Origin of the sequence: Jejuia pallidilutea (assembly GCF_002973595.1) — a bacterium.
Lineage (GTDB): Bacteria > Bacteroidota > Bacteroidia > Flavobacteriales > Flavobacteriaceae > Jejuia > Jejuia pallidilutea.
In genome coordinates this window covers 576,714-692,056 of sequence record NZ_PVEO01000001.1, presented here as the reverse complement: position 1 = coordinate 692,056, position 115,343 = coordinate 576,714, and the positions used below count along the sequence as shown (strand labels likewise).

Annotated in this window: 113 protein-coding genes (2 of these 113 cut by a window edge); 69 read left to right on the top strand and 44 right to left on the bottom strand. The window is 34.1% G+C overall.

What is annotated here, in order from left to right; genetic code table 11:
• The 4 genes from CLV33_RS03080 to CLV33_RS03065 form a co-directional block, all read left to right on the top strand.
• Positions 1-656 carry the 3' portion of a succinate dehydrogenase cytochrome b subunit gene (locus CLV33_RS03080; protein WP_105472651.1) on the top strand. The gene continues 31 nt to the left of window position 1, outside the view, so the window shows 656 of its 687 coding nt (coding positions 32-687); its start codon lies beyond the left edge, outside the window; the stop codon is at positions 654-656.
• Positions 657-667: 11 nt separating this feature from the next.
• On the top strand, positions 668-2,665 hold the full coding sequence (locus CLV33_RS03075) for a fumarate reductase/succinate dehydrogenase flavoprotein subunit (RefSeq protein ID WP_105472650.1): 1,998 nt from the start codon (positions 668-670) through the stop codon (positions 2,663-2,665).
• A gap of 10 nt (positions 2,666-2,675) precedes the next feature.
• A complete protein-coding gene (locus tag CLV33_RS03070) occupies positions 2,676-3,416 on the top strand; it encodes a succinate dehydrogenase/fumarate reductase iron-sulfur subunit (protein WP_042242143.1) in 741 nt (246 codons plus the stop codon).
• A gap of 86 nt (positions 3,417-3,502) precedes the next feature.
• Positions 3,503-4,405 carry a M28 family peptidase gene (locus CLV33_RS03065; protein ID WP_105472649.1) on the top strand — a complete coding sequence of 301 codons (903 nt, stop codon included), beginning with the start codon at positions 3,503-3,505 and terminating at the stop codon, positions 4,403-4,405.
• On the opposite strand, the gene CLV33_RS03060 is transcribed toward CLV33_RS03065, so the two are convergent.
• Positions 4,402-7,824 (bottom strand): hypothetical protein, encoded by a 3,423-nt coding sequence (locus CLV33_RS03060; protein ID WP_105472648.1) that lies wholly within the window; start codon positions 7,822-7,824, stop codon positions 4,402-4,404. The genes CLV33_RS03065 and CLV33_RS03060 overlap by 4 nt on opposite strands.
• Before the next feature lie 479 nt (positions 7,825-8,303).
• On the opposite strand from CLV33_RS03060, the gene CLV33_RS03055 reads away from it, so the two are divergent.
• The 3 genes from CLV33_RS03055 (at position 8,304) to CLV33_RS03045 (ending at position 11,427) form a co-directional block, all read left to right on the top strand.
• On the top strand, positions 8,304-9,065 hold the full coding sequence (locus tag CLV33_RS03055; protein ID WP_105472647.1) for an exodeoxyribonuclease III: 762 nt from the start codon (positions 8,304-8,306) through the stop codon (positions 9,063-9,065).
• Positions 9,066-9,085: 20 nt separating this feature from the next.
• Complete coding sequence (locus CLV33_RS03050; RefSeq protein WP_045371123.1) at positions 9,086-10,045, top strand: OmpA family protein; 960 nt, start codon at positions 9,086-9,088, stop codon at positions 10,043-10,045.
• 344 nt (positions 10,046-10,389) lie between these two features.
• Entirely contained in the window at positions 10,390-11,427 is a 1,038-nt protein-coding gene (locus CLV33_RS03045) for an aldo/keto reductase (RefSeq protein ID WP_105472646.1), read from the top strand.
• Between the two features lie 199 nt (positions 11,428-11,626).
• Here the strand turns inward: CLV33_RS03045 and CLV33_RS03040 are convergent, their stop codons facing one another.
• The 3 genes from CLV33_RS03040 to CLV33_RS03030 form a co-directional block, all read right to left on the bottom strand.
• Positions 11,627-13,045, bottom strand: a complete 1,419-nt coding sequence (locus tag CLV33_RS03040; protein WP_170063966.1) for a T9SS type A sorting domain-containing protein — start codon at positions 13,043-13,045, stop codon at positions 11,627-11,629.
• A gap of 27 nt (positions 13,046-13,072) precedes the next feature.
• The gene (locus CLV33_RS03035; RefSeq protein ID WP_042242134.1) at positions 13,073-13,270 is read right to left on the bottom strand and encodes a hypothetical protein; all 198 of its coding nucleotides are present in this window, start codon (positions 13,268-13,270) and stop codon (positions 13,073-13,075) included.
• A 158-nt stretch (positions 13,271-13,428) separates the two neighbouring features.
• Positions 13,429-17,343 (bottom strand): hybrid sensor histidine kinase/response regulator transcription factor, encoded by a 3,915-nt coding sequence (locus tag CLV33_RS03030; RefSeq protein ID WP_105472644.1) that lies wholly within the window; start codon positions 17,341-17,343, stop codon positions 13,429-13,431.
• Between the two features lie 310 nt (positions 17,344-17,653).
• On the opposite strand from CLV33_RS03030, the gene CLV33_RS03025 reads away from it, so the two are divergent.
• Positions 17,654-18,037 carry a hypothetical protein gene (locus CLV33_RS03025; protein ID WP_146109705.1) on the top strand — a complete coding sequence of 128 codons (384 nt, stop codon included), beginning with the start codon at positions 17,654-17,656 and terminating at the stop codon, positions 18,035-18,037.
• A 102-nt stretch (positions 18,038-18,139) separates the two neighbouring features.
• Here CLV33_RS03025 and CLV33_RS03020 read toward each other — a convergent pair whose 3' ends face one another.
• Both CLV33_RS03020 and CLV33_RS03015 read right to left on the bottom strand, forming a co-directional pair.
• Positions 18,140-19,687 carry an Rne/Rng family ribonuclease gene (locus CLV33_RS03020; protein WP_105472642.1) on the bottom strand — a complete coding sequence of 516 codons (1,548 nt, stop codon included), beginning with the start codon at positions 19,685-19,687 and terminating at the stop codon, positions 18,140-18,142.
• 425 nt (positions 19,688-20,112) lie between these two features.
• Entirely contained in the window at positions 20,113-20,403 is a 291-nt protein-coding gene (locus CLV33_RS03015) for an HU family DNA-binding protein (RefSeq protein ID WP_042242127.1), read from the bottom strand.
• A 142-nt stretch (positions 20,404-20,545) separates the two neighbouring features.
• Here CLV33_RS03015 and mutY point away from each other — a divergent pair, with 142 nt between their 5' ends.
• From mutY to gldD, 4 genes are all read left to right on the top strand, one after another.
• Entirely contained in the window at positions 20,546-21,583 is a 1,038-nt protein-coding gene (gene mutY, locus CLV33_RS03010; RefSeq protein ID WP_105472641.1) for an A/G-specific adenine glycosylase, read from the top strand.
• 89 nt (positions 21,584-21,672) lie between these two features.
• The gene (locus CLV33_RS03005; RefSeq protein WP_105472640.1) at positions 21,673-22,125 is read left to right on the top strand and encodes a single-stranded DNA-binding protein; all 453 of its coding nucleotides are present in this window, start codon (positions 21,673-21,675) and stop codon (positions 22,123-22,125) included.
• A gap of 27 nt (positions 22,126-22,152) precedes the next feature.
• Positions 22,153-23,457, top strand: a complete 1,305-nt coding sequence (locus CLV33_RS03000) for a gliding motility-associated protein GldE (protein ID WP_042242121.1) — start codon at positions 22,153-22,155, stop codon at positions 23,455-23,457.
• 1 nt (position 23,458) lies between these two features.
• Entirely contained in the window at positions 23,459-24,043 is a 585-nt protein-coding gene (gene gldD / locus CLV33_RS02995; protein WP_105472639.1) for a gliding motility lipoprotein GldD, read from the top strand.
• 100 nt (positions 24,044-24,143) lie between these two features.
• On the opposite strand, the gene CLV33_RS02990 is transcribed toward gldD, so the two are convergent.
• On the bottom strand, positions 24,144-24,650 hold the full coding sequence (locus tag CLV33_RS02990; protein WP_105472638.1) for a heavy-metal-associated domain-containing protein: 507 nt from the start codon (positions 24,648-24,650) through the stop codon (positions 24,144-24,146).
• A 103-nt stretch (positions 24,651-24,753) separates the two neighbouring features.
• On the opposite strand from CLV33_RS02990, the gene CLV33_RS02985 reads away from it, so the two are divergent.
• From CLV33_RS02985 to CLV33_RS02965, 5 genes are all read left to right on the top strand, one after another.
• Positions 24,754-25,629 (top strand): DMT family transporter, encoded by an 876-nt coding sequence (locus tag CLV33_RS02985; RefSeq protein WP_105472637.1) that lies wholly within the window; start codon positions 24,754-24,756, stop codon positions 25,627-25,629.
• A gap of 272 nt (positions 25,630-25,901) precedes the next feature.
• Positions 25,902-26,354, top strand: a complete 453-nt coding sequence (locus tag CLV33_RS02980; protein ID WP_105472636.1) for a DUF4199 domain-containing protein — start codon at positions 25,902-25,904, stop codon at positions 26,352-26,354.
• Positions 26,355-26,450: 96 nt separating this feature from the next.
• Entirely contained in the window at positions 26,451-27,107 is a 657-nt protein-coding gene (gene rplU / locus CLV33_RS02975) for a 50S ribosomal protein L21 (RefSeq protein WP_105472635.1), read from the top strand.
• A 40-nt stretch (positions 27,108-27,147) separates the two neighbouring features.
• Positions 27,148-27,408 carry a 50S ribosomal protein L27 gene (gene rpmA / locus CLV33_RS02970; RefSeq protein ID WP_042242106.1) on the top strand — a complete coding sequence of 87 codons (261 nt, stop codon included), beginning with the start codon at positions 27,148-27,150 and terminating at the stop codon, positions 27,406-27,408.
• A 116-nt stretch (positions 27,409-27,524) separates the two neighbouring features.
• Entirely contained in the window at positions 27,525-28,157 is a 633-nt protein-coding gene (locus tag CLV33_RS02965) for an outer membrane beta-barrel protein (protein ID WP_105472634.1), read from the top strand.
• A 6-nt stretch (positions 28,158-28,163) separates the two neighbouring features.
• Here the strand turns inward: CLV33_RS02965 and CLV33_RS02960 are convergent, their stop codons facing one another.
• Positions 28,164-28,634, bottom strand: coding sequence for a DUF1569 domain-containing protein (locus tag CLV33_RS02960; protein WP_105472633.1), 471 nt, complete (start codon positions 28,632-28,634; stop codon positions 28,164-28,166).
• Between the two features lie 96 nt (positions 28,635-28,730).
• On the opposite strand from CLV33_RS02960, the gene CLV33_RS02955 reads away from it, so the two are divergent.
• The gene (locus CLV33_RS02955; protein ID WP_042242099.1) at positions 28,731-29,000 is read left to right on the top strand and encodes a hypothetical protein; all 270 of its coding nucleotides are present in this window, start codon (positions 28,731-28,733) and stop codon (positions 28,998-29,000) included.
• Here the strand turns inward: CLV33_RS02955 and CLV33_RS02950 are convergent.
• Complete coding sequence (locus tag CLV33_RS02950; RefSeq protein WP_105472632.1) at positions 28,997-29,467, bottom strand: very short patch repair endonuclease; 471 nt, start codon at positions 29,465-29,467, stop codon at positions 28,997-28,999. The genes CLV33_RS02955 and CLV33_RS02950 overlap by 4 nt on opposite strands.
• Positions 29,468-29,763: 296 nt before the next feature.
• On the bottom strand, positions 29,764-31,080 hold the full coding sequence (gene ahcY / locus CLV33_RS02945) for an adenosylhomocysteinase (RefSeq protein WP_045370941.1): 1,317 nt from the start codon (positions 31,078-31,080) through the stop codon (positions 29,764-29,766).
• Positions 31,081-31,214: 134 nt separating this feature from the next.
• Between ahcY and CLV33_RS02940 the strand changes: the two genes are divergently transcribed.
• The 8 genes from CLV33_RS02940 to CLV33_RS02905 all read left to right on the top strand — a co-directional run bounded on the left by CLV33_RS02940 (position 31,215) and on the right by CLV33_RS02905 (position 38,503).
• The gene (locus CLV33_RS02940) at positions 31,215-31,841 is read left to right on the top strand and encodes a 4'-phosphopantetheinyl transferase family protein (RefSeq protein ID WP_042242094.1); all 627 of its coding nucleotides are present in this window, start codon (positions 31,215-31,217) and stop codon (positions 31,839-31,841) included.
• Positions 31,841-32,563, top strand: coding sequence for a geranylgeranylglyceryl/heptaprenylglyceryl phosphate synthase (locus CLV33_RS02935; protein ID WP_105472631.1), 723 nt, complete (start codon positions 31,841-31,843; stop codon positions 32,561-32,563). The genes CLV33_RS02940 and CLV33_RS02935 overlap by 1 nt, the downstream gene beginning before the upstream one ends.
• 81 nt (positions 32,564-32,644) lie before the next feature.
• Complete coding sequence (locus tag CLV33_RS02930) at positions 32,645-32,905, top strand: thiamine-binding protein (protein ID WP_105472630.1); 261 nt, start codon at positions 32,645-32,647, stop codon at positions 32,903-32,905.
• Complete coding sequence (pnuC, locus tag CLV33_RS02925; RefSeq protein WP_105472629.1) at positions 32,889-33,521, top strand: nicotinamide riboside transporter PnuC; 633 nt, start codon at positions 32,889-32,891, stop codon at positions 33,519-33,521. Before CLV33_RS02930 ends, pnuC begins: the two co-directional genes overlap by 17 nt.
• Positions 33,482-34,051 (top strand): AAA family ATPase, encoded by a 570-nt coding sequence (locus CLV33_RS02920; RefSeq protein WP_105472628.1) that lies wholly within the window; start codon positions 33,482-33,484, stop codon positions 34,049-34,051. The genes pnuC and CLV33_RS02920 overlap by 40 nt, the downstream gene beginning before the upstream one ends.
• Complete coding sequence (locus CLV33_RS02915) at positions 34,051-35,601, top strand: DUF4301 family protein (protein ID WP_105472627.1); 1,551 nt, start codon at positions 34,051-34,053, stop codon at positions 35,599-35,601. The genes CLV33_RS02920 and CLV33_RS02915 overlap by 1 nt, the downstream gene beginning before the upstream one ends.
• A complete protein-coding gene (arfB, locus tag CLV33_RS02910) occupies positions 35,601-36,008 on the top strand; it encodes an alternative ribosome rescue aminoacyl-tRNA hydrolase ArfB (RefSeq protein ID WP_042242072.1) in 408 nt (135 codons plus the stop codon). Before CLV33_RS02915 ends, arfB begins: the two co-directional genes overlap by 1 nt.
• A gap of 359 nt (positions 36,009-36,367) precedes the next feature.
• Complete coding sequence (locus tag CLV33_RS02905; RefSeq protein WP_105472626.1) at positions 36,368-38,503, top strand: TonB-dependent receptor; 2,136 nt, start codon at positions 36,368-36,370, stop codon at positions 38,501-38,503.
• Positions 38,504-38,670: 167 nt separating this feature from the next.
• Here the strand turns inward: CLV33_RS02905 and CLV33_RS02900 are convergent, their stop codons facing one another.
• Positions 38,671-39,039 (bottom strand): Rieske (2Fe-2S) protein, encoded by a 369-nt coding sequence (locus CLV33_RS02900; RefSeq protein ID WP_244906374.1) that lies wholly within the window; start codon positions 39,037-39,039, stop codon positions 38,671-38,673.
• A 345-nt stretch (positions 39,040-39,384) separates the two neighbouring features.
• On the opposite strand from CLV33_RS02900, the gene greA reads away from it, so the two are divergent.
• Both greA and CLV33_RS02890 read left to right on the top strand, forming a co-directional pair.
• A complete protein-coding gene (greA, locus tag CLV33_RS02895) occupies positions 39,385-39,858 on the top strand; it encodes a transcription elongation factor GreA (protein ID WP_042244298.1) in 474 nt (157 codons plus the stop codon).
• Positions 39,859-39,952: 94 nt separating this feature from the next.
• Positions 39,953-40,342, top strand: a complete 390-nt coding sequence (locus CLV33_RS02890) for an HIT family protein (protein ID WP_042244299.1) — start codon at positions 39,953-39,955, stop codon at positions 40,340-40,342.
• Here the strand turns inward: CLV33_RS02890 and CLV33_RS02885 are convergent.
• Both CLV33_RS02885 and CLV33_RS02880 read right to left on the bottom strand, forming a co-directional pair.
• Entirely contained in the window at positions 40,339-40,698 is a 360-nt protein-coding gene (locus CLV33_RS02885; protein ID WP_105472624.1) for a hypothetical protein, read from the bottom strand. The genes CLV33_RS02890 and CLV33_RS02885 overlap by 4 nt on opposite strands.
• Complete coding sequence (locus CLV33_RS02880) at positions 40,698-41,852, bottom strand: sensor histidine kinase (RefSeq protein ID WP_105472623.1); 1,155 nt, start codon at positions 41,850-41,852, stop codon at positions 40,698-40,700. Before CLV33_RS02880 ends, CLV33_RS02885 begins: the two co-directional genes overlap by 1 nt.
• Before the next feature lie 122 nt (positions 41,853-41,974).
• On the opposite strand from CLV33_RS02880, the gene CLV33_RS02875 reads away from it, so the two are divergent.
• The 3 genes from CLV33_RS02875 (at position 41,975) to aat (ending at position 44,039) form a co-directional block, all read left to right on the top strand.
• The gene (locus CLV33_RS02875) at positions 41,975-42,844 is read left to right on the top strand and encodes a flavin reductase family protein (protein ID WP_105472622.1); all 870 of its coding nucleotides are present in this window, start codon (positions 41,975-41,977) and stop codon (positions 42,842-42,844) included.
• Positions 42,845-42,886: 42 nt separating this feature from the next.
• The gene (locus tag CLV33_RS02870; protein ID WP_042244303.1) at positions 42,887-43,264 is read left to right on the top strand and encodes a DUF3127 domain-containing protein; all 378 of its coding nucleotides are present in this window, start codon (positions 42,887-42,889) and stop codon (positions 43,262-43,264) included.
• A 145-nt stretch (positions 43,265-43,409) separates the two neighbouring features.
• Positions 43,410-44,039: a leucyl/phenylalanyl-tRNA--protein transferase gene (gene aat / locus CLV33_RS02865; RefSeq protein WP_105472621.1), complete on the top strand. Its 630-nt coding sequence runs from the start codon at positions 43,410-43,412 to the stop codon at positions 44,037-44,039.
• Between the two features lie 8 nt (positions 44,040-44,047).
• Here aat and CLV33_RS02860 read toward each other — a convergent pair whose 3' ends face one another.
• Genes CLV33_RS02860 through CLV33_RS02850 form a run of 3 tightly spaced genes read right to left on the bottom strand, consistent with a single transcriptional unit; the run spans position 44,048 to position 45,846 of the window.
• Entirely contained in the window at positions 44,048-44,728 is a 681-nt protein-coding gene (locus tag CLV33_RS02860) for a DUF2490 domain-containing protein (protein ID WP_105472620.1), read from the bottom strand.
• A complete protein-coding gene (locus CLV33_RS02855; RefSeq protein WP_105472619.1) occupies positions 44,715-45,290 on the bottom strand; it encodes a hypothetical protein in 576 nt (191 codons plus the stop codon). Before CLV33_RS02855 ends, CLV33_RS02860 begins: the two co-directional genes overlap by 14 nt.
• A complete protein-coding gene (locus CLV33_RS02850) occupies positions 45,280-45,846 on the bottom strand; it encodes a DNA-3-methyladenine glycosylase I (RefSeq protein WP_105472618.1) in 567 nt (188 codons plus the stop codon). The genes CLV33_RS02855 and CLV33_RS02850 overlap by 11 nt, the downstream gene beginning before the upstream one ends.
• A 185-nt stretch (positions 45,847-46,031) precedes the next feature.
• Between CLV33_RS02850 and CLV33_RS02845 the strand changes: the two genes are divergently transcribed.
• The gene (locus tag CLV33_RS02845; RefSeq protein WP_105472617.1) at positions 46,032-46,652 is read left to right on the top strand and encodes a thioredoxin family protein; all 621 of its coding nucleotides are present in this window, start codon (positions 46,032-46,034) and stop codon (positions 46,650-46,652) included.
• A 100-nt stretch (positions 46,653-46,752) separates the two neighbouring features.
• The gene (locus tag CLV33_RS02840; RefSeq protein WP_105472616.1) at positions 46,753-47,373 is read left to right on the top strand and encodes a thioredoxin family protein; all 621 of its coding nucleotides are present in this window, start codon (positions 46,753-46,755) and stop codon (positions 47,371-47,373) included.
• Here CLV33_RS02840 and CLV33_RS02835 read toward each other — a convergent pair.
• Genes CLV33_RS02835 through CLV33_RS02825 form a run of 3 tightly spaced genes read right to left on the bottom strand, consistent with a single transcriptional unit; the run spans position 47,357 to position 49,624 of the window.
• Entirely contained in the window at positions 47,357-48,079 is a 723-nt protein-coding gene (locus CLV33_RS02835; RefSeq protein ID WP_244906373.1) for an energy transducer TonB, read from the bottom strand. The two genes, CLV33_RS02840 and CLV33_RS02835, sit on opposite strands and share 17 nt — an antisense overlap.
• Before the next feature lie 53 nt (positions 48,080-48,132).
• Positions 48,133-48,825: a tRNA pseudouridine(55) synthase TruB gene (gene truB / locus CLV33_RS02830; RefSeq protein WP_042244310.1), complete on the bottom strand. Its 693-nt coding sequence runs from the start codon at positions 48,823-48,825 to the stop codon at positions 48,133-48,135.
• Between the two features lies 1 nt (position 48,826).
• On the bottom strand, positions 48,827-49,624 hold the full coding sequence (locus CLV33_RS02825) for an undecaprenyl-diphosphate phosphatase (protein WP_105472615.1): 798 nt from the start codon (positions 49,622-49,624) through the stop codon (positions 48,827-48,829).
• A 79-nt stretch (positions 49,625-49,703) separates the two neighbouring features.
• Here CLV33_RS02825 and CLV33_RS02820 point away from each other — a divergent pair, with 79 nt between their 5' ends.
• On the top strand, positions 49,704-50,831 hold the full coding sequence (locus tag CLV33_RS02820) for a glycerate kinase (RefSeq protein WP_105472614.1): 1,128 nt from the start codon (positions 49,704-49,706) through the stop codon (positions 50,829-50,831).
• Between the two features lie 151 nt (positions 50,832-50,982).
• On the opposite strand, the gene CLV33_RS02815 is transcribed toward CLV33_RS02820, so the two are convergent.
• The 3 genes from CLV33_RS02815 to CLV33_RS02805 form a co-directional block, all read right to left on the bottom strand.
• Positions 50,983-51,237, bottom strand: coding sequence for a DUF3098 domain-containing protein (locus CLV33_RS02815; protein ID WP_042244313.1), 255 nt, complete (start codon positions 51,235-51,237; stop codon positions 50,983-50,985).
• 182 nt (positions 51,238-51,419) lie between these two features.
• Entirely contained in the window at positions 51,420-52,298 is an 879-nt protein-coding gene (locus CLV33_RS02810; RefSeq protein WP_042248933.1) for a cell division protein FtsX, read from the bottom strand.
• Positions 52,299-52,383: 85 nt separating this feature from the next.
• On the bottom strand, positions 52,384-53,310 hold the full coding sequence (locus CLV33_RS02805) for a DMT family transporter (protein WP_052415052.1): 927 nt from the start codon (positions 53,308-53,310) through the stop codon (positions 52,384-52,386).
• A gap of 153 nt (positions 53,311-53,463) precedes the next feature.
• On the opposite strand from CLV33_RS02805, the gene CLV33_RS02800 reads away from it, so the two are divergent.
• From CLV33_RS02800 to mgtE, 4 genes are all read left to right on the top strand, one after another.
• Positions 53,464-56,442, top strand: coding sequence for a leucine--tRNA ligase (locus CLV33_RS02800; protein WP_105472613.1), 2,979 nt, complete (start codon positions 53,464-53,466; stop codon positions 56,440-56,442).
• Entirely contained in the window at positions 56,442-56,777 is a 336-nt protein-coding gene (locus CLV33_RS02795) for a DUF4286 family protein (RefSeq protein ID WP_105472612.1), read from the top strand. The genes CLV33_RS02800 and CLV33_RS02795 overlap by 1 nt, the downstream gene beginning before the upstream one ends.
• A gap of 251 nt (positions 56,778-57,028) precedes the next feature.
• Complete coding sequence (gene rsmA, locus CLV33_RS02790) at positions 57,029-57,805, top strand: 16S rRNA (adenine(1518)-N(6)/adenine(1519)-N(6))-dimethyltransferase RsmA (RefSeq protein WP_105472742.1); 777 nt, start codon at positions 57,029-57,031, stop codon at positions 57,803-57,805.
• A 156-nt stretch (positions 57,806-57,961) separates the two neighbouring features.
• On the top strand, positions 57,962-59,332 hold the full coding sequence (mgtE, locus tag CLV33_RS02785; RefSeq protein ID WP_193744444.1) for a magnesium transporter: 1,371 nt from the start codon (positions 57,962-57,964) through the stop codon (positions 59,330-59,332).
• Positions 59,333-59,532: 200 nt separating this feature from the next.
• Here mgtE and murI read toward each other — a convergent pair whose 3' ends face one another.
• The 8 genes from murI to CLV33_RS02745 all read right to left on the bottom strand — a co-directional run bounded on the left by murI (position 59,533) and on the right by CLV33_RS02745 (position 68,082).
• A complete protein-coding gene (murI, locus tag CLV33_RS02780) occupies positions 59,533-60,312 on the bottom strand; it encodes a glutamate racemase (RefSeq protein WP_105472611.1) in 780 nt (259 codons plus the stop codon).
• 128 nt (positions 60,313-60,440) lie between these two features.
• Positions 60,441-60,947 (bottom strand): OmpH family outer membrane protein, encoded by a 507-nt coding sequence (locus tag CLV33_RS02775; RefSeq protein ID WP_042244317.1) that lies wholly within the window; start codon positions 60,945-60,947, stop codon positions 60,441-60,443.
• 36 nt (positions 60,948-60,983) lie between these two features.
• Entirely contained in the window at positions 60,984-62,003 is a 1,020-nt protein-coding gene (locus CLV33_RS02770) for an OmpH family outer membrane protein (RefSeq protein WP_105472610.1), read from the bottom strand.
• A 175-nt stretch (positions 62,004-62,178) separates the two neighbouring features.
• The gene (gene bamA, locus CLV33_RS02765; RefSeq protein WP_105472609.1) at positions 62,179-64,791 is read right to left on the bottom strand and encodes an outer membrane protein assembly factor BamA; all 2,613 of its coding nucleotides are present in this window, start codon (positions 64,789-64,791) and stop codon (positions 62,179-62,181) included.
• Positions 64,763-65,503 (bottom strand): isoprenyl transferase, encoded by a 741-nt coding sequence (locus CLV33_RS02760; protein ID WP_105472608.1) that lies wholly within the window; start codon positions 65,501-65,503, stop codon positions 64,763-64,765. The genes bamA and CLV33_RS02760 overlap by 29 nt, the downstream gene beginning before the upstream one ends.
• The gene (gene porG, locus CLV33_RS02755; RefSeq protein WP_042244429.1) at positions 65,503-66,189 is read right to left on the bottom strand and encodes a type IX secretion system protein PorG; all 687 of its coding nucleotides are present in this window, start codon (positions 66,187-66,189) and stop codon (positions 65,503-65,505) included. The genes CLV33_RS02760 and porG overlap by 1 nt, the downstream gene beginning before the upstream one ends.
• Positions 66,190-66,534: 345 nt before the next feature.
• Positions 66,535-67,419 carry an NAD kinase gene (locus tag CLV33_RS02750; protein WP_042244320.1) on the bottom strand — a complete coding sequence of 295 codons (885 nt, stop codon included), beginning with the start codon at positions 67,417-67,419 and terminating at the stop codon, positions 66,535-66,537.
• Between the two features lie 3 nt (positions 67,420-67,422).
• Complete coding sequence (locus tag CLV33_RS02745) at positions 67,423-68,082, bottom strand: CBS domain-containing protein (RefSeq protein WP_105472607.1); 660 nt, start codon at positions 68,080-68,082, stop codon at positions 67,423-67,425.
• 88 nt (positions 68,083-68,170) lie between these two features.
• On the opposite strand from CLV33_RS02745, the gene CLV33_RS02740 reads away from it, so the two are divergent.
• The 7 genes from CLV33_RS02740 to pth all read left to right on the top strand — a co-directional run bounded on the left by CLV33_RS02740 (position 68,171) and on the right by pth (position 74,523).
• Complete coding sequence (locus tag CLV33_RS02740; RefSeq protein ID WP_105472606.1) at positions 68,171-68,884, top strand: pyridoxine 5'-phosphate synthase; 714 nt, start codon at positions 68,171-68,173, stop codon at positions 68,882-68,884.
• 57 nt (positions 68,885-68,941) lie between these two features.
• Positions 68,942-69,706: an alpha/beta fold hydrolase gene (locus tag CLV33_RS02735; protein ID WP_105472605.1), complete on the top strand. Its 765-nt coding sequence runs from the start codon at positions 68,942-68,944 to the stop codon at positions 69,704-69,706.
• Between the two features lie 35 nt (positions 69,707-69,741).
• Positions 69,742-70,089 (top strand): phage holin family protein, encoded by a 348-nt coding sequence (locus CLV33_RS02730; RefSeq protein ID WP_105472604.1) that lies wholly within the window; start codon positions 69,742-69,744, stop codon positions 70,087-70,089.
• Between the two features lie 131 nt (positions 70,090-70,220).
• A complete protein-coding gene (tig, locus tag CLV33_RS02725) occupies positions 70,221-71,549 on the top strand; it encodes a trigger factor (protein ID WP_105472603.1) in 1,329 nt (442 codons plus the stop codon).
• Positions 71,550-71,757: 208 nt separating this feature from the next.
• Positions 71,758-72,432: an ATP-dependent Clp endopeptidase proteolytic subunit ClpP gene (gene clpP, locus CLV33_RS02720; protein WP_042244325.1), complete on the top strand. Its 675-nt coding sequence runs from the start codon at positions 71,758-71,760 to the stop codon at positions 72,430-72,432.
• Between the two features lie 73 nt (positions 72,433-72,505).
• Positions 72,506-73,738, top strand: coding sequence for an ATP-dependent Clp protease ATP-binding subunit ClpX (clpX, locus tag CLV33_RS02715; protein ID WP_042244326.1), 1,233 nt, complete (start codon positions 72,506-72,508; stop codon positions 73,736-73,738).
• Between the two features lie 158 nt (positions 73,739-73,896).
• Positions 73,897-74,523, top strand: a complete 627-nt coding sequence (gene pth, locus CLV33_RS02710; RefSeq protein WP_105472602.1) for an aminoacyl-tRNA hydrolase — start codon at positions 73,897-73,899, stop codon at positions 74,521-74,523.
• Positions 74,524-74,530: 7 nt separating this feature from the next.
• Here the strand turns inward: pth and CLV33_RS02705 are convergent, their stop codons facing one another.
• Positions 74,531-77,176, bottom strand: a complete 2,646-nt coding sequence (locus CLV33_RS02705; protein WP_105472601.1) for a zinc-dependent metalloprotease — start codon at positions 77,174-77,176, stop codon at positions 74,531-74,533.
• A 68-nt stretch (positions 77,177-77,244) separates the two neighbouring features.
• On the opposite strand from CLV33_RS02705, the gene CLV33_RS02700 reads away from it, so the two are divergent.
• The 11 genes from CLV33_RS02700 to CLV33_RS02655 all read left to right on the top strand — a co-directional run bounded on the left by CLV33_RS02700 (position 77,245) and on the right by CLV33_RS02655 (position 88,693).
• Positions 77,245-78,183, top strand: coding sequence for a bifunctional riboflavin kinase/FAD synthetase (locus tag CLV33_RS02700; RefSeq protein ID WP_042244327.1), 939 nt, complete (start codon positions 77,245-77,247; stop codon positions 78,181-78,183).
• On the top strand, positions 78,173-79,486 hold the full coding sequence (locus tag CLV33_RS02695; RefSeq protein ID WP_105472600.1) for an HTTM domain-containing protein: 1,314 nt from the start codon (positions 78,173-78,175) through the stop codon (positions 79,484-79,486). Before CLV33_RS02700 ends, CLV33_RS02695 begins: the two co-directional genes overlap by 11 nt.
• Before the next feature lie 45 nt (positions 79,487-79,531).
• Positions 79,532-80,800 carry a serine--tRNA ligase gene (gene serS, locus CLV33_RS02690; protein WP_105472599.1) on the top strand — a complete coding sequence of 423 codons (1,269 nt, stop codon included), beginning with the start codon at positions 79,532-79,534 and terminating at the stop codon, positions 80,798-80,800.
• A 141-nt stretch (positions 80,801-80,941) separates the two neighbouring features.
• Positions 80,942-81,064, top strand: a complete 123-nt coding sequence (locus CLV33_RS17770; protein WP_262489559.1) for a hypothetical protein — start codon at positions 80,942-80,944, stop codon at positions 81,062-81,064.
• Between the two features lie 169 nt (positions 81,065-81,233).
• The gene (locus CLV33_RS02685) at positions 81,234-83,009 is read left to right on the top strand and encodes a tetratricopeptide repeat protein (RefSeq protein ID WP_105472598.1); all 1,776 of its coding nucleotides are present in this window, start codon (positions 81,234-81,236) and stop codon (positions 83,007-83,009) included.
• A gap of 14 nt (positions 83,010-83,023) precedes the next feature.
• Complete coding sequence (locus CLV33_RS02680; RefSeq protein ID WP_105472597.1) at positions 83,024-83,284, top strand: SemiSWEET family sugar transporter; 261 nt, start codon at positions 83,024-83,026, stop codon at positions 83,282-83,284.
• A gap of 204 nt (positions 83,285-83,488) precedes the next feature.
• A complete protein-coding gene (gene ald / locus CLV33_RS02675) occupies positions 83,489-84,589 on the top strand; it encodes an alanine dehydrogenase (RefSeq protein ID WP_042244331.1) in 1,101 nt (366 codons plus the stop codon).
• Positions 84,590-84,668: 79 nt separating this feature from the next.
• Complete coding sequence (locus CLV33_RS02670; protein WP_105472596.1) at positions 84,669-85,361, top strand: zinc metallopeptidase; 693 nt, start codon at positions 84,669-84,671, stop codon at positions 85,359-85,361.
• Between the two features lie 74 nt (positions 85,362-85,435).
• Positions 85,436-87,214 (top strand): MutS-related protein, encoded by a 1,779-nt coding sequence (locus CLV33_RS02665; protein ID WP_105472595.1) that lies wholly within the window; start codon positions 85,436-85,438, stop codon positions 87,212-87,214.
• 175 nt (positions 87,215-87,389) lie between these two features.
• Complete coding sequence (locus CLV33_RS02660; protein WP_105472594.1) at positions 87,390-87,782, top strand: hypothetical protein; 393 nt, start codon at positions 87,390-87,392, stop codon at positions 87,780-87,782.
• A 128-nt stretch (positions 87,783-87,910) separates the two neighbouring features.
• Positions 87,911-88,693: an amidohydrolase gene (locus CLV33_RS02655; RefSeq protein ID WP_105472593.1), complete on the top strand. Its 783-nt coding sequence runs from the start codon at positions 87,911-87,913 to the stop codon at positions 88,691-88,693.
• Here the strand turns inward: CLV33_RS02655 and CLV33_RS02650 are convergent.
• A complete protein-coding gene (locus tag CLV33_RS02650; protein WP_105472592.1) occupies positions 88,677-90,290 on the bottom strand; it encodes an Ig-like domain-containing protein in 1,614 nt (537 codons plus the stop codon). The two genes, CLV33_RS02655 and CLV33_RS02650, sit on opposite strands and share 17 nt — an antisense overlap.
• A gap of 161 nt (positions 90,291-90,451) precedes the next feature.
• Positions 90,452-91,129, bottom strand: a complete 678-nt coding sequence (locus CLV33_RS02645; RefSeq protein ID WP_105472741.1) for a ComF family protein — start codon at positions 91,127-91,129, stop codon at positions 90,452-90,454.
• A 108-nt stretch (positions 91,130-91,237) separates the two neighbouring features.
• Here CLV33_RS02645 and CLV33_RS02640 point away from each other — a divergent pair, with 108 nt between their 5' ends.
• Complete coding sequence (locus CLV33_RS02640) at positions 91,238-92,782, top strand: glycine--tRNA ligase (RefSeq protein ID WP_105472591.1); 1,545 nt, start codon at positions 91,238-91,240, stop codon at positions 92,780-92,782.
• A 102-nt stretch (positions 92,783-92,884) separates the two neighbouring features.
• Here CLV33_RS02640 and CLV33_RS02635 read toward each other — a convergent pair whose 3' ends face one another.
• Both CLV33_RS02635 and CLV33_RS02630 read right to left on the bottom strand, forming a co-directional pair.
• Complete coding sequence (locus tag CLV33_RS02635; protein WP_045371187.1) at positions 92,885-93,436, bottom strand: hypothetical protein; 552 nt, start codon at positions 93,434-93,436, stop codon at positions 92,885-92,887.
• An 87-nt stretch (positions 93,437-93,523) separates the two neighbouring features.
• Entirely contained in the window at positions 93,524-93,988 is a 465-nt protein-coding gene (locus tag CLV33_RS02630; protein WP_105472590.1) for an Lrp/AsnC ligand binding domain-containing protein, read from the bottom strand.
• Positions 93,989-94,270: 282 nt separating this feature from the next.
• On the opposite strand from CLV33_RS02630, the gene CLV33_RS02625 reads away from it, so the two are divergent.
• The 4 genes from CLV33_RS02625 to CLV33_RS02610 all read left to right on the top strand — a co-directional run bounded on the left by CLV33_RS02625 (position 94,271) and on the right by CLV33_RS02610 (position 98,855).
• A complete protein-coding gene (locus CLV33_RS02625; RefSeq protein ID WP_105472589.1) occupies positions 94,271-94,762 on the top strand; it encodes a hypothetical protein in 492 nt (163 codons plus the stop codon).
• 33 nt (positions 94,763-94,795) lie between these two features.
• Positions 94,796-95,059, top strand: a complete 264-nt coding sequence (locus CLV33_RS02620) for a hypothetical protein (protein ID WP_146109704.1) — start codon at positions 94,796-94,798, stop codon at positions 95,057-95,059.
• A gap of 173 nt (positions 95,060-95,232) precedes the next feature.
• Complete coding sequence (locus CLV33_RS02615) at positions 95,233-95,751, top strand: hypothetical protein (protein WP_105472587.1); 519 nt, start codon at positions 95,233-95,235, stop codon at positions 95,749-95,751.
• A 23-nt stretch (positions 95,752-95,774) separates the two neighbouring features.
• Positions 95,775-98,855 (top strand): T9SS type A sorting domain-containing protein, encoded by a 3,081-nt coding sequence (locus CLV33_RS02610; protein ID WP_105472586.1) that lies wholly within the window; start codon positions 95,775-95,777, stop codon positions 98,853-98,855.
• A gap of 149 nt (positions 98,856-99,004) precedes the next feature.
• Here the strand turns inward: CLV33_RS02610 and CLV33_RS02605 are convergent, their stop codons facing one another.
• Positions 99,005-100,369 carry a saccharopine dehydrogenase family protein gene (locus CLV33_RS02605; protein WP_105472585.1) on the bottom strand — a complete coding sequence of 455 codons (1,365 nt, stop codon included), beginning with the start codon at positions 100,367-100,369 and terminating at the stop codon, positions 99,005-99,007.
• Positions 100,370-100,415: 46 nt separating this feature from the next.
• On the opposite strand from CLV33_RS02605, the gene CLV33_RS02600 reads away from it, so the two are divergent.
• Positions 100,416-100,802 carry a DUF423 domain-containing protein gene (locus CLV33_RS02600; protein WP_105472584.1) on the top strand — a complete coding sequence of 129 codons (387 nt, stop codon included), beginning with the start codon at positions 100,416-100,418 and terminating at the stop codon, positions 100,800-100,802.
• Positions 100,803-100,898: 96 nt separating this feature from the next.
• Positions 100,899-102,494 carry a phosphoenolpyruvate carboxykinase (ATP) gene (pckA, locus tag CLV33_RS02595; RefSeq protein WP_105472583.1) on the top strand — a complete coding sequence of 532 codons (1,596 nt, stop codon included), beginning with the start codon at positions 100,899-100,901 and terminating at the stop codon, positions 102,492-102,494.
• A gap of 15 nt (positions 102,495-102,509) precedes the next feature.
• Here the strand turns inward: pckA and CLV33_RS02590 are convergent, their stop codons facing one another.
• From CLV33_RS02590 to CLV33_RS02580, 3 genes are all read right to left on the bottom strand, one after another.
• Complete coding sequence (locus CLV33_RS02590; RefSeq protein WP_170063965.1) at positions 102,510-103,718, bottom strand: T9SS type B sorting domain-containing protein; 1,209 nt, start codon at positions 103,716-103,718, stop codon at positions 102,510-102,512.
• Positions 103,719-103,960: 242 nt separating this feature from the next.
• Positions 103,961-104,710: a uroporphyrinogen-III synthase gene (locus CLV33_RS02585; RefSeq protein WP_042244361.1), complete on the bottom strand. Its 750-nt coding sequence runs from the start codon at positions 104,708-104,710 to the stop codon at positions 103,961-103,963.
• 18 nt (positions 104,711-104,728) lie between these two features.
• Positions 104,729-105,373 (bottom strand): DUF4271 domain-containing protein, encoded by a 645-nt coding sequence (locus CLV33_RS02580; protein WP_105472581.1) that lies wholly within the window; start codon positions 105,371-105,373, stop codon positions 104,729-104,731.
• A gap of 102 nt (positions 105,374-105,475) precedes the next feature.
• Between CLV33_RS02580 and CLV33_RS02575 the strand changes: the two genes are divergently transcribed.
• The 3 genes from CLV33_RS02575 to CLV33_RS02565 are packed head-to-tail and all read left to right on the top strand — an operon-like array spanning position 105,476 to position 108,041.
• On the top strand, positions 105,476-106,207 hold the full coding sequence (locus tag CLV33_RS02575; RefSeq protein WP_105472580.1) for a polyprenol monophosphomannose synthase: 732 nt from the start codon (positions 105,476-105,478) through the stop codon (positions 106,205-106,207).
• A complete protein-coding gene (locus CLV33_RS02570; RefSeq protein ID WP_042244367.1) occupies positions 106,207-107,553 on the top strand; it encodes a dihydroorotase in 1,347 nt (448 codons plus the stop codon). The genes CLV33_RS02575 and CLV33_RS02570 overlap by 1 nt, the downstream gene beginning before the upstream one ends.
• Complete coding sequence (locus CLV33_RS02565; RefSeq protein WP_105472579.1) at positions 107,550-108,041, top strand: DUF4296 domain-containing protein; 492 nt, start codon at positions 107,550-107,552, stop codon at positions 108,039-108,041. The genes CLV33_RS02570 and CLV33_RS02565 overlap by 4 nt, the downstream gene beginning before the upstream one ends.
• On the opposite strand, the gene CLV33_RS02560 is transcribed toward CLV33_RS02565, so the two are convergent.
• Positions 108,013-109,023 carry an NAD-dependent epimerase/dehydratase family protein gene (locus CLV33_RS02560; RefSeq protein WP_105472578.1) on the bottom strand — a complete coding sequence of 337 codons (1,011 nt, stop codon included), beginning with the start codon at positions 109,021-109,023 and terminating at the stop codon, positions 108,013-108,015. The genes CLV33_RS02565 and CLV33_RS02560 overlap by 29 nt on opposite strands.
• A 155-nt stretch (positions 109,024-109,178) precedes the next feature.
• On the opposite strand from CLV33_RS02560, the gene tyrS reads away from it, so the two are divergent.
• On the top strand, positions 109,179-110,474 hold the full coding sequence (tyrS, locus tag CLV33_RS02555) for a tyrosine--tRNA ligase (protein ID WP_042244372.1): 1,296 nt from the start codon (positions 109,179-109,181) through the stop codon (positions 110,472-110,474).
• A gap of 118 nt (positions 110,475-110,592) precedes the next feature.
• On the opposite strand, the gene CLV33_RS02550 is transcribed toward tyrS, so the two are convergent.
• The 3 genes from CLV33_RS02550 to CLV33_RS02540 all read right to left on the bottom strand — a co-directional run bounded on the left by CLV33_RS02550 (position 110,593) and on the right by CLV33_RS02540 (position 113,017).
• Positions 110,593-111,573, bottom strand: a complete 981-nt coding sequence (locus CLV33_RS02550; protein WP_105472577.1) for a LuxE/PaaK family acyltransferase — start codon at positions 111,571-111,573, stop codon at positions 110,593-110,595.
• Positions 111,574-111,653: 80 nt separating this feature from the next.
• The gene (locus CLV33_RS02545) at positions 111,654-112,565 is read right to left on the bottom strand and encodes a T9SS type A sorting domain-containing protein (RefSeq protein ID WP_105472576.1); all 912 of its coding nucleotides are present in this window, start codon (positions 112,563-112,565) and stop codon (positions 111,654-111,656) included.
• 107 nt (positions 112,566-112,672) lie between these two features.
• On the bottom strand, positions 112,673-113,017 hold the full coding sequence (locus tag CLV33_RS02540; protein WP_045371184.1) for a T9SS type A sorting domain-containing protein: 345 nt from the start codon (positions 113,015-113,017) through the stop codon (positions 112,673-112,675).
• A gap of 200 nt (positions 113,018-113,217) precedes the next feature.
• On the opposite strand from CLV33_RS02540, the gene CLV33_RS02535 reads away from it, so the two are divergent.
• Entirely contained in the window at positions 113,218-113,895 is a 678-nt protein-coding gene (locus tag CLV33_RS02535; protein ID WP_042244379.1) for a response regulator transcription factor, read from the top strand.
• Positions 113,895-114,938 (top strand): sensor histidine kinase, encoded by a 1,044-nt coding sequence (locus tag CLV33_RS02530; protein ID WP_045371182.1) that lies wholly within the window; start codon positions 113,895-113,897, stop codon positions 114,936-114,938. Before CLV33_RS02535 ends, CLV33_RS02530 begins: the two co-directional genes overlap by 1 nt.
• Here CLV33_RS02530 and CLV33_RS02525 read toward each other — a convergent pair.
• A protein-coding gene (locus CLV33_RS02525) for a glycosyltransferase (RefSeq protein WP_105472575.1) crosses the window boundary here: on the bottom strand, positions 114,921-115,343 show its 3' portion. It continues 624 nt past the right edge of the window; 423 of the gene's 1,047 nt are visible here — the last part of the coding sequence; its start codon lies beyond the right edge, outside the window — the gene reads right to left on this strand; it ends in the stop codon at positions 114,921-114,923. The two genes, CLV33_RS02530 and CLV33_RS02525, sit on opposite strands and share 18 nt — an antisense overlap.

Genomic DNA, 115,343 nt, shown 5'->3' with positions numbered 1-115,343 from the left:
GAAAGGTCTCTATGGCGCTTTCTGCTATCTTTTTAATGATTTTTTTAATTATACATTTAGCCATAAATTTTCTATCGGTTTTTAGTCCAGGGCTTTTTAACGAAGCCTCGCATTTTATGGGTACAAATCCTTTAATCCAATTTGGGCTGCAACCAGTTTTATTAGTGGGTGTCCTGTTTCATTTTATCATGGGGTTTGTGTTGGAAATAAAAAACAAAAAAGCGAGAAGCACTGCTTATGTAAAAAATAATGGTGCCGCAAACTCTTCTTGGGTGAGTAGAAACATGATTTGGAGTGGTGCTGCTATTTTAGCATTTTTAGCACTTCACTTCTACGATTTTTGGGCGCCAGAAATTAACATCAAATACTTTAAGGGCGATATGAGTGGTTTATTAAATCCTGCTGATGTAAATAGTGATTTTAGATATTACCAAGAGTTGGTTCATAAATTTGCAGACCCTGTAAGAGTTATAGCTTACGTTGTTGCATTTGTATTTTTAGCGTTGCATTTACTACATGGATTTGCTTCAGCATTTCAATCTATGGGTGTGTCATCAATTCGCAAAAAACAAATACAAATGGGTGCTAAAATATATTCTATCGTATTACCGCTAGGGTTTATATTTATTGCAGTTTATCATTACTTTAACCATTAATCTTAAATAAAATGGCTTTAGATTCAAAAATACCAGAAGGTCCAATTCAAGATAAATGGACAGACTATAAAAATAAAATTAATCTAGTTAATCCTGCAAACAAGCGTCATATTGATATTATTGTTGTTGGTACAGGTTTAGCAGGTGGTTCTGCTGCTGCAACTCTAGCAGAACTGGGTTATAATGTAAAAGCATTTGCTTACCAAGATTCACCACGTCGTGCGCATTCTATTGCGGCACAGGGCGGTATTAATGCAGCAAAGAATTATCAAGGCGATGGAGACTCTACATACAGATTGTTTTACGATACTGTAAAAGGGGGCGATTATCGTTCTCGCGAGGCAAATGTATATCGCTTAGCAGAAGTATCAGGAAATATAATTGACCAATGTGTAGCACAGGGTGTGCCTTTTGCTCGTGATTATGGAGGGTTGTTAGATAACCGTTCGTTTGGTGGTGTTCTGGTATCTAGAACATTTTATGCTAAAGGACAAACGGGGCAACAATTGTTATTAGGCGCTTATTCTGCAATGAACCGTCAAATTGCCCGAGGTAAAATTGAAATGTTTAACCGCCATGAGATGCTAGATGTTGTAATTGTTGACGGTAAAGCAAGAGGTATTATTGCAAGAAACTTAATTACTGGCGAAATAGAGCGTCACTCAGCACATGCTGTTGTTGTTGCTACTGGTGGTTATGGTAATGTTTATTTCCTGTCAACAAATGCTATGGGAAGTAATGTAACGGCGTCTTGGAAAATTCACAAAAAAGGAGCGTATTTCGCAAACCCTTGTTATACTCAAATTCACCCAACATGTATACCTCGTTCTGGAGATTATCAGTCTAAATTAACGTTAATGTCTGAATCTTTACGTAACGATGGGCGTATTTGGGTGCCTGCAAAACTAGAAGATGCTAAAGCTATAAGAGAAGGTAAAAAGAAGCCTACGGATTTATCAGAAGAAGAAAGAGATTATTACTTAGAGCGCCGTTATCCAGCCTTTGGTAATCTTGTACCTCGCGATGTTGCATCAAGAGCAGCAAAAGAGCGTTGTGATGCTGGTTTTGGGGTAAATGCAACTGGAGAAGCTGTGTATTTAGATTTTGCTGACGCTATTACCCGCTATGGAACAGAGCAAGCTAAAATCCACAATATCTCAAATCCTTCAAAAGCAAAAATATATGAATTAGGTAAAGCTATAGTTGAAGCTAAATACGGAAACCTTTTTCAAATGTACGAGAAAATTGTAGATGAAAACCCGTACGAAACACCAATGATGATTTATCCTGCGGTACATTATACCATGGGAGGCGTTTGGGTAGACTATAATTTAATGACTACTGTTCCTGGATTGTACTGTATTGGTGAAGCTAATTTCTCAGATCATGGAGCAAACAGGCTTGGAGCATCAGCCTTAATGCAAGGTTTAGCCGATGGTTACTTTGTATTACCTTATACAATAGGAGATTATTTAGCTGACGATATTAGAACAGGTAAAATTTCTACAGATTCTGCTGAATTTGAAGCAGCAGAAAAAGAAGTTAAAGATCGCATAGAATTCTTCATTAATAATAAAGGGACCAAATCGGTAGACTATTTCCATAAAAAACTTGGAAAAGTAATGTGGGACAAATGTGGTATGTCTAGAAACGAAAAAGGCCTAAAAGAAGCTATTGAAGAAATAAAAGCCATTCGAGAAGAATTTTGGAAGGAGGTAAAAGTACCAGGAGATGCTAACGAAATGAATCCAGAATTAGAAAAGGCTGGTAGAGTTGCAGATTTTCTGGAACTAGGAGAATTATTCGCTAAAGATGCACTTGTAAGAGAAGAATCTGCTGGTGGGCACTTTAGAGAAGAATATCAAACCCCAGAAGGAGAAGCAAAACGAAGAAAAGAGTTCCAGTATGTTTCGGCTTGGGAATATGTAGGAGAACCGAGTGAGGCGATATTGCATAAAGAACCACTGGAATACGAGAATATTGAAGTAAAAGAAAGAAGTTACAAATAAAAAAGACGCTATGAATTTAACGCTTAAAATTTGGAGACAAAAAGACTCAAAAACAAAGGGTCAAATGGTAGACTATAAAGTTACTGATATTTCAGAACACATGTCTTTTTTAGAAATGATGGACGTGTTGAATGAGCAATTATTTGCCCAAGGAGAGGAACCAGTAGCTTTCGATCACGATTGTCGTGAAGGCATTTGTGGCATGTGTTCTATGTACATAAACGGTGAAGCACATGGCCCAGATAGAGGCATTACAACCTGTCAATTACACATGCGTATGTTTAACGATGGCGACACTATTACTATTGAGCCATTTAGAGCAGCTGCATTCCCTGTAATAAAAGATTTAGTGGTAGATAGATCTGCTTTTGACCGCATTCAGCAAGCAGGTGGTTATATCTCGGTAAACACATCAGGAAACACACAAGATGCTAACTCTATTCCAATTTCTAAACATGCAGCTGATGAAGCTATGGACGCCGCAACATGTATTGGCTGTGGAGCCTGTGTAGCTAGTTGTAAAAACTCTAGTGCTATGTTGTTTGTTGGTGCAAAAGTATCACAATATGCTTTATTGCCACAAGGACAAGTTGAGGCAGCAGATCGTGTTAAAAATATGGTAGCCCAAATGGATTTGGAAGGTTTTGGTAACTGTACAAATACAGGAGCTTGTGAGGTAGAGTGTCCTAAGGGCATTTCTCTTGAGAATATTGCAAGAATGAATAGAGAGTTATTAAAAGCTTCTATTTAGCATATTCAACTTATTAAATACACAAAAAGGCTCATATTAACTTATGGGCCTTTTTTGTATCTTCATTTTATTAAATTTTTCGTTTTATGAATACTAAAACCTTACTGTGTTTTTTATTATGTAGTGTTTTTTTCGCATGTATACCAAGTAAAACGTTAATTGATAACGACGCATTATTAGCGCGTGTTAAAGTACTGTCTTCAGATGCTTTTGAAGGTAGAAAATCCGGTACCGAGGGAGCTAAAAAGGCTCGCTCATACATTATTAATCACCTTAAGAAGTTAAATGTTAAGCCACTCACTCCTTCATTTAAACAAGAATTTAATTTCTTATATGAAACAAAAAAATATACAGGAACCAATATCTTAGGAATTATTAACGGAACAGATAAACCAGATACATATATTGTTATTAGTGCACATTACGATCATTTGGGAGTTCAAAACAATAGCATATATAATGGGGCAGACGATAATGCATCAGGTGTATCGGCATTACTTGCTTTTGCCGAATATTTTAAAGAAAACCCTCCAGCACATTCCGTAATTTTAGCAGCTTTTGATGCAGAAGAACTTGGGTTTGAAGGTTCAAAATACTTCGTAGAGCATACAATTATTTCACAAGATAAAATAGTATTCAATATAAATATGGATATGGTTAGCAGAAGCAACGATAGTGAGTTGTTTATAGTTGGAGCTAATACACACAAACTGTTAACCCCTCTTTTAAATACAGCAATATTAACATCAAAAAAAATAAAATTAACTGTAGGGCACGATGGTTCTGATGGTTTGGAAGATTGGACTTACGCTTCCGATCATGCATCATTTTACAGAAAACAAATACCTTTTTTGTACTTTGGTGTTGCAGATCATAACGACTACCATAAGTCTACCGACGATTTTGAAAATATACACCCCGAATTTTATAAAGAAGCCGTACACCAAATTATTTTGATGTTTAATGTAGTAGATAAAATAAACTTTTAAAAATAGGCTTTTAACTGAATATTACCTGTATGTATAGTTTTACTGCGCTCTGTTTTTCTGCCAAAATAACTTAAATTTAAGTCTAAGAATTTTGTGAGTTTTTTTTGTGCTAGTAGCGTCCAAGTAAAATTGTTCCCTGGTTGTAAACCTTCTAACATTTGAAATGCTACAGGCGAGTTTGGGTTGCCTAAAAAATTATTCGAAAAATAGTTTATTTCTCCATTTACAGCTCCTTTTTTTTGTTTTGAAAAATTAAAGCCTAAACCAAATTTTTGTTGAGAAAGCGTTTCTAAATCACCAATGGTATTCTCTTTTGTAGTATACTGATAGAAGATATCTAAACGGCTGTTTTCATTAAATAAATAAGATAGTTTTGGGTTAAGCAGCCCTTCGTTAAATTTAAAATTTTTACTGGTAAAGTTTTCACTTGAACTTTCGTTAGACCCTACGGCAGACTGAAATGTTATTAACCAGCTTTCTTGTATTTTATGATTGAAATTTAACTGATGACTTTTTAAATTATTTTCCAATAAACCCACAGAAAGTGTATTGCTCGATTTGTTGGAGAGATACGTGTAAGATGTAGTGTACTTTTGTTTTCCTCTATTAAAGAACAATACATTTCTAAAATTTAATTGTAAGCCTAATTGGTTTTCTTCACTACTTTCAAAAGGGTTTAAATTAAAATTACTACCATCTCTTTTAATTTTTCTATCAATTAAATAGCTGGTTTGGTTATAAAAATGAGACCAGAATTTTTTAGATTTTGTTTCTGCTACACGCCATTGCGCAGGATTTATAGTTAGGGTTTGGCTAAACCTATTTTGGTGTGTTCTAATAAATACACGATTAGGTAGTAACACCCTAATATAAGTACCTTGATCTTGAAATTGCGCAATCTCAAATTCTTCTAGCTCTTGTATGCCGTTGTTGTTATAATCTATCCAAGTATAAGTGCCTTGTCCTGCCTCTACTTCCACATACGTAAAATCTTGTTGTGGTAAAAAGCCAGAATTAGTTTCGAAAACCGTATTGCTTTGCACTATGTTTTTAAATAATTTTTGATTGTACTGTAGCCTAGAGTTTAAAGAATTTTCATTTGCAATGGTATCGCTTTCGTGTTTTAGAGACCTGTAATTAGCGTATAATGAGAGGTTTGTATTTTTGTTTTGAATAATACGAGAATCTACATAAAATGTATTTGAAGTATTTACTTTTTGTAGTTTATTGTTACGAATACTGTCGTTTACCCGATGTTTATATCCAAATTGCGCAAAAACTTTAGTGCTGTCTCCAACACCAACAAAGGCCTCGTAAGATGTGAATTTTTGACTTAAAGGCGTTAAGGTTTCTGTAGCAATTTCAGTTTGTTTATTATCTTCAACAGATAATTTTCCACCAATCCAACTTTTTTCCAAACCATAGGTTACAGTATTGTGAGACCTTAAAAATGTAGATGTGTTAATGCTAGACTCTGCATTTAAAAAGCTAGTTCTGGTATTTATACTTAAACTATTAAAAAGCAAATTGGCATTGGCAATATGCCTGCTGCCATTAAAGCCTGAAGCAAAATTTAAATACTCAAACTCATAGTTGATTTGCCCTTTTTTGAAATGTGAAAAACTAAGGCCAGAGTTTAAAAACGTTTGCGTACCTAAATCGCCTACACGTTGGTTGCCTCGTGGTTGCTCTAAATTCCAATCGCGATTAAATTCTGCATTGTACAAAATTTCAATACTTCTAAAATCATCTTGGATATAATCGGTATTTATATACGCATTCAAATTCCATAAACTATCATTTTTAATAATATGTTGCGTCATTTTAAATGTGCCAGCAAAACCATCGTTATTATTGTCATCTAATGCAGAAAATAAGTTTAAATCGTTTTTGCTTCCAGCCAATTCAAAATCTATACGAGTTTTTTCTGAAGGCGTGTAGTTTCCATTTACAACAGCCATTTGCAGTTTGGTTGGTGCAATAAGCTGAACAATTGGTGCATAGTTTCCCTGCAATTCACCAACATATTCATAGATGTTGTTTATGGCATTTGTGCTACTTAAAACATAATCGCCTTGGTTGGCGCCAACTAGCGTAAAAGACACTCTAAATAATTCGTCGTTTGGGTTGTTGGAAAACACAAAAACTTCATTTCCGCTAATAATTTCCTTTCTATATAAAATGCGGTTTTCACTATAAGATTCTTCTACTTCAGATGGTGCAATCATTTGTGAGCGGTCATCACCTGCGTTAGATAAAATTACAACTTGGTCTTCTGATAAATTTTGTTGTAACGGCTGGTTTTTCGCATCGGTTTCAGAATAAACCGAAACGCCAATATTTAGTTTTTCATTTTTGAAGTCTCCACCACCGTAAGCTACCAATCGCGAATAATTACGGTCGCTAAACTGGTAATCTACCGTAATACGCATTTCAGAAGTTATAGGGAATGTGGTATTAAAAATTATTTCGCCAGCATTATAATCTATAATATAGTCTTTATCCTCACCACGTTCTAAAGGTATGCCATTAACATAAACGGTTTCACTTCCAGAAACAATTAGCACAAACAGCTCACCGTTTTGCCCTTGCAGTTTATAAGGACCTTGATTACCTTCTTGAGCAATAAACTGACTGGTTGTAAACTGCCCGCGAACTAAAGCGCCCGCAGCAAATACTTGTGTTTGTGAATCTGTTCCGCCTAAATTTGCATTAATAGATAACCCTTGCACACGTTTAGAAAATGCGCCAAAAAACGACTTGGTATTTTGTAAATCTATATCGCCTGCACGAATATTCCAGTTATCACTAAATAGTTCAATAAAAACTTGGTCGAACTCATCCAATCGTTGGCTGTAACCGCTTTCTTGCAACGGAATATTTGCATCTTGAATAGACGCTCTAAGCGATACCTTATCATTAAGTTTTCCAGTAATTTGAAGGTCTAATTCACTATTTAATACAGAATTTTGATTGGTTCCAACCGTTACGCCTCTAGATATGCTTCCGGAAGTTGTTAACCCATCAAACGGCACAAAATTTCTTGAAGCATTTGGTTGCGATAATTGGTATAGTTTTTCAATACCATTGTTGTTTTTTACAATAATACTTTCGTCTAATTGTTTGTAGGTTTTGGTAAGGAACTCTGGGAATTTTAAATAATTAATAATTATAGAATCGGTTAATACGTTTTTTTTTAACCAGAGCTTAGCTGTAGCAAAATCGATGCCGTAATACGTAGAATCTAAAACGGTGTTGTTTTTTGTTTTAACCGAAAACCAACTGGAATTAATGCTTACGCTATCTATTAAAATAGTATCCCTCACAGCTACCTTTTTAGTTTTATATTTACTGTTCGGGTCTTGGGCAAAACCACCAAAACATAGCAATACAAACGTAAAGAGAAGGACGTATTTCATTAGGTATTTAACTACGATTTATTGAAAATAGTATTAATGAAACACACTATGAATTTTTTTTTTCTTAGTGTATGTTGAATTAATTCCGTACCATGCGGAATGTTAATAGATTTCGTTACAATTCCTTTAATAAATTATAGTGTAAAAGTAAGGTATTATTTATTTTAGCTGAAATGATAATTGAGTTGAGATCGGTTAGTTCTTTTAGAACCATACAGGTCTGCTAGAACATTTTTTGTGTTGTTCTTTGTAAATGAGGATATAACTTTTTTAAAAAGCAATATAATTGGCAAATAAACCACGTTAGGAATTGCAGAGGAAAGCCCATAGCGAAGCCCTTTAGAGCGAAGCGAGGACTTGTAATGGAAAACCTGCCTACCAGCAGGTAAGCCCTACCGAAGCGATCCTGCAAGGTTTCTAAAAAAAACTTGTAGGTATAAGCGAGGGGAACGCCCAAAAAAGATTAAAAAAATAGATGTATGAAGATTATTTCTTATAACGTTAACGGCATACGCGCCGCCATAAATAAAGGTTTTATCAACTGGTTAGAAAGTGCAAACCCCGATGTAATTTGTTTGCAAGAAATTAAAGCTATGGAAGACCAATTGGATTTAAGTCTTTTTGAAACAGCAGGGTACAAGCATCAATATTGGTTTAGTGCGCAAAAAAAAGGGTATAGCGGTGTTGCAATTTTAAGTAAAATAGCACCCAGCCATGTAGAGTATGGCACAGGTATTGAGTCTATGGACTTTGAAGGACGAAACCTTAGAGCAGACTTTAACGGTGTTTCGGTTATGAGTTTGTATTTGCCTTCTGGCACAAATGATGCAAGATTGCAGCATAAGTTAGATTATATGGACATGTTTCAAGAGTATATAAACAACCTTAGAACTGAAATTCCAAACTTGGTAATTTGTGGTGATTATAATATATGTCATGAAGAAATAGACATACACAACCCAAAAATGAAAGGTGTTTCAGGATTCTTACCAGAGGAACGCGAGTGGATTGGAAACTTTATAGATAGCGGATTTATAGATGCTTTTAGATACCTACATCCAGAACGACAAGAATATAGTTGGTGGAGTTACCGTGCTAATGCAAGGGCAAATAATAAAGGTTGGCGGCTAGATTACGCTATGGTTTCAAAACCACTACAAGAAAATATAAAAAGAGCCGTTATACTTACCGAGGCAGTGCACAGCGATCATTGCCCAATTTTAGTAGAAATAGAACGTTAAATACCAAAAACAACCCAACAATGATTAAAAAAAGTCTATTAATAGCAGTAGCTTTAGTGAGCGCTACCTCTTGCGTGTCACCAAAAGTGTATAAAGATTTAGAGAGCAAGTATGCGTCTTTAAAACAGGAAAACAGAAAGTTAAATAAAGAAAACGAATCGCTTTTATCTAAAAAAACGTCAGCAGAAAACGAATTAAAACAACTTAAAGCAGACTATGATGAAGCAGTAGCCGAACGCGATAGATTACGTAGCGATTATGCGGCAGCAAAATCTAATCTTGAAGCCTTAAAAGATTCTTATGCAGCTTTAGAAAAAAATAGTTCTGCTGCAATTGCTAAAAATTCACAAAAAAATAGAGAACTATTAGCAGAATTAGAAGCTAAAGAACAAGCGTTGGCGGCAGAAAACGAACGTTTAGAAAAGCTCAAGAAAGCTTTAGAAGAACGCTCTAGCCGTATAGCAGAGCTAGAAAACGTAATAGCCACAAAAGATGCTGCGATGACACAGCTTAAAAACGCCATTTCCCGTGCTTTAACCGATTTTGAAGGTAAAGGCTTAACCGTAGAACAACGTGGAGGTAAAGTGTATGTGTCTATGGAAAACAAGCTGTTATTTCAGTCAGGAAGTTGGGCTGTAAATACCGATGGTAAAGTAGCAGTAAGAAGCCTTGGTAATGTGTTGGCAGAAAATCCAGATATTGCTGTACTTATAGAAGGACACACCGATAATGTTCCTTATTCTGGTAACGGCGCGTTAACCAGCAATTGGGATTTGTCAACTAAACGTGCCACCGCCATAGTAAACATTCTAAGGGAAAACACAGCAATAAACCCTGAAAATTTAACAGCCGCAGGACGGGGAGAATATGCGCCAATAGCTACAAACGATACAGAAGAGGGAAGAGCAAAAAACCGACGAATAGAAGTAATTTTAACGCCAAAGTTAGATGAATTGTCTCGTTTGTTGAATGAGCAATAGTATCACTTCGAATGATTCTGAAGCAAGAGGAATTGTATCGAGAAGTAGGAGGCCTGCTTACCTGCAGTATTGCTAGGCAGGTTCATCTCGATGATAAACCCGATAGTTTTCGACAAACTAACGCGATCGGGTTCAACTTTTATTCATACATTACTATTTTAAATTATTGAATTCAGGAGCATAAATATTTCGTTATACTTCTTTTTGCATGTCACCTAGAGCGCAGTTAATGGGTATTTGGCTAAAGCAAAAAAGGATGTCGCTGCAATTGCAAACGCATAAAAAACCGTTAAAAGCTTACATGGCTTTTAGCGGTTTTTTATCTTTGGTTTTCAAAAAAAGGCATGAAATATACAACATTACCCAATACCAGTTTAAAAGTTAGTAAAATATGCTTAGGCACAATGACCTGGGGCAACCAAAATACCGAAGCGGAAGGCCATGAGCAACTAGATTATGCTTTAGATAAAGGTGTTAATTTTATAGATACCGCAGAACTGTACCCTGTGCCTGCTAATGCAGAAACTAGTGGGCGTACAAGTACAATTATTGGTTCTTGGTTAAAAAAAACAAGCAATAGAGATAAGGTAGTTTTAGCTTCAAAAATAGCAGGTCCTGGCGATTACACGGCACATATTAGAAAAACAGGTTTTAGCCCTAGCGCAATAAAAGAAGCCATAGATTCAGAATTAAAACGCTTACAAACCGATTATATAGATTTGTATCAGTTGCACTGGCCAGAGCGCGATACTAATACGTTTGGGACAAGAGATTACAAACCCAACCCTAAAGATACTTGGGAAGATAACTTTAGCGAAGTACTGCACACCTTAAATACACAAATTAAGGCAGGTAAAATTAGGCATATAGGTTTGTCTAACGAAAAAGCTTGGGGCACTATGCGTTATTTGCAGGAAAGTAAAATCAATAACTTGCCACGTCCAATAACCATACAAAATGCATATTCTTTGTTATGCAGAACATTTGAAGGCGATTTAGCCGAAGTATCCCATAGAGAGAATATAGGCTTACTGGCCTATTCACCAATGGCCTTTGGCGTACTTTCTGGAAAATACATAAAGCAACAAGCAGACGATAACGCACGTTTAAAATTGTTTCCTAGGTTTTCACGGTATAGCAGCGAGCAAGCTACAGAAGCAGCAAAACAATACTTAAAAATTGCTGAAAACAATAATATAACGTTAGCGCAAATGGCATTAGCCTTTGTAAATCAACGTCCTTTTGTGACAAGCACCATTATTGGCGCTACAAATCTACAACAGCTTAAAGAGAATATTGAGAGTATAGATGTAACACTTAGTGATGCTATTATAAAACAGATTAATGAGGTGCATAATACTATTCCTAATCCTGCGCCTTAATTTGTTATGTTTTGGGGGAGTTTAAGGTTTATACCTCATTAAGTAAAGTTAATTTTTTAAGTAAAACATAAGTTGTAACAGTTATAATATTAAAGATAAAAAAGAAAGCCGCTCTCAAATGCGGCTTTCCAAACTAGTTAATATAATTGAAGACACTCCAATTATGTGATTAATATTTTTTACGCTAGCGCATGTTTTGTTACTTTTTAACCCATAATTTACTGGTATATATATCGTTGCTAAAAAGTTTTATAATGTAGCTGCCTTTTTGAAGGAAACTTATAGGTATATTTTTTGTAAGTTTTGTGCTTAACAATAGTTTACCATTGAGGTCTAAAATTTCAATTTCTTCTATTTTTAAAGGTGATTGTACAGAAAGGTAATCTAAGGCTGGGTTTGGAAATATTGATGCCGAATCTAGTTGTATGCTATCGGTACTTAAGGTTTTTGCAGTAGATGAAATATTAAAGTCTTTTGATACTGGACTCGTAGCAAAAGCCAACTCCCTAAATACTCTTAAATAATAAGTGCCAATAGGTAATGTATTAAAAGCGCCATTTTGTGAAAAGCAACTTATGGGTGAGCCATTACAATCGTTATAAAGTTCAAATAGGTTCCATACCGTACCGCTGGTAATATTTATATTGCCTTCTTCAAGCATTGTAAAACTATACCAAATGTCTAAATAATCTTTTACATCATTGGTGCAACCTGTTGTGTTTTCTATTGAAGAACCACCTATAAAAGGTGTTGTTACCGCTGTAAGTGTCTCAGTTGGGTTTAATGGTATGGCATCGTTGCAACTATCATTAATAGTAGCCTGATAAGCTAGGATATTAAAATTGAGAAATGTAGGAGTAAACATATCTTCAACGCTTCTGTAAACTCTAATTTTATAGTCTGTATTATCCGTTAGGCCAACAGCTAGTAAGCTGTCTTCTCCACAAAAAAGGCTAGTGCCGCTACAGGCGTCATACAGTTCAAATTTATTCCAAATGGTATTGCCGTCTAAAAATAAGTTACCATCAAAAGGCATAGTAAAATCATACCAAACATCGGCATAATCTAAGGTAGTGTTTGAACAGCCTTTACCACTATTGGCTACGCTACCACCAATTTCAAAAGGCACTTGTGTTTGTAGAATTCCCAGCGGAATATTAATTGAGTTGTCGCAGGTATCGTTGGTTGGTGTTTCAAAGGCTTGAATGCTAAAACTTTGAAATTGCGGATTTTGATAATAAGTAAAATTTCTAAATATACGTATAAGCACATTAGTGTTGGCGCTAATATTTGTTAGGGTTAATTCTGCACTGCCACAAGCCAGTAAATTACCGTTGCATGCATTGGTGGCTCCTATGTTGTTCCAGAAAAGGCTACCGTCTATAACTACATTACCATCAAAAGGCATGGTAAAACTATACCATACATCGGCATAGGTTGTTACATTACCATCACAACCTATTTCGTTATTAAGGCTGGCATTGGTAGTATTAAAATTAACAGTAGTAACTTCTGAACTTACTGTTATAGGTTCTGCATTACTACAGTTATCGTTTACTGGTTGGGCAAAAGCTAGGTTAGTTATGGTTAGAAAAAATAAAATATAAAGGTGTTTCATAATTTTTATCGGTTTCATGTCTGTTAATTATAGTTTTACATCTACATCAAAAGTGTTTCTTACATCCCTGATTATGGTGTGTATGTAATAGGTTATTGCCAAAAAAAGTTCGCTAGCACCAAGAATAAGTGGATTAATGTTACCAATAAGTTGAATAGAAATTTGACCTGCTAAAAAACTAGAATTAATAATAAGGAGAGAAACGATTAATGTTGAAGTTTTCATGTTTCTAAGATTTAATGATTAATAGCTTCACAAACCTATCGTTTAACACTAAAAATAGTCTAGATTATTTTTTCAAAATCAAGGAGTATTTTGTCAAAATGAATATTATTGCAGCAATAATACTCTATTAGATTAAATAAAAAATAACTGATAAACAGTTACTTACGAAATTCCGAAGGGCTTTCTTTAAATTCTTCTTTAAAGGCTTTACTAAACCAGTTAGGATCGTTAAAGCCTACTGCATAGGCAATCTCTGAAATAGACAAATCTGATGTTTTTAAAAAGTCTTTGCTTTTTTCTAAGCGCACTTTTCTTATAAAAACGGCAGTACTTGTATTGGAAATCGCTTTTAGCTTTCTGTAAAGTTGCGAGTCGCTCATAGCTAAAGACTTGGCAAGTTCTGTAGCGCCAAAATTGGAATCATCTAAGTGTTGATGAATATGGTCTATAACCGTATTTAAGAAATTAAGGTTTTTATCAGTGGTTTCGTTTTTCTTTTCCTTTTTATCTACTGCTGCATTAACGGCGTAAACTTTTTGTAGTTTTTTACGCTTAGCAATAAGCATTTGCATACGTAGAAGCAGCTCTTTTTTATTAAAAGGTTTGGTTAAGTAAGCATCTGCACCACTTGTAATACCTGTAAATCTATCTTCTTGCATTGCTTTAGATGTAAGCATTACAATAGGAATGTGGTTAGTGTTAGCGTTAAATTGTAGCTTTTTGGTTAATTCAAAACCATCCATAACAGGCATCATAATATCCGTTATAATAATGTCTGGTATGATGTTTTTTGCTTTTTCGAGCCCTTCTAATCCATTTTTAGCAAATAATACTTTGTATTTCCCTTGCAAACACGAGGCAATATAACGCGCCATATCTGTGTTGTCTTCAACAATTAAAACAGAGTTAGTGTCTTCTGGTGTTATAATTTCGTCTAATTGAGGCACATAAGTTTTACCAATAGTACTTTTTATTACCCTTAATTCTGGTGTTATAATTTCAGCAGTGTGTTTTATGGGTAAGTTTACTGTAAAAGTTGTGCCCTGTTTTAACTTAGAATGAACCTCTATAGTGCCATCCATAAGTTGAACCAATTCTTTAGTTAGCGATAAACCAATGCCCGTGCCTTGAGATATTTTATGTTCTTGGTTTTCTACTTGGAAAAACCGATCAAAAATATAAGGTATTTCTTTTTCGGGAATTCCTAAGCCTTGGTCTATTATTCTAATTTTTAAAAATTGGCTAAATGTTTCAATAGCTATTGTTACCTGAGAATTTTCCAAGGAAAATTTGAGAGCATTCGAAATTAAATTGGTAAGAATTTGGCGTATTTTTTCAGCATCAAAATCCATCTTTAGCGTATCAATTTCAGATTCAAACTTAAGGGTTACCGATTGTTCTTGGGCTATGCTAGAAAAGCTATCTACCAAATGTTTAACATAGGGTATAATATCGCTTTGTGTTGTATTAAGGGTTATTTTTCCTTGTTCTAATTTGGCTAAATCTAACATTTGATTGACCAAATGGAGCAAATTATTACTATTTTGTTCAATAGTATTTAAGGCAGTATTAACTTGGTCTTTTTCCGAAAAGCGCTCCTTTAAATTACTTAAATATCCAAGAATTACAGTAAGTGGTGTTCTAAACTCGTGAGTAATATTAGTAATGAAGCGTGTTTTTAAATCGTCTAAATCCTTAAGACGTTTAGATTCTTGTCCTGCAATTTGGCGTTGTAAACTTATACGGTAAAAAGCAAAAACAACGCTTAAAAACAACAGTAGATATGCCAAATATGCCAAATTACTTTTGTACCAAGGGGGAGAAACGCTTATTTTTAATTCTAAAGGTGGCTTTTGCCATAAATTATTTCTCGATTTACCCTGTATTTGTAATGTATAAGATTTTGACGATAAATTTAACAATTGAATGCTATTTTTAGTGTCTAAACTGTTCCATTCTTTATCGTCTGGTAATAGTTTGTAAACGTAATTTATATTACTATTGGGCCTAAAATCCAAAGCTGAGAAACTTAAATTTACTGGAAAATCATCATAGTTAAGAAAAACCGATTTAGCATTTACAATACTTGTATTAATAACGCTATTTAACAGGGCTGGAGACACGTAATAATCTTTAATTTTTAAGTTGGTAAATTTAAGTTGTCCTTCTACATCCAATTCTTTAATGCGTTTAGGATTAAAAATGTTTAAACCATTAATACCTCCAAAATACAAGTTGCCATTGTTGGTATTTTTAAAAACAGCGCCAAGGTTAAATTCTGTGCTTTGAATACCATCTTTAGGACTATAGTTTGCAAAGGTTTCTTCTAAAACATTAAAACTAAATAATCCGCCATTGGTAGACAGCCATAGGTTTTTATTTTCATCTTCGGTAATATTATACACAAAGGCATTTGTGAGTCCGTTGCGCTTACCATAAAATTTAAAACGATTTAGCTCAGGAATGTATTTGTTTAATCCTTTTCTTGAGGCAATCCACAGATTTTCATTAGTATCGATAAAAGAACTAAGCACTCCTCTTGTTATTAACCCATCGGTTTCATCATAATTTTTTATGAGTTTAAATTGGTTTTCTTCGATTTTAAATTGGCTTAATCCTTTTTGAGTACACATCCAATAGTTGCTATTTTGGTCTTGAATCATAGATAGTGTAAACAATGAAGGAAAAGCCTCAGAACTATAATTTATAAACTTTAAATCGTTGTATTTAATAGAACCCACAAATTTTGAGAACCCTGAATTATAGGTAACAACCCAAACATTTCCATTATTATCGGTATACACGCTTCTTAAGTTTTCATCAGGAAGTGTAAAAGAATTTTTGGGTGAAACAGGTAGTTTAATGAATTTAGGGGTGTTAATATTTAAATTGTCTAGTAGTATTGCAAAAGCACCCTTGTCTGTAGCAAACCAAACATGGTTTTCGTTATCTTTTGTAAAACTTCTTACACGATATTCTGGAAAGATTTTATAATTGTCAGGATTTCGATTATCTGAAATAATTAAGCCACTGGAAGATCCAATAAACAAATACTCTTTGGTATCTAAAACTGCAAAAACCGAAGGGTCGCCTAAGTTAAATCTATCTGTAGGTTGTTCAAAAACAGGATTATGCTTTATGGCTGCAATGTCTAAATTAATATTTCCTATATAGAGTAAATCATCATCATAAAAAAGTGTATAAACATTATTAGAGTTTATAGTGTATTCGTCATACTTTTTATTAGCTTTAAAATGCTTGTTTATTGTAAATACGTTATCTTTTAGGTAACATTTTAAAAGCCCACTATTAGTTGCAACAAAAAAATAGTCTTCAATTTTAATTAAATCATTCACTTTAAACCCTTCTGAAAAATCTTTCGGCTGTATTTTAATTTTATGAAGTTTTGATGTGTTATCAAGTTTATAAACACCAGTATTACAGCAGATAAACAATGTATTATCTATAGATACTATGTTATTAATTTGACTTGGAACTTCACATATTTTTTGAAGTATAAGGGTTTGGTTTAATGTTTTAGTGTTTAATTGAAAACTATAAATACTTCCGTTTTTAGAAGAGACGTATGTTGTTTCGTTAATTATTGAGAGTCCAGAAACCTCTTTCGGGTTTTCTTTATCGAAAACTAAGGGCACCACAGTATTGTCTTTAATAACAACGAGCCCTTTGTTATAATAAGCGCCAATTACAAAAGTGTTATTAGATGCTATGCGAGTACAATTGGCATTAGATAAATAAATCTGTTTAATGGCTTCGCTATCAGTATTTATAGTGAGTAGCCCATTTTGGCCAGTACCAATATAAACTTTGTTTTTATGAGAGTTTATAGCGCCAATTCTGTATCCGGCAATATCTATATTGGTTTTTTTGTCTGGTAATGGAGTCCAAAAATCATGGCCATCAAAACGTACAACACCATCAGAAGTACCTAGCCATAAAAACCCATGTTCATCTTTCGTAATACAATGAATTGTTTCTTGAGGTAAGCCTTCGTTTAGGCCATAATGATCAAATACTAAATTTTGTGCAAGAGAACTAAAACTCCAGAACACTACTATTATAAGAAGGCCTAAATATTGAAAAAACAGACGGTTAATGGTTGTGAAATTTAAATAGTTACTAGCTTAAATACTCTAAATTAGCAAATTTTAAAAATTAATACATGTTAAAGCCATTTTTTTAAATAGCTAAATGACTGCTTAGTTGAATATAACTATTAAAATCTAGTGCATTACATTAGGATTGCTTTTTTATTTTGAGTATAATTTAGTGTAGCCATATGTTTGTGTAAAATTATTCACAAAACAACGCAACCATTATAAAATTTAGGTATCTAAAAGGGAGATGTTTATTAATGGAAATATGAAAAAAATACTATTTATGGCCCTATTTATAGTGGGTTGTTCTTCAAACAACAACTATTTTACAGCCAAAAACATCACTGTAAACTACAGCGATTGCTCAAATATGCCATTACCAAATCTAAAAGTTTGCTTAGATTCTGTTAATGATGGAAGATGTCCTTCTGATATGGTTTGTGTTTGGGGCGGAAATGCTTCTGTTCGTTTAACCTTAAAATCTACTAAGAAAAGAAAAACGTTTACGCTTAATACCCATAGTAATTTTCAACAGGATACTCTTATTGATGGTATGCTAATAAAGCTTTTAAGTGTAACGCCTTATCCTAAAGGAGATGAAATAGATATGGCAAAATATGTAATTGAGTTAGAGGTTACTAACCAGTAAAAACGTATTGATAAAACTATGAGAAAGGATACTGCTATTTCAGGACGGGACTCTATATAAAATTAAAAACCCGCAAACTCAAAAAAGTAGCGGGTTTTTTAATTATTTAATTTTATTACCATCTTTATCGAAAAAGTGGTATTCTAAATATGTGTAAGCATCTCGGGGTAAAACTTTAACCCATTTTTTGTGTTCTAAAAACCATTTAGAACGTATTGATGGAAAGCCTTTTGTTAAGAAGGCTGCTATAAAAGGATGTGTGTTTAAGGTCACCTTTTTGTAGTCTTTTTTTAATAGTTTCTCAAGATCGTGATTTATTTTTTGCACTATGCCTATTGGTGCTTCTACCTCAGAACCATTAATAATCTCGTCTGGATTTTCCTCGCGAGTTTTAATGTTCATTTCTGGGCGTGTGCGTTGTCTTGTTATTTGTATCAAACCAAATTTGCTTGGTGGCAGTATTTTGTGTTTTGCTTTATCGTCTTTCATTTCATCACGAAGATGATTAAAGAGCTTCTGCCTGTTTTCAGACCTTGTCATGTCTATAAAATCAACTACAATAATGCCGCCCATGTCGCGTAAACGCAATTGGCGTGCAATTTCTGTAGCTGAAATTAAATTAACTTCTAAAGCCGTTTCCTCTTGGTTATTAGACTTGTTAGATCTGTTGCCACTGTTTACGTCTATAACATGGAGCGCTTCGGTATGTTCTATTACCAAATAGGCACCTTTTGTCATGGATACAGTTTTCCCAAAGGAGGTTTTTATCTGTCTCTCAATTCCGAATTTTTCGAAAATTGGAACTTTGTTTTGATACAATTTAACTATTGATTCTTTTTTAGGTGCAATTTCTTGCAAGTAATCTTTAATTTGGTAGTACAGCGTTTCGTCATCAACTGTTATTCCGGTAAAGGTATCGTTAAATATGTCTCGTAAGATAGACGAGGCTTTATTCATTTCTCCTAATACTTTACTGGGGTGATGTGCTTTGTACAACTTTTTACACATTGCATTCCATCGCTGGAGCAAATTCTGTAAATCTTTATCTAATTCGGCTACTTTTTTGCCTTGTGCTACAGTACGAACAATAATACCAAACCCTTGTGGTGTAATACTTTTTACCAAGCGTTTTAAGCGGTCTTTTTCTTCGCGCGATTCTATTTTTTGAGAAATAGAAATACGATTGGAAAAAGGCATTAAAACAATATATCTACCAGCTATGGATAACTCTGAGGTTATTCGTGGCCCTTTAGTAGATATAGGTTCTTTTACTACTTGTACTAATAGCGATTGATTGGATTTTAAGACGTCGGCAATTTTGCCATCTTTCTCAATATCTTTTTCAAATGGGAAGTTTTTTAAAGAAAAATCTTTTAGTTTACCTGTGCTTACACGTTTTGTGAATTTTAAAAGCGAAGGTAATTTAGGGCCTAAATCGTGATAATGCAAAAAAGCATCTTTATCGTAACCCACATTTACAAATGCGGCATTTAGCCCTGGAACAGTTTTGCGTATTTTGGCGATAAACACGTCGCCAACTGCAAAATTGTTATCATCTTCATCCTTTTGTAATTCAATAAGTTTTCCATCTTTTAATAAGGCAAAATCAACAGCTTCTGAATCAGATCGAATAATCAATTCTTTATCCATTGTGTTAATTTTATCCCGATAAACATCGGGAGGATTAAACTTAATTTTTATAACCTGATAGTTGCTATTTTAATTCATTTGTCAGGTCTAATGCCTTAATTTTATTTAGGATTTAAACTCTAAATGTAACTTAGGCATTTCACAGGATTTTAATCCGTGGAGTTCAAAATACACCGTTTAAGGTGCTAAAAATAATAGGAACTCATTTCAAAGAACTTTTTAAATTATCCCCTTCTTAAATTAAGGGGATTAAAATCAAAAAAAAGTAGCTGTTCTAACTACTTTTTTTCGTTTACTTTTTCTTTTTGTGACGGTTAGCGCGTCTACGTTTTTTACGCTTGTGCGTCGCTACCTTATGTCTTTTACGTTTTTTACCACTTGGCATAAATAGTGTCTTTTAAATTAATGATTTATTTTAATGCGTTTTACTTAACTTCTACGTTAGTTTTTACACCCTCAACAAAAACTTTTGCAGGTTTAAATGCAGGTATATTGTGTGCAGGTATTTTAATAGTAGTATTTTTAGAGATATTTCTACCAGTTTTTTCGGCTCTTGTTTTAATTATAAAGCTTCCAAAACCTCTTAAATATACATTGTCACCACTCTCAAGCGATGTTTTAACTTCTTCCATAAATGTCTCAACAGTTGCTTGAACATCACCTTTTTCAATTCCTAATTTCTCAGAAATTTTTGCTACTAAATCAGCCTTCGTCATTTTTTAAACTTTTAATTATTGGGTTACTATAAATTTTAAAAGGGATGCAAATATATGCATTTAATATTCAATATTTCAAACCTAATTCATTAAAATTTAAGATTATAAACGTTTATTTTAGCACTTAGTATAAATTTAATTCATGTCTTTTTCAAAAATTTTAAACAGCTGGTACTCAGTTAATAAAAGAAGCTTGCCTTGGCGGGAAACTAATAACCCTTATTTTATTTGGCTATCAGAAATTATTTTACAACAAACACAAGTAAAACAGGGCTTGCCTTATTACAACGCTTTTGTAGCTCAATTTCCAACGGTTTTTGATTTGGCAAACGCTAAGGAAAGCGAGGTTTTAAAATTATGGCAAGGGCTAGGGTATTATTCGCGCGCTAGAAACCTTCATGTTACAGCAAAATATATAGCAAATACATGTAATGGCGAGTTTCCAAATACTTATAAAGGACTTTTAAAATTAAAAGGTATAGGCGATTATACGGCAAGTGCGATAGCTTCTATTTGTTTTAATGAGGTTACGGCGGTTGTTGATGGTAATGTGTACCGAGTACTGTCTCGCTACTTTGGCATAGACACGCCTATTAATTCTACCAAAGGCATTAAAGCATTTAAGGCTTTGGCGCAAGAGTTGATAGACGCCAAAGATCCTGCAACATTTAACCAAGCCATTATGGAGTTTGGTGCCACACAGTGCAGGCCTAAAAACCCAGACTGTATGTTTTGTCCGTTTCAGGCATCTTGTGTGGCATATAATAAAGGTAGGGTTGATGAACTACCAGTGAAGTTAAAAAAACTTAAAGTAAAGCAGCGTTACTTTAATTTTTTAGTATTCCTATCAAAAGACAATAAAACCATCTTAGAAAAGCGAAAAGGTAAAGGCATTTGGCAAAACTTATACCAGTTTCCTCTTATAGAAACAGACGATAATATGGCACATAATGATTTTTTGAAATTAGTAAAAGCACATTCACTTTTAAATGGTAAAACATTTGAGTTGCATCAATATAACGATGTTCCTAAAGTTCATAAATTATCGCATCAACATTTGAATACTACATTTTGGATTGTTAATATTGATTTGGTTGAAAATGGTGTGCCTTTTGAAACTATTACAGATTACCCTGTGCCGATTTTAATTGGTAATTTTATTGAAGTGTTTCATTTTTAAGCAAATCGCTTTTTATTCTTATTTTTTTATTAATTTTAGAAATGTGAAGATTGAATACCTATTTTTGCAATCTCTAAAAAAATTAAGTTATGGCTGGTACATTAAATAAAGTAATGCTAATTGGTAATTTGGGTGATGATGTTAAAATGCACTATTTTGAAGGTGGTGGTTGTGTAGGGCGTTTTCCTATAGCAACAAGTGAAACCTACATGAGCAAACAAACCAACGAGCGCATTACAAATACAGAATGGCATAATATAGTGGTACGAAATAAAGGTGCCGAAATTTGCGAGAAGTATTTAAGTAAGGGTGATAAAGTTTATATTGAGGGTAGGTTGAAAACCAGAAAATGGACAGATGATAAAGGGAACGACAGGTATTCTACCGAAATACAATGTACAGATTTTACATTTTTATCTACAAAAAAAGATAGTGATACAAATGCAGCTAATGCAGGTTCTCCATCAGTCTCAAGCCCTTCGGGAAACGAACCGACTCCAAATCAGTCCGCTACCGATGATAACGACGATTTGCCATTTTAACTCTAAGTGTAACTAAAACCAAAGTCCTTGGATCCTGAACCCCCGAGTTTACAAGCGTTAATTGCCACAATTGATATTTCAATTGTATCTGGATTTGTATTGCTCTTTGTATTATTATGCTGTTCTGCTTTAATCTCTGGAGCGGAAGTGGCACTTTTCTCCTTAACCAGAACAGATATAGACAGTCATCCTGAGTCTGAAAATAAGCGTTTCAAAATTATTCTTCAATTACTAGAACGCCCAAAAAAATTATTGGCTACAATTCTAGTTGCAAATAATTTTATAAATATTGCAGTTGTGCTGCTATTTGCCTATTTAGGCGATTTTATGTTTAAAAATGTAGCAAATCCAACATTTAAGTTTATTTTAGAAGTTGTTGTTGTTACCTTTTTAATTTTACTATTTGGTGAAATTTTGCCTAAAATTTATGCAAGCCGAAATAATTTAAAATTTGCAAGTTTTATGGCATATCCACTAAAGGTTTTAGATGTGCTAATTTCTCCTTTAAGTTTGCCAATGCGAAGTATTACTTTAGGAATTCACAGTAAGTTAGGAAAACAAAAATCTAATTTAAGTGTAGACCAATTATCGCAAGCGCTGGAACTAACCAGTCATGAAGATACTTCAAAAGAAGAAAAGAAAATTTTACAAGGTATTGTGTCTTTTGGAAATACAGATACAAAACAGGTTATGCGCCCGCGAATAGACATTTTTGCGCTAAATGTAGAACAAAAATACACCGATATAATACCTGAAATTATTGAAAACGGCTACTCTAGAATTCCTGTTTATCAAGAAAACGTAGATAACATAAAAGGTATTCTCTATGTAAAAGATTTGCTGCCTTATATAGATAGAAAACAATTTGATTGGACGAGTTTACTTCGCGAACCATTTTTTGTGCCCGAAAACAAAAAGTTAGACGACTTAATGGCAGAGTTTCAAGATAAAAAAGTGCATTTGGCAGTTGTGGTTGATGAGTATGGCGGAACTTCTGGGTTAATTTCCTTAGAAGATATTATTGAAGAAATTGTTGGTGATATAAGCGATGAGTTTGATGACGAAGATTTAAATTACTCTAAATTGGACGATAAAAATTATGTATTTGAAGGTAAAACGGCATTAAAAGATTTTTATAAAGTAATTAAACTTGAAGACGACACAATTTTTGAAACAGAGAAAGGAGAAGCCGAAACCATTGCAGGATTTGTTTTAGAAATCTCTGGAAGTTTCCCAAAACTACAATCAAAAATATTTTTCAGGGATTACGTTTTTACTATAGAGGCAATGGATAAAAAAAGAATTAAACGTGTAAAGGTTACCATTAATTAATATGAAATTTAAGCTTAGTATTTTAGTTGTTTTGGTGTTGCTGTCTTGCGGTGGTGAAGATTACGTACCCAAGCCTAAAGCATATTTAAGGTTAGACTACCCAAAAGCTACTTATAAAACACAAGAACTACCAAATATACCGGTGGTTTTTGAGGTGAGTAGTTTAGTAAACGAGCTTAAAATTAAAACTATGGCCAGTTCTACTAAAAGTTATGGTATTAATTTAGAGTATAAACCATTAAAGGCAACACTGTTCTTAACTTATAAAGCCATTAATGGAAGTGAGAAAAACTTAGAAGATTTTTTAAATGACGCACAAAAACTCACTTTAGAACACACCAAAAAAGCAGATGAAATTCCTGTATATCCTTTTGAAAATAAAAAACGTAAAGTTTACGGAATGTTATCGGAGGTTAAGGGTAATGCTGCTTCCCCAGCGCAATTTTATGTAACCGATAGTGTGAATCATTTTTTAACAGGGTCGTTATACTTTCATGCAAAACCAAATTACGACTCTATTTTGCCAGCGGCTAATTTTTTACAAAAGGATATTAAGCACATTATGGAGACTATAGAGTGGCAATAGTATTTTGTTGGTAGTTTTTCTAATGATTTTTCAAAAAAAAACTTCCCATTTCTGAGAAGCTTTACACGTATCAACACTTATTATTGGAATAAAAAAGGGGCTAAGCTTTTTTAGCGCAGCATGCCATTTTGCAATCTGCTTTACACGCCATTTTTTCAGCGCTTTTTACACCGTTTTTACAACAGTCTTTTTCACAACCAGGTTCACAAGCTTTTGTTTTTGCTTCATTAGAAAACGCATCAACAGTTTTCATGTCGCTTACCTTGTAAATATCTGCAACATTAGTCACGGTTTCCTCTAAACTGGTTGGTGTTACCTTGGCTTCATCGTATTCAACCATAGCTAATTCTTTTTCAAAATCAACTTTTGCAAATGTCACACCTTCCATTTTGGCTATTTTCTTTTCAATAGTTGCAGCACAACCTACAGCACAAGTCATGCCTTTAACTGTAAATTCTGCTTTCGCATAGGTAGCATTTGGGTCTAGCTCTTTTTTCGCCTCAGCAGTTTCAACTTCAATAGTCTTTACTTCAGCCTCTTTGTTTTTGCAGCTTACTAGTACTAGCGTTAATAGCGCTACTCCTAGTATATATTTTAATGTTTTCATGTTTTAATCTGTTTTTAAAATTTGTGTTACAAAATTACTAAATAATGTGATTTATTGCTTTAAAAACTTGATTTTTGTGCTTTTAAAGTAACATATACTTGCTATGGCTGGAAATTCCCTTAAATGGGTGTACCTTATTGTGCTTTCCCTTATTTGGGGAAGCTCTTTTATACTTATAAAAAAGGGGTTAATTGGGTTAACGCCTGTGCAATTGGGAGCTATCCGTATTATTTTTACCGCTTTTTTTTTATTTATTGTTGGTTTTAAACGCATTAAGACTATAAAATTAAGAGAGTGGAAATGGGTAATACTTACAGGATTGTTAGGTACTTTTTTCCCAGCATTCTTTTTTGCTTTTGCCGAGACAGAAATAGATAGTTCTGTAGCTTCAATTTTAAACTCCTTAGTGCCTTTAAACACTATTGTATTAGGATTTGTAGTATTCAAAATAAAATCCACAAAACGACAGGTTTTGGGCGTTTTTATAGGGCTTACGGGTACGTTGTTACTTGTTTTAAATGGTGCATCTGTTAATCCTAATCAAAATTATCTTTTTGTTACATTTATTATAGCTGCTACGCTAATGTATGCGGCAAGTGTAAATATTTTAAAACGTTATTTGCAACACGTAAACGCTTTAACTATTGCAGTTGGAAATTTTGCAGCTATTGTAGTGCCTGCATTACTTATATTGGCATTTTCTGGTTTTTTTAAAGCAGAAGCTTTAGCTGCACCAACCTTAAAGCCCGCCTTATTGTACATGCTTATTCTATCTCTGTTTGGAACAGCAATTGCCAAGGTAATGTTTAATAAACTGGTACATATTGCTACTCCTGTATTTGCATCATCAGTAACTTACCTTATGCCAATTATTGCCGTTTTTTGGGGTATTTTAGATGGAGAGCGGTTTGAGTTTATACAAGGCATTGCCGCTTTGGTAATTTTGCTTGGTGTGTATTTGGCACACAAACGCAAATAGCTTTTTTTTAATGTAAAAAAAACAGGAATTTAAACAGCATTTGGGTTTTAAATTAGAGCCAAAATAAAACCAGCTAAAAGCCACTATTAGCTTGCTACAGGGTAATTGGGTTTTAGGGATTCCTCATATAATCTGCTTCAAAATTATTAAAAGTCAATTTTTTTTGCGAACTTTAAGTGATTTGAAAAAATTATACAAGCCAAACCATTTTAAGAATAGTAGTAAAACTATTCGAAAATATAATTTTATAAATCATTAAAAATTAAATTTTTATGAAAAAATTAATCCTTCCCATTCGTTTTGGTCTGGTAACAAGTGCAGTTTTAATAGCCTATTTTTTGGTGCTATCCTTATTTAACAAACATGTTAATCCTGCGTTTAGTATAGTAAATGCAGCCATAACACTTTTTGGTATTTACGAAGCTATTAAAGTTAGTAAACTACAATACCCTTCTGTATTCAGCTATGGCGAAGGTTTTAAAACTGGTGTAATAACAGGAGTTGTGGCAACAATAGTTTTCACACTGTTTTTCCTGTTATATGCTACTGAAATTAATGCCGATTTCTTACCCGGTTTACTGGAGAATATGAACTGGGGTTTTAAGTCGCATATTGGCCTCATTGTATTCATTGTAGCTATTATGGGCTTTTCTACATCGCTAGTGTCTTCGCTAACGGTAATGCAACTCTTTAAAAACAGCAATAATTACGTTGAAAATAAGTAAAACGTTTGTAGATTAATTATTTAGAAGTATATTTGCACCCGCCTTAAACAAATTAAGGTGTTTTTTGAATATAAATAATTAATAAAACGTTACGCTATGTACGCAATTGTAGAGATAGCAGGGCATCAATTTAAAGTTGAGAAAGACCAAAAAGTTTTTGTTAATCGTTTAGCTACAGAAGAAGGTAAGAGTGTATCTTTCGATAACGTACTTCTTTTAGGCGATGGTGACAAAATAACTGTAGGCGCCCCAGCTATAGACGGAGCACAGGTAAGTGCAAAAGTCTTAAAGCACCTTAAAGGAGATAAGGTGATAGTTTTCAAAAAGAAAAGAAGAAAAGGTTACCGTGTTAAAAATGGACACAGACAATCTTTATCTGAAATCGTAATCGAATCTATCGTTGCTTCTGGTGCTAAAAAAGCTGCCAAAACTGAAAAAGCTGAGCCGAAGGCAAAAGCAGAAGCTAAAGCAGCTGCACCAAAAACAGCTTCTAAAAAAGCAACGGATAAAGCAGATGATTTAAAGAAAATTGAAGGTATTGGTCCAAAAATTGCTTCAACATTGGTAGAAGCAGGAATTGCAACCTTTGCAGAATTAGCAAAAACTGATGCTGATAAGATTTCTGAAATCATTGCAGATGTTCGTGGTAATCATGTTACAGACACTTGGCCAGCACAAGCTAAATTAGCTGCTGAAGGTAAGTGGGATGAGCTTAAAAAATGGCAAGACGAATTAGACGGCGGTAAAGCGTAATAGCTAACGGCTAAGTTTAACAATATAAAATCGAAATAAAATGGCACATAAAAAAGGAGTCGGAAGTTCGAAAAACGGTAGAGAATCAGAATCGAAACGCTTAGGTGTTAAGATTTTTGGTGGGCAAGCAGCAAAAGCTGGTAACATTATCGTAAGACAAAGAGGGAATACACATCACCCAGGTGAAAATGTATATTCTTCTAAAGATCATACATTACACGCTTATGTAGATGGCGTTGTAAAATTTACTAAGAAAAAAGATAATAAATCTTATGTTTCTGTTGAGCCATTTGAGGCTTAGTAAATATAGTTGTTAAAATATTTAACCTGAGAATTTATCGAGGTTAAAAAAAACCCTTTCTGTTAAAAGAAAGGGTTTTTTATTTTTATATTTAGTTTCAATTTATAACCATTAAAATGAGCAAAAAATATATTATAGGTCTTGTTTTGTCAATCGCTACTTTATCAGTATTACAAAGCCAAATTAAGTTTAAAGCAGGTGTAAATGTAGGAGGCCAATTTTCAAGTTTGCGAGGTTTCGACTTTGAGCCGAATGAAAACTTTCAGCTTGGGCCAACAGTTGGAGTATATCTAGAACTTGGGTTAAATTCAAAAATTTCAATTGTAACAGGGATTAATTTTGAAAGATGGAAGTTAAAACGAGACATAGCATATTACGATGGTTATGGCAGAAATATTGGAATTGAAAACACAGAAGGATACGACTTTTATAACATTCCCTTATTATTCAGGTACAAGTTTGGAAAAAATAACGACTTCTTTGTTGAAGGAGGTGCGTTTATGAATTATTTTAACAAAGGAAGACCCAATGGCGTAATGTCATTATTCATTGTTTTTGAAGATTATAATTTTGGACCTGCTCTTGGTGTAGGTAAAATTTTTACTTTAAATGATAAATTTGATGTGGCTTTACAACTAAGGAACGAATTTGGACTAACAAATGTAAACAAATATGAAACATGGGTTAGTGGAAACAACATACTATCTAACACTATCAGGCTAACAGCCAGTTTTAGCTACACACTGTAGAATTTTTTATTTTAAAATATCCCTTACAATTTTTAAATGATGATGCGTATGCATTTGTAAAAACCTTAAGGTTTGTTTTTTAGATAGCTTTCCAAAAATAAAATGCTTAAAATATACTGTTTTAGGCAATGTTGTCAAGGTGTTAAGATGGTTTCTAGCAGTTTTTAGTTGAGAGTATAAATCTGCATCTAGAACAACTTCGGGTGGTTGCACTATTTTAGGAGCTTTAACCTTGCCTCTAGGCATATAGTTTAGGGTAAATAAAAGTGTACGCCAAAAATTAAATTTCCTCTTGTAATCTTTTGGGTTGGAATTTATAGTCCATTCGCAAACAGCGTTAAACACTTTTAAGCTATGGTCTAGTTGCCAACCAATAGTAGACTTAGAAACAGAGGGTTTTTGTAAGTCTTTATTTGGAATATTGGTCTCTATTTTATCTAAAAGTAGGTTTGCAGTTTTAATACGATTGTGGCACATGAGTAAAAATTATTTTAAAAGGTATTAATAAAATTGTTAACTTTAAGCAATAGCGCTTTAAAATTGCCCAATGTTTAACATCAAAATTATAGGATTATGTTACCATTTAGATCAGAAATTAGAAACTCTCCAACACAGCCTACAATTAAGATTTTTTTAAGTGATGAATCTCTAGACGAACGCATAAAAAGGCATTTGCAGCATTTTAAGGAAATAGAAGAGATAGAGATTTGTGATAGTATTGCCCAAAACAGAGCCTGCGAAAGCATTACTATATACCTAAAAGACGATGTAGATATTAATAAGATGAAACAGTCTATCGACTCTAGTTTATGGTGGTATTTTGAAGAGGATTTGGTAGATTAACTAATTTCGCCAGTATCTAAATACATCAACACATCGTTAACACAGGTTTTTAAATTGGTATTAATTTCTTGTGTCCAAAACCTAAACACAGTAAATCCCATATCCTCTAATTGTTGGTTAACTTCCCTGTCTCTTTGCATATTGCGTTCTATCTTAGGTATCCAAAACTTACGGTTAGTTTTTAGTTTTGGTTTACGCTGGTCCCAATTATAACCATGCCAAAATTCGCCATCAATAAAAATAGCTAATTTGTATTTTTTTATGGAAATATCAGGTTTCCCAGGTAATAGCTTACTATCTACACGATAACGCACACCTGCCTTCCACAAAGCCCTACGAAAACGCATTTCTGGCTTTGTGTTTTTACCTCTAATCTTGCTCATAATGTTGGAGCGTTTTTTTGTGGTATAAAAACCAGATGCCTCGTTAAATCTTGGGACTTTTATTTTTTCTTCAGAATATGGCATTATACATATATGTAAGTTCGAGCAATTCGCTAAAAGTGAACTAATTACATTTAATATAATCAAATTTACTTAAAAAGTCGAATTTCAGTATTAAGGATTAAACTAGCATAAGCATGATTGGAACTCACCAATCTTATTCTGGAGGCGCCTACTAGAAGCTTTATTGTAGTGATTCTGAAAAGTTTCTTAAAAATCTTGTTGGTATTATCAAGGAAACGTAAAAAATCCCAAACATTGCTGCCTGGGATTTTTTTAGAATTTTTATTTTGAATTCAAGATTTCCTTTTTTAAGGAATTTAGTATCTGTAGTACTCTGGCTTAAACGGACCTTCAACCTTAACACCAATGTATTCCGCTTGTTCTTCGCGAAGCTCGGTAAGCTCAACACCAATTTTGGCTAAGTGTAATTTCGCTACCTTTTCATCTAAATGCTTTGGTAGCATGTAGACATCGTTTTCATATTTGTCGCTATTATTCCAAAGTTCTATTTGTGCCAAAGTTTGGTTGGTAAACGAGTTGCTCATTACAAAACTAGGGTGGCCTGTAGCGCAACCAAGGTTTACTAAACGCCCTTCGGCAAGTATAATAATATCTTTTCCGTTTACAGTGTATTTATCTACCTGTGGCTTAATGGTGTTTTTGGTATGGCCGTGGTTTTCGTTTAACCAAGCCATATCTATTTCATTATCAAAATGCCCAATGTTACATACTATAGCTTTATCTTTTAAAGCTTCAAAATGTTTAGCTTGTACAATATCTTTATTCCCTGTAGTGGTAATTACAATATCTGCAACAGGAGCAACGGTTTCTAGTTTCTTAACTTCAAAACCATCCATCGCAGCTTGTAAAGCGCAAATAGGGTCTATTTCGGTAACGGTTACAATACTTCCAGCACCTCTAAAAGATGCAGCGGTACCTTTACCAACATCGCCATAACCACATACAACTACACGTTTTCCTGCTAACATTACATCGGTTGCACGACGAATAGCGTCTACAGCACTTTCCTTACACCCGTATTTGTTGTCGAATTTAGATTTGGTAACAGAATCGTTTACATTTATGGCTGGCATTGGTAAGGTGCCATTTTTTACGCGTTCATACAAACGGTGAACACCAGTTGTGGTTTCTTCACTAAGGCCTTTAATACCCGAAACCAGCTCTGGATATTTGTCTAAAACCATATTGGTTAAATCGCCACCATCATCTAAAATCATGTTTAATGGTTTGCGCTCTTCACCAAAAAATAGAGTTTGTTCAATACACCAATCAAACTCTTCTTCGGTCATATCTTTCCATGCATATACAGCTGTTCCAGCAGCGGCAATTGCAGCCGCAGCTTGGTCTTGTGTTGAAAATATGTTACAAGAACTCCAGGTTACTTCTGCACCTAAAGCTTGTAATGTTTCAATTAAAACCGCTGTTTGAATCGTCATATGTAAACATCCAGCAATTCTTGCGCCTTTTAAAGGTTGCTCGTTTTTGTATTCTTCACGAAGACTCATTAAACCAGGCATTTCTGCTTCTGCTAGTTCTATTTCTTTTCGTCCCCAATCTGCTAAAGAGATGTCTTTTACTTTGTGGGCTACGTAAGGCAATGTTTTTGTACTCATAGTAACTTTTTTTCTTTTGTTTTAAAAACCTTAAGTTGATTGCGTTTAGCGCTTAATTTAATTAAATTCGCTTTCTAAATAATGTAATACATCCTAGGCGCTGCAAAGATAACTATTAACTTTTAGAAAATTAAATGCCTTTATACAAAACCATTACTCCAAATTCACAAACTACTGTTAAAATATGGAAGATTACAGAGTCTTACGAAGAATTAATGGCTCGTGTAGATTTAAAACCCAAGGCTTTAGAGCGTGTTTTAGGTATGAAAAGTGAATTGCATCAACGTGGGTTTTTAAGTGTAAGATGGTTGCTTAAGGAGTTTGGATATTGTGATGCCGATTTGTTTTATGACGATTTTGGAAAGCCGCATTTAAAGGATGGTAGGCAAATTTCAATTTCCCATTCCTTTAATTTTTCGGCAGTAATTATTAGCGACTTAATTGTTGGGATTGATGTTGAAAAACAGCGTGATAAAATATCGGTTATAGCTCATAAATTTATAGACTATGAGTTTGATTATTTGGATAAAACCTCTAATGATTATATTAAAAAGTTAACCGTTATTTGGTGTGTAAAAGAATCGCTCTATAAACTATATTGCACGCAAGGATTGAGCTTTAAAGCGCATTGTCTAGTAATTCCTTTTTCAATAAAAGACAAAGCAACCATAGCTTGGGTGGATTATAAAAACATTAAAAGCAGATACGCTATTGAATTTTTGGAGTTTGAAGGTTTTACTTGCGCATACGCCATTGCCTAATGATTATTTATAAAAACATACTAAAAGCTATAGCCAATGGAGAAAAATTGTTTGCGGTTTTAATTGATCCTGATAAATTTAAGCTAGGGAATACCAAAAGTTTCATTAAAAAAATTAATACATCAATTGCAACCCATATTTTTGTTGGCGGAAGTACAGTAGACAAACATAGTACTGAAATTTTAGTTGCCGAAATAAAAAAGTATACCAACCTACCTATAGTTTTATTTCCAGGTGATGTTACCCAAATAACAAATAGGGCCGACGCATTATTGTTTTTATCACTCATTTCTGGTAAAAATCCAGAGTATTTAATAGGTAAGCATATTAATGCAGTTTCAAAATTAAGAGGTACACATTTGGAGGTAATCCCAACAGGATATATTTTAATTGACAGTGAAGTAAAAACTGCGGTTTCTAGAGTAACTGGAACGAGTGCTATGTCAAGAAATAACATTCAGTTGATTATTGACACTGCAAAAGCGGGTGAATTACTTGGAATGAAACTAATGTATCTAGAAGCAGGTAGTGGTGCTAAAATGCCCTTAACTCAGCAGATAATTGCATCGGTTAAAAACGAATTAAATATCCCGCTTATAGTTGGAGGCGGTATTCGAAGTATTGTAGAAATAGAAAATGCATACAAAGCAGGTGCAGATATTGTAGTAGTTGGAACTGCTTTTGAAGAAGATGAGGGGTTGTTTGAGGAATTGCGAAAGTAATTTTTTTATGCTGAACTTATTTCAGCATCTCATAATTGTATAAAAGTTCCCACCTTCGTGGGAATAAAAAAAATTAGTTAAATGAAAATATCAGTAGAACTAACATTAACACCATTGCAGGACAATTTTGAACCTGCAATAATTCATTTTATAAAAAAGTTACGGGCTTCAAATTTAAAAGTTTTAGAAAATCCATTAAGTACACAAGTGTATGGCGATTATGATGAGGTAATGCGCGTACTAACATCTGAAATAAAAGAGGCTTTTGAACTTGTAGAACGCGGATTGCTTTATATGAAAATTGTAAAATCTGACAGACACGATTATGAACCCCATTTTTGAGTTCTTATTTGGGCAGTATGCCGAATACGAAACTATTGATATTGTTCTAGAAATTACAGCAGTAATTTTTGGCTTTTTATCGGTTTGGTTTTCAAAACAAAATAACATCTTAGTATTTCCAACAGGTATGGTTAGTACCGTTATTTTCGTGTATTTACTGTTTAAATGGGGGCTGTTGGGCGATATGATGATAAACGGTTACTATTTTATAATGAGCGTTTATGGGTGGTATGTTTGGACAAGAAAAGTAGACGACGAACATGTAACACCAATCTCCAAAACGTCTTTTAACGAAAAAAAAACAAGTATAGCTATATTTTTAGCAACCTTACTATTTGTTTTTTTAGTTTACCAAGCCTTTGGCAAATGGACAAGTTGGGTAGCCTATGTAGATACCATAACAACAGCCATATTTTTTGTTGGTATGTGGTTAATGGCGCGGCGAAAATTAGAAAATTGGCTATTTTGGATTGTAGGCGATATTATTTCTATGCCTTTATATTTTTATAAAGGTTTTACATTTACAAGTTTACAATATTTAGGATTTACCTTTATTGCCATTTTTGGATATTTAGCATGGAAGAAAAGTATAAACAACAGCCTGCAAACTGCATAAAAGTGGTTTTGTTTGGACCCGAATCTACAGGGAAAACTACGTTGTCGCGTCAGTTGGCAAGGTATTACAACTCGGTTTGGGTACCCGAATATGCGCGCGAATACCTTCAAAATAAATGGAATAACGAACGCAAAACCTGCGAGCCTAAAGATTTGTTGCCCATTGCAGAAGGCCAAATGAAATTGGAAAATGAGTTGGCTAAAAAAACAGATTCCGTATTAATTTGCGATACAGATTTATTAGAAACAAAAGTATATTCTGAAGCATATTACACTGGTACATGCGATCCTGTTCTTGAAAAATATGCCTTAGAAAATACGTACCACCTGTATTTTTTAACTTATATTGATACACCTTGGGAGGCCGACGATTTACGCGATAAGCCTAACCATAGAAAGGAGATGTTTGAAGTTTTTAAAAATGAATTAATAAAACAAAACAGGCCCTACGTTTTATTGAAAGGCGATAAAAAAGAACGCCTTAAAAAAGCAGTTATAGAAATTAATAAGCTATTAAAAAACAACGTATAATGTTTACAGAAAAGGACATAGATCAAATACATGATAAAGGTATTACTCTAGACCAAGTTAATGCGCAAATTAACCGTTTAAAGAATGGAATGACACATTCCGATTTATTGTCTGCAGCAACAATAAATAGAGGGATACATGCTTTTCAGAACGAAGAAATAGCGCCTATTATACAGTTGTATGAAAATAAAAAAGAGCAATTAAATATTGTAAAATTTGTACCAGCTTCTGGGGCTGCAACCAGGATGTTTAAATTTTTATTTCAGTTTTTAAAACGATTTAATACAGCTAAAGACGATATTAAGAAATATGTAGAAAAGTATGGCGATTCTTTAATTGATGTTTTTATGGCCAACTTAAAAACATTTCCTTTTTATGGTGAGGTTATGAATAAAATTAAGGAGGAGACCCCTAACTTTAAGGCATTAAGCGAGGCGGAACAATACTATGTGTTTGTAAAAACAATGCTAGATGAAAACGGCCTAAATTATAGCTTTTTTCCTAAGGGGTTACTGCCGTTTCATAAGTATGGTAATACATACATAACCGCTTTTGAAGAACACTTATACGAAGCTACATTATATGCGTCTTCTGAAGGAAAGGCAAATTTGCATTTTACAGTTTCAGAGAAACACCACGATTATTTTTTAAAAGAATTACAAAAAATAAAACCTTGTTTAGAACAATCTACAAACGTTACATTTAATGTGTCGTTTTCATATCAAAAAGAAGCTACAGAAACACTGGCGTTAACCAAAGACGGTAAGGTATTTAGAAATGAAGATGGGTCAATTTTATTTAGACCAGGAGGTCATGGTGCACTCTTAGAAAATTTAAATGATTTAGATGCAGATATCGTGTTTATTAAGAATATTGATAATATTGTAGTAAAAGAGAAAAACAAGGAATATTCTAAATATAAAAAATTACTTGCAGGCGTTTTGTTAAGAGCACAAAACCAAGTGTTTAATTATTTAAACCAATTAGATAAGGGTGATTTTGATGATGCCGATATTACTGCAATGGCATACTTTTTAAGAAAACAACTTAGTGTTTATTTAGATTCTGATTTTGGAGACCTAAGTTTTGAGAAAAAAGCAGCATATTTAAGAGAAAAGTTTAACCGCCCTATTCGTGTGTGCGGTATGGTTAAAAACGAAGGTGAACCCGGTGGTGGGCCATTTTGGGTTAAGGATGCTAATGGTGAAATATCATTACAAATCGTAGAATTTGCACAAATAGATTTTAGTAAAAAGGGACAACAATCTACCGTGTATAAAGCTACACATTTTAATCCAACAGATTTGGTATGCGGCATGAAAAACTACAAAGGGGAATCTTTTAATTTATTAGATTTTGTAGATTCCGAAGCAGCATTTATTACAATGAAAACACAAAATGGTGTAGATATGCAAGTTCTGGAGCTTCCTGGGTTGTGGAACGGAAGTATGGCACATTGGAATTCTATTTTTGTTGAAGTGCCTGTAGAAACCTTTAACCCTGTAAAAACGGTAAGTGATTTATTAAAACCCGCGCACCAAGCTTCGTAATGTTTAATACAGATGCTTTAATAAAAGAGTTAACGTTTAAGGCTATTAGAAGTTCGGGAAGTGGCGGCCAACATGTAAATAAAGTAGCCTCAAAAGTAGAATTATCTTTTAATTTGAACGCATCTGAAGTATTTGAAGATGCCCAAAAAAGCACTATCCACAAAAAACTACAAAATAGGCTAACTAAAGAAGGTGTTTTAATCTTGCAATGTGGTGAATCCCGTAGTCAACATAAAAATAAAGCGTTGGTTATAAAGCGTTTTTTAGAGTTAATTTCATTTGCTTTACAAGAAGACAAAAAACGTATCCCGACAAAAATACCTAGAGCGGTTATAAAAAAGCGACTAAAAAATAAACGTTATCTGTCTGATAAAAAAGCAAATAGAAAAAAACCGGATGTAGATTAATACTACTTCATACTCAAGCAAAAAAATTGTAGCATTAATAACTCTTAATTAAAAATTCGTTCTTAAATTTGCAGCGTTCTCATAAAGGGGTGCTTAAATCGGTTGGCAGTCGCAGTATTCAGATAACAGTTATTCTGTAAAAAGTATAATTTTTTTGATAGTGTTACTCCAATTTTGAAAAGCTGAGATCATACCCATTGAACCTAGAACAGGTAATGCTGTTTAGGAAATAGAATTTACGATGTTATTGCGAAGAGTTTAAAAAACCATGCAATTTCTGACATAAATTCAAAAAACACATTTATTAACATTAAAGAATAATTACCTCTTTTTATTCGATTATAACATTCATAATCGACATGAAAAATTTATTTCTTTTTTTAGCACTCTTAGTGTTATCAGTCAGTGCAAATGCACAACAAAATCAAGTAAAGCAAGACTCTACAAAAACAGAAAAACTAGACGAAGTTTTGGTTAATGCTGTTCGTGTAAATGCAGATTCTCCCATTACACACTCTAATGTATCTAAAGAAGAATTAGCGAAACGCAATTTAGGGCAAGACATTCCTATTTTACTTAATTTTTTACCATCGGTAGTTACTACAAGCGATGCAGGTGCGGGTATTGGTTACACAGGCATTCGTGTGCGTGGTACAGATGCAACAAGGGTTAATGTAACCATTAATGGAATACCGTATAACGATCCAGAAAGCCAAGGTACATTTTGGGTGAACTTGGGCGACTTTGCATCGTCTACCGAGAGTTTGCAACTACAACGCGGTGTTGGCACCTCTACCAATGGCTCTGCTGCTTTTGGGGCAAGTTTAAATTTGTTAACCGATGCATTTTCTAAAGAAGCATCAGCAGAAATAGCTAATAGTTTTGGTAGTTTCAACACTAGAAAACACACGGTTAAACTAAGTACTGGGTTATTGAACGACCATTTTGAAATTTCTGGGCGTTTTTCAAAAATAGATTCTGATGGTTATGTAGACAGAGCGTTTACCGATTTAAAATCGTATTTCCTACAAGGAATTTATAAAGATGATAACACTTTAATAAAAGCATTAACTTTTGGTAACGAAGAGCGCACATACCAATCTTGGTTTGGTTTAACAGCGGAACAGTTAGAGGAAAATCGTCGCCAAAATCCTTATACTTACGATAATGAAACCGATAATTACTGGCAAGACCATTACCAATTACATTGGAACGAGCGCTTTAACAACAATTGGTCTACTAATTTAGGTTTAAATTATACCAAAGGCCGCGGGTATTTTGAACAGTACAAAGCAGAAGAATCTGCTGCAGATTTTGCCAATTTAATAGAGGAGGATTCTGATGTGATTGTTCGCAGGTGGTTGGATAATGATTTTTATGTGCTAAATGCTAATGTTACCTATAAAAATAATGCTTTAGAGATTATTTCAGGCTTGTCTGTGAGTTCTTATACAGGCGATCATTTTGGTGAAGTAATTTGGGGAAGCAATTTAGCGCCAAATACCAGTATAAGAGATCGATATTATGATGGCGATGCTACTAAAAACGATTTTAGTGTATTTTCTAAAGCTACGTTTATATTCGCAAAAAAGTTTACAGGGTTTATAGACTTACAGGGACGTTTTGTAAGCTACAAAACCAACGGTTCTAGTGCCGATGTGGCACCTTTTATTACTGATGCCAAGTTCAACTTTTTTAACCCTAAAGTGGGCTTAACCTACAAACATTCCGATTTTAATAGCTTTTACGCCTCTTTTGCAATTGCCAATAGAGAACCAAATCGTGATGATTTTCAAGTTGGTGTTACCGAAAATGAAACCTTAAACGATGTTGAATTAGGTTGGCGTTACACAAGTAGAAAAGCTAGTATTAATACCAACTTATATTACATGTTTTACCAAAACCAATTAGTGTTAACAGGTGAATTGGATGATGTTGGTAGTCCGCTTAGAGCATCATCAGGAAAAAGTTACAGACTTGGTTTAGAGGTAGACGCCAACGTTCAGTTTTCAAAGTTTTTTAGTACCTCAACCAATGTTGCCTTGAGTAGTAATAAGAATAAGGATTTTACTACGACATTAAATGGGGAGCTGGTAAATTTAGGTAATACAAATATTTCGTTTTCTCCAGAAGTGGTTGTTGGAAATGCATTGAATTTCTTCCCGGTTGAACGTTTACAAGTATCGTTACTAAGCAAATATGTTGGCGAACAATTTATGGGAAATACAGATAATCCAGAGTCAGTTTTAGAAAGTTATTTTGTGAATGATTTTAATGTTAATTATGAAATTAAGCCAAATAAATTATTCAAATCTATTGTATTATCTGGTTTAGTGAATAATATTTTTAATAAAAAATATGTATCTAACGGCTATTTTGGCTCGTTTGATTTTGATGATAATACAAGCCCAACAGGGACTACCACAGGTTTTTTTGCAGGGTACTATCCGCAAGCCACAACAAACTTTTTACTTGGTGTTACTTTTAAGTTTTAAATTTAATTAAGGGTTGAAAGCGTAGTTAGTGTTATGTTAACTGCGCTTTCTTTTTTAAGAGTAAGAGTGGCACGTTAGGGATTGCAGTGGAAAGCCCACAGCCCGACGAAGGAGGTGCGAGGACTTGCAGCGGAAAGCCCGACCCTTGTGGTAACGCCCTAATAATTTTAATTAAAAACAACTAAGATATTACCGTTTTGTTCTACGCGGTAACGTTTTAGCGAACACCTTAATTCACCATTGTTTATAGGCTGCCCTGTAAATAGGCTATACTCATTTTCGTCGTCGCAACCGCATTTTCCATTAAGCCCTTCTATGCTTAAAACAGAACAGGTATTGAAAATATGATTAGGGTCAGCCGCATCAAAAGCAGCAAAACCACTCCCTGTATTTGTAATAATTATGCCTCCATTTCCCACGTTTGGTAAATACACAGGATTACTAGGAAATTGCAACTGGCTGTATTGGGGAAAATTTAAGTTAATAGACTGGTTTACCGAAATATCTAACAAAAACTGGCAGTTTTCGTCGTTCAACGAATTTTTGCTGCATGCAGTTAATATTAGAAGGCAAAAAAGGGCAAAAAGTGGTCTCATAAAATCTTGAAAATTAGGTTGCAATTTACGATAAAATACAATCTTGATTTAAATATTTTGTATATTTGCTTTACAATCTCGTGAAAGCGAGATTTTTTTGTTAGAGAAACTCTGCTTTTAAAAATCCAGCTGTACTGGGCATTTATAATAGCAAGTTAAACTAACACCGCTTTTTATGCGGCATTTTTGGTTTAGCCCGCAATATTTAAAGTTTTAAGTATAATAGTTGGTTAAACCAAAAACACAAGTTTCAGCAATATATGTATTGAATAAAACGATGAAGTTATGAGTAAAGTATCTTACTATACACCAGAGGGATTAAAAAAATTACGCGACGAGTTAAAGCAATTAAAAGACGTTGAGCGTGTAAAAGCTTCAAAAGCTATAGCCGAAGCAAGAGATAAAGGCGATTTAAGTGAGAATGCAGAGTACGATGCTGCTAAAGAAGCGCAAGGTATGTTAGAAATGCGAATTTCTAAGTTAGAGGAGGCTTTAGCTGGAGCAAGAGTTATAGACGAGTCGCAATTAGATACATCAAAAGCTTTGGTGCTTTCTAAAGTGAAAATAAAAAACCAAACCAATGGTATGGAAATGACGTATACTTTGGTGGCCGACGGTGAAGCAGATTTAGCTTCGGGTAAAATTTCTGTAAATTCGCCTATTGGTAAAGGATTGTTGGGAAAATCGGTTGGAGACGTTGCCGAAATACAAGTGCCTAATGGCGTAATGAAATTCGATATTATTGAAATTTCAAGATAAATAAGTTTGTTTGTTTCCGCAAAGGTGTAGATTTTATTGTTTTAGTTAATTTACACACTATAAAAATAACAGTGTAAAACACACCACAAGATTTATGGCTTCAATTTTCACTAAAATAGTTAATGGAGAAATACCGTGTTACAAGGTAGCCGAAACCGATGCGTTTTTGGCGTTTTTAGATGTAAACCCTAATGCCAAAGGGCACACCCTTTGTATTCCAAAACAAGAAGTAGATAAGTTATTTGATTTAGATGAAACGACCTACGATGGTTTAATGCGGTTTTCTAGAAAGGTAGCGCTAGCTATTGAAAAAACAATTCCGTGCAATCGTGTAGGGCTAACGGTTATAGGTTTAGAAGTGCCACATGCGCATGTACACCTAATTCCATTACACTCTATGGACGATGCACGTTTTATTAAAAAAGTAAAAATGTCTCCCGAAGACTTTAAAGCAACAGCCGAAGCCATAAACGCTAATTTTTAAAGATATTCCAAATACAATGCCGTAGCTATTAGTGCTGCAAAAAATAATGCTAACGTAGCTACTATTACAATCCAGAATATTTTTTTGTAGTATTTTGATGCAGGTTTAGGGGTAAACGCTTTTTGTTGATACGTAAAAACCCGCTCTATGTCATCCGTCCAACGTTCTGGATAAATTGTGCTATTACAAGTATTGCAAACAATGGTATGGCTTATGTTGTTGGTAATAGATTTATAAAACGATGTTTCAACAAACATCTGACTAAAAGTGAGTTGTAAACCGTTGTTGCTAAAACATTCGGGACAATTGTTTTTAAGTGTAACCTTTTTTACAGGAATTAGCTTTTCAGTTTTCATTAGTGTGCACGTTTTAAACCAATTTGTATGGTTGTACCTTTCCCTATGGTAGAATCTAATACTTTTATTTTTCCATTGTGAAAATCTTCAATAATACGTCTAGTAAGCGATAAACCTAAACCCCAGCCTCGTTTTTTTGTAGTATATCCGGGTTCAAATATTCTGTTAAAATTTTTCTTCGCAATACCTTTACCAGTGTCGCTTACAGAAACTTTTACGTTGTTTTCTAATTGTGTAATTTCAATAGTAATTTTACCTCTGCCTTTCATGGCATCTATACCATTTTTTACAAGGTTTTCAATAGTCCAGCCATAAAGCTGTTTGTTTATGTTTACAGGAATATGTTCATTGGGTGCAATAAATTCAAATGCCACCAAATCAGAAGAACGTCGTTTTAAATAGTCATAAGCTTCTTTAGTTTCTGCCACTATATCGGCAGTTTCTAAGGTAGGTAAGGACCCAATTTTACTAAAGCGTTCGGTGATGGTTTGCAACCTATCAATATCTTTTTCAATTTCTACTATATAGTCTGGATTTACATTTTCAGTTTTTAATAATTCAGTCCAGCCGATTAAGGACGATAGAGGTGTGCCAATTTGGTGTGCCGTTTCTTTTGCCATACCAGACCACAGTTTATTTTGGCTTGCATTTTTATTGCTTTTGTAAAAGAAGAAAATAACACCTGTAAATAGAAAAATAATGAGTAATAGAGCTAAAGGATAGTATTTTAGCTTGTTTAAAAGCGCAGAGTTACCATAGTAAATGGTTTGTAGTGTATTGTTTTCGTAAGTTACTTTAATGGGATTGTATTCATTTTTAAACTTCGTAATTAGTTTTTGAATTTTAATTGAATCGTTAGCTACTTCTTCATCAATATTCTTCGTGTCATAACTACCATCTTTATACACAATAATCATTGGCGTAGTTTTGTTACTTTGTAATATTTCAATCGGAAGATTTCCAATGTCGTCTTCGAGATTATCAGTAGTTGTCAACTCTTTTGAAGCAAAAGACCAATTTTTCATTTTTACACGTTCTTCTTCCTTGAAATTCTGAAAAAACACATAAGTATTCCATAAAATAAGGGAAACGATAATGAAAGAAAGCGCAATCATTATCCAGCGAAACGTATTAGAATATTTGGTAAAAATCATCTAAAAATTAATTAACCTGTAATATAATGCAAATCTGTTAATATTATTGTTCAAGTTGTTAGTAAATCGGTTTTTACAAGAGAATGAGAATGGTTACATTTGTTCAAATTGAAAATATTTAAATGGCATCATTTATTCCAAATACATTATCAACCAGTAAATTACATAGTTATTTGCTAAGTGCTGTGGCACCAAGGCCTATAGCGTTTGCAAGTACGATAGATGCAAATGGAAATGCAAATTTATCGCCATTTAGTTTTTTTAATGTGTTTAGTGCAAATCCACCCATACTCATTTTTTCGCCGGCACGAAGAGTTAGAGATAACACAACAAAACATACTTTACATAATGTTGAAGCTACAAAAGAAGTAGTTATTAATGTTGTAAATTACGATTTGGTACACCAAATGTCTTTAGCAAGTACCGAATATCCTGAGGCTGTAAATGAATTTGAAAAAGCAGGGTTGCACATGTTAGAATCTGATATTGTAAAACCCTTTCGTGTAGCCGAATCGCCAGTACAGTTTGAGTGCAAGGTCAACGAAATTATAAAACTAGGAACAGAAGGTGGCGCTGGAAATTTAGTAATTTGTGAAGTAGTTAAGTTGCACATAGATGACGATTTTTTAAATGAAGATAAAACCATAAACCAAAACAAACTAGATTTGGTAGCAAGGGCAGGTGGAAGCTTGTATAGTAGAGCTAATAAAGGTTTTTTTGAAATCCCTAAACCGTTATCTAATTTAGGAATAGGTGTAGATAATTTTCCAGACCATGTAAAAAACAGCATGATCTTAACAGGGAATAATTTGGGAATGTTAGGTAATGTAGAAACCTTACCATCTAAAGACGAGGTAGATGCATTTGTAAATGATCTAGGGGCGCGTTACCCAAAAATAAAAGAAGCTACACACAGGGAAAAACATACATTGGCACGAAAGTATTTAAGTTTTGGCGATGTGCAAAGTGCTTGGAAAATACTTTTGTCGTAATTTTAAAAATTAAGAATAAATAGATAATAAACAATAGATTAAATGGAAGTTCAAGGAAGAATAAAAATGATTGGTGAAACCCAAACTTTTGGGAATAACGGATTTAGAAAAAGAGAAGTGGTAGTAACTACTGAAGAACAATATCCACAGCACATTTTAGTGGAGTTTGTACAAGATAAAACCGATTTACTAAACAACTACCAAGTAGGACAGCAGGTTAAAATAAACATTAATTTACGTGGAAGAGAGTGGGTAAACCCACAAGGTGAAACTAAATATTTTAATTCTGTACAAGGATGGAGAATAGAAGCAGTACAGCAGGAAGCTACAGGCGAAAACATGCCTCCAGTACCACCAGCTGATGCTTTTGAGCCTGCTGGAGATTTAAAGGAAGACGATCATGATGATTTACCATTCTAAACCTATAGAATGTAAACCTTAACTCTGATAAAACTTCAGGGTTTATAAAATAACCTCAATGTTTTTTTTAAACATTGAGGTTTCTTATTTTTATATTAAAAAGTGCTGTTATCTTAAAACTGATTGAGAAAAATTAAATGTATTAGTGGAATTTTTAACTGAAGATTTATGGTTTCCTGATGTTTCTAAGGCATCAGAGGAAGGTATTGTTGCTATTGGTGGCGATTTGTCTGTGGCACGCTTACTTTTAGCGTATCGTTCTGGTATTTTTCCATGGTTTGAAAACGACGAGCCTATTTTGTGGTGGAGCCCAGACCCACGTTTTGTGCTATTTCCCGAGAAACTAAAAGTATCAAAAAGTATGCGGCAAGTACTTCGCAACAAAAACTATACTGTTACGGTAAATAAGGCTTTTGCTAATGTTATTGCATCGTGCGCTATTGCAAAACGTAGCGGGCAACAAGGCACTTGGATTACAGAAAACATGATTGCAGCTTTTACAAAATTGCATAACATGGGGTATGCAAAATCTGTTGAGGTATGGCATAAAGATGAATTAGTTGGCGGGCTTTACGGCGTAGATTTAGGAAACGGCATTTTTACAGGAGAAAGCATGTTTGCCAAAGAGAATAATGCTAGCAAAGTAGGCTTTATTACCTTTATTCAAAACACAAATTATAAATTGATTGATTGCCAAGTCTACACCAACCATCTAGCTAGTTTGGGTGCAGAGGATATTCCTCGTGATACGTTTTTAAAGCTACTAAAAAGCTAGGGTTAACGTTATATTTTTAATACCGCCGTAGTTAATACAAACAAATTATGTTTGGCTTTTAAATTAAAAGCCTCCAAACGATGTTCTAAGCCTGTTTGCAATTTTAAATCTTCTGTAAACTGCCAACCTATTTGAGTTGAAATCCTAATATCGGTTTCAGGGTTATCGGGTTTACTTACACTTAATAAACTTTCAATGGCATTTACTAAATAGGTTTCGCCAATATCTAGTTTTTCACCATTTAAAGGAAAATCTACAGCAAACCTATAACGTTGCCTAAATATGGTTTTAGTATTTAAAATACGTTGTTCGGTTCTAAACCTGTGTCCGTACCGTACGCCTAATTTTTGTTTTGTATAGCTAAACTGTTGGGTAAAACGCGTTTCGTTGCTACCAGTATCAAACCAGTCCCTGTTGCGGTGGTATACTCCAAGACTTAATTTGTGGTTGTAGTTTAAATTTAAAGTAGAGAAGTGATATATATCTACCTGTTGTTGCTTATATTTTGGCTTATGGTCTTCAAACAAAAAATAGCGACTTCGCATTGCGAAATTTACACTGTAAGTTTTAGATACCTTATGGTTTAAAGAAAAAGCGGTTTCTCCTAAGGATACAAAGCCATTTTGTGCAATAAGTTGAAAACAACACAAACAAAACGATATAAAAATTAAGGGTTTAATATAATGCATGATCGTAGGAGGATGAGGTTACTTTTCTAAACGATTCAAATTTACCATCTTTATTAAAGGTAAATTCTCTTAGTTCGCGAGTTTCATCGGTTTTTATTTCAGCTATTATTTCAAAATGTGTGTGTTTGTCGTTTGGATGCTCCACAATATGTTGTATGAATGATTTATCAGATTGGTTGGTATAATTAACGTATTGTTTTTGGATTTTTATAAATCTAGTTTTTTTGTAATGAGCGTTAAAATAGGTATTAATATTGGCATGTGTGTGCCTAGGAATATGCTTTTCTTTAATTACTATTTCTATGTCTTCCAATTTTCCGTTAATATCAAATTCAATGCTATAATACAGTTTTTTTATTCTAAATTTTGCTTCAAAACTTACCTTGTCACCATCGGTTTCACGATAAAACTTTAAGTATTTTACTTTGTATGAAAAGTTGTTAAAATAATTTCGAGCCACTTCTGGAAATTGGGAAATAGGAATACGCTCTTCCTTTTCGTTTTTAGATTGCGAAAACGAAAACGATACACACATTAAAAATAATAGAATGCTATACTTCATGATATCTAAAACAATTCGTTTCGTGGTCGTTTACCATACCAGTAGCTTGCATGTGCGCGTACACAACCGTAGAGCCTACAAATTTAAAACCACGTTTTTTTAAATCTTTACTAATACTATCGCTTAAAGGTGTGTTGGCAGGAGCATTTTTGTAATCTTTAAGTGTATTTTTTATGGGTTTACCATCTACAAAACGCCAAATATACTTGCTAAAACTCCCAAATTCTTTTTGTATTTTTATAAATGCTTGGGCATTGGTAACTGTGGCTTTAATTTTTAATTTATTTCTAACAATACCAGTGTCTTGTAGTAGGCTATCTATCTTGTCTTGATTGTAATTTGCAATTTTTTTATAGTTGAAATTATCAAAGGCTTTTTTAAAGTTTTCGCGTTTTCGTAATATGGTAATCCAGCTTAGGCCAGCTTGAAAGGTTTCTAATATTAAGAATTCAAAAAGGGTATCATCATCATAAATGGGCACGCCCCATTCCTCGTCGTGATATTTTTGGTATAACTCGTCGCCTTCGCACCAACCACATCGGTATTTTGTAGCCATAACTTTTAAAATAAAGTTTAAAGTTAGTCTTTTTAGTCAACTTTTTAGTTGAAAAATTTTATGTTTTTATATTGTTTAGTGCAACAAATGTTACGTTATATTTATGATGTATTACCTTATTTTGCAATGCATTTAGTAAGGATAGTACGCCAATTTAGACAAACCTAAAAACACAAATAAAAAAAATGATACATCCAGTAATAAAAAAGAGTTTAGACAACGCTATGTCTTATGAAGCTTACAGGGATTTAGTGAATAATTTAGCCGAAAACAATGGTACAACAGGTTTACAGCAAGTCGAAAACCTTATTAATTTTACCCAGTTAAACGTGCGCCGAATGAAGCGCTGGGACAAAACATTAAAAATATCTGAAGCAGCAAAAGCTAAGGTGTTAGCTCTTAAGAAACCAGTAACTTGGTTAGTTATTACCGAAAGTTGGTGTGGAGATGCGGCACATGTAGTTCCAGTAATAAACAAATTGGCAGAACTAAATCCTAATATCGATTTAAAGCTTGTACTGCGCGATGAAAATCTAGAACTAATAGATATGTTTTTAACCAATGGCGGTAGAGCTATTGCAAAACTTATTATGATTGATAACGAAATGGGCGAAGTATTAGGTACTTATGGTCCTCGTCCTACCGAAGCAACCGCTATGGTTAACAATTACAAAGCAAAACATGGTATGTTAACCCCAGAGTTTAAAGAGGATTTGCAAGTTTGGTATAATAAAAACAAAGGGCAAAACATTATCGATGATATTACGGCATTAGTAAACCAATTTGAACCAGCACTTTTTTCCTAAATTATGGGTATTTCACTAGTTATTTTCCAAACATGATAAAAGTCAGCGGATTACGAAACATAACACCCTAAATTTGTTTCTTAGTTATAAAGAATTCGACATGAAAACTATTATTGAATCTGGTATTAAAAACAGTATGTCCTACAAGGCGTACCGTGAGCTAGTGAAAGAGCTAGCCCAAAAAAATGCTACTACTGGCCACGAGCAGTCTGCTACATTAATAAACTATACCAAGTTGAATGATAGGCGTATGAGGCGCTGGGATAAAACTTTAAAAGTATCGGCAGCCTCAAAAAAACGACTTTTAGGGTTTGATACAAAAATAACTTGGTTGGTTATTGCAGAAAGTTGGTGTGGAGATGCAGCACATGTTTTACCTGTGTTAAATAAAATAGCAGAGATAAATTCTAATATAAACTTTAGGGTGGTATTACGTGATGAAAATCCACAACTCATGGACGCCTTTTTAACTTTTGGAAATAGAGCTATTCCTAAATTAATTATCATAGACGACGCTACAATAGAGGTTTTGGCAACTTATGGACCTAGACCAAGTGAGGCATCAGGATATGTAAATAGATATAAGGCTATGAATGGCGCACTTACACAAAGCTTTAAGGAGGATTTGCAACATTGGTACAATAATAATAAAGGGCAAAATGTAATTGATGATATTACAGAAATATTAAGCCAGTTACAATCGTCTACCGTTTACCAATAAAATTAAAAGTAATAGCGCCTATTTGGGTTTTTTTTGAAGCGTCGGGGCTAAATTTAGAAGCTTTAGCATATTGTAAAGCATGTTCTATTAAACATTCGTTTGAAGAGGTAGAAGATGTATTTGTGTAAGCATCTATTACGTTACCACTAGAGTTTACTGTAATGTTCACTACTATTTTGCCGCTAGTTTCGCATAGATAAACTGGTATAGGAATATAAATATCATCACGATTTTTTAAAGAGTAACTTACGGTACTTTTAGTATTGGCGCCTTCTCCCATTTGCTTTTTTAACAAATCGTTTACTTTGCTAAAAGACGATAAGTCTTCGCGTTTTAACTTTTCAGGATTAGTATTTTTGTATTTAGATTTATAACGCTCCACAGCATCAGAATTTTCAATATTGCTCGAACGGGGCTCGTAATCTTCTGGTGGAGCTATTGGTTTATAAGCCTCAGCAAAATGTTTATTTTTCTTGGTTTCGTTAAAGGCTTTATTAGTTTCCGCTTTGGTATTATTTTGTTGTTCTAAAGCCTTAATTATTTTAATTTCATCTTCTGTAAGTTCTTTTTCGGGCTCAATTTCGTAGTAGCTTTCTGCAATGCTCTCATTTTGTTTTTTTAAACTAAGATTAAAAACAGAAAGTACCACAGTACCAGTTATAAGTAGTGTTATGAGTAAGGCTTTATGTTGATTTGAGAGGTTCAAAACAGATGTTTTAACAATGTTTTACTATTGAAATATACGTAAAAATACAGATTTTAGTCTTTTAGCGTTTCTATAAATCGATTAACAGATATACTATCTTCAACGTTAAAGTTGCCTATTCTTGTACGCCTTAAAGCAGAAAGATGAGCGCCAGAGTTTAGCGCTTTACCAAAATCGTTTGCTAAAGAACGTATATACGTGCCTTTGCTGCAAACCACTCTAAAGTGAATTTTCAGACTATCGATTTTGGTAATTTCAAATTCCGAAATGTGTACTGTTCGAGGTTGTATCTCAACATTTTCACCAGCTCGAGCAAATTCATATAAACGTTTGCCATCTTTTTTAATTGCCGAAAATACAGGAGGAAATTGCTGAATGTTGCCAATAAACTGTTTTGTGGTTTTATGGATTTCATCTTCAGAAATATGGTCTGTTTGAAATGTTTTATCAATTTCGGTCTCTAAATCAAAAGAAGGTGTTGTACTACCTAAAACAAAAGTGCCGGTATATTCTTTTACTTGCCCTTGAAATGTATCAATCTGTTTGGTCATTTTTCCCGTACAAATCACCAAAAGGCCAGTAGCAAGAGGGTCTAAAGTGCCTGCATGCCCTACCTTTATTTTTTTAATATTGAAAGCTTGCCGTATTTCCCAGCGCAATTTGTTAACTACCTGAAACGATGTCCAGTTTAAAGGCTTATCAATCAGTAATACTTTACCAGATAAGTAATCTTCTTTTGTAGACATATTAGTTGTTGTTTAAGGCAAAACCTATGGCAATAATGCCAACAATTACACAGTAAATAGCAAAATAAGAGAGTTTGCTTTTCTTTACCAGTGCAATCATCCAAGTACAGGCAAAAAGGCCTGCAACAAATGCTGCAATAAAACCAATGGAAAGCGCAGTAAAGTTTTGGCTTTCAGTAGAAATATCACCACTCAATACATCTTTAGCAATTTTACCAAAAATTAAAGGTACCACCATTAAAAACGAAAAACGCGCCGCTTTAGTTTTATCGTTACCCAATAAAACAGAAGTGGAAATTGTAGCGCCAGAACGCGAAATACCAGGAAGCATAGCAATGGCTTGCGAAATACCAATTACAAAAGCATTGCTAAAGGTTACTTTTTTATTGGTGTCTTTGGCTTTATCGGCTAAAAATAATAACAGTGCTGTAATAATTAGCATGCAACCCACTAGTAAAATATTACCACCAAAAAGGGCTTTTAATTGTGCTTCAAAAAACAAACCCACAATTACCGCAGGTAGCATAGATACTACAATTTTAGCTAGAAATTGCATATCGTCATTCCATTCAAACTTAAGTATGCCTTTTATAATTTCTAAAATATCCTTTCTAAATACTACAATGGTACTTAAAGCAGTAGCAAAATGCAGTACCACTGTAAATAGCAAACTTTCTTCAGGAACAGAGTTGTCGCCCAAAATAGCCTTTCCTAATTCTAAATGGCCACTAGAAGATACTGGTAAAAATTCCGTAAGGCCTTGAATAATACCTAAAATAATTGCATCTATGATATCCATGGCGCAAAAATATTAAAATACTAATAGAAATGACTTTAATAGTATTAAACTTTAAACAAAGGAATTGTATTTTAGAAGAATGAAACTAATTATTGCGCCCGATAAGTTTAAAAACTCCTTAACAGGAATAGCGTTTTGCAATGCTGTTGAAAATGGTATTCTCGAAGTAATGCCAGAAGCAAAAATTGTAAAACTACCATTAGCCGATGGTGGCGACGGTACTATTGAAGTTGTTAATTATTATTTGAAAGGAGAACTAATTAACGTTGTAGTTAACGATCCTTTTTTTAGACCTATACATGCCTCTTATCTATATGCTGAAAAAACAAAAACAGCTTGTATTGAAATGGCTGAAGCTTCCGGAGTAAAATTGTTAAAGTCCCAAGAACTTGATTGTAAAAATGCATCTACTTTGGGTACGGGCGAACTTATTTTGCACGCCATTAATAAAGGAGCAAAAACCATTATTTTAGGTGTTGGCGGAAGTGCCACAAACGATTGTGGTATTGGTATGGCAACTGCTTTAGGGTACCGGTTTTTAGACGAAAACAAAAATGAGGTAAAGCCTACGGGAGCTAATTTGTCTAACATTAAAACGATTGATGTATCTCATGTACATCCAAAACTAAATGAAGTAAATTTTAAAATAGCTTGTGATGTTAGCAATCCGCTTTATGGTAAAAACGGTGCAGCTTACGTGTACGCAAAACAAAAAGGCGCTACACTTAACGATATTGAAATGTTAGATAAAGGACTTCAGGATTTTTCTAAGCTCTTAAAGAGTCAATTTGGTATAGATCCACAATTAGTAAAAGGAGCGGGAGCAGCTGGAGGTATGGGGATTGCTTCAAAAGTTTTCCTTAGCGGGGATTTAGAAAAGGGTGTTCAATTAATAAAAAATTTAGCAAAGTTTGATTCAAAACTCAATACTTCAGATTGGGTTATTACAGGAGAAGGCAAATTAGATCATCAAACCATGTGTGGAAAAACCATTGAAGGCGTATTGTCTTCAGCGAGAGCTAAAAATATAAAGGTAGCTGTGTTTTGTGGTGCGATTAAGCTAGATGATAATGCTATTAAAGCTCTAGGGATTTTATATGCTGATAAAGTTGATAATTATGCTAAAAACAAAGCAGATGCAATGCGTAACGGTATAACATATTTAAAAGAAATGGCTAAAAAATTTGCTAAAAAGCAGATGAAATAATAAAATCATCCAAACAAATATCAGCTAATTTTTAGGGGATAGAAAAAGTCAAAACAAAATTAATAAAAGGTATTTTTATAAAGCTGTAAAACGAGGCAAGCTTTTATTTAATAGTGTATTAAACTAGTACAGGGTTAGCAATTTTAAAATACTATTTTTTATCAGGATTCAATAAAATAGCATAAATCTGAATACCAAAACCAATAAGCACAAATGTTGGTGCTAAACGAATACGCCTCCAAGAAAAGATTTCAGGATTAAAAACATTGGGGTCGTCGCTACCACCACCGGCCATCAAAATAAAGCCTATTGCGATACACGCTAAACCAATAAACATGAATTTGTAGTTTTTCTTTCCGAAAACAAATGTTGGTTTTGTGGTTTCTTTACGTTTTTTTTCTCCCATGGCTTAGTAGTATTCATGCAAATTAAGTGAAATATTTAAAATGAAGTGTTAATATGGATTTAAAATTTTCTTTTCCGTTAGGAATTAAAGGGCATGTTTTATCTCAATAATAAGAGGGAACGTAGTGAAAAGTAGTGAAAGTATTTGTGCGATACAGCTGGTAGGTAAGCGCCCAAATTACACTAGTAATACAATTCATCCGTCTTTAAATTCAAGAAACGCTGTGTTGCAAAGTGTGTGCTTATCCAAGTAATTACAATGCCTAGAGTAAAAATTAGCACAAATAGTAAAACCATTAAAATAGGGTTTGCCAATAATTCTAACTCTGGAAATGTTTTGTTAATATAATACAATACAATAGCCATTCCTGCCATAGCTAAAATAGCACCAATAATGCCTAAACGCACACTTTTCCAAACAAATGGGCGACGAATAAATTGTTTTGTTGCGCCTACCATTTGCATGGTTTTTATTGTAAAACGTTTGGAATATACGGCAAGTCGTAAAGAACTATTAATTAGTAAAACCGCAATTAGTGTAAATAATCCGCTAACTACCAGTACCCAAAAACTTATTTTTTTTACATTATCGTTCATGAGGTTTACTAAATCGTTATCATACGTTACTTCTGCAACAAAGGTTTTTTCTAAGGCTTCTGCCGAAATTTTTTCTAAATGCTCTGAGGTTACAAAATCTGCTTTTAAATGTACATCAATAGAATTCTGTAAGGGGTTGTAACCTACAAAATCCATAAAGTCCTCACCACTTTCGGCTTTCATAAATTCTGCCGCTTGCTCTTTAGAAACATATTCGGTAGATTTCACATAATCTGCCATAGCTAAGCTTTTTTCTAGCTGTTTGCGCTCTACTTCTTTTGCTGTATCTTTTAGGTAAATGGTAACTACAACTTGTTCCTTAAAATGGTCTGATACTTTTTTGGCGTTCAAGACCAACATACCCAATAAGCCCAATAAAAATAATACCAAAGCAATACTAACTACTACAGAGATATAGGACGATACCAAACGGCGTTTTTGATGTTTTTCAAACGATGAACTCATAAAGAAACAGGATTAATGCTGTAAAAATACTAAAGTAAAAATAATGTGTGTTTATATAAACTAAAACATATTAAAATTGTTGTTATTAGCTGTTGCTATGCTTAGCTTTTTTCTCCTTTTTACTAATTAAATAAACGCCTATAATCACTAAGAAACAACAAGCAATCTTCACCCAATTAACATCCTTATTGTAAATGTCGTTTTTAAACACAGTAGATAAAATAAGTACAATAATAAAACTTACAGCAGGTTGTACGTAGGTATAACTTCCGGCCACAGCAGGCGATACTTGTCTTAAAGCATAAATATTAAACAAAAACGTACAAAAGGTTGTAAACACAATAACGTAGCTAATTACTAAATATGTGTTAATGTTAAAGGCTTCGTAATTTGTATGGTAGAGCATATCTTTAAGCCCAAAAGGAATTACAAAAACAAGCCCAAATAAAAACACCCAACTTATAATAGTAATAAAATTATAGGTACGCATTAGTGGTTTTACAATAACTTGGTATAAAGAGAAGAATACTACATTAATAATTATAAAAAGATTGCCCAAAAGCGAACTGTTACCTTCTGAAACTTGCCCGTACCACACTAGGCCAATAGCGCCCAAGGCACCAATGCTAAGCCCTAGAATTTTATTTTTGGTTACTTTTTCCTTTAAAAAAATCATACTTAAAATAAAAACTACTGCAGGTGCCGATGTCATTATTATAGAAGTATCTATAGGCGATGTTAGATTAAGCCCATGAAAAAAGGATAACTGGTTTAACGAAGCTCCAAATAAACCACACAGCGCCAATTTAAAAAAGTCTTTTTTTGCAACACGCTCTTTAATAAAGTACTTAATTGCCCAAAAAAGCAATCCTGCACCAATAACGCGAAACATCACTAAAGCATTAGGGTTTACTTTTTCGGGCATAATGCCTTTAGCAATAAAATGATTTGCAGCGTAAATCACATGGGTTGCAAAAAGGGCTAAATGGGCTTTTATAATATTACTTTGCAATGATTAATAATTTGGTTCTAAGCTTTTATATTTAATACAAAATTCAAAAGTAAACCTATTATTTTACAAATATTTAGTAAAGCCATTTTTTGTGGTTTAAGTCTGCATATTTCTATTTAAACCGTAAATTTGCAGCCTGAAAAAATACCGACGATGCATTATAATTTCAACGAAATAGAAGCCAAATGGCAAAAATATTGGGCAGAAAACCAAACCTTTAAAGCCGAAAACAATAGCGAGAAGCCAAAATATTATGTTTTGGATATGTTTCCATACCCAAGTGGAGCGGGTTTACATGTTGGGCATCCGTTAGGGTATATTGCTAGCGATATTTATGCGCGATACAAGCGTCATCAGGGATTTAATGTATTGCACCCACAAGGCTATGATAGTTTTGGGTTGCCTGCAGAACAGTATGCTATTCAAACAGGGCAACACCCCGCTATTACTACTGCTGAAAATATTAAAACCTATCGTCGGCAATTAGATCAAATAGGATTTTCCTTCGATTGGTCTCGTGAAGTGAGAACATCAGATCCAAGTTATTACAAATGGACACAGTGGATTTTTATTCAATTGTTCAATTCGTGGTATAATAACGATAGTGATAAAGCCGAAGCTATTTCAGAATTAGAAAACATATTTGCTTCTGAAGGCAATAAAAAAGTCAATGCAGTTTGCGATGAAAATGTGGAATACTTTACAGCCGAAGATTGGAGTGGCTTTGATGCTAAAAAGAAACAACAAATTTTACTACAATATCGCCTAACATATTTAGCTGAAACTGAAGTAAACTGGTGTCCTGCTTTAGGTACCGTTTTAGCAAATGATGAAATTGTTAATGGTGTTTCAGAACGTGGCGGACATCCCGTGATAAGAAAAAAAATGACCCAATGGAGTATGCGAATTTCTGCCTATGCGGAACGCTTATTACAAGGCTTAGATAAAATAGATTGGACAGATTCTTTGAAGGAAAGCCAGCGTAATTGGATAGGAAAATCGGTTGGGGCATCAGTTTCATTTAACGTCATTTCTAGTGAAACGAAGCAATCTCCTTCTTCGGGGGTTAGGGGGATAGAAGTCTTCACAACCCGTCCCGATACTATCTTCGGTGTAAGTTTTATGACATTAGCTCCAGAGCACGAGCTAGTGTCGCAAATAACAACACCAGAACAAAAAGCTGAGGTTGAAGCTTATATTGAAGCCACGGCTAAACGTAGCGAACGCGATAGAATGGCCGATGTAAAAACCATTACTGGTGCATTTACTGGAGCGTATGCAGAACATCCGTTTACAAAAGCACCTATTCCAATTTGGATTGGCGATTATGTATTAGCAGGCTATGGCACAGGAGCCGTAATGAGTGTGCCATGTGGCGACCAACGCGATTATGATTTTGCGAAACATTTTAATATCCCCATTCCTAATATTTTTGAAGGCGTAGATATTTCAGAAGAGGCGTTTTCAGATAAAGAGAAAACCATTATTGCCAATAGTGATTTCCTAAACGGACTCAACTATAAAAAAGCAACCAAACGTGCTATTTATGAATTAGAGAAAATTGGTCAAGGTAAAGGCAAAACTAATTACCGTTTGCGTGATGCGGTGTTTAGCCGTCAGCGTTATTGGGGCGAACCTTTTCCTGTGTATTATGATGAAAATGGAATGCCACAAATGATAGACGAGAAATTTCTACCATTAGAGTTGCCCGAGGTAGATAAATATTTACCAACAGAAACAGGGGAGCCACCGTTGGGTAATGCAAAAAAATGGTATTGGTTACAATATGGCGATAAAGCAGAAATCGTCTCTAAAGAGGAGTTTGAGAATTCTTCTCCTTCGGGGAGGTTAGGTGGGGCTCTTGAGTTGAACACCATGCCAGGGTGGGCAGGAAGTTCGTGGTATTTTAACCGCTATATGGATGCCAATAACCCCAACGAATTTGCGAGTAAAGAGGCTTTAGCCTATTGGCAGGATGTAGATTTATACATTGGTGGAAGCGAACATGCCACAGGCCATTTATTGTATTCTCGTTTTTGGCAAAAATTCTTGTTTGATAAGGGTTTAGTACCAGTTGATGAATACGCTAAAAAGCTGATTAATCAAGGGATGATTTTGGGGACTAGTGCTTTTGTTTATAGAGTCCAACTAAAAAATAATAAAGGTGTTTATTTTATAAGTTCTGATTTTTTTAAAAAAGTATTTCCACATTCATTTGAAAAACTTAAAAATGAAGAAAACGTTGGCTCAATAAATAGCTTTTTGAGAAAAGAAATTGGAGGTGAAAGGGTTGAAATAGTTAGTATGTCCAGGATACATGTTGATGTTTCTATGGTCAATTCTTCGAACGAATTGGATATACAATCCCTTAGAGAATGGCTTGCAGAATTTGAGAATGCTGAATTTTTATTGGGAGAAGATGATAATTTTAAAGTAGAGCGAGACGTCGAAAAAATGTCCAAATCAAAATACAACGTCGTTAATCCAGACGATATTGTTGCAGATTATGGTGCAGATAGCCTACGTCTCTACGAAATGTTTTTAGGCCCATTAGAGCAATACAAACCTTGGAATACGGCTGGTATTACTGGAGTGCATTCCTTCCTTAAAAAACTTTGGAAATTATATGTAGATGATAATGGGTTAAAAGTTTCTGATGCTAAACCTTCAAAGGACAACTTAAAAACACTACATCAAACGATTAAAAAAGTTCAGTCGGATATTGAGAACTTTTCATTCAATACCTCAGTTTCAACATTTATGATTGCGGTAAATGAGTTCACAAAACAAGGTTGTACTTCAAAAGAAATTTTAGAACCATTATTGGTTTTAATTTCGCCTTATGCACCGCATATTGCAGAGGAATTATGGCGTCTGTTAGGTCATAATACATCAATTTCAACAGCGCCATTCCCAGAATTCGATGAAACCCATTTGGTAGAAAGCACTAAAAACTACCCAATTTCGTTCAACGGAAAAATGCGTTTTACTATGGAATTGCCTTTAGATTTAAGTAAAGACGAAATTGAAAAAGCAGTTTTAGAATACGAAAAAACCAAAGACCAATTACAAGGGCGAACACCTAAAAAGGTAATTGTGGTACCAGGAAAAATTGTAAATATTGTAGGCTAATGTACATTTATAACGTTACGGTAAATATAGACGAGTCCATTCACGACGAGTGGTTAATTTGGATTAAGGAACATATTCCCCAAGTTTTAGGTACTGGTAAATTTGAAAAAGCTACCTTAACCAAAGTTTTGGTTGAGGAAGATATGGGTGGCGTTACCTATTCCATTCAATATAAATCGTACTCGCGAGAAGCGTTAGACGCCTATTATAAAGAAGATGCCGAAAAATTGAGAAACGACGGTATGAAAAAATTTGCCGACAAAATGTTGGCCTTTAGAACCGAATTGCAGATTATTGATGAGTATAGCCCCCTAACCCCCGAAGAGGGAATTTAAATGTCAGGACGGATGAGTGGAATGTGTAAAACTGCAATGATTTTATACTAAGTTTTTGTAAAATTATGTCATGTTTAGAAAGTAAGGTGGCGTTAAAATATTGATAATAATTAGTGAATTAATAGACCCTTCAGGTTAGATACTGAAACAAGTTCAGCAAAGGAAACCTAACAGGTCTTAAAAAACATAAACCTTTGCGCCTTGGTAACCTTGCCTGCCAACAGGCAGGTTTGCTAACAAAAAAACAAAACATGTCTGTAAACCCAAAAAAACATTTAGGTCAGCATTTTTTAAGAGACGAAAATATTGCTGAAAAGATAGCCGATACTCTTACGCTAAACGGCTATAAAAATGTACTAGAGATTGGTCCTGGTATGGGTGTGCTCACCAAATATTTGCTTAAAAAAGATATTACCACTTACGTTATAGAAATCGATTCAGAATCTGTTGAATATCTACAAGCCAATTACCTTAATTTGGCGCCAAGAATTATAGAAAAAGACTTTTTAAAGTACGATTTAAACGAGGTGTTCAAAGGCGAACCGTTAGCCATTATTGGTAACTTTCCATATAACATTTCAACCCAAATTGTATTTAAAACTCTAGACATGCGCGACCAAATTCCGGAGTTTTCAGGGATGTTTCAAAAGGAAGTGGCGCAACGTATTTGCTCTAAAGAAGGGAGTAAAGTGTATGGCATTTTGTCGGTTTTAACCCAAGCATTCTACAATGCAGAATATTTGTTTACCGTGCCACCTTCGGTATTCAATCCGCCTCCAAAAGTAGATTCTGGGGTGTTACGACTCACCAGAAAAGAAAACTATAAGTTGCCCTGTGATGAAACATTATTCTTCAAAATAGTAAAAGCAGCATTTCAACAACGCCGAAAAACATTGCGTAACAGTTTAAAAACATTCGATTTATCTGATAATTTAAAAGCAAATGTTATCTTTGGGCAACGTCCAGAACAATTGCAAGTGCAAGAGTTTATTGAATTAACCCGATTATTGGAAAACGACCGAAAATAGTAAAACGATGTCAGGTCGAATAGTACCGATTAGTGTCGGAATTGTACCGAGACGTTATTTTTAGAGCGTTTAAATTATTTAAGTTCTTAATTCAGCTATTTTTAGCGATAGCTTCAAAATAGCTGCGTGAACAAACAAATAAACCATTTCCATAAGATGGAAGACGAAAACGAAAGCATACAATTTGAGCTAACCGATGCCCTTTTACAGCAGGTTGAAGGCTATGTAGCATCTAACGATGACAAAGCACTTCAAAACTTACTAAAAGAGTTTCATTACGCAGACATTGCTGAGATTTTAGATGAACTTAATCTAGAACAGGCTATTTATGTTATAAAATTGCTGGATTCTGAAACGACTTCTGATATTTTAATGGAGCTCGATGAAGATAATCGAGAAAAAGTATTAAAAAATCTTACCGCAAAAGAAATTGCTGAAGAGGTAGAAGAGCTAGATACCGATGATGCAGCTGATATTATTGCAGAACTTCCTGAAGAACGTCAGCAGGAAGTTATTAACCGTATTGAAGACGAAGACCACAAGGCAGAAATAAAAGAGCTTTTAGCTTACGACGAAGATACTGCTGGTGGCTTAATGGCGAAAGAGCTTGTAAAAGTATATGAAACTTGGACGGTTGCAGGGTGTTTACGCCGTATTAGAGGGCAAGCCAAAGAGGTAACACGGGTGCATTCTATTTATGTGGTAAATAAAGAAGAAAAACTTATAGGGCGTTTGTCTTTAAAAGATTTAATAGTCGCCAAAAGCGAGCAAAAAATTGCAGACATATACATTACTAGCGTAGATTATGTAGACGTAAATGAAGATGTTGAAGAGGTTGCCAGAGTTATGGCAAAATACGATTTGGAGGCTATTCCTGTAGTAGATGAGAATAAAACACTCTTGGGGCGTATTACCATTGATGATATTGTAGACGTTTTAAAGGAAGAAGCCGATAAAGATTACCAAATGGCTGCGGGTATTACCGGTGATGTAGACTCAGATGATAGCATATTACAACTCACTCGTGCACGTTTGCCATGGTTGTTTCTAGGGCTTTTAGGAGGTATTGGTGCGTTTATTATAATGGAAGGTTTTCAAGAAGCGTTTAGTAAATATGCTGTACTTTTCTTTTTTACACCACTTATAGCTGCTATGGCGGGTAACGTGGGCGTACAGTCTAGTGCAATTATTGTACAAGGTTTAGCTAACGACGATGTAAAGGGTAGTGTAAATAGTAGATTACTTAAAGAAATGCTCTTAGCAGCACTAAACGGACTTATACTTGCCATATTTTTGTTTTTGTTTGTATGGTTGTATAACGGTGAAATGGATAAGGCGCTAGCCATTTCTACCTCACTTGTAGCCGTAATTATTATAGCGGGTTTAATAGGTACATTTGTGCCTTTGTTTTTAGACAAACGCGGTATAGATCCGGCCATTGCTACAGGGCCTTTTATTACTACAAGTAATGATATTTTAGGTATTTTGCTTTATTTCTGGATTGCAAAAATGATTCTTGGGATTTAGTATTTGGGCGTTACCCACAAAGGGTCGGGCTTTCCGCTATATCTTTTTAAAACGTCAAAGTCTAAACGTCACTGCAAGTTTAGCGAAGCAATCTCATTGTTCAAACAGATTACTTCGTCGTGCCTCCTCGTAATGACGGGATATTTGTTAGGTTTTTAAAAAGGATGCCGCATCAATCCCTAACGCGAATTCAGGAAAAATTAAAATTTAAGATATTCAACATTTAAGTGTTCGCCTAAAAGCGATGCCATTACATCAACACTGCCATTGGTGTAAAATTTAAGTTTTGGCTTAGTAATTTCAGTATTCAATAAATTATTTTCAATTAAAACAGCTTTTGTTTGTCGTGCTACTGCCGCACCAGAATCTATAATCTTAACATTTTTAGGTAGTAATTCTAAAAGTATAGGCATAAGGTAGGGGTAGTGTGTACAGCCCAAAACTAGATAGTCTATATTGGCGTTAAGCATGGGTGTTAAGTATTGTACTAAAAGCGCTTTCATTTCATCAGAATACAATTTGCCATTTTCAATAAGTTCCACAATGCCTTTGCCTTCGCGTTCAATAACTTTAATGTGGCTTGCAAAACGCCCCGATGTTTTAGAAAATAAAGCACTAGACAATGTACCTTTAGTGGCTAAAATACCTACGGCATTCGTTTTAGTACTTAAGGCAGCAGGTTTAATTGCAGGCTCTATACCAATAAATGGTACATCGTAAGTTTTTCGCAAATACGCTATAGCATTTGTAGTTGCCGTATTGCAGGCCACCACTATAAGCTTACATTTTTTTTTAAGTAAGTACTCCGTGTTTTTTACGCTTAACTCAGTAATTTTATCGGTTCCTTTTGAGCCATAAGGCGCGTTAATGCTATCGGCAAGATAAATGGTATGTTCATTGGGAAGCTGTAGGTGGATTTCCTTCCATATAGAAGTACCGCCAACACCAGAATCAAAAATACCAATAGGGTTATTGCTCATAATTTTTAATTAAGATAAAATTATTGAATTTTATCCATATAGTGTCATTTTAATTTGGGGTTAAAAAATAAAAAAGCTGCTTTCGTTTAAAAAAGCAGCTTTAAAGTAAGTTATTGTAAAAGGGTAGATTAAATTCCTAAAGATGCTTTAACATCGGCTAGCAAATCTTTACCATCTGCCATAATAGTTACGCCTTGTGAAGAATCTAATACATAATCAAAACCTTGCTCTCTAGCTACTTTTAAGATAGCTTCTTTAGCTTTTTCGGTAATAGGTTTTAATAAATCAAATTCTTTTTTCTGTAAATCTTGTTGTGCTTGTTGTTGGAATTCACGAATACTTTGTTCCATGGTTTGTACTTCCTTAGCACGGTTTGTGTTTTCTTCTTTTGTTTTTGTAGCGGCTTCTTTATCGTATAGCTCTACTTTCTTTTGGAACTCAGAACCTAAACTCTGTAATTCTGTTTGATATGTTTTAGAAAGCGTTTCTAGTTGAGATTGCGCTTCCTTCATCTCTGGCATAGATTTAATTAACTCTTGCGTATTTATATGTGCAATTTTGCTTTGTGCTCCAACAAAACTTACCATACCTATACATAAAGCAGTTGCGAATAAAATTGATTTTAAATGTTTCATTTTCAAAATAGTATTAATGTGTTATAATTTTAAAGTTTATTTACTGTTGTTTATGCTATCTCTAACTTTTTGTTTTTCTTCTAGCGCTTTTTTTCGTTCTTCTAATATTTTTCTTTTTCGTTCTTCTAGTTCTTTTTTACGTGCCTCTCTTTCGGCTAATTTCTTTTTTCGGTTTTCTTCAATTAACTCTGCTCTTGTTTTAGTTATTGTATCAGTGCTTTTTGAAGTTTCTTCTTTGGTAGCTTCGTTTTCTGTTTTTGAAGCAGTTGTTTTGTTGCGTTCTTCTAATTTGGCTTGTTTTGCTTTTTCGCGTTCTTCTAATATTTTTTGACGTCTTGCTTCTGCTTCCTTTTTCTTAGCCTCTCTTGCAGCTAAAATTTCTTGTCTGCGTTTTTCTACAGCACTTTCCCTCGCTTCTTTTTTCTCTTCTAGAGCTTTTTCTCGTGCTTCTTGTTCTTCATTAATTTCTGGTACGGTTTCTTCTTCTTCGGCAGCTTTACGTTGTGCTTTATTCTGTGCTTGTCGTCGTTTTGAAGATCGTGTAATAGCTCTTAAAACTTGGTCGCTAATATCAAATCGTTCTGCTGAGTACAACATTACAACATCTGCAGATTTATCAAAAATAAAATCGTACTTTCTACTTTCTGCCATATCTTGTACTGCGGCAAAAATTTGATCTTGAATAGGCTGCATTAATTGTTTTTGTTGAATCATTAAGTCGCCATTAGGACCAAAACGTTTTTGCTGATAGTCTAAAATTTCTTTTTCCTCAAACATGATATCTTCCTCACGTTCCTCAATAAGCTCATTTGTTAACAATACTTTTTCGTTGCTTAAATCTTTGCGTTTTTGAGCGATTTCAGAAAGTTTTCCTTGAATTTCGTTTTTCCACTTTTGTGCTTTGTCATCTAATTGAGACATGGCTTCTTGATATTCTGGTACGTTTTCTAATATGTACTCAGTGTCTATGTATGCAATTCGTACACCACGTTGCGCGTGTACGGAAATGCTTAGCATAACTACCAATGTCAATAAAAAAAGAACGTTTTTTTGCATCTGTGTTATCTTTTAATTTATAGTTTATAAATTCTAAAAACGACAGATGATTTTTTTTCTGCCACTCCTTTGAATTGTATCTTCAAAATTAACGCAATTTAATCTTAAAAATTTTAATTCTCATCTAAATCATCAAACTGTTATTAGAAAATATCGTGCCAAAATGTTTTTTCGGCTAAAATTGCTGCCCAATTATAAAGTGTGTTTCCCATCCGTTTTTAACAGTTCCTCCTGGAATAGGATCGAAACCATGACCAAAATCTATACCTAATAAACCAAAAGCAGGCATAAATATACGAACACCCAAACCAGCGGAACGTTTTACATTAAATGGATTAAAATCTCTAAAACTATTGTAAGAGTTACCACCTTCTAAAAAGCCTAAAGCATAAATTTTAGCTGAAGCTTTTAAGGTAATTGGATAACGTAATTCTAATGAGAATTTGTTGTAAATACTTCCACCATCTTGAGTAGAAAGCGATTGGTTGGGGTAGCCTCTTAATTGCACTACTTGTCTTCCGTCTAGTGCAAAGTTTCCTAAACCATCACCACCAACAAAAAAGCGCTCGAAAGGAATAACACCTCTGTCGTTATTGTAGGCGCCCAAGAAACCAAACTCCACGCTTGGTCTTAACACTAAATCTTTTGTAATTTCTGTATACCAATCTGCTTTAAAATTTACTTTGTAGAATTCTAACCAATTAAAGCGTTCCTGGTCTATTTCACTTATTCTTTCGCTTGCAGCTAGCCTAACTTCTTCGCTATTGGTTCCATCATTTAATATGTCTTGGTTTTCGCTACGTTCTTCGCTTAATGCCTCATAGTCTACACCATCAAAAAGCGACCAAGGCGGTGATAGTTTTGCAGTGATTGAAAAATTAGAACCACCTGTAGGGTATATGGGGTCTATTCTGGTGTTGTTTCGGGTTAAACCAATGGTGTAAGATAAGTTTTTAGAACTACCATCACCAAAAGTAAATAGCCCCGTGTTGTAATTATTTAAATCGTAAACTTGATAACTCAAAGCTTGGGATAACGTAAAATAGTTGTCTGGTACTGTTAAACGTTTTGCTAAACCTAAAGTAATACCAGTAATATTAAAACTTCTGCTTCTATCTGCATTACCTGTAAACCTGTCAAATAAAAATTGTTTAGTATGCGATATGGAGGCAGAAAATTGTACAGGACGTTTACCGCCTAACCAAGGTTCAGAAAATGAGAAACTATAGGTTTGAAAGAAGCGACTTGCCTGTAAGCGTAACGCTAATTTTTGACCATCACCCATTGGTATAGGTTGGTAAGCCTCTTTGTTAAATAAATTTCTTATAGAGAAATTGTTGAATGAGAGCCCAAGGGTACCAATAAAGCCACCACCACCGTAACCACCTTGAAGTTCTATTTGGCTAGATCCTGTTTCTTTAACCGAAAACTCCATATCTATAGTACCTTCGTTGGGGTTTGGATTCTTAAAATCAGGTGCGATTTCTTGAGCGTCAAAAAAGCCTAACTGCCCTAATTCCCTAACTGTTCGAACTACATCGGCCTTACTGTATAATTGCCCGGGGCGGGTTCTTAATTCTCTGTAAATTACGTGGTCGTTGGTTTTATCGTTTCCAACTACTGAAACATTATTGAAGTATGCGGGTTTACCTTCAGAGATTCGTATTTCTAAATCTATAACATTATCCTTCGCACTAACTTCTACGGGATTTATTGAGGAGAACAAATACCCGTTATTTTGATATAAGTTAGCAATATCATCACCATCAGGTTTTGTATTATCCTGAATACGTTTTTGTAGCATTACACCATTGTAGGTATCGCCTTTTTTAATTCTTATATATCTATCTAATTGCTCGTCTGTATAAACTGTGTTACCTATAAAACTGATGTCTCCAAATTTATAAAGATCGCCTTCTTCTAGTTCAATATGAATCGAGATGGTCTTATCATCGTTCACACTGATACTATCTGAAATAATTCTGGCATCACGATAGCCGTTTTCGGCATATTTGTCTATTACACTGGCAAGGTCTGCTTGATATGCAGAATCTATAAATTTAGAACGTTTTAATATGCGCAAGCGATTAATTTTTTTTGTGCTTTTCATGGCTTTTCTAAGCACCTTTTCTTTTAATGCAGAATCGCCTTTAAAAATAATATCTTTAATTTTTACCTTTTCGCCCTTATCTACTGCAACAACCATATTTACCCTAGCATTATCTATAGAGTCCTTTATTTCTATGGTGTTAATATTTACCTTAGTATTGTAAAAACCGTTTTTCTTATATTTTTTTTCAATGAAGTTTTTAGTGGTAGTGATAAGGTTTTCGGTAACTTTTACACCTTTTTTTAGCTTATTATCGTTAATAATACCTTCTATTTTTCCTTTTTTTACACCAGTAATTTTTACGTCTACTAATTGTGGTAAATCTGATAGTTGGATTTCTAAAAAGGCTTTATTGCCTTCAATATTTTTTAGGTAAACCTCAATATCGCTAAACAGTTTAGAGCTCCAGAGTTTTTTTATGGCATTAGCAATATCCTCACCAGGAATTTTAATTTCATTGCCTTTTTTTAAACCCGAATACGCTACAACGGTTTGCTCGTTAAAACTTGTGTTTCCTGAGACAGAAACACCACCAATTACATAAGTTTCACCACTTTCGAAGTCTACTTCTTGCGCCTGAAGTGTAAAGCTAAACACAACAATTAGTATTGCGATACATTGTTTTAGGTAAGTTTTCAATAGAAATGTATTAGCTAAGTTGTTCACTTGTTTTCCCAAATCGTCTTTCTCTTTTTTGATATTCTATAATAGCTTTATACAAATCTTGTTTTGTAAAATCTGGCCAAAGGGTATCTGTAAAATACAATTCGGCGTAAGCTATTTGCCAAAGCAAAAAATTACTAATACGTTGTTCGCCACTTGTTCTAATTAGCAAGTCTACGTCTGGTAAATTTTGCGTGTAAAGATGCTTATTTATAATTGATTCATCAATAGCTTCGGGCGAAATTATGTTATTTTTAACTTTATTGCTAATTTCTTTAACAGTGTTTAGCAATTCTTCCCTAGAACCATAACTTAGTGCTAAGGTTAATGTCATTCTTGTATTGTTTTTGGTAGCTTCCATTACTTCATGAAGCTCTTTATATACCGTATTAGGGAGCAGATTTAAGTTGCCTATGGCAGCAAGCTTTATGTCGTTATCTTGAAGCGTCTTTATTTCCTTTTTTAAAGACGATATTAATAACTTCATTAAGGTTTTTACTTCTAGTTTGGGGCGTTTCCAATTTTCGGTAGAGAATGCATACAGTGTTAAATTAGGCACACCCAATTCTGCCGAAGCTTCAACAACCTGTCTTACCGATTTTGTGCCATTTTCATGACCAAAAGCCCTTAACATACCTTTTTGTTTAGCCCAACGGCCGTTACCATCCATAATTATGGCAATATGCTTGGGTAGGGCTTCTAGTAGTATGTTGTTTTTTAAATTCATTAATTAATGCAATAGCATGGGTTTTCCCCAAAGGTGTATGTAAGGGTTATGCCCGAAAATGTATACCAATCGTTATTATTTATGTTTCCAAACCGAAATTGTTGTCTAGTATCGGCTTTGGGTACACTTCCATCAATTTCATCAGTAAAGGTGTAGCGTGCGCCAACTTCTATACCTAATATAAAATTATCTATTAGGCGCATTTTAAAGCCTATTGCCATTGGAATACCAAAGGCCCAACTTTTACTGTTTTCTGAGGTTTGGGTGTTGTTTATAAAAAAATAATTATTATAACGTGCCAAACTTAGCCCTGTGTAAAGGTAAGGTGTTGCTACGGGTTTGCCGTTGTGTAAATTAAAATCCATAAAAGTAAACTCCATACCGGCAGAAATTTCGAACATATTATTGTTAAAGCTATACCCACGTTGCTGACGTCTTGGGTCGTCTGAATCTAAATCTACACCTTCTAATTCAGTAAAAATCATTGAAATTCTGTAAGAATGTCTTGAGCTTCTGTTCCATTTATATATGCCTCCAAACGCCGCTTGGTTTGGTGAAATATAATCTGTAGCGCCAACATCTCCAATAAAGTTGCTGCCTCCCGCAAATATACCAATTTCATTGATTTGAGAGAAACTAAGTTGTAGCGTTAATAAGCTTATTATTAATAGGTTTACGTGCCGCATAGCCATTTAAAGTTTGCAAATATAATAAATAAGATGAGCCTATCGCAATTTGTATTGAATAGTATGGATGTAAAACAGATTTTAAGCGGAATTATTGTTTGTTTATCAAGAATAGATTCTAAGAGTTCCCTTGCATCTCGGGCTTGCAGTTAGGTTTTACTTGCTTCCAGATTACTCGTGGGAGATAAAGCATTAGCCTGTGTTGAGCACAGTTAAGGTGTTTAGTCCCTAATGTGGTCTCATCTATTAAGTTCTGTATTCAATACTGTTTTTACAGTTAGTATCTAATACTAGAGCTTCGAAAAGTATTGGGTTCCCTTACTTTGGGCAGGTTAAGAGGGGCTACTAATTACGCCTGTCTTCGCCCCAAAGCATTTTTTTGCGAAGTGTTTTTAAAAAGCTTTCGTCTAATAAATCAATCATTTTAATTTTAAAGTTGGCTTTTTTAATTTTTATAATAGTATCATTATTCAAAGTTGCAATTCTAGAGTCTAAAGACACCAAATGTTGTTCTTCGCGACCGCTTACTCGTAATTGTATTTCGGTAGAATCTGGTATAATTAGTGGTCTTGCACTTAAATTATGGGGCGCAATGGGTGTTAAAACAAAGTTGTTGGCGCCAGGTGTTATTACAGGACCACCACAGCTTAGGGAATAACCAGTAGAACCTGTGGGTGTAGACACTATTAAGCCATCGCTCCAGTAAGATGTTAGGTATTGGCCATCCAGAAAAGTTTCTACAGTAATCATAGATGTAGTGTTTTTTCTGCTTACTGCTATTTCATTTAGTGCAAAATTTAAATTTAAAATATCTTTGTTTTCTGGAGATGTTTCGATGGTTAGTAAACTACGTTCTGAAATTTTGTACTTACCGTCAAGAATGTTTTGAACGGCCTTTTCTATGTCTTCAACCTGAATGGTTGCTAAAAAGCCTAGTCTTCCTGTGTTAATACCAACTATAGGTATATCTAAATCCATTACAAAGGTTATGGCTCTTAAAATGGTACCGTCTCCACCAATGCTCACTAACAAATCAAAAGATTCGTCTAGGTGTTTAAATGTTTCAAACGTATCATAAAATTCGCGTTTTGTAGAAACAGATTTTATGAGTTCTGAGAATTCAGCTTCAATAAGTACATCTACTTCTTTTTTTGCAACATAATTGAGGAGCGTATCTACCGATGTAAGCGTATACTTATTATTAAAACGACCAAAAACGGCTAACTTCATACATTAAATATTTAAATATTTTCTTAAATAATCCGATCGTTCTTTTAAGCTCTGCGTAAAACTATCTTCTTCGTGTCCAGATGCTATATTGTAACTGTAACGTCTAAAGGTTTGTATAATATCGTTAAGTCCTGTATTGCCAATTTTTAAAGTAACCTGTACAATATCATTCTTCATTTTAGAAATAAATGCTCCAAGAAGTTTGCCGTTGTTAGATTCTACTATTTGGCTTATTTCGCTAAACGAATAGTCGTTAATATTTTTTTCTACGACTAAAACGCCTCCCGCTTCATAAAAAAATGGCGACTCGTTAAAAAGGCCAATAACATCATTAAGCTCGTAGTATCCTATATAGTCTCCTTTTTCGTTTAGTACAGGCATAATATTAGCCGAGTTTTGGGCAAAGGCTTCTAAAACATCTAGCCACATCGTGTTTTCCCTTACATAGAAATCTTCTAAACTGTATAAATAATCGCTTACCAACTTATCGCTATCAAAGCAATGTACATCGGTTTCAAAAAAAGTACCAGCAAACACGCCATTATTGTCCTGTACAGGAATATGCGAATAGGTAAGTTGATTAAAAAGTTCTTGCAACTCGCTAATTTTGCTACTGCTTTTTACAGGTTTAATATCGTTTATTATAAGTTCTGAAAGTCTCATGGGTAATATATATTACAACGCAAATTAATCAAAAAAAAGCTACTTAAGCCTGTTCTAGTTTGTATTTTTGTGGTTTAAAACAGAATTAATGACAAAGTTAAGCGTAAATATTAACAAGATAGCAACTTTAAGAAACTCTCGTGGTGGCGATGTGCCAAACGTAGTAGATTTCGCAAAAGATGTACAGCGTTTTGGTGCAGAAGGTGTTACCATACACCCAAGACCAGACGAGCGCCATATTCGTTACCAAGACGCAAGAGATTTAAAACCAGTAGTGTATACCGAATTTAATATTGAAGGCAACCCAGTAAAATCGTTTATGGATTTGGTGCTGGAGGTAAAACCTACCCAAGTTACCTTGGTGCCCGATGCCGAAGATGCCATAACCAGTAATGCGGGTTGGGATACTATTAAGCACAAAGACTTTTTAATTGAGGTGATTTCTGAATTTCAGAAAAATGGAATAAGAACATCTATTTTTGTAGACCCAGTTTTAAAGCAAATTGAAGGCGCTAAAGCTACCGGTACAGATAGAATAGAATTATACACAGAGCGTTTTGCACATCAATATGGCCTGGGCAATAAAGAAGGGATTAAGCCCTACACAGAAAGTGCAGTTTTGGCTAACGAACTGGGTTTGGGTATTAATGCAGGACATGATTTATCGTTAGACAATATTCAGTTTTTTAAAGAAAATATACCCAACCTTTTAGAGGTGTCAATAGGGCATGCCCTAATAGCTGAAAGTTTATATTTAGGTGTTGAAAACGTGATACAAATGTATTTGCAAAGGCTTAAATAGATGTTTATTGTGTGGTTCTAAAATTCAAAAATTGTTAATCGTTAATCAAAAATCATAGTGTTACTACATTCAAACATATTAGGGGAAGGATATCCATTTGTAATCCTGCATGGGTTTTTAGGAATGGGTGATAATTGGAAAACTCATGGAAAGAACTTTGCAGAATTAGGGTATGAAGTGCATTTAGTAGATCAACGTAACCACGGGCATAGTTTTCATGATACTGCATTTAGCTATGAAGTGCTGGCAGAAGATTTAAAAAACTATTGTAAAGCCAAAAATTTAGAAAACATTATCCTTTTAGGGCATTCTATGGGAGGCAAAACAGCTATGTTGTTTTCAACAGAATATCCAAACTTGGTTTCTAAATTAATGGTAGCCGATATTTCTCCAAGGTTTTATCCTGTACATCATGATACTATTTTAAACGGATTGAGCGCATTAGATTTTGATGTGATAAAGAGTAGAGGTGAAGCCGATAAAGCTTTAAGCGAATATGTGTCTGATTTTGGAACACGTCAGTTCTTGTTAAAGAATTTATATTGGGTAGAAAAAGGGAAACTAGGACTTCGTATTAACTTAGAAGTGCTAAAAGATGAAGTAGCCGAAGTTGGCGAAGCGCTACCAAGTTATGCAAGATTTGATAAAGAAACTTTGTTCTTGCGTGGAGACCGTTCAGAATATATCGGTCCAGAGGATGAACGCATCATAAAAAATCATTTTTCAAATGTTGATATTGTAACTATTCCAAATGCAGGACATTGGTTGCATGCAGAGAACCCAAAAGATTTTTTTGATGCTGTTATGGCATTTATTAAATAATATATTTTGTACTTTTAAACTAAACAAAGAAGCTTATGAAACTCATTTTAAAACTTTTACTAAACGCACTAGCCGTTTTTATTTTAGCATACCTATTAACTGGTGTAGCTGTAGATGGTTACGTTGGCGCACTTATCGTAGCACTTGTACTGGCAATTCTTAACGTGCTAGTAAAGCCAATATTGGTAATTTTTACACTGCCGGCTACTATTTTAACCCTTGGGCTTTTTCTGTTGGTTATCAATGCCGTTATTATTCTTTTAGCAGACAAACTGGTAGATGGGTTTGCAGTTGCAAATTTCTGGTGGGCAATACTTTTTAGTATCCTACTCTCCATATTACAATCTATATTACATTCACTTTTAAAAGACGATAAAAAGTAGTCTGTAAATCAGTATATTAAAAACTTTGTTGGGATGTAAAAATATACTAATTTTGCATCCCAATTTTGTTAAAAGATTTTAAGGTGTAAAAACCTAAACTATTAAATGCCAAATAGGCTTATTTCATAACAATGAATATTACAAGAGAAAACTTAGATGCATTAAATGCGGTAGTTAAAGTAGACATCGCTAAAGAAGATTATAGTGATAAAGTAGAGAAAATTTTATCAGATTACCGTAAAACTGCCAACATTCCAGGTTTTAGAAAAGGGCATGTGCCAATGGGAATGGTAAAAAAGCAATACGGTAAAGCAGTATTGGTAGATGAGGTTAATAAACTCTTACAAGATGCATTAAACAAATATTTAACAGAAGAAAAGCTTGATGTGTTAGGGCAACCGTTACCAAAACCTCAAGATAATATAGATTGGGATGCCGATGGCTTTTCTTTTGAATTTGAATTAGGTTTAGCACCAGAATTTCATGTAGAGCTTAAAAGCAAAAAGGCCATAACGCACTATAATATTATTGCCGATGATAAAATGATAGATGAGCAAATAGAGCGTATACAAAAGCAATATGGTAAGTTAGTATCTCAAGACACTGTTGAGGAAGACAGTGAAATTACGGGTACTTACACCAACGAGGAAGAAGACATCGATAATACTGTAACCTTAACGCTAGATAAGTTTAAAGGAAAAGCAACATCAAAACAATTTATAGGTGCTAAAGTTGGTGACGTTATTATTTTAAAAACAAAAGGACTTTATGATGATGACCATGAATTAATGCATGCGTTAAAAATAGACCATGATAGAGCTCATGGTTTAGATATCGAAGTATCTTTTACAATTACTGAAATTAACAAACGTGAGTTGGCAGATTTAGATCAAGATTTGTTTGATAAACTATTTGGTAAAGGTGAAGTAACATCGGTTACCGAGCTAAAAGCTAAAATAAAGGAAGATGCTGAAAAGCAATTCAAACAACAATCTGACCAAAAATTATTAAACGACGTTACCGAATACCTAGTAGACAATACTAAGTTTGATTTACCAGGAGAGTTTTTAACCAAGTGGATGCAAGCCTCTGGAGAAAATGAAATGGATGCAGAACAAGCTAAAGAAGAATACGAAAAGTCTGAAAAAAGCTTGCGTTACCAATTAATTGAAGGCAAATTAATTGAAGATAACAACATTCAAGTTACCGTAGAAGACATAAAAGCACATGCTAAAGAAATGATAAAGGTACAAATGGCACAATTTGGCCAAATGAATCCTTCAGACGAGGAACTCGATGGAATTGCTGCTAGAGTACTTGGAAATCAAGAAGAAGCACGTAGAATTTCAGAACAATTAATTAGCCAAAAACTAATAGAATTGTATAAAGAAAAAGCAAACTTAAAGGTAAAGGAATTGAGTTACGAAAACTTTGTTAAAGAAGTTTACGGCGACAAATAATCAAATAATAATTCATTATATTTATGCGCTTGAATCTTTAAGATTCAAGCGCATTTTTAGTTAAACACAATTATAGTAAATCTTAAAATTTGCCATAAGCTGTAAGTTGAACTAATCCCGCTTTTTTTTGCGGGATATTTTGTAAAACTTTAAATTAATACATCTAGATGTAAGTCAAGATATTAAAATTAAAACGATAAAGCCTACTATGGATTACGCTAAAGAATTCGAAAAATTCGCAATTAAAGATCAAGGAATAAGCAGTACTTACTACAATAAAATTATTAGTAGTATGTATCCTACCAACCTTACCCCTAACATTATAGAAGAACGCCAAATGAACATTGCTATTTTTGATGTGTTTTCGCGTTTAATGATGGATAGAATTATATTCTTAGGTACAGGAATAAACGATCAAGTGGCCAACATTATACAAGCGCAATTACTGTTTTTAGAAAGTACAGATGCCAATAAAGATATTCAAATATACATTAATTCACCAGGTGGTAGTGTTTACGCAGGTTTAGGTATATACGATACTATGCAATTCATTAAACCTGATGTAGCTACCATTTGCACTGGTATGGCAGCTTCTATGGGTGCAGTATTATTATGCGCTGGAGAAAAAGGTAAGCGCAGCGGTTTAACACACTCGCGCGTTATGATTCATCAACCAATGGGCGGCGCACAAGGGCAAGCAAGCGATATTGAAATTACTGCAAAAGAAATTATAACACTAAAAGAAGAACTCTACAAAATAATTAGTAAACATACAGGACAAGATTACGACAAAGTATACGAAGATAGTGATAGAGACTATTGGATGAAGGCCGATAAAGCTAAGGAATACGGTATGATAGACGAAATATTAGCTAGAAACTAAAAAAAATCGTACTTTTACGAGTCCTAATAGAAACAGTAAATTTTAATTTACTACTCTTAAATTTAACTGATTAATGGCAAAAGAAGAGTTAGAATGTTCGTTTTGTGGTCGTAAAAAACCAGAAACCAATTTATTAATAGCTGGTTTAGATGCGCATATCTGCGATAGGTGTATCGAGCAAGCACACGGTATAGTTGTAGAAGAATCTAAACAAAACGACACTAATGATTTATCGGCGGAATTAAAACTTAGAAAACCACAACAAATTAAGGCCTTTCTTGACGAATACATTATTGGTCAAGACATGACCAAAAAAGTAATGTCTGTTGCAGTTTACAACCATTACAAACGTTTATTGCAGCCACCAACAAATGATGATATAGAAATACAAAAAAGTAACATCATTATGGTTGGTCAAACAGGTACAGGTAAAACATTAATGGCCAAAACAGTAGCTAGAATGTTAAACGTGCCCTTGGCTATTGTTGATGCCACAGTGCTTACCGAAGCTGGATATGTAGGTGAAGATGTAGAAAGTATCTTAACACGTTTGTTACAAGCCGCAGATTACAATCTAGAAAAAGCAGAAAAGGGTATTGTGTTTATTGACGAAATAGATAAAATTGCCCGTAAAAGTGATAATCCATCCATTACTAGAGATGTTTCTGGAGAAGGGGTGCAACAAGCACTATTAAAGCTTTTAGAAGGAACAGTGGTTAACGTGCCACCAAAAGGCGGAAGAAAACACCCAGACCAAAAATTTATTGAGGTTAACACCGAAAATATCCTATTTATTGCTGGGGGTGCTTTTGATGGTATAGAGCGAGTTATTACAAAACGCTTAAATATGAAAGCGGTTGGTTATGCTGCATCAATGTCTGATGAGGTTATAGACCAAAACAACCTACTGCAATATATTATTCCAAAAGATTTAAAAGATTTTGGGCTAATCCCAGAAATTATTGGAAGACTCCCAGTATTAACGTACATGGATCCTCTAGATGCTAAAACACTAAGAGCTATACTTACTGAGCCTAAAAATGCCATTATTAAACAGTACAAAAAACTGTTTGCTATGGATGAGATAGATTTTACCATAACCGATGGCGCATTAGGGTTTATTGTAGATAAAGCTATTGAGTATAAGCTAGGAGCAAGAGGTTTACGTTCTCTATGTGAAGAAATTTTAACAGATGCTATGTTTGAATTACCAAGTAGTAACGATAAAAAGCTAAATGTTACCAAAAGTTACGCTGAAGATAAATTAAGTAAAACAACACTTAAAAAACTTAAAGCAGTGTCTTAGGTAACAGGTGTATAGATTAACTAAGGGCATTCTAAATTTATTTAGGATGCTTTTTAATGAAACTATGTTTTGAAAAGTTAAAACGCATTCAAAATATTAAGTTGAATTAATCCCGCTTTTTTGCGGGATTTATTGTTTTATATTTGTGCAAAAAAAAGATGTATAGGTTTTTGTTGAAGTTATTTAAATCTAAAAAACCAAAAGAAGACCAAGATCCCATGAAAAAGTTTTTAATTGTTGGTTTAGGAAATATTGGTGAAAAGTATGAGGAAACACGCCATAACATAGGTTTTAAAATTCTAGATCATTTTGCTAAAAAAGAAGCCTTCTCTTTTGAAACACAAAAATTAGGTGCTATTGCTACATTTAAACTAAAAGGTAGAACATTAATTTTATTAAAACCAAGCACCTACATGAACCTAAGCGGTAAAGCAGTTACTTATTGGTTAACAAAGGAAAAAGTGCCTTTAGAAAACCTCTTGGTAATTACAGACGACTTAAATTTACCTTTTGGGAGTTTACGTTTAAAAACCAAAGGAAGCGATGGTGGACACAACGGGTTAAAAGATATCCAAGACAAATTAAGCACTACCAAGTATAACCGTTTTAGATTTGGTATAAGTGATGCTTTTAGCAAAGGTAGGCAAGTAGATTATGTATTGGGCGAATGGGGCGAAACCGAAAAGGAACAACTGCCAGAACACCTAGAAAAATCAGTGGAGCTAATAAAATCATTTGCGCTAGCAGGAGTAAATAATACTATGAATATCTTTAATGGGAAATAGGCATTATTTATTCAATAGCAATTCTTCTTGCGTAAGTTCTAGTAGCATCACTCAAATACAAAATGTACATTCCTGATTGAATGTTACCCAAGTTTATGGTTTCGTCAAGTCTTGAGGTTTCCTTAAATTTTTGTTTGTAAACACGTCTGCCTCGTACATCAAATACTTCAATGCTTATATCTTTTTTGGCGTGCATAGAATCTACTTTTATTGTAAATTCCCCATCATTAGGGTTTGGAAATATTTTTACCTTTTCAAAAGTAAATTCACTTACATCTAATGGTGCTAGCGTGGTTTCACAAATTTCAATAAACCAAGAGTTAAGAGTGCCCGAATCTCCAGGTTGAAAATCGCCTAAGCGTATGGTCCAATTTCCTGAAGCATTTTCACCATTAAATGTCTCTAGTAAATCGTTTAAAGGTCTTTGCGCTATATTATCAGAGGCGTTAAAACAATTAAAAGCTACGGCATCATCATCAAAAACGCCAATAATGTTTTCCTCGTCATCACAATCGCTTAAGGTCTTTAAAAACACTTCGGTGTTATTTGGGCTAACAAGGGCAATTCCCAAATCTCCAATATAGGAATGTGTAATATTAACGCCAACATTTATATCGGTTACTGTAGATGCATCAGGTATGTTTATAATATCGCTTTGAGAAAACATACCACTATTATCGGTAATGTTTATGCCTAGGTTGTTAGCAGAATTATATTGTGTACATATGGAATTAACCTCAAAGTCTATTGCAAAATCTTCTGCATTTATAGCGAAAAAATTGTTGTTTGTAGGTGCAATCATTAATCTACAATCTGGCGATGGTAAATTAGGAACAGTAAGTGTATAACTGCCGTTATTGGGAATATTGCTTACTATTTCGGTATAGGTTTCGCCGCCATCGGTAGACAATAAAATATTTACGTTTGAAGCGCCTGGTAAGGTGTTGGTATTGTTAACATCCCAGGTAATGATTTCTGTAGAGCCGCTAGACCATGAAATACCTGTTGTATTTTGCGATGTAATTTGAAAGGGGCCAAAACTGGGGTTAAATGTTACACGCATATCGTCGTGTGCGTTATTGGCGCCACCGGGTTTATTGTCTCTTACAGTTAATCTAAAATCTGCAGTTCTACCTACATTAGGTACTTTTTCCCATTGGTTGGCATTAACCCCAAACCTTAAATCGGATAGATTAGGAAAGTACCTAGTATTGTTAGCGGTAGGAGTAAAAGATCTAAACAACACTGCATCGTCATTACCAGAGTTTGGATTAGGATATGTTGTTAAGGCGTTGTTTTCATCTATTTGTTCCCAGCAAAAGGTAATAACGTCTCCATCGGTATCATTCCCAGTTCCTACAAGTTTAAAAGCGGTTCCAATGGGTAGGATTAGGTCTGGTCCTGCATTGGCAGTTGGTGTAGTGTTTCCTGTATTTGTTTCGTTGGCACAAGACGTTGTTTTTATAAAATTTGTGACCTGTTCAATTGAAATTGCATGAAAATAAGGGTCGCTATTTAATTGAATATTTGCAGAAGCCGCAATTCCTGCATAGCCCATAATGGTAGAGCCACTCCCTGGTTCCATTTGTACATTGCTCCCTTCATTTCCATCGTGTGTCCAAGTATGGTTGGCTCCAAATTGGTGTCCTATTTCGTGAGCTACCAAATCTATATCGAAATTAAAACCGACAGGCTCATCATCCGAGGTGTACCCGCTTCCTTTTAATCCAGGGGTGCAAACACAACCAATACATCCTGCATTACCATCAAAACCTATGGCAGAAAGTAAATGGCCAACATCGTAATTAGCATCGCCTATTTGAGTGTCTAAAGTGTTCTGTAATTCTGAAGCGTAATTGCTAAACCCAGAGTAAGGATCGGTAGCTGTATTAAAGTAAATAACATTATCGTTATTGGCGGCAAGTTCTAAAGACACGTTAAAATCATTCTCAAAAACAGCATTTACATTGGTTAAAGTAGCAGCAAGTGCCGCATTTACACCTGCCAAAGTACCTCCATGAAAATTAGCATACTCGGCAGTTACCGATAAAGCTAAAGTATACAGCCTGTGTATGCTATCATCGGCATCTTTCAGGCCGTTTGTTTTATTAGTAGTACGAGATAAATCATCTAAAGTTTTACAATTAAATCCTTTGGTTTTTTCTAAGTTAGATTTATAATTAACCCTAAATTGAGTTTTATTATCCGCAACAGGTTCAAAAATTTCAGTATTTTCTTTTCCTAGAATAATACCAGTAAGCCCTTTGTAAGGCGATAAACTAAATCTTAAATATGCAGTGGGTGTATCAACGCCATAACCAATATACGATCTAATTTCTGGATATTTGGCCTGTAAATCGGCATGCATAACAGAGGCTTCAACAATATTGTATTTTTCTAATTCACCTTGTATATTTGGAAAACTAATAGTTACTTGAGATGTTTTTGAGGCAACATTTTTAGAGGCTTTTTGTAAAGCAGCGCTTAAAGTTTTATAATTAAACTCGTAGGTAAAGCCTGCTTTAGAAGTGTTTTTTAGTGTATTTGTTTTTCGCTGCTGTTGTATCTTAACAAAAAAGTTGTCTTGTGAAAATGCTGAAAAAGCGATTAAAAATATGGTGGTTGCAAAAACATAATGTAGTTTTGTTTTCATAACGAAACAGGGGTCTTTTAAAAGCAAATCTAGCTTATTTTAACGACATTAACAATTCCAAAACACCTATGGGTAAGGTATTGAAAATTGAAAATTACAAATCTACAGCATCCACAATAGTAACCATTGGCACCTTTGATGGTGTTCATATAGGGCACCAAAAAATTATAAATCGCCTTATAAATTCAGGAACCGCAGAAGGGTTAAAATCTGTAATTCTTACATTTTTTCCCCATCCAAGAATGGTATTACAAAAAGATTCTAGCATTAAACTTATAAATACTATTGAAGAGCGCAGTAATATTCTTGATAACTTAGGTTTAGATTATTTATTGATTAAAAAATTCACCAAAACGTTTTCAAGGCTATCGGCTGAAGAATTTGTAAAAGGTGTTTTGGTAGATAAGTTAAATGCCAAAAAAGTTATTATTGGTTACGACCATAGATTTGGTAGAAACAGAAATGCAGACATTAATGATTTAATAAAATACGGCGAAGCGTTTGGTTTTGAAGTGGAAGAGATTTCTGCCCAAGATATTAATGATGTAGCAGTGAGTTCTACCAAAATACGAAAAGCACTTTTAGAGGGTAACGTTATAAAAGCAAATAGATATTTGGGCTATCCGTTTATGTTAACGGGAACTGTTGTAAAAGGTAAAGGCATAGGCAAACAGTTAGACTACCCAACGGCCAATATTAAAATTAAAGAAGATTATAAACTCATTCCGAAACAAGGCGCTTACGTAGTAAAATCTATTATTAATAATACTATCGTTTTTGGTATGATGAATATTGGAATGAACCCAACAGTAAGCGGCGATAGCGAATCTATAGAAGTCCATTTTTTTGATTTTAAACAATCGATTTATGGAGAAAAGCTCCAGATAGATGTTTTAGAACGCATACGCGACGAACAAAAATTTGAATCGGTTGAAGCTTTAAAATTTCAGCTTGAAAAAGACAAGGAATTTTCATTGAACTTTATAGAAGGCTACAATGCTAAATAAGTGGTTGTTCAAACATATTGATAACTCGCAGTTAGTAATTTTTAGGATATTTTTTGGGCTACTTTGTTTTTTAGAATCTTTTGGAGCCATACTCACAGGATGGGTAAAACGGGCTTTGGTAGAGCCAAAATTTACATTTACTTTTATAGGTTTTGAATGGTTACAGGTATTTCAAGGCACGGGCATGTATCTATATTATGGTATTATGGCTGTTTTTGGTTTGCTTATAATGGTGGGCTATAAATACCGTATTAGCATGATAAGCTTTACGTTGCTCTGGGCTGGAAGTTACTTAATGCAAAAATCGTCATACAACAATCACTATTATCTGTTAATGCTTATAAGTGCCATTATGGTGTTTATGCCAGCACATCATGATGTGTCTGTAGATTCAAAATTAAATACATCTATAAAAACCAATGCAATGCCCAATTGGTGCAGGGTAGTGTTTGTTCTTCAGCTTTTTATAGTGTATACATATGCATCGTTAGCGAAGTTGTATCCCGACTGGTTAGATGGTACAGTAATGAAAATTTTAATGAGAAGTAAACAACATTACTATCTTATTGGCGATATTTTACAACAAGAATGGATTCAAGATATTTTAACTTGGGGTGGTATTTTTTTTGATGGTTTAATTGTGCCTCTTCTGTTATTTAAACCAACACGCAAATGGGCTTTTATAATTTCAATTGGTTTTCACTTATTTAATTCTATAGTTTTTCAAATAGGTATTTTTCCTTATTTGGCACTAGCGTTTTATTTGTTTTTCTTTCCACCAAAAACTATTAGAAATATCTTTTTAAAAAGTAGGGCGTTTTACGATGGCGCCGAAGTAAAACTTCCAAATTTCCAAAATATTTACATCACACTGTTTTCTATTTATTTTGTGTTTCAAATTGTGTTACCACTACGTCACCATTTTTTTAAAGGAGATGTGTTATGGACCGAAGAAGGACATCGTTTGTCTTGGCGCATGATGCTTAGGGCAAAAAACGGCTCGGTAACATATACCGTAAAAGATAAGGCTACAGGAACAAAAACCGTTGTGCTCTTAGATGATTATTTAACCAAAAAACAACAAAGAAGTGCCAGTACAAAACCCGATGTTATTTGGCAGTTTTCCCAATATTTAAAAGCGGAATTTAAGCGAAACGGACAAGACGTTTCTGTTTATGTAGATTGTAGAATAAGCGTAAATGGAAAGCCGCTAAAAACACTTGTTAATCCTGAGGTTGACATCGCAAGTGTACCGTGGACGCCTCTACACCATAGCGAATGGATTTTACCTTCAAAAAAGTAATAAGTATACCAGTATTTCTTAAATTTGCTGCTTAAATTTTAAACCATGCTACAAGTTCCATTTATTAGAGAAAACAAAGCACTAGTTATCGAGCGTTTAAGTAAACGCAATATTAACGCTATTGCAATGATTGATGATGTAATTGCCTTAGATGAAAAGCGCAGAAGTATTCAAACAGAACTAGATAATACTTTAGCAGAATCTAATTCAATTTCAAAAGAAATAGGTGGGCTTTTTAAATCTGGAAAAGTAGAAGAAGCTAACGTGCTAAAAGCTAAAACTGGAGCGTTGAAAGAAGCATCGAAAACGCTTACCGAACAACTTAACCAAGCGGCAGATAGTTTGCAGGAGTTGTTGTTTCAAATTCCTAATATACCACATGAGTCTGTTCCTAATGGAAATACAGAAGATGATAATGAAGAGGTGTTTAGGTGTGGCGATATACCAAAACTTCATAAAGATGCTTTACCACATTGGGAGCTTGCAAAAAAATACGATATTATAGATTTTGATCTGGGTAATAAAATTACTGGTGCTGGTTTTCCTGTGTATAAAGGCAAAGGCGCAAAATTACAACGCGCATTAATTACTTATTTTTTAGATAAAAATACCGAAGCAGGATATACAGAATATCAACTTCCGCTTTTAGTAAATGAAGCATCAGGTATTGGTACTGGGCAATTGCCAGATAAGGAAGGACAAATGTATCACGTTACCGAAGACAATTTGTATTTAATTCCTACAGCAGAAGTGCCTGGAACGAATATTTTTAGAAATACGGTGTTGAATGAAGCCGATTTACCTATTGGCATTACAGGTTATACACCATGTTTTCGTCGTGAGGCAGGAAGTTACGGTGCACACGTAAGAGGTTTGAATAGATTGCACCAGTTTGATAAGGTAGAAATTATAAGAGTGGAGCACCCTACAAAATCTTACAGTGCTTTAGATGGTATGGTAAACCATGTAAAAGGAATTTTAGAGGCATTAAAATTACCTTACAGAATTTTAAGGTTATGCGGAGGTGATACCTCTTTTGCATCTGCACTAACTTACGATTTTGAAGTGTTTTCTACAGCACAGGACAGATGGCTAGAGGTGTCCTCTGTTTCAAATTTTGAAACCTTTCAAGCAAATCGCTTAAAACTTCGATTTAAAAATGCTGATGGAAAGAATGAATTAGCGCATACCTTAAATGGTAGTGCTTTAGCATTGCCAAGAATTTTAGCAGGTATTTTAGAAAATTATCAAACTGAAGATGGTATAGAAATTCCAGAAGTATTACGTGAGTATACTGGATTTCATAAAATTTGATGTTTTTTCTTTCATAATTTCAATATTTAATCGATTAAATGCATTTTTATCATGTTGTTTAACGATTTTTAGGTGTTTTTCTTTGTGATTTCGGTTATATTTCAGAGTTTTATTCAACCAAATCTAATCACCTACTTAACCATGAAGAATGTACTGCGTATTATACTGCTTTTAGCACTCTTATTTATTGGAAGTAAAGTTTTGTTTTCAGATTTTAGTTTAGAAAAACCTGAAAATAAAACTATGGCAGTTGTAAAAAAATAATTTTTTTTCGCTAAAAAAACTGTCCCCAATCGAGTGAAGCTATCGTTTTTAATTTCGGTAGTTTAGTTAATAGAACATTATTTTGGTTGGTTATGCCCGAATGTTATATTCGGGCATTTTTGGTGTTTGCACAATGTAAGTTTCAATTTATCTTCAGTATATTTACGCAATGAGACTACTGTTATCTTTAGTGTTTTTTGTGCCTGCAATTATTTTGGGGCAAGACGATTTGTTTGCTAAGGAATACTATAAAAATGGAGATTTCGAAAAAGCTTTAGTAGCTTACAAAAAGCTTTATGCTAACTCCAAATCTAATATAGATTACATTAGGCAAATTGTTGATATTCATCAGCAATTAGAACAATACCAAGAGGCAGAAAAATTTTTAACCGAAATAATTGATAGAACTAATTATACCGCATTTTATGTTGTTCTTGGGTATAATTATCAGTTGCAAAACAACTTAGAAAAGGCTAACGAAAACTACACTATTGCCATAAATAGCCTGTTTGTAAATCCTAATAACGCTTATTCCGTAGCGCGAACTTTTCAAGATTATTCGCTTTTAGAACAAGCCGCAACTACTTACGAGAAGGCCATGGAAGTAAAGCCACAACTTAACTTAAAGTTGCCTTTAGCCCAAATTTATGGCGAAAAAGGAGATATTGAAAAAATGATGTTAAACTACATAGATTTTGCCGAACGTAACCCAATATCATTAAGTAATATAAAACGTGCGCTTAACAGCTTTATTAGTGAAGATGGTAGTAACGAAAGTAACATCATTTTACGAAAACTACTCATTAAAAAAATACAAAAGGAGCCCAATGTAATCTGGAACGATTTGTTAAGTTGGCTCTTTATTCAGCAAAAAGAGTTTAGCAAAGCCTTTGTGCAAGAAAAAGCTATCACGACCAGAAATCAAGAAGGCTTAGAGCGTATTATGAATTTGGGTAGAATTGCCGAAACAGAAAATGCAAGATATATAGCAAAAACCATATTTAATTACGTTATTGAAAATGCACAAGATACCGACACTAAATTAATGGCATATTATGATGTACTTCAAATAGAAACAAAAGAAGCTAATCAGGATACTTTTAAAGACTTGCAAAATAGATATTTAGAGCTTTTTAAAACCTATGGTACTTTTGCACAAACATTAGATTTACAAATAGCTTATGCGCATTTTTTAGCCTTTTACATGAACAAAACAGATGAGGCTACAGCGGTATTAGAAAACGCATTAAAATTACCAATAAGCGATATTCAAAAGGCAGAAATAAAACTAGAACTAGGCGATATTTTAGTGTTAAACGAAGCGTTTAACAAGGCGCTTATTTATTACACCCAAATACAACGAAACTTAAAAAACAGTACTGTTTCTCAAATGGCACGTTTTAAAGTAGCCAAGGCGAGTTATTATAAAGGTGATTTTAAATGGGCAGAATCGCAGCTAAAAATCTTAAAATCCTCTACCTCACAGTTAATTGCAAACGATGCTTTAGATTTAAAGTTATTAATTACCGATAATAAATACGGCGATTCGCTTCAAACAGCACTAAAGCAGTATGCGAAGGCAGATTTGTTAGCTTTTCAAAATAGAAATAACGAGGCGATTGCATTACTAGATAAAATTATAGATGAGCATAAAACAGAACCTATAATACCGCAAGCAATTTACAAACAAGCGCAACTTTTTGAAATTAAAAAACAGTTTGAAAAAGCAGCGGTAAACTATCAACTTATTATAGATAATTATAGAGATGGTATTTTAATAGATAACGCCATTTACAGTTTAGCAGAATTGTATTTACGCCATTTAAATGCACCAGATAAAGCCAAAGCACTTTATAAAGACTTGGTTTTTAACCATGCCGATAGTATATACTTTGTAGAAGCAAGAAAACAGTTTAGAAGACTTCGTGGTGATGCTATTAATTAATTTTTAAAACCAATATGAATTTAGATGTTAACGAAGCCATTGGTTTTGGTGCAGCAGTACTTACCACAATAGCATTCTTACCTCAAGTTTATAAAACCTGGAAAACTAAAGATGTTTCTAGTTTGTCTTTACCCATGCTTATTTTGTTTTTTATAGGTATTGTATTATGGCTTGTTTATGGGTTTCTAAAGAACAGTCCTTCTATGATTTTTGCCAATGCTATCACAGTAATATCTGCACTATTGTTATTGTATTTTAAAATGAAATATAAGTAATACGAATAAAAAAAGTATCCTTATTTATATTAAAAATACATGGTAAAACGCTCGTCTACTTAACTGGTTTTAAGTAATTCTTAGTTCATTGCTAAATTGGGTGTTAAATATTCAAAAAAAATAATGATTCTGTGTTTATTTTCAATTCAAAGTTTTAATATTGTATTCCGTTAAAATCGTTTTACATAATTTAAAATTTAACATATGAAAATTGGTGTTCCTATTGAAATTAAAAACAACGAAAACCGTGTAGGAATGACACCTTCTGGTGTTTTCGAATTAACAAAAAGAAATCATACCGTATACATACAAAAAGATGCAGGATACAATAGTGGCTTTTTAGATGAAGACTATATTGAAGCTGGAGCTACAATTCTTGATACTATCGAGGAAATTTATGATGTAGCAGAAATGATTGTTAAGGTAAAAGAACCTATAGAAAAAGAATACGGTTTAATTAAGGAAAACCAAGTAGTGTTTACGTATTTTCATTTTGCATCAAGTGAAGCGCTTACCAAGGCAATGATTGATAGTAAGGCAATTTGTATCGCTTACGAAACTGTAGAGGATAAAGATGGATCTTTACCTTTATTAATTCCTATGTCTGAAGTAGCAGGACGTATGTCTATTCAGCAAGGTGCCAAATATCTAGAAAAACCAATTATGGGTCGTGGTATTTTATTGGGCGGTATTCCAGGAGTACCACCAGCAAAAGTATTAATTTTAGGTGCTGGCGTAGTTGGCATTCAAGCGGCGCGTATGGCATCTGGTTTAGGTGCAAATGTTTTTATTTTAGATATTAATATGAAAGCGTTACGTCATGTTAGCGAGGTGATGCCAAACAATGTCATAAGCGAATTTTCAAGCGAATATAATATTAGAAGGCATATTAAGGATGCCGATTTAATTATTGGTGGTGTGTTGATAAAAGGTGCAAAAGCGCCTAAATTAATTACAAGGGATATGTTAAAGGATATGCAACCCGGAACTGTAATGGTTGATGTTGCCGTAGACCAAGGCGGTTGTTTTGAAACCACAAAACCTACCACACACCAAGACCCTACTTATATTATTGATGAGGTGGTGCATTACAGTGTTGCAAACATGCCAGGTGCGGTACCTTACACATCAACTATGGGTTTAACAAATGTTACCTTACCTTATGTTATAAAATTAGCAGATATGGGATGGAAAAAGGCCTGTAAGAAAAACAAGTCGCTTGGAAAAGGACTCAATATTGTTAACGGAAAAATAGTGTATAGAGAAATAGCCGAAGCTTTCGACTTAAAATTTGAAGAAGCCTAAAAAACATATCTGACAAAATTTCACGTATTAAAATTGGTGCAATTATTGCTATCTTTATTAAAAATTTAAAAATGAAATTATGTTTAGATATTATATATTAATTGGTGCTATTGCTATAGTAAGTTGGGCTGTAAGTAATACTTTAAAACGCAAGTTTGCAAAGTATTCTAAAGAGCATTTACGTAATGGGATGAGTGGTGCAGAAATTGCACAAAAAATGCTGTTAGACCATGGCATAACAGATGTTGAGGTGATTTCTACACCAGGACGTTTAACAGACCATTATAATCCTAAAAACAAAACGGTTAATTTGAGTGAAGCCGTTTACAACCAACGCAATGCGGCTGCGGCCGCGGTAGCGGCGCACGAAGTTGGGCATGCTGTACAACACGCACAAGCCTACAGCTGGCTGCAAATGCGTTCTACTTTAGTGCCTGTGGTTAGTGTAACCTCTGGGATGTCTCAATGGCTTATTATTGGTGGTCTTGTTTTAGGTGGGGCTGCCGGCTTTGGTTTAGGTTGGTGGGTTGCTGCTGCCGGTGTTGCTTTTATGGGGTTTGCTACCTTGTTTAGCTTTATCACTTTGCCAGTAGAATACGATGCTAGTAACAGGGCCTTAGCTTGGTTAAAAAATAAAAATATGGTAACGCCAGATGAATATAAAGGATCGGAAGATGCGTTAAAATGGGCAGCAAGAACCTATTTGGTAGCTGCAATAGGTGCGCTAGCCAACCTTCTATACTGGGCATTACAAGTGTTTGGCAGAGATTAAATTAAAAACACAACATACAAAAGCTCTGAACTCGTTTCAGGGCTTTTTTGTTTATTTACATTTTAATTTAGAAAATGAAGCATTCAAACCCACAATCCTACTACAAAACGCATTTAGAAAGTTATACACTAAAATCTAAACAGTTATACAAAAGCATGTCTATGTATAGCTTTTTCCGCATTTTGGTTTTTATGGCAACAGGTTTTGGTATTTATTTTACGTTTAGTACTTGGCAAATTTCAATTTTAATTGGTGTTACAGGCATATTACTCTTTGTTTTTTTACTTTCAAAATATACCGATGTAAAACAACAAAGGGCTTTTTATAATGCCTTAGTTAAGATTAATGAAGAAGAAATTGCAATAGCATCGGGCGATTTTCACAATAGGGAAAAAGGTTTGGAATTTCAAGACCCAAAGCACTTTTATAGTTTGGATATCGATTTGTTTGGTCGTGGTTCTTTCTTTCAATTTATTAATAGAACCGCTATTAATGAGGGTAAAATACAACTTGCACAAGCCTTAAAGGCTAATAGCATTATAAATGTAGAGCTGAGACAAGAAGCTATTAAAGAATTGGCTTCTAAACCAAAATGGCGACAGTTTTATAACGCAAATGCCAGTTTGGTTACTGTTGAAACCCCTGCAAAACAAATTATAGATTGGTTAAACAATTACAAAACGTTTATGCCAAAAATTATGAAGTGGCTACCTATAGTTTTTTCCATACTCTCAATAGTTATTTTTGGGCTTATTACTGCAGAAATTATTACCAACCAAAAAGTTTTAGGCTATTGGTTGTTTTTAGGTTTGGGGCTAACGGGAATGTACGTTAAAAAAACTAACGAGCTGTCTTCTCATGTAGATAAGATAAAAGATACATTTAGGCAATATGCGGTATTGTTAGATTTAATTGAGAACGAAATATTTCAGTCAGAATTACTAAAGGAAAAACAAAAACAAATTCAATTAGACCAAGAGAAAGCTTCGGTTATTTTTAAAAAACTATCACGCTCGTTAGATGCTTTAGATAATAGAAATAATATTATAGGCGCCATTTTTGGTAATGGGTTGTTTTTAACCGATATAAAAAACAGCTACAGAATTGAAAGATGGATAGAAAACTACGGCGATAAAGTTGAAGATTGGTTTAAAACAGTATCATTTTTTGATGCTTATAATTCTTTAGGGAACTTTGCGTTTAACCATCTGGAATTTGTATTTCCAAAAATTACAAATGCGAACGAGGTTATAAAAGCTAAAGGTTTAGGGCATCCACTTTTAAATAAGTACAAAAGGGTAGATAGCGACGTTACTATAAATAACGAACAATTTTTTATTGTTACTGGTGCAAACATGGCAGGGAAAAGCACATTTTTAAGAACAGTGTCTTTGCATATTGTAATGGCTAATGTGGGCTTGCCCGTTTGTGCAAAGGCGAGCACTTATAACCCAATAAAACTTATTACTAGTATGCGAACTTCAGATTCGTTAACCGACGATAGTTCCTATTTCTTTTCAGAATTAACACGATTAAAATTTATTGTAGATACCATAAAAACAGAGCCATATTTTATTGTTTTAGATGAAATTTTAAAAGGCACAAATAGTACCGATAAAGCCATTGGCTCTAGAAAGTTTGTAGAAAAATTAGTTGCCACCAACGCAACGGGCATTATTGCTACCCACGATTTAAGCCTCTGTGAAATAGAGCAGGAATTAAGCGCGGTTAAAAACTATTATTTTGATGCCGAAATTATTGACGATGAGTTACATTTTGATTATACGTTAAAAGAAGGCATTTGTAAAAATATGAATGCCTCGTTTTTATTAAAGAAAATGGATATTGTTTGATGTTTTTAGAAGAATTCATGTGACTTTTTACGTTTGAAGTGTCTAAAATGTAAAATTTTAAATGGTGAGAAACATGATAAGATTTGTACTCTTTATAATGCTAGTTTTGGCAGGTTAATTTATTTCTGCTCAAGAAATAAAAATTAATGACGACGTATACGAAGAAAAAAAAGGCTTGATTATTAAAAATGGTGTAGATGTTACAAATACACTCTCTGATGCCGAAAAGTCTAAAATTTTAGCAGCATTTGAAAAAAAGAAGTTAGAAATCGCTAAGACCAATAAAGCCAAGGAAAAACTAGAGAAAGCTGAAAAACAACAAAAAAGAGCTGAAAAGCAACAAAAAAAGGCAGAACAAAAGCAAAAGAAAGCCGAAAAAATATTGAAGCAAAAGGAAAAAGCACAAGCAAATCATGATAAGGCTATAATAAAACATGAAAACGCAATAGAAAAATACGAAAAGCTTAAAAATAAAGGTAAGCTATCTCCAGAAGACGAACGAAAATGGCTGGAAAAGATAGAGAAGCTAAATACTAATATCTCCAAAACTAAAAAGAAATTAAAATAACACCCCGAAAGAGTTTGCCCTAAATTTGGTTTGATAACTTTAAAATAAATAATACCTTAAGAGTCCAGAAATATTATTTTTTTTGGACTCTTTTTTTAATAAAACTTCAGTAATCATAAGTATTTAATATGCAAGAAGCACTAAAAATAGCATTAATACAATCAGATTTAGTTTGGGAAAACCCAGAACAAAACCAACAAAATTTTATCAAAAAGATAAATGCTGTTGCAGAAAAGGTTGATATTATAGTACTTCCCGAAATGTTTACTTCTGGTTTTACCATGAATGCTAAAGCTGTTGCCGAAACCATGGAAGGAACAACAGTATCTTGGATGCTAGATTTGGCAAAAACTAAACAAGCGGCAATAGCTGGAAGTATGGTGGTTATAGAGAATGATAATTATTACAACAGGTTTTTATTTGCAGAACCATCAGGTAAATTATCTTATTATGATAAACGACACACTTTTACCTTAGCAGGAGAGCATAAGGTATATAAAGCCGGAAATAAAAAAATAATTATACACTATAGAGGTTGGAAAATCTGTCCGTTAATTTGTTACGATTTGCGTTTCCCTGTTTGGGCAAGAAATACTGAAGATTACGATGTTTTGCTATATGTTGCCAATTGGCCAAAACCAAGAATTAATGCCTGGGATACGCTTTTAAAAGCAAGAGCCATAGAAAATATGAGTTATTGTATTGGTGTAAACCGAATAGGAGTTGATGGCGTTAATGTAGAATACAATGGAAGTTCTGCTTGTTATGATGTTTTGGGCAAAAAAATAACAAATATGCCATTAAACAAGGACGCTGTTGAGATAGTAGCCCTAAGTAAAAATCATATTCGCAAATACAGAAATGCTCTAAAATTTTTAGATGATAAAGATGGGTTTAATCTTTTAACGTAAAGCTTGTTTCTAATTCCCAACCAGCACGAACTTCTTCTACTTCTTTCTCGGAATGTTTTACAATTTCAGGTTGTATTTTTTTAAGATAATTACCAGTATCGTAAACCTTATTACCGTTAGTATCAAAAATTACCCTCACAAAATAATTGCCGGGACTTATATTTAAAAAATCAAATGGTTTTTGCTCAGTGGCATATTGCTCATATTTAACATCTCCTTTTTTGTCAGTTAACTGTACTATTATAGGATAAATCGCATTGTAAATATTTAAACGTAGATTACCGTAACTATCCTTCTTTCTGGTGCTTACGGAATACTGTAAAGTGTCGTTAGTGTTTTCAAAAAAATCGGTAAACGCACCAGGTAAAATACTCATACTGTACTTGTTTTCTTCGGTTTTTTCAAAACCTAACGTGTATGTATTGGTAATAGAATCATACGATTTTAGTGAAAATTCAACAGATAAGGAATCTTTATCCATCAATTCTATTTTAGAGGCATCAAAGTTGGTAAAAGGAATATTTCCAGAAATTCTAAAATCTTCATTATAGCGAATTGTACCACTGGGTTCGGCTTCCATTAGTAACGAATCGCGCTCTTTGTCGCGTATTCTAACAATATATTCCTTTGTAATTTGCGGATGCGCTATATTGAAAACTAAAGAATCTACCTCTAATTTGGGTTTGTACCAGTAATAAAGGGTGTCTTTTTCCTTATCTTTTGTAATACGATATTCAAAATCTTCGGGGACTTCAGAATTCAATGAAAACGTAACGCCTTCTGGGTTTCCTTCATAACCAATCATTATTTTTTCACCAGTAACCAGTTGAGGTCTCGACGGATTAAAATCTACAATTTCATTAAATAATCTTAAATTGTATGTGCTATCTGTAGGAAGTGTAATAAAATCTTTTTTAAAAGCTATTTTATCAGATTTTTGTTGGTAAATATTATCGCCATTTTTGTCTTTTAAAGCCAATAATAAATAGTTGCCGGCTTTGGCATTTTCAATAGTAAAACTAGTAAGGCTATCTAGTGTATTGGTAATGTACTTAGGGGTTTCTTTGTAGATTATAGAATCTGTAAACGTAGAATCTACTTCGTAAAGCATAACAGAAACAAAAGTGTCTGGTTCGCGAAATAGGGCATCGGTAATATTGCCTGTAACTGTTAAGGAATCTATATAATCTCCAGTTGAAAATACGTAACGATAATAGGTGTATGGGTTTCCCTCGTTATTGTCTTCTATACTATTACCAAAGTTAAAAGCATACGTGGTATTAGGAGGTAAAGTGTCAAAAATTCTAATTCTAATGGTTTTACTCGCACTTCCCAAAGGTGTTATTTCGGGTTGTGTTTTCATGGGAGGGGAAATAATTAATTGCTTTTGTAAGTTTTTAATTTTAATGTACTCATTAAACTCAATTCGTATTTCCTTAGCTTTAAAATTAGTGGAATAGTTTTTAGGAGACGTATTTACTATTTCGGGTGGTGTTACGTCTTTTTCACCACCTTCTGGTGTGCCTCTATTAGCGCAGTTTATAAAAATACAGCTAATAATTACAATTAAAATAAAGTTTAAAAACGTAGTACGCATTACTAAAAACTATTTTGTGCAAACCTACATAAATTTGAAGATACTATGAAGTGCTGGGTTAATTTAAAATAAAAACGATAAAACCTAAATTTTGTTATTTTTTAGAAGTTAAAATAGTAAACTTTTGCCTTGGTATTTTCTTTGAGTTTAGAATTTAGTTTTTAAGCTATTGCCATGGTAGCAATACTTATTTTTAAATGTTTAGCTTGGTTTAAAACCAAACAGCAGGCTTCTAAGGTTGCTCCTGTGGTAATAATATCGTCTACTAACAGAATATGTTTGTTTTCTATTTTAGAAATGTTTCTAAGTGCAAAAAGCTCATTGGAGTTACTCCAGCGGGCTACTCTTTTTTTAGTTGTTTGCGATGTGGTATTCGTAATTTTAATTAAAACATCATCTACATATGCAACATTTAGGGCTTCGGCTATTTGCTGCCCAAATTTTGTAACTTGGTTGTATCCTCTTTTTTTTAGTTTTTTTGGATGCATAGGTACAGGAATTACCATATCAATATTTTGGTATGTTTTAAGTTCTGCAAGTTCGCCACCCAACCAATCTCCTAAAAGTTCTCCAATATGCTCGTAACCTTTATATTTTAAACTGTGAATGAGCTGTTGTACAGGGCCTTCTTTTTCAAATCTAAATAATGCGGTGGCATGTTCAATATTTGCGCGTCCTCGCAGTACTTTTTTAACGCTATCGTCATTACTAAAGTGAAAATTTGTAGTAGGTAAATCGTGCCTACAATTGGTACAAATGGTTTCTTCGTTATCTAACAAATAGGTGGTACAGGCATAACAAACCTTGGGAAAAAATAAATTGATAAGCGATTTCAATATGGCTATAATTACTTGTATTGTAAACTTAAGTAAAAAAATAATGTTATACCGCTTTAATTTTTGCCAAAGAACATACACAGTTACCCGTGGTTTTATATTTTTGCAACTATGGCAAATCAAGACGATACATTTAAGAAGGTTATTTCGCATGCAAAGGAGTACGGGTATGTATTTCAAAGCAGTGAAATTTACGATGGTTTAAGCGCAGTTTACGACTACGCCCAAAACGGTGCAGAATTAAAAAAGAATATTCGCGACTACTGGTGGCGTGCCATGGTACAGATGAATGAAAATATTGTGGGTATAGACGCTGCAATATTTATGCATCCTACCACTTGGAAAGCCTCGGGACATGTAGATGCGTTTAACGATCCTTTAATTGATAATAAGGATTCCAAAAAACGCTATCGAGCAGATGTTTTAATAGAAGATTACTGTGCAAAAATTGAAGCTAAAATTGATAAGGAAGTTGCCAAAGCCGAAAAACGTTTTGGTGAAGCTTTTAATAAAGAAGAATTTTTATCTACAAACGCACGAGTGCTCGGGTATCAAGAAAAGATAAATACAACCTTGTCTCGTATGGCAAAATCTTTAGAAAATGAAGATTTAGCCGATGTTAAGGCCTTGATTGAGGAGTTGGAGATTGCAGATCCTATGACTGGAAGTAAAAACTGGACCGATGTTAAGCAATTTAACCTCATGTTTGGTACTAAACTTGGCGCATCTGCCGAAAATGCTATGGATTTGTATTTGCGACCAGAAACGGCCCAAGGTATTTTTGTTAACTTTTTGAATGTGCAGAAAACTAGCCGTTTAAAGATTCCTTTTGGAATAGCGCAAACAGGTAAGGCGTTTAGAAATGAAATTGTGGCGAGACAATTTATTTTTAGAATGCGCGAGTTTGAGCAAATGGAAATGCAGTTTTTTATTAAACCAGGCACACAGACTGAATGGTACGAGCATTGGAAAGAAACCAGAATGAAATGGCATTTGTCTTTAGGGATGGGCGCGGAGAATTACCGTTTTCACGACCATGAGAAATTAGCACATTATGCCGATGCTGCCGCAGATATAGAGTTTAAATTCCCGTTTGGATTTAAAGAGTTAGAAGGTATACATTCTAGAACTGATTTTGATTTAAGCCAGCACGAAAAATACTCTGGAAAGAAATTACAGTATTTCGATCCTGAAGAAAACAAAAGCTATGTACCTTATGTGTTAGAAACCTCTATTGGTTTAGATAGAATGTTTTTAGCTGTATTTTCTAATTCACTACAAGAAGAGGAATTAGAAAATGGCACTACAAGAACAGTTTTAAAATTACCAAGTGTTTTAGCGCCTGTAAAAGCAGCTGTTTTACCATTGGTGAAAAAAGACGGTTTGCCAGAAATAGCTCGCAACATTATTGAAGAATTAAAATGGGATTTCAACGTTATTTACGATGAAAAAGACGCTGTGGGACGCCGTTACAGAAGACAAGACGCCAACGGAACCCCTTTCTGTATTACCGTAGATCATGATACTTTAGAAGATAATTCAGTTACTATTCGCCATAGAGACTCTATGGAACAGGAACGCGTAAAGATTGATGATTTAAGAGCAATTATTAAGAAAGACGTTGATGTTAGGAATTGGTTGCAAAAAATGAAATAGAAGCACTCATTTAAAAACCAAACTTAGTTTCGTACCATATCAAAAAAAACAAAACCCTAGCTAGAAAAGTTAGGGTTTTATGATTTGCAGAACTAGAGTTTATTAAAATCGGTAGCCTAAATAAAAATCAGCTTTTAAAATAGCATCGCTATCTGTATTTCCTAAAAGGTTTCTTCCTGCTCCTACTTTTAGCTCAAAGACAAATCCAGCAGTGTTAATCCATTTTTTTCCCAGTGATATACCGATAGCAATATCAAAAACATCTTTTTGATCATCATTTCTAAAAACAACATCTTCAAAATCAAAATCACTAGAAAAAAATGATGTAAATCCTTCAACAAAAAAGCCTTTAGCACCATAATCTTCATTGCTCTGAAAGTACATTCTGTAATAGGGTGTTAACGAATAATTTTCAAACCAATCGCTGCTAGAGTCAAAATTCACAAGCATATAAGCTCCAAAGCCTTGGTTTGAGTCTATGATGTACTCGTAAGCACCTTCAAAAATGCCACCTGCTAAAAGTTTAATGGCACCAAGCCTTACTTCGTGTTTTCTTTCAAAAATACTGGTTTTTTCATCAGTCGTTTCTTTTTCTTGGGCTTGCAAGCTTAAATTAAAACACAAGAACGGAATAAGTAAAATAATTTTTTTCATTTGAGTGCCTATTGCAGAATTAGTAAAATTTAACTTATTATAAGATGTTAAATTACCGAAATGGTTGCGTTAAAAGGTTGACTTTTATTAGATTTTTACCTGGCGCTGTATTAATTGCGCTAAAGAAATAAACGTTTCTGTACGCGATACCCCGTTAATTTCTTGAATGCTGTTTAGCGTTTGCATTAAATGGTCGTTACTTTTGCAAATTACTTTTAGGAAAACATTCCAGTTTCCGGTAGTATAGTGGCATTCTAAAACTTCAGGAACTCGTTTTAGGAGTTTTATAATTAGAGGGGCATCGGCAGCTTTGTCGAAATACACACCTACAAATGCCATAGTATCAAAACCTAAAACCTCTGGGTTTACCACGAATTTAGAACCCGCTAAAAGTCCAGATTTTTCTAATTTACGCAAACGTTGGTGAATGGCTGCCCCCGAAATACCTACGTTTCTAGCAATTTCTAAAATGGGGGTTCGGGCGTCTTCCATTAAAGTACGCAGTATTTTTTTGTCTATACCATCAATCTCGGTTTGTTTCTTTTTTGCCATATGTGTTATGAATTAAAAGGTAAATGTAATAATTTGATTGCAAATAGAAACATTTTTTTGGCGAATGTGTCTAGTAAGACTTTTAATAAAAATGTAGGTAAAAACTTAAAAACATGATAAAAATCATACATCACAACAACAATCTAAAGTAATTTTAACCTATCATTTAAAGTAAACTACTGCTTTTAAAGCTTTGGGTACAACTTCTCTCTACATGACCAAAGGCTTAACAATTCTCTAAACACAAGCAGTATTTTAGATTGAATAAAAAAAATGAAACCCATGAAAAAGTTAAGCACATTCACACTATTAATGTTAAGCCTAATGCTTTTAAGCACTACAAGTTGTAAAGACGATGACGATACCCCGATAGACCCTATAGATCAACTGCCACCACCAACACAAACTGGTGAGAATACGTTTGGGTGTTTAGTGAATGGTGAGCCTTTATCTACAACTAATAGCAATAATATGACAGCCATTTATCAAGGAGGCTTTATTCAATTGGGGGGTATTTACATGCTTGTTTCTGAACCTATTGAAATAAATAGAGAGTATTCTTTGTTAGGAGATGCTAGATTTATAGAAGATGACGATGGTCCAGCAAAGTGTTATTATGATTTTGAAAACACCTATGAGGGTTTCATAATATTTTCAAAAGTAGATCGTACTAATCATATCATTTCTGGTACGTTTGAATTTTCTACCACTAAAGAAAATTGCGAAACTTTAATTGTAACAAATGGACGTTTCGATATGAGATATATCCCTTAAAATAAACTATTAACATATTAATTCTTTAAAATTATGAAAAAACGACTCGTTTTTACACTGCTCTGTATGGCCTTTTTTTATGGCAATGCACAAAACAACAGTTACTATAACCGGATGCAACACATATTTGGAAACATCGATAAAACCAAGGTAACTACGGGTTATCTAAAGGAGTTTGGTATCCGCTTTAATGAGGTTGAAGCCTATAACGGTACCATTGCCAGTAATAATCTGGTGGATAAAACCCAATGGCAATCATTATTAGATATTGGCAATAAAAATTCAGAAAAATTTTAGAAACCTAACATTTGTCATAAAAAAAAGTACATAATAACATGTAAATTTATAACGTTTTAAAAAAATACTATTTTTAAGGTTTAGTGAATATGTAAAACCTCTCTACTGTATATTCAAGCCTTAACTTCTCTCAAAAAAAGCAGTATTTTAATATTGAATAAAAATAAAAACCCATGAAAAAGTTAAGCACATTCACACTATTAATATTAAGCCTAATGCTTTTAAGTATCACAAATTGTAAAGACGATGACGATACCCCGATAGACCCTATAGATCAACTACCACCACCAACACAAACTGGAGAAAATACGTTTGGCTATTTGGTAAATGGTGAAGCTATTGACGTCTCTAATACTAGAAAAATAACTGCAATATATCAGCAAAATCAATTGCAATTAGGGGGGGGGGTAACAAATGAAAATATTGATATTGATATTGCTATGTTTGTTGGAGGGCCTTTAGAAGAGAATATTTCTTATAGCTTAGTAAAGCTCTCAAAATATACTGATTTCAATATTATAGATAATTGTAGATATGATATAGAAGATGCTTACCAAGGTTCGATTATATTTTCTAATGTAGATAATCAAAATTTTATATTGTCTGGGACATTTGAGTTTTCAACGGTCACAGATAATTGTATGGATATAAAAATTACTGAAGGTCGGTTCGATGTAAAATACATCCCATAACATAAATTATTTTCTTTAAAATCATGAAAAAACTACTCGTTTTTATAGGGCTCTGTATTGCCTTTTTTTACGGTAATGCACAAAACAACAGCTACTATAACCGGATGCAACACATCTTTGGAAACATCGATAAAACCAAGGTAACTACTGGGTATCTAAAGGAATTTGGTATCCGCTTTAATGAGGTTGAAGCCTATAATGGTGCCATTGCTTCAGATAACCTTGTAGATAAAACCCAATGGCAATCGCTGTACAGTTCACTGTACACCATGCGCGTAGGTACGGTTGCACAAAATATGACAAATCCAAGTACGGTATTTAATAACTTAAAAACCCAACAAACAGGCACAAAAACATACTTTTTAGCAGCCCAATATTACACGTACCAACAATACAAAGCCAATGCTTACACCAATGGCGATGTAACGGTAAGTAACGACCGTATTTATGATGTTGCGGGGAGAAACCCCTACGATACCAAAACCGTCTTCGCGGTAACCCCACTTAAAACACAACTACAAGGGCATACATTTACCTTTAAACTGCCCAGTACCATGGTATATACCAATACCAGTGCTGCGCTAAACCAAATACAGATAGATTTTGGTAATGGCTCTGGTTACCAAACCGTAGCTTTAAATACGGCCAAAAGTGTAACGTACACCTCTGGTGGTGTAAAAACCCTAAAATATAAGTTTGTATATGCTGGTGGCACTACGCTGTATAGCCATTCCAAAATTTGGGTAGATTATATAGCGCCCCAGGGCGGGCCTATGGCACGTTTTGATGGGGCAGGTGCAAATACAGAAGTTATTACTGGTGCTGTGTGGCAAGGTGTAGCCAATGCCGCTAATGTAACTATTGAACTTGCCGAAGGCCATACCGAACTAACCAAACCTTTGATAGTAGTAGAGGGTTTTGATCCCGATGGAAGTTTTAATTACCGTAGTTTTATTGACAGAGATGATCCAGGGGGAATAGAAGTAGACATAAATCCAGATCCAGCAATTTTATATACTTTGAATGAGGCGATAGAAGATGAAGACTACGATTTGGTGTTTATAGATTTTGTAAATGGCACTGATTTTATACAGCGTAATGCCCTAGTGGTAGAAGCGGTAATTGATACCGTAAATGCTAGAAAAACTGCGGCGGGAAGTACAGAGCAAAACGTGGTTTTGGGCATGAGCATGGGCGGTTTAATTGCCCGTTATGCCTTACGAGACATGGAAATTAAAAGTGAAACTCACGATACAAAACTCTACATCAGCCATGATGCGCCACACCAAGGGGCCAATGTGCCTTTGGCTTATCAGGCTATGGTACGGCATTTGGTAGGTGAGCAAATAAGTATTCCTGTATTTTTTAGTATTTTTAATATTAATGTTGCAGATATATCAGATCATATACCAGAATTGGAAGAGGGATTGGCATTATTGCAAACCCCTGCTGCACAACAGATGCTTGTTTATCAATTAGAAGGAACGGGAGATGGTGTTTCTGTGGATAATAGCACATTGTTTCATACCTTTTCCACAGGGCTATCAAACATGGGATACCCAACTCAGGGCAACATTCGTAATATAGCTATAGCCAATGGTTCAGAATGTGGAACACCATTAGGTTTTGATGCTTATGGTACTTTAGTAGATGTTAATGAGACAATAGATTTACCAAAGGTGGTATCTCATATGGTTCTACCGTTATTAAATATTACAAATCCACTAAAATATTTGTCATCAGTTTTTTCTTTTGATACAGACATTAAAGCGCAATTTAATCTTAGGGCATTACCAAACCAACAATCTCAACAAATCTACAAAGGGAAAATTTTTATAAGAAAAGAGGTATTGGGCTTTATAATCATACATGAAGACTTAATAGATGAAGAAACAGTAAATTCTTCATCAAGTATGTTGCCTTTAGATAATGCTGGTGGTGGTGTATACAATATTGATACTTTTGTAACATTGCCTCCCGAGGTAAATGCTTTCGTTTTAGAGCGTGAGTTCAATTTTATCCCTACTTTTAGTAGTTTAGATATAGGAAGTGGGACACAAACAATTAATGCAGGAGACTTGGCAAAGGCTTACTCACCACTTTCACCTCCTCCAGCCCTTAAAAACACACCATTTCATAATTTTTTTACAAATGATATTACAAGTGAACAGCATATTCAATTTACACTGAATAATGGCAATTGGTTGATGGATGAGTTGAGGGATACTTCAGCGTATTTTTCCTGTGCGTCTACAACATGTACAGGTACTTTAGGACTAAGAATATCAGGGCCTAGTCAGGTTTGTACATCTAGTTCAAGTAACTACTCAATAAGCAGCCTACCATCAAATGTTACCGTTAACTGGAGTATAAATCCATCGGGAGGTTTTACGATAACACCAAATGGTCATAGCGTTACCATAACACCAAACGGTCTTTTTGCTGGTGAGGGCGTATTAACTGCTAGTATTGATACAGATTGTAATGATTCAGTAGAAATAACAAAAACCATCCAAACAGGAGCGCAACGCCCCATTATTTATGATAGTAATGGTAACCAGGTAGCCAGTTTTAACTTTCCATTGTACACATGGGAGTCCATTACCTTTAGTACGCCACCAGGAACTTTAGAATGGGAGTGGGAAAAGGTTTCGGGCAACTTTACCTTAATGGCCAACAATACTAATTATGCCCAAGTATATGCGTCGCAAAATACGTCAGGTATTGTTACAGTGCGTATTAGGGACAACTGCGGTTGGGGACCAGTTACCTTTTTATCGCTAAGCTTTGGCTCTGGCGGTGGAGGTTTTGGTTTTAGGACGACATCTGGTTCGTCCAGCCCTAGCTTAAGTTTAGAAATTATAGAGGGCGATACCAATCCTAATACATCAAAAACTGCAACTAGTAGCAGTATAGCGAATGAAAAGACAAAAGGCACTTATGCCATTATGATAGCAGACATGTATGGTGCTACAATATTTAAGGTACAACAGATAAAACAGAAAAGGGTGGACATTAAAAAAGACAAGTGGCCAAAGGGTATTTATTTTGTGCGAGTGAGTAACAACAAAGGTGAAGCACAAACTAAAGGCTTAAATCTTTAGTATGTACATATTTTTTATGACCGAATAACGCTAACCCCTTAAATTGTATGTTGTAGCCAAAACATAATTATTGAACATATACTTTAAAAAGACCTGTTGGGTTTTTAAAACCCGACAGGTATGCTATTGTTTAAAAAAATAATGATTACCTAGTTGTTCAAAGGATTATACCCCAAATAAGGCACATGTTTTTCATTAAACTGAATGCCAAATTCCTGTAATTCATTTAAAATAGGTTGATAAATTTCTTTGGTTATGGGAATTTGAACGCCAGGGCTTGTAATTTTACCATTTAGAATAGCAAGTGTAACCATGGCAACAGGTAGGCCAACGGTTTTGGCCATAGCGGTATAGGTTTGGTCTTCGCCCAAAACTACCATATTAGCATCTATTTGGTGTTTTTTTCCGTTGAGTTCATATCCAAATTTATGGTACATCACAATCATATCCTTATCATCCTTACTCAGTGTCCAGCTATCCATTAATATTTTTTGGAGAATTTGGGCTGGTGTTGCATTTTTAAGTCCTACTTTTTTATTAGCATTAAAAATATCGAGTTCTTCAAGTTTGTCCCAAACCACATCATCTTGGTCTATCTTTAATTCGTGCCTTAATTTTAATTCCACCGAATCTTTATGGCTATAGGGGAGAAATGCATTGGTAAAGTCGCGGTAGCTCATGGATTCGCTATCTTCTATGGTAAAGCTATCGTCCGTCATCCCAAGGGTTACAAAAATATGCCATGCACGACTAAAACCTACACGTCGCATAGTGCCACGGTATAAGGTTTTTACATTCTCTAAACCATAGGCACTTTGGTATTTTAGCGAATCGCGGTTTGCGTAGGCCTCGAACCTTCCGTGGCCTTCAATATCTAAAAACTCGGTACGTCTGAACAAACGCTGGTAAGGAATGTATTTATAACTGCCTTCTTGTATAAACTTTGCAGTACCGCCTTGGCCTGCAATAACCACATTTCTTGGGTTCCACGTAAATTTATAGTGCCATAAGTTAGTGTCGCTTTCCGGAGCAATTAATCCTCCTGTAAAAGATTCAAATAATAGTATGGTACCGCCTTTGTCTCTTATATTATTTAGAACATTCATGGCGCTCATATGATCGATACCGGGATCTACACCAATTTCATTCATTAAAATAACACCATTTTTTTTCGCTTCCTTATCTAGAGACATCATGTCTGTACTTACATAAGATGCGGTAACCATGTGTTTTTTTAAAGTAACACAGTCTTTTGCCACAATAGTATGAAAGCTAGCGGGAAGCATGGAGATAATAATATCAGAGTTTTTAATGGCTTTTAAGCGTTCCTGATCGTTAAAAACATCTAGTGGTATTGCATTGGCATTGGCATGATTGTGTAACAAGTTTTTAATGTTAGATACATTAAGGTCGCCTATCGTTATATGCAAATGTTCCGAAGCAGATTTGCTTAATAAATATTTTAAAAGGTAAGAAGTAGATTTACCTGAACCAATAACTAAAATCTTTCGCATATTGTTATATGTTGAGTAAATTTGTTTAAACTATTAAAATTTAAAAATGACTAAAATTATACTAATTTCTGCGGCTATTTTGGGTGTGTTATCAATTATTCTCGGTGCTTTTGCATCTCACGGGTTAAAAGCACACTTGTCTCCAGAAAATTTGCAAACTTTTGAAACGGGTGTGCGTTACCAAATGTATCATGCCCTTTTATTATTATTTGTTGGCAGTACAAGTTTAGTGAGCTCTGGATGTAAAAACATCATTTTTTATTTGGTTATTTTTGGTGTGGTTTTGTTTTCTGGTTCTATATATGGTTTAGCAACGAATCAACTATCTAGTTTTAATTTCAAATCTATTGGCTTTATTACACCAATAGGAGGGTTGTTTTTAATTGCGTCTTGGGTGGTTTTAATTATTAATTTCGTAAAATTAAAGTCATAAAAATACGAATTTTATATTTTTAGTTAAAAATAATATCATAATTTTGTAATATAAATATTTTGCCTTAAAGATTTCACGACAAACTATATTCAAATTATGAAAACTATTGCTTTAGAATCCTACGGTATAAAAAATTCAAAAATTAACTATCAATTATCTCCTGAAGATTTACATCGTATTACTATTGAAAAAGGACAAGGTGTACAAGCATCTTCTGGTGCCTTGGCTGTAAATACTGGTGAGTTTACAGGACGATCTCCAAAAGACAGGTTTATTGTAAATGATGCTATTACCGAAGATAAAATTTGGTGGGGCAATATTAATATTCCTTTTTCACCAGAAAATTTCGATAAACTTTACGATAAGGTCACTGCATATTTGTCTGGAAAAGAGATTTTTGTACGCGATTGTTATGCTTGTGCAGACCAGAACTACAAAACAAATATTCGTGTAATTAACGAATATCCATGGAGTAACATGTTCGCGTATAATATGTTTTTAAGGCCTACAGCCGAGGAATTGGAAAGTTTTGAGGCAGAATGGACCGTTGTTAATGCGCCAGGATTTAAGGCAAATGCTGAGGCAGATGGTACAAGGCAACATAATTTTGCAATTTTAAATTTTAGTAAAAAAATTGCTTTGATTGGTGGTACGGGTTATACTGGTGAAATTAAAAAAGGTATTTTTTCGGCTTTAAATTTTATACTTCCTGTAGAAAAAAACACGTTGCCTATGCATTGTAGCGCAAATGTAGGTGCTGCTGGCGATACGGCTATTTTCTTTGGATTGTCTGGAACTGGAAAAACCACACTTTCTACCGATCCTAATAGAAGTTTAATAGGTGATGACGAGCATGGTTGGACCAACGAGAATACCGTTTTTAATTTTGAAGGCGGGTGTTATGCCAAAGTAATTAATCTTTCTAAAGATCAGGAACCAGAAATTTACGATGCCATTAAGCCAGGAGCCATATTAGAAAATGTAATTTTAGATGATAAAGGTGTTGTAGATTTTGCCGATACATCAATTACCCAAAACACAAGAGTAAGTTACCCCATTCATCATATTGAAAATATTAAAGTTCCATCAGTAGGTAAAAACCCTAAAAACATCTTCTTTTTAACTGCCGATGCTTTTGGTGTTATTCCTCCTATATCTAAATTAACGCCAAGTCAAGCAGCTTATCATTTTATTTCTGGATATACTGCTAAAGTGGCGGGGACTGAAGCTGGTGTTAAAGAACCGCAACCATCATTTTCGGCCTGTTTTGGAGCCCCATTTATGCCCTTGCACCCGGCTAAATATGCAGAAATGCTAAGTAATAAGATGATTGAAGCAGGTGTAAACGTTTGGCTAATTAATACAGGCTGGACAGGTGGCCCCTATGGCGTTGGAAAGCGCATGGAATTAAAATATACTAGGGCTATGATTAATGCGGTTTTAAATGGTGATTTAGGTTTGTACGATTACGACCACTATCACATTCATTCCGTGTTTGGTGTAGCCCAACCTAGAACCTGCCCCGGGGTGCCAACCAGTGTTTTAAGCCCTAGGCAAACGTGGAATGACGATGAAGCTTATTATACTATGGCATTTAAATTAACCAATGCATTTAGAGAGAATTTTAAAAAGTTTGAAGCGCATTGTACCGAAGAAATTAGGCGTGGTGGTCCGCAGCGTTATGCGTTTTAATTAAATTTTAAGATATTATCTTATTAAGCTAAAATGACCTGTTATAGATTTGCCGTCAATGTAAATAATTAAATACCAGTAATCATCTGACGGCATTGGAAAACCATTGAATTTTCCATCCCATCCTTTTGTTTGATCTGTTAATTGTTTTAATAGTTTTCCATATCTGTTATAGATATTAACCTGCTGTATTCGGTTGGTAGGGTTGGGTACTATCCAGTAGTCATTAAACCCATCATTATTTGGGGTAAAAAATTTTGGCGGTATAATAACGTCCTTTAATCCAGTTGTAAATGTTTGTTCAGTGCAATCTTCGGTTTCCCCATATACGTTGTAAGGCGTAATAATAACGTACAAAGTAGTGTTTTCTGGTAAATCTGCTGGAATATCGTAAACCGTTGTGTTGCCAACATCAAATCGGTTTAGTATATCTATATTATTGGTAAAGGTTTCTAAGGTTATAATATAGCCGTCAGCTCCTGGCACGGGTTCCCATACTAAATTAGTGTTAACAGGAACAAGTTGCGACTCTGGTCTTGGCTCTGTTAGCGTGGTGCAAATTGGTCTTAAATTTGTCGCACCTGTTGTAAAAAACGAAAAGTTACATCCAGTAGCATTTCCAGCTAAGTTGTATGGCACTATAGTAATGTAAACTGTAGTTCCGTTGGGTAGGGCTTCTAATAGGGTATAGTTAGTTACATTTCCAACATCTTCGTTATATAATATGTCATTATTATTTGGGTCGGTGCCAATAGTTAATCCATAACCAGCTGCAGTTGCAACTGGCTGCCATGATATTGTAGGCGTTATACCAACATTGGTGGCTCCAAGAACAGGGTTTAATAATGTGCTGCACGTAGGAGGCGGAATATCTGGACCCGTAGTGAAGCTTTGCACGTTGCAATTTATAGCGTCGCCATCTGCATTGTAGGGGGTAATGCGTACGTAAATAGTAGTGTTTTCTGGTAGTTTGTTGGTGAAGCTATAAGTCGCTGCATTTCCAATATCCAAATTATCTAATATATTATTGCCTCCAAAAGTTGTTCCTACAGTTAGTTTGTACCCCAAAGTATTACTAACCCTAATCCAAGATATTGTTATTGTAACTGGAATATTGGTTTCGCCATTTGCGGGATAGATAAGTCCTGTACAGATAGGTGGGGGATTAAGTTTTTTTCCAGATGCATTAAAAGCCTTAGAATAAACGTTTGTTGTTATTCCCAATACTGTAATTATTATTAAGCACTTTTTTAGCAATTTTTCAAGGTATTACATTAAAACAGTTTTTTGTTTTCTTTGTTTTTAAATTCAATTTTACAAAAAATGTAGTAGTATCCTTGTAAATTAATGTCCTTTATTTTTAAAATATAGTTGAATTAGCGATAAATTGATTAATATTTAGTTTTTCGAAATAAAAAAAGCCCGATTTAAATCGGACTTGAGTTTGTGTATCGTTAAATAAGTATTTACTTTCCTTTATTAACCTTGTCAATGTATTTTTCTAAAGCCATCGTCATCGAAGGTGTTTCTGGAGTTGGTGCAGCAATATCTACACGCAGCCCTTTTTCTTCTACAGCTTTAATTGTAGTGTTTCCAAATACAGCTATTCTAGTTTCATTTTGTTGAAAATCTGGAAAATTTTGAAATAAAGACTCTATGCCAGAGGGACTAAAAAACACTAAAACATCATAATAAACATCTGCTAAATCAGACAAATCGCTTACCACAGTTTTAAAGAAGGTAGCTTGTTTCCAGTCTACACCTAAAGCATTAAGTGTTTCAGGAACTGCAGGTTTTACTTTATCTGTATTGGGCAGTAAAAACTTTTCGTCTTTATATTTCTTTATTAAAGGCGATAATTCTGCAAATGTACGTTTCCCCACATAAATTTTACGTTTTCTATACACCACATATTTTTGTAAATAGTAGGCAACAGCTTCAGATTGACAAAAATATTTCATGGTATCTGGAACCTTAAAGCGCATTTCTTCTGCTACTCTAAAAAAGTGGTCTACAGCATTTCTGCTGGTTAAAATTATAGCGGTGTAGTTTTTTAAATCAATTTTTTGATGCCTTATCTCTTTTGCAGGAACACCTTCTACATGTATAAAAGGTCTAAAGTCTATTTTTACTTTCTTTTTCTCTTGCAAGTCGAAGTAAGGGGAGTTCTCAATTTTAGGTTCTGGTTGAGATACTAAAATGGTCTTTACTTTCATGGGCGCAAAACAGTTAAATTAGGCACTATAAATCGCGTAAATAATTACATAGGGTGCGATTTCGAGAGCGCAAAGATACAAAATAAAATAGAAATAGTTGTTTTTTATTTCATTTTGATGCGCTTTAAATGAGGTAATTAAACCGCTTAGATTTACAAGAAATAGTATAGCCAAAACCGCATAAATTATGTTTTTGTTTGGGGTAATACTAAATATTAAAATTGCGTTAATTGGTAAAAGTAATAGGCCTAAATAGTTTTTGTAGCTAATTTTCTGGAAAAGATAATTATCTATTATAGTATCAATCTCAAAAAGGCTAGCAATTAAGCGTTCTAAAAGTACTTTGGCGAGCATAAAAACACCAATGCCAACGGCTAGTTTAAAGATTAGCGTTACATTTATTTGTACTGTATTTGTTAAATGCTCTAAACACAGTGCACAAAAAATAGCGCCAGATATAACTAGGTTTAAAAAAAGTAACCCATCGTAATAATCTAAAAATTTTTGGTCTTTGCCATAAATCTTTAAGTACCTAGAATTGCTAATTACCAATATAAAATCGTTAAAACGTTTTGGCGCAATGCTTTTGGCCAAGGCAATGGTTACCAAGCCAATTAGTAACAAAAATATATAGAGTGTATGTGATGGTACTTCTCGAAGCATGGGTTAAAATTATCATAAATTTTACAGAAGGAATGAAATATTACAAAATTTTTAAAAAAAAGAATAGCTTAAAAATGTACATTTGCCCTTATATTATTTTAGATGAAGGACGCTGTAGTAATCATTCCAACCTATAACGAAATTGAAAATATAGAACTTATTATAAAGGCTGTGTTTTCAGAATCTAAAGATATTCACATCCTTATTGTAGACGATAATTCCCCCGATGGTACTTCAGATAAGGTTAAAGCACTTCAAAATATATTTCCTGGAAGGCTACATTTAAAACAACGCGAAGAAAAAGCTGGTTTGGGTACCGCTTATATTTTAGGGTTCAAATGGAGTTTAGTTAGAAAATACGAGTATATATTTGAAATGGATGCCGATTTTTCTCATGACCCGAAAGATCTAATACGTTTGTACAAGGCTTGTGCCGAAGGGGGCGCAGATATGGCAATAGGCTCGCGTTACATAACAGGTGTAAATGTGGTGAATTGGCCAATGAATAGGGTGTTAATGTCTTATTTAGCATCAAAATACGTACGCTTTATTACTGGTATGAATATAAATGATACTACTGCAGGTTTTGTATGTTATAGGCGCAATGTGCTGGAGGCTCTAAATTTACGTAAAATTAAATTTATTGGGTATGCGTTTCAAATAGAAATGAAGTTTAAAACCTACTTAAAAAATTTTAAAATTGTAGAAGTTCCCGTTATTTTTACCGATAGAACACGAGGTGAGTCTAAACTCAGTTCAGGAATTATTTCTGAAGCGGTTTTTGGGGTTATTTCAATGAAATTAAAAAGTTTGTTTAAAAGAAAAGATTTGTAATGAAACTAAAAAGAACACTTATTAAAAACGCTAAAATTGTTAACGAAGGCAAAATTTTTAGTGGTGATATACTAATTGAAGGCGAGATTATTAAGCAAATAGACACCTCGATAAGTGCAAAATGGGCAGATGTTAACATAATTGATGCAGAAGGTAAATATGTACTACCGGGAGCTATAGACGACCAAGTACATTTTAGAGAGCCAGGATTAACACATAAAGCAGATATTGCAACAGAGTCTAAAGCAGCATTAGCGGGAGGTATTACCTCATTTATAGAAATGCCTAATACAAACCCACAAACTACCACGGTAGAAAAACTTGAGGAAAAATTTGAGATTGCGGCTAAGACATCATCTGCAAATTACTCATTTATGTTTGGAGGCACTAACGATAATCTAGACGAAATTTTAAAAGTTGATGAAACAGCGGTTGCAGGTTTAAAACTATTTTTAGGGTCTTCTACAGGTAATATGCTGGTGGACGATCCAGAAATTCTTGAGAAAATATTCCAAAGTACAAACATGGTAATTTCGGTGCATTGTGAAGACGAAGCTACCATTCGCGAAAACCTTAAAACCCATATAGAAACATACGGAGAAGACATTCCCATAGAAAAACATCCTATTATAAGGAGTGAGGAGGCGTGCTACCTATCATCTTCAACAGCTATAGCTTTGGCAAAAAAAACAGGTGCTAGATTACATGTGTTTCATTTATCAACCGGAAAAGAAACCCATTTATTTAGAAACGATATTCCTTTAAAAGATAAAAAAATTACAGCAGAAGTATGCATTCACCATTTATGGTTTTCAGACGAAGATTATAAGAAAAAAGGAACGCTTATTAAGTGGAATCCCGCTGTTAAAACTGCAAAAGATAGAGACCAACTTTGGGAAGCGCTTTTAGATGATAGAATTGATGTAATAGCTACAGACCATGCACCACATACTATAGAAGAAAAGAAAAACGTTTATACCAAAGCACCTTCTGGCGGGCCATTAGTACAACACGCATTACCAGCTATGTTGGAAATGTACCATAAGGGTAAAATTTCAATTGAAAAAATAGTTGAGAAAATGTGCCATAATCCTGCTATATTGTTCCAAGTAGAAAAAAGAGGTTACATAAAAGAAGGTTACTATGCAGATTTAGTATTGGTAGATTTAAATAATCCTTGGACTGTGCAAAAAGATAATATTTTATACAAATGCGGATGGTCTCCTTTTGAAGGTGCAACATTTAAATCTAGAATTACGCATACCATTCTAAACGGTAGTTTGGTGTATCATAATTTTGAATTTCAAAATACAAAAGCGGCAAAACGATTAACCTTTAACAGATGATACGAAAAAAACTTTTAGTGCTATTTTGTATTGTATTATGGGTTTCTTCCTGCTACCAATACAATAAACCCGAAAAACCCAAAAATTTAATCCCTAAAGAACAAATGGTTAATATTTTGCTCGATTTAAAATTAATTGGAGCAGTAACAGGAAGGGATAAAGAGGTTTTGGATAGTGCTAAAGTTGTTCCAGAAAGTTATGTCTATAAAAAGTATAATATAGACAGTGCACAGTTTGCCAACAGTAATGCGTACTATACTTATTATATGAAAGAGTATGCGGAAATCTACGAAAAGGTAAAAGATAGCCTTTCAAAACTAAAAACATATTATACCGATATTCTCGATAGGGAGCTAAAAGAAAAAAGAAAAGCAGATTCACTAAAGGCTGCTAAACGAGAACTAGAAGCTTTAGAGCTAGATGCAGAAATAATAGATACAGAGGAAGAAGAGCCTAGACTTATTGATGCTGTTTCAGATAATGAGTAGCCACTTCAGCTATAACATCTTCTACAGCTTCAAAATTATAGTTTAAAGTGGCAGTAATTTTAGTATTACTGTAATTCTTTTTTGTTATTAAGGAGTGCGCCAACTGTTTGGTAAGGCGTCTTCGCTTTCCTGTTAGTATTCGTTTTAACCAATCGAGTCGCCAACCTATTTGCAGCAACCAAGGTTTTGCCAGTTTTTTGGGAGGTTTTACCTGTAAAGCGTTGGCTGTAGTTTGTAAAAACGATTTGTAAGACCAATTTTCGGCAACCAGAATATACCGTTCGTTCTTAATATCGCTTTTTAAAAGTTGCACCATAATAGCCGTAACATCCTTTACAGATACCAAAGCAATGCTACCAGAGGTATAATACGTAATGCCCTTATGTATTTTTTTAAATAAAACACCCGAACCATAACGCCAAATACCAGCACCAAGAATAACACCAGGATTTACAATTACAGCATCTAGTCCTTCTTGTGTTCCACGCCATACTTCCATTTCGGCACCATATTTTGTAATGGCATAAACACTATTGTCTGCCTCAGGATTCCAATGGGTTTCTTCGGTTATGGCCTCATTTTTTAAAGGGTTTCCAACGGTAGCAATAGAGCTAATGTAACATAATTTTTTTACAGCATTAGTAATGCATAGATTTACAACATTTGCTGTACCATCAATATTTGTATGTCTTAACAACTGGTATTTATCTGGTTCAAAAGACACGAAAGCAGCGCAATGGTAAACGTAGCTTACATTTGTAAGCGCATCATCTAAAGCAGGGATATCTAAAATATCGGCTTTTACCCATTCAATTTTATTAAAAAGCTCTTGGTAGGCTTGGGTATAACAAGAAAACACTTTTTTAACGTTTTCAAGTTTGCGTTCAGTTCTGTAAATGGCCCTAACAGTTTCATTATCAGAAACCAATTTATAAAGTAAATGTGCGCCTACTAACCCTGTGCTTCCTGTTACTAATATCATACAACGAAATTACAGAATATTTTATTCATTTCACGTCTTAATAAGTAACACTTTGCACTTTCGCCATTTTGCAGGAAACGCTATTTACGTCATTTTATGTGCTCTAATTCTACACGTATTTTTATATTTGCGCTAGTTTTCTAAAATAAGATAAAATGGTAACCAATTTTGTAGAAGAATTAACGTGGAGGGGCATGATACATACAGTAATGCCTGGTGCGGAAGAACACTTAATGGAGGGGATGAAAAGTGCCTATGTGGGCTTTGATCCTACAGCCGATTCTTTGCATATAGGAAACTTAGTGCCTATTATGTTGTTGGCACACTATCAACGTTGTGGGCATAAACCTGTTGCTTTAGTTGGTGGTGCAACGGGAATGATTGGCGACCCTTCTGGTAAATCTAGCGAGCGTAATTTGTTAGACGAAACCACATTACGCCACAATCAAGAAGCTATAAAAAAACAATTATCCCATTTTTTAGATTTTGAGAGTGATGCTGATAACGCCGCTGTTTTAGTGAATAACTACGACTGGATGAAGGAATTCTCGTTTTTGGAATTTATTAGAGATGTAGGCAAACACATTACCGTAAACTATATGATGGCGAAAGATTCTGTAAAAAACAGAATTTCTGCCGATGATTCTGAAGGAATGAGCTTTACAGAGTTTACCTATCAATTGGTGCAGGGTTACGACTTTTTGCATTTGTATAAGGCTAATAATTGTACTATTCAAATGGGAGGAAGCGACCAATGGGGAAATATTACTACTGGTACAGAATTAATTCGTCGTATTGGTAGCGGAAAGGGTTTTGCCATTACTTGCCCACTAATTACGAAGTCTGATGGTTCTAAATTCGGAAAGTCTGAAGGTGGTAATGTATGGTTGGATGCAAACAGAACATCGCCTTATAAATTCTACCAATATTGGTTAAACTCTAGTGATGAAGATGCTGAAAAATATATTAAGATTTTTACTTTTTTAACCGAAGAAGCAATAAACACGCTTATTTCCGAGCATAACGAAGCGCCACATTTACGAGTGTTACAAAAACGTTTAGCTGAAGAAATAACAACAATGGTACATTCTAAGACCGATTTAGAAAATGCCATAAAAGCAAGTAGTATTCTCTTTGGAAAATCTACAAGCGAAGATTTAAAAGCACTTAACGAGCAAACATTTTTAGATGTTTTTGAAGGTGTGCCCCAAACTGAAATTGATAGATCTGAAGTTGATGCAGGTTTAGATATGATTGGTGCTTTAGCAGAAAAAGGAGGGTTTTTAAATTCTAACAGTGAAGCAAGACGTGCGCTTAAGGAAAATTCTATTTCAGTAAATAAAGAAAAAGTAAAAGAGGATTATAAAATTACTGCAGCAGACTTAATAAACAATAAGTTTGTGCTCTTGCAGCGTGGTAAAAAGAATTATTTTGTTTTAACTGTAAAATAACACAAAGTCCCGCCTTTTTGCGGGACTTTTCAACTAACCAACTTACTAGAGTTAATCTTTCTTTATTCTTAGCTGTTGTTTTGTCGTAGAAAAATTTAAATACTTACAGTTAATATTTTTACAGTACCATTAAGTTGCATCCACGCACATCAGAATTATCAAAACGCCCTATAATTTCAAAGGAATTATCACGGTAAATACGTCCTAAATCTTGGGTTGCTATAAAAGCGCAAGAATTAATATTTGCCAAATCAATTACATTTATACCTCCGGCTTTCCCAACACCTTGTAATGATAAAGGGTCTTCAGTATCTCTTGTAAAAACACGCATCCAAGGCGGGCAATTAAAAATACCGTTACCTTTAGAATAGGCCTGACTTAACAGTTCTGTCATACCGTATTCGCTATGGATGGTATTTACACCAAAACCTTTTTTTAATGTGTTGTGCAATTCTTTTCGTATTAATTCCTTGCGACGCCCTTTCATCCCTCCAGTTTCCATTATTATGGTGTTTTTAAGTTGAAAAGGTTCTTGCTCTATTAAATCCATCAAAGCAAAAGACACGCCAATAAGCAATACTTTTTTTCCTTCGGCATCTAAACGTATTAATTTGTGTTTTAGTTCAGAAAGATTGTTTAAGTAAAAACCACTATCAGTAGATTTGGATTGTGTTATTAAATCATTCACCATATAAACTAAAGAAGAGCCCTCGCGTTCTAAGTATGATGGTAGTAGTGCTAAAATGGTGTAATCCTTTATGCTACCGTAAAATTTACTAAAGCCACGTCTAAAACTTTCTTTGTATATCTCAAGATTGGTAACATAATGTTTACTTGTTGTACTGCCTGTAGTTCCAGAGCTTGTAAACACGGTTTCTGCGGTTTCGTTTCTACAAACTATTGCCCTAGTTTTAAAAAAGTCTATAGGTAAAAACGGAATATCCTTAATTGTTTTTACATCGCTTGGGTGTTTGTACAACAAATCGCAAAATGAGCGGTAAACCCTATTGTTCTCAAATTGAAATTTAAACACTTTAAGTGCCATAATTTCAAATTCAGTTTCATTATTAATATTGAAAATTGAGTTGGAGTTTATCATTGTTCATTTAGTAGCAAAAATATATAAAATAAAAAAGCATTACCAAGAACGGTAATGCTTTTAAATTATGAAAAAAGATGTTATGGAACAATCAATTTTTTTGTTGAAATAGCGCGGTCTTGTATTGCCTTAATAAGGTAAACTCCGCTGTTTAAATTAGAAATGCTTAATTTTCTTTCAATTTTTTTCTTGTTAATTACTTGTTTGCCTAAAATATCGTAAACTTTAATATCCATAGGAATGTTGGATTTGCTGTAAATAGTAATAAAATTACCAGAAACAGGATTTGGGTATATAGAGAAACCGGCAATCTCTTTTGTTTCAATTGATAGCGCTGTATTTGAAGGGTTGGTAATTCCGAAGGTTGGTCCTGATGCTGGGTCAGAATCAAAATTAGTGTTAGGCACTAAATTTCCATTTACATCAAAAACACTAATACTTTCGGTCGGTTGTCCAAAATCAACTGTCACTGTTTGGTACCAATCTCCAGTGCTACCGTCCCTAAAAACAAGTAAAGGTTCAAACTCACCATTAAATAAAATATCTGATCCTGATAAAACTGCTCCATATAGTGTGCTATCATCTGCGGTGTTATCTGAGACACCAACAGCATCTAAAATATTACCAAGTGAAGAAGTGTCTAGGGTGCCATTATCTAATACATCAAGATCATCTCCAATTGAGCCCGTGAAATTATCAGTTAAAACGATTGTGAAAGAAGGATTTTCTAAATCAGGAATAGTAACGGTGGCAAGCCCATTAGTATCAAAAGTTCCAGTTACATTGCCTGCTCTATCAACAGTTCCTTGATATCCATCACTTTCTAAACTTAAAATCCAAAGATCAAAAGCGGTATTGGCAGTACCCTTAAGTTCGAATGTTGTAGTAGAAGGGTCAGTACCAGCTGGATTTGGCTCAAATTCGTTTATAATTTGAGAATAACTCACAGAAATAAAGCAAATTGTAAAAAGTAAAAAGTAAAGTTTTTTCATAATTTTAGAGATTAATTAATTTTGTCCCTAAAATATGGAATTTCTTTAGAGGATAATTACATAAATGAAGTTTTTCGTGTTTTTTTTACAGAAAAATAACAATTTCTTTACTTAATCACTAATTTTCTGGTTTCGCTTACAGTGCCTTCAGTAATTTTTAAAATATAAACACCAGAATTTAGAGATGATATGTCTAATTCCTTTCTGGTAGTTATTGTAGATTTTATTTGTTTTCCAAGCACATTGTAGATAGCTACTTTCTTAATAGCAAATTTATTACTGCTGGTAATGTATACGGTAGATGCATTATTGCCCACAGGGTTGGGAAACACCGAAAGGCCTTCTATATTTTGTTTGGGATAGTTAATAGATGGGTTGTCCTGCGCAAATCCATTTTGAACAGACAAGCAAAAAACAGCGGTGAAAATTAAGAAAAAGTAGATGTGTTTCATAAAACAGTTTTTGCATGCTATAAAATTACTATAGAATAAACAAAATCCATACCAAAATTGTGTTAAAGATTTATGTTTTATGTCGAAAAGTTAAATCTTGGTAAGTACAGTGTTACTTTATTGTTATTTGTGTTTTAAATTTTACAAATTATCGTTAATAGTTTTATCTTTACGTTAAACACTAACGTGATTGATTCATAATGAATAAAAAAGATATTAAAATACTTTTGGTAGATGATGAGCCAGACATATTAGAAATAGTAGGTTATAACTTATCTAACGAAGGATATCAGGTAATTACTGCTGAAAACGGTTTTGAGGCTGTAAAAAAAGCTAAAAAAGAACTGCCACAATTGATAATTCTAGATGTAATGATGCCAGAAATGGATGGTATAGAAGCATGCGAACGAATTAGGAAACAACCAGAACTTAAAGATGTTGTTATTACTTTTTTAACCGCAAGAGGAGAAGACTACTCTCAAGTAGCAGGTTTTGATGCTGGGGCAGACGATTATATTACAAAACCCATTAAGCCAAAAGTTTTGGTAAGCAAAGTTAAAGCACTTTTAAGACGTTTTAAAGATGAGGTTAAGGATACTGTAAAAGTTGGAAACCTTGTAATTAATAGAGACGAGTACAAAATTATACTAAAAGGCAACGAAATTGTATTACCTAGAAAAGAGTTTGAATTGTTATCTTTATTGGCGTCTAAACCAGGTAAAGTTTTTAAACGCGACGAAATTTTAGATAAAGTATGGGGCAACGAGGTTGTTGTTGGTGGTAGAACCATAGATGTACACATACGTAAACTACGCGAAAAAATAGGAGATAAAAGCTTTAAAACAGTAAAAGGTGTAGGCTATAAGTTTGTAGACTAATGCAGGTAAAATTTAAGAAATCTTATAAGTTTGCGATAAAAACATCGCTGTACATCACCATTTTCTTTACACTCTTAATGAGTGTTTTTTTGTATTACTATTTTTCATTTACGTGGTTGCCTGTTCTTTTGTTTACAATGGTGTTCTATTTATTGTCTTTCTTAATTATTCAATATCGCGTAGAGCGCTACATTTATCGTCGAGTAAAAACTATTTACGACGATTTAACCCTTTTGGAGTCTACAAGCTTAACTAGAGGCGCCATTACTACAGACATGGCTACCTTAACTCAGGAAATCGATAAGTTTGCGAGAGACAAAAAGTTAGAAATCGAAACTTTAAAAGTTAGAGAACAATACAGAAAAGAGTTTTTAGGTAACGTATCCCATGAATTAAAAACACCGCTATTTACTATACAAGGTTATATTTTAACGCTTTTAGATGGTGCGATGGACGACAAGAAAATTCGAAAAAAATACCTTGAACGTGCCAACAGTGCCGTAGAACGTTTGGGGTATATAGTTAGCGACTTAGATTTAATAACAAAATTAGAAGCAGGAGATTTACGTTTACAGCCAGAAGTATTTGATATTGTTGTGCTTATAAAAGAAGTCTTTGGCATGGTTGAAATTAGGGCTAACGAAAAAAAAATTACCTTAACTTTTGATAGGGACTATAATAAACCTATTATGGTACGTGCCGACAAAGAACGTATTCAGCAAGTTTTAGTAAATCTTATTATTAACTCATTAAAGTACGGACGCATAAAGGGTACCACGGAAATTAGCATAGAAAACCTAATTAAAAATAAAGTTATAGTTAGGGTTACCGATAACGGCGAAGGTATAGAAAGCAACCACTTGGCACGTTTGTTTGAGCGTTTTTACCGGGTCGATAAAAGTGGCTCTAGGCGAGAAGGTGGTTCGGGTTTAGGGCTTTCTATTGTTAAGCATATTATAGAAGCGCACAACGAACGTATTTATGTGGAAAGCGAATATGGTGTGGGAAGCGAGTTTTCTTTTACTTTAGAAAAGGCCGAATAGTGCCTTATAGTCTACTTTTGTGTTAAAACTTTTTAGACCTTTATATGCCATAATTTTATCAAGCAAAAAAACACTAAACTCATCTTGTTTGCAACTAGGTACAAACCCTTGCATTGAGAGGCGTTTTGCTAAATACTCTTGTTCGGTTTGTCCAGGTGTAGGAATAAAAAAAGCTTTTTTTTCTAATTTTGCTAAATCCATAATTGTAGTATAACCAGACCTAGAGAGCACTAACTTACTTTGGTTAATTGTTTTCTCTAAGCGTTTAGAAGTCATAAAGTTGTATAGGGTCACTCTTTGTTTTTGCTCAATTTTTTGATCTTTTTCAGGAACACCCCTTACAACAACTACGTGGCCGCTATAGTTTTCAACTTCCTTTAATAACTTAGCTTCCAGTAAAGAACG

What these genes read in the sequence shown, in the direction of transcription:
- CLV33_RS02800 (WP_105472613.1), top strand. Translation starts at nt 53,464, where the DNA reads ATGCATTATAATTTCAACGAAATAGAAGCCAAATGGCAAAAATATTGG.
- CLV33_RS02550 (WP_105472577.1), bottom strand. Translation starts at nt 111,573, where the DNA reads ATGATAAACTCCAACTCAATTTTCAATATTAATAATGAAACTGAATTT.
- truB (WP_042244310.1), bottom strand. Translation starts at nt 48,825, where the DNA reads ATGTCTACAAAAGAAGATTACTTATCTGGTAAAGTATTACTGATTGAT.
- CLV33_RS02795 (WP_105472612.1), top strand. Translation starts at nt 56,442, where the DNA reads ATGTACATTTATAACGTTACGGTAAATATAGACGAGTCCATTCACGAC.
- CLV33_RS03035 (WP_042242134.1), bottom strand. Translation starts at nt 13,270, where the DNA reads ATGAAAACTTCAACATTAATCGTTTCTCTCCTTATTATTAATTCTAGT.
- CLV33_RS02530 (WP_045371182.1), top strand. Translation starts at nt 113,895, where the DNA reads ATGCAGGTAAAATTTAAGAAATCTTATAAGTTTGCGATAAAAACATCG.
- CLV33_RS02750 (WP_042244320.1), bottom strand. Translation starts at nt 67,419, where the DNA reads ATGAAGTTAGCCGTTTTTGGTCGTTTTAATAATAAGTATACGCTTACA.
- CLV33_RS02730 (WP_105472604.1), top strand. Translation starts at nt 69,742, where the DNA reads ATGAAACTCATTTTAAAACTTTTACTAAACGCACTAGCCGTTTTTATT.
- CLV33_RS02570 (WP_042244367.1), top strand. Translation starts at nt 106,207, where the DNA reads ATGAAACTAAAAAGAACACTTATTAAAAACGCTAAAATTGTTAACGAA.
- CLV33_RS02990 (WP_105472638.1), bottom strand. Translation starts at nt 24,650, where the DNA reads ATGAAAACATTAAAATATATACTAGGAGTAGCGCTATTAACGCTAGTA.
- pth (WP_105472602.1), top strand. Translation starts at nt 73,897, where the DNA reads ATGTATAGGTTTTTGTTGAAGTTATTTAAATCTAAAAAACCAAAAGAA.
- CLV33_RS02980 (WP_105472636.1), top strand. Translation starts at nt 25,902, where the DNA reads ATGAAAAAATTAATCCTTCCCATTCGTTTTGGTCTGGTAACAAGTGCA.
- tyrS (WP_042244372.1), top strand. Translation starts at nt 109,179, where the DNA reads ATGGTAACCAATTTTGTAGAAGAATTAACGTGGAGGGGCATGATACAT.
- CLV33_RS02600 (WP_105472584.1), top strand. Translation starts at nt 100,416, where the DNA reads ATGACTAAAATTATACTAATTTCTGCGGCTATTTTGGGTGTGTTATCA.
- CLV33_RS02760 (WP_105472608.1), bottom strand. Translation starts at nt 65,503, where the DNA reads ATGAATTTAAAAAACAACATACTACTAGAAGCCCTACCCAAGCATATT.
- CLV33_RS02815 (WP_042244313.1), bottom strand. Translation starts at nt 51,237, where the DNA reads ATGGGAGAAAAAAAACGTAAAGAAACCACAAAACCAACATTTGTTTTC.
- CLV33_RS02860 (WP_105472620.1), bottom strand. Translation starts at nt 44,728, where the DNA reads ATGCATTATATTAAACCCTTAATTTTTATATCGTTTTGTTTGTGTTGT.
- clpP (WP_042244325.1), top strand. Translation starts at nt 71,758, where the DNA reads ATGGATTACGCTAAAGAATTCGAAAAATTCGCAATTAAAGATCAAGGA.
- CLV33_RS03055 (WP_105472647.1), top strand. Translation starts at nt 8,304, where the DNA reads ATGAAGATTATTTCTTATAACGTTAACGGCATACGCGCCGCCATAAAT.
- CLV33_RS02985 (WP_105472637.1), top strand. Translation starts at nt 24,754, where the DNA reads ATGGCTGGAAATTCCCTTAAATGGGTGTACCTTATTGTGCTTTCCCTT.
- CLV33_RS17770 (WP_262489559.1), top strand. Translation starts at nt 80,942, where the DNA reads ATGAAGAATGTACTGCGTATTATACTGCTTTTAGCACTCTTATTTATT.
- CLV33_RS02770 (WP_105472610.1), bottom strand. Translation starts at nt 62,003, where the DNA reads ATGCAAAAAAACGTTCTTTTTTTATTGACATTGGTAGTTATGCTAAGC.
- mutY (WP_105472641.1), top strand. Translation starts at nt 20,546, where the DNA reads ATGTCTTTTTCAAAAATTTTAAACAGCTGGTACTCAGTTAATAAAAGA.
- CLV33_RS02940 (WP_042242094.1), top strand. Translation starts at nt 31,215, where the DNA reads ATGCCTTTATACAAAACCATTACTCCAAATTCACAAACTACTGTTAAA.
- CLV33_RS03015 (WP_042242127.1), bottom strand. Translation starts at nt 20,403, where the DNA reads ATGACGAAGGCTGATTTAGTAGCAAAAATTTCTGAGAAATTAGGAATT.
- CLV33_RS02930 (WP_105472630.1), top strand. Translation starts at nt 32,645, where the DNA reads ATGAAAATATCAGTAGAACTAACATTAACACCATTGCAGGACAATTTT.
- CLV33_RS03005 (WP_105472640.1), top strand. Translation starts at nt 21,673, where the DNA reads ATGGCTGGTACATTAAATAAAGTAATGCTAATTGGTAATTTGGGTGAT.
- CLV33_RS02870 (WP_042244303.1), top strand. Translation starts at nt 42,887, where the DNA reads ATGGAAGTTCAAGGAAGAATAAAAATGATTGGTGAAACCCAAACTTTT.
- CLV33_RS02580 (WP_105472581.1), bottom strand. Translation starts at nt 105,373, where the DNA reads ATGCTTCGAGAAGTACCATCACATACACTCTATATATTTTTGTTACTA.
- CLV33_RS02890 (WP_042244299.1), top strand. Translation starts at nt 39,953, where the DNA reads ATGGCTTCAATTTTCACTAAAATAGTTAATGGAGAAATACCGTGTTAC.
- CLV33_RS02850 (WP_105472618.1), bottom strand. Translation starts at nt 45,846, where the DNA reads ATGGCTACAAAATACCGATGTGGTTGGTGCGAAGGCGACGAGTTATAC.
- CLV33_RS02905 (WP_105472626.1), top strand. Translation starts at nt 36,368, where the DNA reads ATGAAAAATTTATTTCTTTTTTTAGCACTCTTAGTGTTATCAGTCAGT.
- CLV33_RS02880 (WP_105472623.1), bottom strand. Translation starts at nt 41,852, where the DNA reads ATGATTTTTACCAAATATTCTAATACGTTTCGCTGGATAATGATTGCG.
- CLV33_RS02610 (WP_105472586.1), top strand. Translation starts at nt 95,775, where the DNA reads ATGAAAAAACTACTCGTTTTTATAGGGCTCTGTATTGCCTTTTTTTAC.
- arfB (WP_042242072.1), top strand. Translation starts at nt 35,601, where the DNA reads ATGTTTAATACAGATGCTTTAATAAAAGAGTTAACGTTTAAGGCTATT.
- CLV33_RS02635 (WP_045371187.1), bottom strand. Translation starts at nt 93,436, where the DNA reads ATGAAAAAAATTATTTTACTTATTCCGTTCTTGTGTTTTAATTTAAGC.
- CLV33_RS02935 (WP_105472631.1), top strand. Translation starts at nt 31,841, where the DNA reads ATGATTATTTATAAAAACATACTAAAAGCTATAGCCAATGGAGAAAAA.
- clpX (WP_042244326.1), top strand. Translation starts at nt 72,506, where the DNA reads ATGGCAAAAGAAGAGTTAGAATGTTCGTTTTGTGGTCGTAAAAAACCA.
- mgtE (WP_193744444.1), top strand. Translation starts at nt 57,962, where the DNA reads ATGGAAGACGAAAACGAAAGCATACAATTTGAGCTAACCGATGCCCTT.
- tig (WP_105472603.1), top strand. Translation starts at nt 70,221, where the DNA reads ATGAATATTACAAGAGAAAACTTAGATGCATTAAATGCGGTAGTTAAA.
- ald (WP_042244331.1), top strand. Translation starts at nt 83,489, where the DNA reads ATGAAAATTGGTGTTCCTATTGAAATTAAAAACAACGAAAACCGTGTA.
- CLV33_RS02915 (WP_105472627.1), top strand. Translation starts at nt 34,051, where the DNA reads ATGTTTACAGAAAAGGACATAGATCAAATACATGATAAAGGTATTACT.
- gldD (WP_105472639.1), top strand. Translation starts at nt 23,459, where the DNA reads ATGAAATTTAAGCTTAGTATTTTAGTTGTTTTGGTGTTGCTGTCTTGC.
- CLV33_RS02630 (WP_105472590.1), bottom strand. Translation starts at nt 93,988, where the DNA reads ATGGCAAAAAAGAAACAAACCGAGATTGATGGTATAGACAAAAAAATA.
- CLV33_RS03020 (WP_105472642.1), bottom strand. Translation starts at nt 19,687, where the DNA reads ATGGATAAAGAATTGATTATTCGATCTGATTCAGAAGCTGTTGATTTT.
- CLV33_RS02670 (WP_105472596.1), top strand. Translation starts at nt 84,669, where the DNA reads ATGTTTAGATATTATATATTAATTGGTGCTATTGCTATAGTAAGTTGG.
- CLV33_RS02680 (WP_105472597.1), top strand. Translation starts at nt 83,024, where the DNA reads ATGAATTTAGATGTTAACGAAGCCATTGGTTTTGGTGCAGCAGTACTT.
- greA (WP_042244298.1), top strand. Translation starts at nt 39,385, where the DNA reads ATGAGTAAAGTATCTTACTATACACCAGAGGGATTAAAAAAATTACGC.
- CLV33_RS02775 (WP_042244317.1), bottom strand. Translation starts at nt 60,947, where the DNA reads ATGAAACATTTAAAATCAATTTTATTCGCAACTGCTTTATGTATAGGT.
- CLV33_RS02950 (WP_105472632.1), bottom strand. Translation starts at nt 29,467, where the DNA reads ATGCCATATTCTGAAGAAAAAATAAAAGTCCCAAGATTTAACGAGGCA.
- CLV33_RS02740 (WP_105472606.1), top strand. Translation starts at nt 68,171, where the DNA reads ATGACAAAGTTAAGCGTAAATATTAACAAGATAGCAACTTTAAGAAAC.
- CLV33_RS02640 (WP_105472591.1), top strand. Translation starts at nt 91,238, where the DNA reads ATGGCAAATCAAGACGATACATTTAAGAAGGTTATTTCGCATGCAAAG.
- CLV33_RS02685 (WP_105472598.1), top strand. Translation starts at nt 81,234, where the DNA reads ATGAGACTACTGTTATCTTTAGTGTTTTTTGTGCCTGCAATTATTTTG.
- CLV33_RS02810 (WP_042248933.1), bottom strand. Translation starts at nt 52,298, where the DNA reads ATGAGTTCATCGTTTGAAAAACATCAAAAACGCCGTTTGGTATCGTCC.
- CLV33_RS02560 (WP_105472578.1), bottom strand. Translation starts at nt 109,023, where the DNA reads ATGATATTAGTAACAGGAAGCACAGGGTTAGTAGGCGCACATTTACTT.
- porG (WP_042244429.1), bottom strand. Translation starts at nt 66,189, where the DNA reads ATGCGGCACGTAAACCTATTAATAATAAGCTTATTAACGCTACAACTT.
- rplU (WP_105472635.1), top strand. Translation starts at nt 26,451, where the DNA reads ATGTACGCAATTGTAGAGATAGCAGGGCATCAATTTAAAGTTGAGAAA.
- CLV33_RS02615 (WP_105472587.1), top strand. Translation starts at nt 95,233, where the DNA reads ATGAAAAAGTTAAGCACATTCACACTATTAATATTAAGCCTAATGCTT.
- CLV33_RS02885 (WP_105472624.1), bottom strand. Translation starts at nt 40,698, where the DNA reads ATGAAAACTGAAAAGCTAATTCCTGTAAAAAAGGTTACACTTAAAAAC.
- CLV33_RS02625 (WP_105472589.1), top strand. Translation starts at nt 94,271, where the DNA reads ATGAAAAAGTTAAGCACATTCACACTATTAATGTTAAGCCTAATGCTT.
- murI (WP_105472611.1), bottom strand. Translation starts at nt 60,312, where the DNA reads ATGAGCAATAACCCTATTGGTATTTTTGATTCTGGTGTTGGCGGTACT.
- CLV33_RS03060 (WP_105472648.1), bottom strand. Translation starts at nt 7,824, where the DNA reads ATGAAATACGTCCTTCTCTTTACGTTTGTATTGCTATGTTTTGGTGGT.
- serS (WP_105472599.1), top strand. Translation starts at nt 79,532, where the DNA reads ATGCTACAAGTTCCATTTATTAGAGAAAACAAAGCACTAGTTATCGAG.
- CLV33_RS03075 (WP_105472650.1), top strand. Translation starts at nt 668, where the DNA reads ATGGCTTTAGATTCAAAAATACCAGAAGGTCCAATTCAAGATAAATGG.
- CLV33_RS03065 (WP_105472649.1), top strand. Translation starts at nt 3,503, where the DNA reads ATGAATACTAAAACCTTACTGTGTTTTTTATTATGTAGTGTTTTTTTC.
- CLV33_RS02605 (WP_105472585.1), bottom strand. Translation starts at nt 100,369, where the DNA reads ATGCGAAAGATTTTAGTTATTGGTTCAGGTAAATCTACTTCTTACCTT.
- CLV33_RS02535 (WP_042244379.1), top strand. Translation starts at nt 113,218, where the DNA reads ATGAATAAAAAAGATATTAAAATACTTTTGGTAGATGATGAGCCAGAC.
- pckA (WP_105472583.1), top strand. Translation starts at nt 100,899, where the DNA reads ATGAAAACTATTGCTTTAGAATCCTACGGTATAAAAAATTCAAAAATT.
- CLV33_RS02705 (WP_105472601.1), bottom strand. Translation starts at nt 77,176, where the DNA reads ATGAAAACAAAACTACATTATGTTTTTGCAACCACCATATTTTTAATC.
- pnuC (WP_105472629.1), top strand. Translation starts at nt 32,889, where the DNA reads ATGAACCCCATTTTTGAGTTCTTATTTGGGCAGTATGCCGAATACGAA.
- CLV33_RS02855 (WP_105472619.1), bottom strand. Translation starts at nt 45,290, where the DNA reads ATGAAGTATAGCATTCTATTATTTTTAATGTGTGTATCGTTTTCGTTT.
- CLV33_RS02545 (WP_105472576.1), bottom strand. Translation starts at nt 112,565, where the DNA reads ATGAAAAAACTTTACTTTTTACTTTTTACAATTTGCTTTATTTCTGTG.
- CLV33_RS03045 (WP_105472646.1), top strand. Translation starts at nt 10,390, where the DNA reads ATGAAATATACAACATTACCCAATACCAGTTTAAAAGTTAGTAAAATA.
- CLV33_RS02745 (WP_105472607.1), bottom strand. Translation starts at nt 68,082, where the DNA reads ATGAGACTTTCAGAACTTATAATAAACGATATTAAACCTGTAAAAAGC.
- rsmA (WP_105472742.1), top strand. Translation starts at nt 57,029, where the DNA reads ATGTCTGTAAACCCAAAAAAACATTTAGGTCAGCATTTTTTAAGAGAC.
- CLV33_RS02655 (WP_105472593.1), top strand. Translation starts at nt 87,911, where the DNA reads ATGCAAGAAGCACTAAAAATAGCATTAATACAATCAGATTTAGTTTGG.
- CLV33_RS02955 (WP_042242099.1), top strand. Translation starts at nt 28,731, where the DNA reads ATGTTACCATTTAGATCAGAAATTAGAAACTCTCCAACACAGCCTACA.
- CLV33_RS02965 (WP_105472634.1), top strand. Translation starts at nt 27,525, where the DNA reads ATGAGCAAAAAATATATTATAGGTCTTGTTTTGTCAATCGCTACTTTA.
- CLV33_RS02960 (WP_105472633.1), bottom strand. Translation starts at nt 28,634, where the DNA reads ATGTGCCACAATCGTATTAAAACTGCAAACCTACTTTTAGATAAAATA.
- CLV33_RS02875 (WP_105472622.1), top strand. Translation starts at nt 41,975, where the DNA reads ATGGCATCATTTATTCCAAATACATTATCAACCAGTAAATTACATAGT.
- CLV33_RS03070 (WP_042242143.1), top strand. Translation starts at nt 2,676, where the DNA reads ATGAATTTAACGCTTAAAATTTGGAGACAAAAAGACTCAAAAACAAAG.
- CLV33_RS03025 (WP_146109705.1), top strand. Translation starts at nt 17,654, where the DNA reads ATGAAAAAAATACTATTTATGGCCCTATTTATAGTGGGTTGTTCTTCA.
- CLV33_RS02825 (WP_105472615.1), bottom strand. Translation starts at nt 49,624, where the DNA reads ATGGATATCATAGATGCAATTATTTTAGGTATTATTCAAGGCCTTACG.
- CLV33_RS02650 (WP_105472592.1), bottom strand. Translation starts at nt 90,290, where the DNA reads ATGCGTACTACGTTTTTAAACTTTATTTTAATTGTAATTATTAGCTGT.
- CLV33_RS02565 (WP_105472579.1), top strand. Translation starts at nt 107,550, where the DNA reads ATGATACGAAAAAAACTTTTAGTGCTATTTTGTATTGTATTATGGGTT.
- CLV33_RS02540 (WP_045371184.1), bottom strand. Translation starts at nt 113,017, where the DNA reads ATGAAACACATCTACTTTTTCTTAATTTTCACCGCTGTTTTTTGCTTG.
- CLV33_RS02695 (WP_105472600.1), top strand. Translation starts at nt 78,173, where the DNA reads ATGCTAAATAAGTGGTTGTTCAAACATATTGATAACTCGCAGTTAGTA.
- CLV33_RS03050 (WP_045371123.1), top strand. Translation starts at nt 9,086, where the DNA reads ATGATTAAAAAAAGTCTATTAATAGCAGTAGCTTTAGTGAGCGCTACC.
- CLV33_RS02575 (WP_105472580.1), top strand. Translation starts at nt 105,476, where the DNA reads ATGAAGGACGCTGTAGTAATCATTCCAACCTATAACGAAATTGAAAAT.
- CLV33_RS02840 (WP_105472616.1), top strand. Translation starts at nt 46,753, where the DNA reads ATGAAAACTATTATTGAATCTGGTATTAAAAACAGTATGTCCTACAAG.
- CLV33_RS03040 (WP_170063966.1), bottom strand. Translation starts at nt 13,045, where the DNA reads ATGAAACACCTTTATATTTTATTTTTTCTAACCATAACTAACCTAGCT.
- CLV33_RS02620 (WP_146109704.1), top strand. Translation starts at nt 94,796, where the DNA reads ATGAAAAAACGACTCGTTTTTACACTGCTCTGTATGGCCTTTTTTTAT.
- CLV33_RS02820 (WP_105472614.1), top strand. Translation starts at nt 49,704, where the DNA reads ATGAAACTAATTATTGCGCCCGATAAGTTTAAAAACTCCTTAACAGGA.
- CLV33_RS02665 (WP_105472595.1), top strand. Translation starts at nt 85,436, where the DNA reads ATGAAGCATTCAAACCCACAATCCTACTACAAAACGCATTTAGAAAGT.
- CLV33_RS02585 (WP_042244361.1), bottom strand. Translation starts at nt 104,710, where the DNA reads ATGAAAGTAAAGACCATTTTAGTATCTCAACCAGAACCTAAAATTGAG.
- rpmA (WP_042242106.1), top strand. Translation starts at nt 27,148, where the DNA reads ATGGCACATAAAAAAGGAGTCGGAAGTTCGAAAAACGGTAGAGAATCA.
- CLV33_RS02700 (WP_042244327.1), top strand. Translation starts at nt 77,245, where the DNA reads ATGGGTAAGGTATTGAAAATTGAAAATTACAAATCTACAGCATCCACA.
- CLV33_RS02845 (WP_105472617.1), top strand. Translation starts at nt 46,032, where the DNA reads ATGATACATCCAGTAATAAAAAAGAGTTTAGACAACGCTATGTCTTAT.
- CLV33_RS02920 (WP_105472628.1), top strand. Translation starts at nt 33,482, where the DNA reads ATGGAAGAAAAGTATAAACAACAGCCTGCAAACTGCATAAAAGTGGTT.
- ahcY (WP_045370941.1), bottom strand. Translation starts at nt 31,080, where the DNA reads ATGAGTACAAAAACATTGCCTTACGTAGCCCACAAAGTAAAAGACATC.